Here is a 95,450-nt window from a genome sequence, read left to right as displayed (position 1 = left end):
GGCGAATGACAGTGCGCGGTGCAGGACGGTGCGCGGCGCGGCGCAGGACGCGGCGCGGCGCGGCGCAGGACGCGGCGCGGCGCGGCGCGGCGCGGCGCGGCGAAGGACGGTGGGTGGCGCGCTGCGGCGCAGAACAACGGTGCGTGGCGTGGCGCAGGACGTGGCGTGGCGCAGGACGTGGCGTGGCGCAGGACGTGGCAGGGGCCGCAGCGTGGCGTGGCGCAGGACGTGGCAAAGGACGCGGCGTGGCGTGACGCAGGCGTGGCGCAGTGCGTGGCGTAGGGCGGTGGGTGGGGGGATTTAGGGGGTGTAGGGGCGGTAGTCGTCTTCGTCGCGGGGGCGGGGTGGGCCGTCCAGGTCGGTCGGTTCGGCCGCGAGTGGGGCCGGGGGCTCGGGATGGGCGGCAGGGACGGGGGCGGGGGCGCGGTTGTTGTCGCCTTTCGCCGCGCCGAAGAAGCCGCCAAGGCCCTCCAGGGCCTTGCCCATTTCGCTGGGGACGATCCACAGCTTGTTGGAGTTGCCTTCGGCGATGCGTGGAAGGGTCTGCAGGTACTGGTAGGCGAGCAGCCGTTCGTCCGGGTTGCCCTCGTGGATGGCCTTGAAGACGGTGGCGATGGCCTGGGCCTGGCCACGGGCACGGGCGGCCTGGGCCTTGGCGTCGGCCTCGGCCGACAGCACGGCGGCCTCGGCCTGGCCGCGGGCGCGCAGGACGGCGGAGGTGCGTTCACCCTCGGCGGTCAGGATGGTGGACTGCTTCTGGCCTTCGGCGGTGAGGATCGAGGCGCGCTTGTCGCGGTCGGCGCGCATCTGCTTCTCCATCGCCTCTTTGATCGAGTCCGGCGGGTCGACGGCCTTGAGCTCGACCCGGTTGACCCGGATGCCCCACCTGCCGGTGGCCTCGTCGAGCACGCCGCGGAGCTCGGTGTTGATCTCCTCGCGGGAGGTCAGGGTGCGTTCGAGGTCCATGCCGCCGATGATGTTGCGCAGGGTCGTGACGGTCAGCTGCTCGATCGCGGTGAGGAAGTTGGCGACCTCGTACGTGGCGGCCTTGGTGTCGGTGACCTGGTAGTAGATGACCGTGTCGATGCTCACCACGAGGTTCTCCGCGGTGATCACCGGCTGCGGGGCGAAGGGGACGACCTGTTCGCGCAGGTCGATGCGGTTGCGGACCTGGTCCACGAACGGCACCACGAGGCTGAGCCCTGCGTTGAGGGTGCGGTGGTAACGACCGAAGCGCTCGATGATGTCGGCCGTCGCCTGCGGCACGATCCGCACGGAGCGGTAGAGCACCAGCGCGCCGACCGCGATGACGACGAGGGTCAGGATCAGCGTGGGGGTCACTCCTGGATCGTAAGTCGGCTTCCCCTTTTGGGACAGATGTCAATTTTCCCGTTTCAGCCGAGGGAGCGCGCGTACCACCGGCCGTTCTGCCGCTCCACGCCCAGCGGAACGCCGAAGCACTCGGTCAGGTGCTCGGCGGTGAACACCTCGTCCACCTTGCCCTGCGCGACCACGCCGCCGCCGCGCAGCAGCAGCGCGTGCGTGAAGCCCTCCGGGACCTCTTCCACGTGGTGGGTGACCATGACGGTGGTGGGCGCGGCCGGGTCGTCCGCCAGATGGGCGATGCGGCGTACGAGGTCCTCGCGGCCGCCGAGGTCGAGCCCGGCCGCCGGCTCGTCGAGCAGGAGCAGTTCGGGGTCGGGCATGAGGGCCCGGGCGATCTGCACCCTCTTGCGTTCGCCCTCGGACAGGGTCGTGAACGTCCGCCGGATGAGGTCGGCGCACCCGAGCGCGTCCAGCAACTCGACGGCGCGGGTGACGTCGGTCGAGTCGTACTCCTCCTGCCAGCGGCCCAGGATCGCGTACGAGGCGGTGAGCACCAGGTCGATGACCTTCTCGTCGGTCGGCACCCGCTCGGCGACCGCGGCGCTCGCGATGCCGATGCGCGGCCGGAGCTCGAACACGTCGGTGCGGCCGAGCCGTTCGCCGAGGATGTCGGCCGTGCCCTCGGTCGGGTGCAGCAGCGCGGCGGCGATCTGCAGCAGCGTGGTCTTGCCCGCGCCGTTGGGACCGATGATCACCCAGCGTTCGTCCTCGTTCACCGTCCACGAAACGTCGCGCAACAGGGTCGCACCCTCGCGCCTCACTCCGACTCCGCGGAGCTCAAGTACATCGCCGGCCATCGCGTGCATGTCCCCAGTCCAGCCGTGCCGAATGATCCGTTCACAGCCTACTTCCAGTGGGAAGCGCCGGTTCCGTGCCGGGAAAGGAATCGGTTCGGGATGTGTGGCCTGCCCGCCACCCCGGGGAATGTCGTGACCTCGTCGTACCTTCCTTCTATGGAGCCGGCCGTACGCCCGGAGACGCCGCCGTCCCCCGCGAGGCCGCGAGCTCCACGACCACTGCCGCGATTTTCAACGCTTATGGTGGTCTGCATGCACGCCGCTGTTCGGAGGGTGGGATGAACTACAACGGCGCGGACACCGCGACCGCACTGGTCGCTTGGGGCAACGCCTGGCTGGCGGGTCACGTCGGGCTGGACGAGGCCGTGGACGCCGTCGAGGACGTCTCGGGACCGCAGATCCTCGGCGCGGTGCCGGCCCCCGCCGAACAGCCGCCGCACGCGGCGCTCGCGGGCGAGGTAACGCTGCGACGCGGGCTGGCCGACCTGCGGGTGGCGGGCATGACCGCGTTCCGGCTGGCGCTGCCCGCACCCGGCGACCCGCTCGGGCTGACCGGACCGCCCGGCTTCAACCGCGCCGCGCTCGACGCCGACGCCGCCGTGATCGTCTCGCTGCCGGGCCGCGCGCTCGGCCTGGTCCCGAACGAAGACCGACGAGGCTCGTCGTACGTCGGCGTCCGGTGGAACGCCCAGGACGCCGCCGTCGGCCTGCCGGACGTGCCGTCCCTGGCCGAGGCCGACCGGCAGCTGACGCTCGCCATGCGCGACGCCACCGAGGCGCTGCTGACCGTGGACGACATCGCCGGCATCCCGCCGGAGATCGCTGACGCCCTGGCCGACCTGCGCGATCCCGGCCGCAACGATCATCCGCTCGCTCCCGGCTACCCGCAGCGCGCGCACCGCGTCGCCGCCCTCGCCGGCCGCCTCGCCGTCGTCGTCGAGCTGGCCCGGCGCCTCGACGCCCATGGCCTGACCGCCGACCAGACGCACCGCCGTGGCGACGCCCTCCGCCTGCTCGACGGCGCCATCCGCCGCGCCCTGGTGGCGGCCTGCAACAGCGCCTTCGACCCCGTCTCCTGAAATGGCGAACGGGGCATTCCCGGATAAGGGAACACCCCGTTCACAAGCGCGACGCCCGTCGTTCAGGGCAACGGGCCGCGCGTCGTGCTAGCCGCGGACGACGAGCGTGTTGCAGATCTTGTCGGCGAAGGTCTGCTTGCGCTCGTCCCACAGCGGCCACAGGTAGCCGATGTAGCAGGCGAGGCTGTCGGCGGCGTGGGCCAGACGGCGAAGGAACGCCATACCGAACCCGATCGGCTGCCCGGTCTGGGCGCCCACCAGGCGGATGCCCATCTGGCGCTTGCCGATCGTCTGGCCGGTCGTGCCCTCCTGGTAGGTGAGCCACAGACCACCGGCGACGATGCCGATGAAGCCGAGGAACGCCAGCAGCGCGCCGACGCCCGAGCCGTTCAACAGCATGATGTAGCCGATGAAGTAGATGATGCCCGGCACGGCGCCCACCGCGAGCCAGTCGATGATGAGCGCACCCGCACGCGAGCCCCACTCGGCCAGCTGGCCGTTCGGGCCGTAGTGGTGGTGGTGCACCTCCTGGTACGGGGCAGGCTGCTGGCCGTAACCGGGCTGCTGCGCGGGCGGCTGACCGTAACCGGGCTGAGCCGGAGGCTGACCATAGCCCGGCTGAGCCGGGGGCTGACCATAACCAGGCTGCGCAGGCGGCTGACCGTAACCAGGCTGCGCCGGAGGCTGCTGGCCGTAGCCAGGCTGAGCCGGGGGCTGACCGTAGCCGGGCTGGGCGGGGGGCTGACCGTAGCCGGGCTGCTGACCGCCGTAGCCCGGCTGCTGCTGCCCGTACGGGTCGTAGGGGTTACCCACACTTGCTCCTTATTGATTGACCCTGTGGTTTTGTGACGCCCGCCGGACCCGGAGGGCTCCGCAAGTCTGGCCGACGAGGGAAGACGGCCTCAAACCCGCAGGAGACCGAGCCGGACAAGCTGCCACAGCTCCGACCCCACGAGGGCGGTGCCGAGCACCCACGCACGGATGCCCGGTCGGAGTGCCCACCACCGGCCTCCCAGTCCCAACGGTGCGAAGGCGAGCACGATCGCACCGGCGAAAGCCACCGGGTTCGCCAGCACGGCACGGACAGGTTGGCCCGAACCCAGCTCGATGAACACGGTCGTACCGCCGCACAAAGGACAGGGAATGCCGGTGACCGCCCGCAGGGGACAGAGCACACCGGGGTCGTTGACACGGTGGATCCACGCCGCGCCGATGGCCGCGGTGGCCATGGCCGCGACGCGCAGCATCACACCCACAGGGCCGTGCCGCGCAGCGGTGAGGGTCCGGCTGACCATGGTCCCCGAGGCACCCTGCGGTACCCCGGCGACGGTCGCCCCGGGCGCTCCCCCCAACGAATCCTCCGCCTCGATGACTTAAATCCGAGTGACCCGTATATCGGGTTCACCCCCAGGTAGGTCAAGCCCTGACGACCATCGCGATCGGACCGTTACCTGAACGGTTAGGGCATGACCTCGCTGGTAAGCGTAGGACAAACCATCACCTGGATGAGTCCCGTTTCCGCCGATGAGCGCCACGTAACACCGCACTTCAGCCGCCTACGGCCTCCCCCCGCCCGCCTCCGGACGCGCTTCGGCCGTGCCGCATTCACCCCGGCGTGGGCGAGGTCTTGGGGAGCGTCCGTTCTGCGGGCTGTGCGCCCGCGGTTTCGCCCCCGGCGAGCCGCACTTCGCCGAATGGTCTTCGAGCCCTGCGATCCTCGGCAGATCTATGCGTCAAGCCCAGCCGGGCGGTCCGCGCGATTGCGCTGCGACGGCTCTTGGCCAGGGCTGGACTGGGCTGGGGCTGGGCCGGGGCTGGGCCGGGTCTGAGCTGGGCCGGGGCTTGGCTGTGCTGGGGCTGGGCTGGGCTCGGCCGGGGCTGGGCTGGGCTGGGCTCGGCCGGGGCTGGGCCGGGGCTGCGACGGGTCTTGGCCGGGGCTGCTGGGCCGTGAGGGCTTGGCTTTGGGGCTTTGGGGCTTTGGGCTTCGGGGCGGGCTGTGTGAAGCGGGTTGGTTGCCGGTGGGCGGGTCAGGCTTGGGCGGCGGCGCCTACGGTCTGGGGCTGGGACGGTTCGGTGACCTGGTCGGCTTCGACCACGTCGGCGATCACGGCGGTGATGTTGTCGGGGCCGCCGGCCTCGCGGGCCAGGTGGATGAGGCGCTGGATGGCCCAGGCGGGCTCGGCTTCGGCGCGGAGCACCTCGTAGATGGTGTTGGCGTCGACGGGGCCGCTGAGTCCGTCGGAGCACAGGAGGTAACGGTCGCCCAGGCGTGCCTCGCGGAGGCGGAGGTCGGGCGTGCGGTCGTCTCGTCCGTCCAGAACGCGGTAGAGCACGTGGGAGAGGCGGGACGTCTCGGCGGGATCGGCGACCTGGCCGGTCTCGCTCGCCTCGGCGTTCAGCAACTGGTCCATCGTGTGGTCCTGGGTGATCTGGAAGAGCGCGCCGTCACGCAGGAGATAGCCGCGGGAGTCGCCGATGTGGGCGAGGGCGACGCGGGCACCGGACCAGTACATCGCGGTGAGCGTGGTGCCCATGCGGCTGAGGTCGGGACGTTCCTCGCGCACGATCCGCAACTTCTCGTTGGCCTCGGCCACGGCCCGGCCCAGGATGTCGACAAGATCGTCGTTGTGGACATCGGTGTCCAGCGAGCGCAGCGAGCCGATGACGGTGGAACTGGCGACCTCGCCGCCCGCGTAGCCGCCCATGCCGTCGGCGACCGCGATCAACCGTGCACCGGCGTAGCCCGAGTCCTCGTTGTTCTCTCGGCTGCACCCGATGTCGCTGCCTGCTGCGTACCTGATTGTTACGTTCATACCGATTTCGATGACGATCCTGTCGTGGGAGTTGTATCAGTCGCCGGCCAGGCCGTTTCGAACGGCGTACAACGCCGCCTGCGTCCGATCCTGGACTCCCAGCTTCATGAGCAGATTACTGACGTGTGTCTTGACCGTCTTCTCGGAGACCATGAGGGCACGCCCGATCTCCCGGTTGGATCTGCCCAGTGCTATCTGCACGAGCACCTCCCGTTCCCGTTCGGTCAGCGCGGCGAGGCCGCGGTCGTCTCCGGCCGCCGAGTCCACACGCACCACCGCCTCGGCGGCGTCGGGCGCGAACAGGACATGCCCGTCGTGCACCGCCCTGATCGCCTGGACCAGCGCCTGCGGATCGACATCCTTGTATAGGTACCCAGCCGCCCCTGCCTGTACAGCCGGCAGCACGTGTCCGCGTTCCGTCACGCTCGTCAGGACCAGAACGCGTGCCGCCACCCCACGAGCCCGTAGCTCCGTCAACGCGGCCAGGCCGTCGGCGCCGGGCATCTTGAGGTCCATCAGCACGATATCGGGCTCCAGCGATTCGGCCAGCGCCACCGCGGACACGCCGTCCTCCGCCTCGCCGACCACCTCGATGTCCTCCTGGATTCCGAGGAAGGTCCGCAGGCCCTGCCGCACGACCGGATGATCGTCGGCGATCAGTACCCTGATCACGGCGTCTCCCCTGGACTCAGCGTGCAGGCCCTGGTCATGCGGGTACCTCCAGCCGGACGACCGTGCCCGCGCCCGGGGCCGCGTCGATCGCCAGGACGCCGCCGATCGAACGTGCCCGGTCGCGCATGGACGCCAGGCCGAGCCCGCCCGGCGGCGGCTCGGTGGGCCAGACGTTCTCGCGGGCGCCGCCGTTCAGCGCCGCGGGGTCGAAGCCCGCGCCGTCGTCGGCCACCTCCAGCACGATCCGGTCGTCGTCGTTGTGCAGCCGTACCTCGACGACGCCCGCACCCGAGTGGCGCAGGGCGTTGTAGAGGGCCTCCTGGGCGATCCGGAACAGCGCGGCCTCCTGGTCTTCGGGCAGCGCGACGGCGCCGTCCCCAGCGAACCGTACGGCGGTGTCGTACGCGCGGTCGAGCACCTCGACGTGCTTGCGCAGCGAGGCGACCAGGCCGTCGGCGAGGTCGGCCGGCCGGAGCTCGAAGATCACGGCACGGAGCTCGGCGAGCGCCTCGGCGGCGAGCCGTTCCACCTGTCCGAGCTCCGCGACCGTACGGGCGGGGTCGCGGTCGGCGAGCGCGGCGGCGGCCTTGGCCGTGAGCCGCAGCGAGAACAGCTTCTGCGCCACCGCGTCGTGCAGCTCGCGGGCGAGCCGGTTGCGTTCGGCCACGACGGTGAGCTCACGGTTGTGCTCGTAGAGCCGGGCATTGGTCATGGCGATGGCGGCGTGCGCGGCGAAGAGCGTGAGGAGGTCCTCGTCGGACTCGCTGAAGCCCTCGCCCTTGGGAACGTTCTGCTTGTTGGCGAGGAAGATGATGCCGAGCACGTTCTCGCCGTCCTGGATCGGCACGCCCAGGAAGTCCTTGAGGACGGGATGCGCCGACGGCCAGCCCTCGAACTCCCGCTCCCGCCGGATGTCGCTCAGCCGCTTGGGCTCGTTGTCGCGCAACATCGCGGCAAGCATGCCGTGCTGGCGGGGCAGGGGCCCGATGGCCTCCCACTCCTCCTCGGAGACGCCCTCGACCACGAACTCGGCGAACGAGCCCTCCTCGTCCGGCACCCCGAGGGCGGCGTAGCGCGCGTCCAGGAGCTGCGCCGCGGCGCGTACGATCACCTGGAGCACCTCGTGCACCGACAGGTGCCGGGTCACGGCGAGCACGGCGGAGCTGACGGCGTGCAGGGTCGCCCCCGGATCGCCGCAGCCGCGCTCGTCGACGTTCATCTCACCCGCTTCCGATCGTGCCGCCGGAGCCCTTCCCTGCCCGCATGTGAAGACCGTACTCTCTGGGCGCCTCCTCCCGAATCAGCCCCGGGCCTTACATGGTGCCGAAGGTCCTAGGCCTATAAGACGAGAAGGCGCGGGACCGGTCGGCCGATGCCGTCGGGAGCCGGGATTTCTAGCGTCGAGGCATGACGCAGAAGACGGCACTCATCACCGGCGCCTCCCGCGGGCTGGGGCGGGCTCTCGCCCGGGAGCTCGGCCGGGACGGCTGGAACCTCATCGTGAACGCCCGCGGCGCCGAGGCACTCGAAGCCGTCGCGAAGGAACTCACCGCCGAGGTCGACCCCACCGTCACCGTCGCCGCGATCGCGGGCGACGTGGCCGACCCGGAGCACCGCGCCCGGCTCGTCCAGGCGGTCACCGAGGCGGGCGGGCTCGACCTGCTCGTCAACAACGCGGGCACGCTCGGCACGACGCCGCTGCCACGCCTCGCCGAGCAGCCGCTCGACGACCTGGCCGAGGCGTTCCGGATCAACACGCTGGCGCCGCTCGCGCTGGTCCAGGCGCTGCTGCCCGCATTGCGTGAACGAGGCGGCGCGATCCTCAACATCACGTCGGACGCCTCGCGCGAGCCGTACGAGACGTGGGGCGGCTACGGCTCCACCAAGGCGGCCCTGGAACAGATCTCCAACGTCCTCGCCGCGGAGGAGCCCGACGTGGCGGTCTGGTGGGTCGACCCCGGCGAGATGCGCACAGAGATGCTCAGGGCGGCGGGCGAGGACGTGGACGCGGCGCCCCCTCCCGAAGAGCCCGCCGCCGCCCTCCGGCATCTCGTCACCGAACGCTTCCCCAACGGCCGCTACCAGGCCGCCGACCTGGCAGGCGCACGATGACCACGGCGGCAGACCCCGAATCCCCCGCCTACGTCGACCAGCTCGACAACGATCTGCCCCAGCCCACCACCACGGGCGCGACCACCACAGCGGACGCGGCGCAGCCCAGCGCCACAAGCACGGCGCAGCCGAGCGCTGCGGGCGCGGGCGCTCAGCCTCCGCGCAAGCGGGTGCGGGGCGAGAACCTGCTGAGCGGCCGCTACCGCACTCCCACGCTCGGCATCGTGCTGACCGTGACGCTCCTGGCCTTCGAGGCCATGGCGGTCGGCACGGTGATGCCGGTGACGGCGCGGGATCTGAACGGGCTGTCGCTGTACGCGTGGGGCTTCAGCGGAACCCTGATCGCGAGCCTTCTCGCCACGGTGCTCGCGGGCGGCTGGATCGACCGTTCGGGGCCCGCGAAGCCCCTGCTGATCGGGCTCGCCACGTTCGTCGCCGGGCTGGTGATCGCCGGGGTCGCCCCGACCATGGCGATCTTCGTCCTCGGCCGCGCCGTCCAGGGCCTCGGCACGGGCGTCGCGATGGTCGCGAGCTACGTGCTGATCGCCCGGGTGTATCCCGAGTCGCTGCGGCCGAGGGTGTTCGCCGCGCTGGCCGCCGCCTGGGTGCTGCCGTCGCTGATCGGCCCGGCGGTCGGCGGCGTGGTGGCCGAGCACCTCGGCTGGCGCTGGGTGTTCCTGGGACTGATCCCGCTGGTGATCCCGGCAGCGGTCATGCTGATCCCCGCGTTCCGCGAGCTGAAGCCCGCCGAGCACGCACCGGCACGCCGCGTCGGCGCGACCCGCTACCTGGCCGCCGTCGCGGTTGCGGCCGGCGCCGGCCTGCTGCTGTACGGGCTGGACAACCCGGGCCTGGTGCTGGTCCCGGCCGCGGTCATCGGCCTGGCCGGACTCGCGTACGGGCTGCCGAGACTTTTCCCCGCCGGAACGCTTCGGATGCGGCGCGGCCTACCCAGCGTCATCGTGGCTCGCGGACTGCTGGCAGGCGCGTTCTTCGGCACGGACGTCTTCATCCCCCTCGCCCTCACCTCGCTGCACGGCTTCAGCCCCACCCAGGCGGGGATCGTGCTCACCGTCGCGGCCCTCGGCTGGTCGGCGGCCTCCCAGATCCAGGGACGTTCCAAGCGCCCGCAGACGCTGTTCGTCCTCCTGGGCGCGGTGTTCGTGACCGTCGGCGTGGTCGCGGTGACGGTGACCCTGCAGCTCTCGGGCTGGTGGTCGGCGCCCGCGTGGACCATCGGCGGCTTCGGCATGGGCTTCGCGATCAGCAGTCTCAGCGTGCTCATGCTCGACCAGTCGGCCGAGGAGGAGCAGGGCGTCAACTCCTCCGCCCTCCAGATCAGCGACACCCTCGGCTCCTCCGTCGTGGTGGGCCTGGCGGGCGCCCTGGTCACCGGATTCGGTACCGACCACCTCGAACAGGGCCTGATCGTCGCCGGTGTCCTCTTCACCGCGATCGCCGCACTGGCCGTCGTCGCCGCGTTCCGGCTGGAAGCCGGGCGGTCCTGAGTCCAAGGAGACAGCACATGATCGAGACACTGGAGTTCACGCTCCCGCCCGCCCTCGAAGCCCACGAACCCCCGGAGGCCCGCGGCAGGACCCGCGACGGCGTCCGGCTCCTGGTGGGCCGGCGGGCCGGCGGCGAGGTGAGCCACCACGAGTTCCGCGACCTGCCGGACCTGCTGCGCCCCGGCGACCTGCTGGTGGTCAACACCTCCGCCACCCTCCCCGCGGCCGTACGCCTGGACAAGATCGCGGTCCATTTCTCGACCCCCGTGCCCACCCCCGTGCCCGGCCCCGCCCAGGCGGCCACGCCGGAGCTCGCCACAGCCGCTCAAGACGTCGACGACCGGCTCTGGCTGGTGGAGTTGCGGCGCCGTACCGGCAAGGCGAGCGTCCCGTACCTCGGCGGCTCGCCCGGCGAGTGGATCCCGATGCCCGGCGGCGCGACCCTGACGCTCATCGGGCGGCGGACGGAGCGCCTGTGGGTGGCCCGCCTCAGCGCCGACGTGGTCCCGTACCTGCGGCTCCACGGCGTGCCGATCCGGTACGGGTACGTGCGCCGCGACTGGCCCACCGCCGCCTACCAGACCACGTTCGCCCACGACCGGAGCACCGGCAGCGCGGAGATGCCCAGCGCGGCGAGGCCGTTCACGCCGGAGCTCGTGACCCGTCTCGTGTCGCGCGGCGTCGTGCTCGCGCCGATCACCCTGCACACCGGCGTGGCCTCACCCGAGGCGCACGAACCCCCGTACGCCGAGCGGTACGAGGTGCCCGAGCAGACCGCCGGCCTCGTCAACCACGTCCGCGCCGGTGGCGGCGACGTCATCGCGGTCGGCACGACGGCCGTGCGCGCCCTGGAGACCGCCGCCGACCCCACGGGCCTCGTCCGCGCCTCCAGCGGCTGGACCGAGCACGTCATCACCCCCGAACGCGGCGTGCGGGTGATCGACGGCCTGCTCACCGGCCTCCACGAGCCGAAGTCCTCGCACCTGATGATGCTCACCGCCATCGCCGGCCACGACCTTCTCAAGAGCACCTATCAGGCCGCCCTCGACGAGTCGTACTTGTGGCATGAATTCGGGGACCTCAACCTTCTTCTTCCGCGGTGACGCCGGCGGTCGCGCCCGCCTGTCCGGATGCTGGACGGCGTGCGCGTCCGTTCGCCCACGGCCGGTACCGTGGTGACCAGCATGGACGGGACAGAACAGCGAACTCTGCTCATCACGCTCACCGGCCGCGACCGCCCCGGGGTGACATCGCGGCTGTTCAGCACGCTCGCGGGCTTCCCGGTGACGGTCGCCGACGTGGAGCAGGTCGTGATCCGCGGACGGCTCGTCCTGGGCGTTCTGATCGCCTACGAGGACGGCGCCGACATCGGCCAGGTGTGGACGGCGGCTGAACGGGTCGCGAACGATCTCGAAATGGAGATCGAACTCTCCACCGGCAAGAGCAAGGGCGTGCCCCGCCGCCGCGGCCGCCTGCACGTCACCGTGCTCGGCGCCCCGCTGAAGCCCGCCGCCATGGCCGGGATCGCGGGCCGCATCGCCGCCAACGGCGCCAACATCGACCGCATCGAACGGCTCGCGCACTACCCGGTCACGTGCATCGAGATGGACGTCTCGGGCGCCGACCCGGAGGCCCTGCGCGCCGGTCTGGCCATCGAGGCCGCCGAGCAGCAGGTGGACGTGGCCGTCCAGCACGGCGGGCTGCACCGCCGCGCCAAGCGGCTCGTCGTCATGGACGTCGACTCGACCCTCATCCAGGGCGAGGTCATCGAGCTGCTCGCCGAGCACGCGGGCTGCCTGGACGAGGTCGCCAAGGTCACCGAGGCCGCCATGCGCGGCGAGCTGGACTTCGAGGGTTCCCTGCGAGAGCGGGTCGCGCTCCTCGCCGGGCTCGACGCCTCCGCGATCGACTCCGTGCGCGACCGGGTCGAGCTGGCAGCCGGCGCCCGCACGATGGTACGGACGCTCAAGCGGCTCGACTACAAGTTCGCGATCGTGAGCGGCGGGTTCACGCAGGTCACCGATGCCCTCGTGGCTGATCTCGGCATCGACTACTCGGCCGCCAACACCCTTGAGATCGACAACGGCAAGCTCACCGGCCGCGTCGTCGGCCCCGTGATCGACCGCGCCGGCAAGGCCGCGGCCCTCACCGAGTTCGCCCGCGAGGCCGGCATCCCGATCAACCAGACGGTCGCGATCGGTGACGGCGCCAACGACCTCGACATGCTCCAGGCAGCCGGGCTCGGCATCGCCTACAACGCCAAGCCCGTCGTACGCGAGGCCGCCGACACCGCCGTCAACGTCCCGTACCTCGACACGATCCTCTTCCTCCTGGGCATCTCCCGCGAGGAGGTCGAGGCCGCCGACGCCGCCGACGCCACGTCCTACCCCGCCTGACCCACCCGCCGCCGCCCCTCCACACCGAGCGTTCGTGATCGGAGACGGAGATCGCGGGTACATCGTGATCGGGGGGTGGACACCGTGCTGCGGGGGGCGCGCGAGGCGTACGCCAAGATCGAGGGCCGGGCGGCGCCCTTCTACGGGGTCGCGTCGTCGCTGGCGATGGCCATACCGCTCCTCGTCGGTTCGCTGACGGGCCACGCCGCCCAGGGTTCGGTGATCGCGCTCGGGGCCTATCTCGTGACGCTGCGGGCGCCGGAGGGGCCGTACGGGGCGCGAGCCCGCAACCTCGCCGCCGCCACGATCGTGGTCGCGACCGGTGCGACCATCGGCGGCTACCTGAGCGGGCACACCTGGCTGGCCGTCGCCGTCGTACCGCCGATCGTGGCCCTGGGGAGCGCCGTCGGCTGGATCGGGCCGACCGCAGGGCTGGCGGTGCTGCTGACGGCGGTCCGGCCGCGCGCGGAGGACGTGACGTTCAACGGGTTCCTGGAGTTGCTCGGCGGAGTGCTGGTGTGCGTCCTGCTGCTCCTGCCGTGGCCCGCCCGGCGGCTGCGACCGCTGCGCACGGCGCTCTCGGAGGCCATCGACGCGGTGGCCGAGGCGCTCGACGCGGTCGCGGAGGACGTCGGCGCCCCGGACGCCAGCGCCCTGAACGCCGTCGACCTCACCAATCCCGGTCTCGCCGCGGTGGCGCGCAAGCCGGACTGGGAGGAACGCCGCAGGGCCGCCGCCCGTGCCCTGACGGCGGCGCGCACGACGTACGGCCTCTACCGTGCGGGGCGCGGCGGCCAGAAGGAACCGACCCGTCCCGAACGGCTGATCGAGGTACTCGCCCGGATCATGCAGGAGACCGTGGCGTTGCGGGCGCTCGTGGAGGCGGCGCGGCGGCGGCCGCCCGAACGTGACTGGGAGATGGAGGTACATGTCGCGATCACGGCCCTCGCGGCGCGGTTGCGTCTCCTGGCGGAGGCGACCGAGTCGACCGGCCAGACGCCGCTCGGCAGCGTCGAGTCCGCGGCCATCCGCCGCCTGGGCAGGCAGAGCGAGGCGATCCGGCGAGCCGGTCTGGCGGGCGACGACGACCTGGTGTCCGCCGCGCTGATCGGCCAGATCTGCCGTTCGATCGAACGGATCGCCTCCAGCATGGAGTCCGCCCGCCGCGTCATCGCGGGCGGCCTGCGGATGAGGCTCGGCCCGCCCCGGTCGATCGGCGCCCCGGACGCCGCCTCGGTCTGGAGCCGTGCCGGTACGGCCGTACGGACCCGTTCCCCCACGTTCCGGCAGATCATGCGGGTCAGCGTCGCGGTCGCGGTCGCGATGGCGCTCGCCGCGGCGCTCAAGCTGCCGCACGGTCACTGGATGACGATCACCGTCATGACCAGCATGCGCGGCACGTACAACGACACCGTCGAACACCTCGTGCAGCGGGTGGGCGGCACCGCGGTCGGCTGCGCGATCGCCGCCGTGCTCCTGGCCCTGACGCCGGGGCAGATCGCGGCCACGGCGGTGCTCTTCGCGTTCGGGCTGGTCGCGTTCACCCTGCGCTCGGTCAACTTCACCCACTGGGCGATGTTCGGGACGCCGCTGGCCATGATGCTGATGGACTTCTCCGCCCCGTCGGACTGGACCGCCGCGGGGGAACGGATCGGCCTGACGTTCGCGGGGGCGGTTCTGGCCGTGCTGGCGATCCGCGTGCTGTGGCCCACGGGCTATGCCGAACGCCTGCCCGTGCAGCTTGAGCATCTCCTGAGCGTTCACGCCGATCTCGTACGGGCGACGGCCGCGGTGGTGGAGGACGAGCACGAACGCCTTCCGCACGACAAGATCACGGCGGCCGAGCAGGCCACCGAGGCCGTCACCGAGGCACGCAACCGCCTCGCCAAGGAACGGGTGCCCGACGCCGAGCGCATCGCCTGCCTCCGGGCCGCGGCAGGAGCCGCCGCCCGGGTGCGCGACCAGCTCATCGCGGTGTCCCAGGTGCCCCACGAGCCGGAGATCGACAGCGGTCCCGTCCCCGAGATCCTGAACCGCGTCGCCGACCATCTGGAGGAGGCCGCCGCCACGCTGGACGACCCGCCCGGATCGGACCCGGAGGACGGCCGCTCCGGCCCCGATCAGCGCCTCGACCAGGAGTTCGCCGACCTCGACCGGTATCTCTCCAGGGTCACACGCCGGCGGCGCGCGGAGATCGAGGAGGGCGTGGAACGCGACGTGTTCACCCCGCTGCGCCAGGCGCTGATGCAGCTCTCCGGCGTCCGCTACACGCTCCGCTCCCTCCGCGGCGACGCCACCGAGCTGATCGACTCGGCCCTGGACGCCAGCCGCCCGGGCCAGCCAGTGGCGGACACCTCCGCGCGGTAGTTCAGCCCTTGGGCGTACGGGTCACCGTGAGCGTGCCCCGCCATGCCTCGGCCCAGGACGCGGTGAACTCGATGACGGCGAGCGCGCACGTCGGGAAGGCGTCCGGGGCGTCACCGGTGAGGTCGTGCACGAGCTGGTGCACCGAGGGGTTGTGCCCGATGAGCAGCAGTGCCCGTACGTCCTCGTCCGTCTCACGAACGAGGGACGCCAGCGTCTCGGGGTCGTTGTCGTAGATCCGTGCCTCGAAGCTCACCTCGGCCTGGAACGCGAGCCCTTCGAGGGTCTCCCGGGTACGCACGGCCGTGGAACACAGCACCCGGTCGGGCACCAGATCGTTCGCTCGCAGCCACTCACCGGTCGCCGCGGCGTCACGCCGGCCGCGGTCGTTGAGCGGGCGGTCGATGTCGGCGAGCCCGAGACCGGCGACGGCCTTGGCGTGGCGTAGCACGATGAGCGTCGGCATAGCCGCAACCCTAGCCGCGCGTTCAGGGAGCGACCATCACGCCGATCCCCCACAGAACCAGCATGATCCCGAGCATCCCGCCAATCACAATGGCGAACCCCTTAGGCCCCGACATCGTCTGCTTCCCGTCGCTCATCGCCACGCCTCCCGTCCTGAAATCCCAACCGTCCCGCCACGAGCGCCACAGCAACCGCCACCGACGCCTCACCGCAGCCCAACACCCGCGCATCTACCAATCCGCCACCAACCCCCGGCTGGACACGGCTGGTACCTGGCCTAGGCCGGGCACGACCGATGCCTAGCCCCGGCCGAGCACAAGCGATGCCCAACCCCGGCTGAGCACGACCGATGCCTAGCCCCGGCCGGGCAGGAGCGAGGCCCAGCCTCGGCCAGGCACAGCACAACCGATGCCCAGCCTCGGCCAGGCACGACCGATGCCCAACCCCGGCCGGGCACAACCGATGCCCAACCCCGGCCAGGCACAACCGATGCCCAGCCCCGGCCAGGCACAACCGATGCCCAACCCCGGCCGGGCAGGAGCGATGCCCAACCCCGGCCAGGCACGACCGATGCCTAACCTCGGCCGGGCACGGCTGGTGCCTGGCCTCGACTGGGCACGAGTCGTGCTTGGTCTAGGTCAGGCACGAGTGGTGCTTCGACCGAAACACGAGCGGATCCGCGTCCAGCGTACGACCGCTCCGCTCGTGCCTCCGCACCCCACCCCGGTCAGGCGAAGGGGCCGGTGGCTGGTGCCACCGGCCCCTTCGGGGTTGTGTCGCGGGTCAGGCCTTGTTGGCGGACGACTCGCGGTCGGAATCGGGACGCGGCTTGGGCGGCGTCTCACCGGCTTCGCCGTCCTCGGTGGTCTCGGCGGGCGGCGCCGCCGAGCCCGACTCGACCTCGCCGCCGGCCCCGGCGCCCGGAAGGGTGCCGGTCGTGGTCCCGCCGACGACCGCCGGCTGGCCCTCACCGGAACCGATCGGGTCGGCACGGCGCTTGGAGAGCAGGATGGCGCCGACAACGATGATCACCGCGCCCCCGGCGACGCCGATGCGCAGCGGGATGTTGCCCGCGTACGTCACGACGGCGTCGGCGATGAGCAGCGCGACCAGGTTCATCACCTTGATCAGCGGGTTGATCGCCGGACCGGCGGTGTCCTTGAACGGGTCGCCGACCGTGTCACCGATCACCGTGGCCTCGTGGGCCTCGCTGCCCTTGCCGCCGAGGTAACCCTCCTCGACGAGCTTCTTGGCGTTGTCCCAGGCGCCGCCCGCGTTCGCGAGGAAGACGGCCATGAGCACACCGCACGCGATCGCGCCGCCGAGGAACGCGCCCAGCGGCGCGTACCCGAGGGCGAAGCCGACCGCGATCGGCGTCATGATGGCCAGCAGTCCCGGCGTGGCCAGTTCGCGCTGGGCATCGCGGGTGCAGATGTCCACGACCCGGTCGTAGTCGGGCTTCTCGGTGTAGTCCATGATCCCGGGCTTGGTGCGGAACTGCTCGCGCACCTCCACCACCACTCGGCCCGCCGCCCGGCTGACCGCCATGATCGCCAGGCCGGAGAACAGGAACACCACGGCCGCACCGATGATCAGCCCGATCAGCACGTTCGGGCTGTCGATCGAGATGCTGAACACCGCGAAGTCGCCGAGCGCGTCCTTGGCGTCGTCGGAGGCGTCGGCCAGCGCGCTGACGACGGTGGTCCGGAACGAGCCGAACAGCGCGGTCGCCGCCAGCACGGCCGTCGCGATCGCGATGCCCTTGGTGATCGCCTTGGTGGTGTTGCCGACCGCGTCGAGGCGTTCGAGCACCGCGGCGCCCTCGCCGTCCACGTCACCGGACATCTCGGCGATGCCCTGCGCGTTGTCGGAGACCGGGCCGAAGGTGTCCATGGACACGATGACGCCGACCGTGGTCAGCAGGCCGGTGCCCGCCATCGCGACCGCGAACAGCGCGACCGTGGTGTTGCCGAAGCCGAGCAGGAACGCCCCGTACACCGCGCCGGCGATCACGAGCGCGGTGTAGACCGCCGACTCCAGGCCGAGCGAGATACCGGAGAGGATCACCGTCGCCGGGCCGGTCCGGGCGCTGTCGGTGACCTCCTTCACGGGCTTGCGGGTGGTCTCGGTGAAGTAGCCGGTCAGCAGCTGGATGGCGCTGGCCAGCACGATGCCGATGATCACCGCGCCGAGCGCGACGATCTGCGGGTTGGCGTCCAGGGCGAGGATCTTCGGGTCTGTGACGCCGGCCAGCTCCTCGAACGAGGACGGCAGGTAGGCGAACGCCGCCACGGCCACGAGCACGGCCGAGATGATCGCCGAGATGAAGAAGCCGCGGTTGATCGCCGACATGCCCGAGCGGTCCTTGTCCCGGGGCGCCACCGCGAAGATCCCGATCACGGCGGTGATCACGCCGATCATCGGCACGATCAGCGGGAACACCAGGCCCTCGGTGCCGAACGCCGCCGTACCCAGGATGAGGGCGGCGACGAGCATGACCGCGTACGACTCGAACAGGTCGGCCGCCATTCCGGCGCAGTCACCGACGTTGTCGCCCACGTTGTCGGCGATCGTCGCGGCGTTGCGCGGGTCGTCCTCAGGAATGCCCTTCTCGAGCTTGCCCACCAGGTCGGCGCCCACGTCGGCGGCCTTGGTGAAGATGCCGCCGCCGACTCGCATGAACATAGCGAGCAGGGCGGCACCGAAGCCGAATCCCTCCAGGACCTTCGGGGCGTCGCCCTTGTAGGCCAGCACGACCACGGCGGCGCCGAAGAGCCCGAGGCCCACCGTGAACATTCCGGCGACGCCGCCCGTACGGAAGGCGATGCGCATCGCCTTCTTCTCGCCGCCCTCTTCACGGGCCGCCGCGGCGACCCGGACGTTGCCGCGCACGGCGAGCCACATGCCGGCGAACCCGGTGATGGCCGAGAACGCGGCACCGATGACGAAGAAGACCGAACGCCCGATTCGTTCCCCGGTCGAATCGGCGGGAAGCAGGAGCAGTACGAGCGGAATCAGCACCACGAAGACGGCAACGGTGCGGAACTGGCGTTTCAGATAGGCGCTGGCGCCTTCTTGCACGGCCCGAGCGATGCTCTGCATCTTCTCGGTGCCCTGACCGGCGGCCAGTACCTCACGTACCAGACCTCCGGCGACGGCCAGTGCCAGCAGCGCGACCACACCGACGACGACGACCAGGGTGAGGTCGCCGCCGCCGAGATCCACTTCTGCGCTGGCCGGGCTTGACAGGGAAAGCCCAGACATCCGTCCTCCTCGACAGGGGCGTGCGATCTTCGATCGCCAAAAAGACGATCTCTACCGCGTACCCCGCGGAGAGCGATTTGACGCCTCACAACGGCAACGCGGGTGCCGGGAGTCTACGCACGCCACGTCTGGATTAGAAGCCTGTCGGTTCCTTAACGAGGCCGAAATGAAAAAGCAATCGACTTTACGCCGCGATTTGACCTGAAAGTGCCGAGAAACAGAATCTCCGCAGGTCATCCCGGGTCAGCCAACTCTACCCCCTGTCGATCTTGACACGTCCCGGACGCCCCACCAGCAACCGGACGTTCCCCCCAGCCACCCCGCCCGCCACTTTCAGACACCCCCTAACAGCAATTAACTACCACCCCAAACCCCAATCGAAGATCGACTTGAAAGACAATCCCACAACCGATTTCCACTCCACTCACCGGGGTCCCATTAACCGCAACTCTCACAACCGTCACACCAGTAACAAACCCCCACCCAACAAGCCCCGCGATCCCACCCGCCCAATCACCCAGCGCAGACCACCTGTCCCGCGTACAGCGGCCCTACCCGATAAACAGCAAAACCGCCCCCGCGCAGCCCAACCCCTCCGCACTGCATGACCCTCCATACGCAGCCCACGCGCAACACAGCCGCCGTAGACAACCCGTCCCAGCCCACCCTGCCCGCACACCGCCTCCGCGCAGCCCGGCCCTCCCCACACGAAGCACGACTTCCCAACGCCCAACCCACCGCGCCACCTGCGCACCCCGCCCTGCCTGCATGCAGCTCGCCCTAACTGCCGATTGCCCGTTCCCGTGCTCGGCCCCCGCCGGTCAAGTACGCAGCCTTGGTTCGGCCGACCACGCAGGTTAGGAACTTCCACTTGTGCAGAAAGCGAGGGAGCCCGTGTGCCAGGTAGATCCGAGCGGAGCCGTTGGCAACGACTGCAGTGGCCGCCCACCCCACATGCGAACGCGTTATGCCGGCTGACGGTGGGCACGCAGGAGTGCGGTCAACAGGACGAGCCCCGCACCGATCGCCAGGGCGTACTCGATCAGTGCGACTGGGGGGTACTCGGGAGTCTCATAGTCGCCGGGTTTCAACAGCGCCAGTGGCAGCTTCCAGGCGTTCCAGGCGAACAACGATCCGGACGCGACGAAGGCCGGCATCGTGAGAAGCCAACGAGGCACTCGCGGCGCGTGGCGACGAACGATGAGGTGAACGCTCGTGGCGGCGGCCAACGCCGCGGTCCCCCAGGTGCCCATCAACAGCCTTGCATTCCGGTCCACGAGATCGCGGCGGTCGGGTTCGAGGCCGAACGTTCCGCCGAAGGCCCACGCGAACCACAGCACTCCCAGGACGGCGCTCACCACCACCGCGCCCCGGACCAGGACGGGGCGTTGTGACGGATTCGTACGGCCGTCGTCGAGCCGCCCTGTGAAGACGTCCGGAAAGCGCTCCAGCATGTAGATCGGAAAGGCGATCGCCAGCCCCACGGCCATCCCGGCGAAGCCGATGGTGATGAAGACCCCTTCCCAGGCCGGCATCGTGCTCTCGCCGTCATCGCCGCCCGAGCCTCCCAGTGCCGCGCTTAGCAGCATGAACGGAATCATCGGCACCAGGAAGCCGGTCCCCACCCACGCCACCAGCACCAGCGGCGCGGCAGGGATTCTGCGGCCCAACGGCCGGGTGAGCGCCAGGGCGAGCCCAATTCCGATCACGGCCATCCCCACCGTGACCACGTTCAGCATGATCCACTCAGCGCCACCGACCTCGGACCCATGGCCCAGCAGTCCGGCGACCACCCAGATCATCTTGACAAGGAGATAAAGCGACAGTGCGGAGGCCGCCCCATATCCCGCGAACCGCCGCACAGTACTCCACCGCGCCCCGACGAGCGGTTGCCCATCGACCGGCACACCCCGTTCCCCATCCTGAACACTCATGATCCCGAGTCTTCAGAAGCCGCAGTCCACCAACCTCCCCCGCGGGGACCGGCACCTTCCCCCGCAAGAGTGATCCCATAACCGTCCACCGCACCGCCCGCGGTACGCGTCCGGCCGCTTCCACGCGGCACGCAGAAGCTCGGAGCGGCGCACGCGTGCGCCCGCGTGCGCTTCACTCTGCTCCCGCAAGACCGCGGCCGCCAAAAAGCTCGCCATTCTCGCGTGCCGCGATGCCGCCTGACGGTGGGCACGCAGGAGTGCGGTCAACAGGATGAGCCCCGCACCGATCGCAAGCGCGTACTCGCTCAGTACAACTGGGAGGTACTCGGAAGTCTCGTCATCGGGTTTCGTGTGGCCTCGGCTCGTGCGTCGCATCCTGTAGGGCTGGGCGATGCCACGCGGACTTGCGGGTGTGGGTGTTGCCCGGGACTACGCGTCCGACCCGTTCGGCTACCGCAGTTCGACGGGGGCAGGAGGCCGGACATGCGCAGAGGCCCCGCCGATGGCGGGGCCTCTGTTTTCGGGTCTGTTCCGGCTCAGGCCGGGGCGCCTGCCTGGGCGGGCCAGCTCATGCGGATCTGAACGCCCTTGGGAGTCGACTCGATCTCCACGTCGTCGGCCAGCCCGGCGATGACGGCCAAGCCGAGCTCCGCCGCGCCGTCGCCGAGAAGGAAGTCGGGTTCGTTGGGCGCCGCGACCGGGGGAAGGCCGCCCGCGGCGTCGTCACCCGGAACGGTGTCGCTCACCACGACCTCGAACCGGCTCCCCGCACCGTTCAACTCCAACCGCACCGGCTCGTCCGGGCAGTGCCTGCGATGCGCCTCCACGGCACGCGAGCACGCTTCGCCTACCGCGAGCCGTACCTCGTCGAGGAGAGCCTCGGCCACACCGCTGCGGCGAGCCACCGCAGTGACGATCAGCCGAGCCGTCCGGACGTGTACCGGCAGCGCGCTAAAAGAGAGCTCAACGGTCGCCATCTGCGCAACCGCTACTTGGCGCCCTTGCGCTTCTCCTGTGCTTCGGCGATCGAGTCGTGGATGCCGAAGACCTTGGTCAACCCCGTGATCCGGAAGATCTTGAGGATGCGCTCCTGCGTGCAGACCAGCTCCAGCGAGCCGTCGTGCGCGCGCACTCGCTTGAGACCGCCCACGAGCACACCGAGACCGGTGGAGTCGAGGAACTCGACCTTCTCCATGTCCACGAGGAGGTGGAACTTGCCCTTGTTGACCAGGTCGATGAGCTTCTCGCGAAGCTTCGGCGCCGTGTAGACGTCGATCTCGCCCTCCACGTTGATGACCGTCAGGCCATCGTCAGTGGTGTAGTCGTTCACCTTCAGGTCCACAGATCCTCCAGCGCCGTACCGCAAAACTCTGATCCCATACCCCCCGGCGGTTCGAGGGCAACGAGACTCCGCCGTGATTCAATCACGCTCCGGTGCCGCGTACGCACGTTATCGCCCACTCGGGCGAAACTTCGCGCGATCCCGTCTGACCTGCTGATCCGCCTGTCAGGGCAGGGGGCAGGGGAGCTCTAACGCCGGGGCGTTCCCGGGTTTCTGCCCAGACTGGCAAACTGAAAACCTGATGTCCCCTCAAAGATCTCGCAGCCCCCTCGAACGGCTTCTCGCCGACCCCACGCGTCGCGACCGCATCACCCATGTCGAGCGTGTTCCCGCACGTCAGGGACGTCGCGCCGCGTGGCCGAGCTGGGCTCCGCAGCTGCTGGTGGACAGGCTGACCGCCGCGGGCATCGAAGCTCCCTGGGAACATCAGGCCGCCGCCGCCGAGCACGCCCGCGCGGGCCGTTCTGTGATCATCGCCACAGGCACGGCTTCCGGGAAATCGCTGGCCTACCTGCTTCCGGCCATCGCCGCGATCTACGGCGAAGAGACCGACGACGACCATCGTTCAGCCGTAGGCGAACAGCTTCCGGCGCCGGCCGACCCCGATGACGAACGGATCGTCCCGCCGGCGAGGCCCGGCGAACCTCCCACCGCACCCGCCCGGGACACGAGCTCCAAGGCGTCCACAAACACCGAGGTCCAGGACACGACCGAGACCGAGGCCGCCACCGCGAGCGAGGCCCAGGCCGCCACCGCGCCCAAGCCCGAGGCCACCACCGCGAGCGAGGTCGGGGGCGTCACCGCCGCCAAGGCCGAGGACACCACCGCGGCCAAGGCCGAGGACACCACCGTCGCCAAAGCCGAGGACACCACCGCGAGCGAGGCCCAGGCCGCCACCGCGCCCAAGCCCGAGGCCGTCACCGCCGCCAAGGCCGAGGACGCCACCGCGCCCAAACCCGAGGACGCCACCGCCGCCAAGGCCGAGGACACCACCGTCGCCAAGGCCGAGGACGCCACCGCGGCCAAGGGCGAGGACACCACCGGCGCCAAGGGCGTAAGCGCGAAGGCGAACGCGGGCGAGAGCGCCACTACGGCCCATGCGGAAGCCGCGAGCGCGATCAACGCCGAAGGCGCAGCTGCAGCAGCTGCAGCTGCAGCTGCAGCTGCAGCGGCGGCGGTGGCGGCGGCGGCGGTGGCGGCGGCGGCGGACTTCCCCGTTCAAGCCAGAATGTCGGCCGACACCAAGGCCACAACCAACACCGGAAGGGCGATCTCAGCCACCACCGAACGTGATTCCGGCACACCACCCCGCTCGCGATCTGTAAGGCGGCATCCCGAGGGCACCGTCCTCTATCTCTCACCGACGAAGGCGCTCGCCGCCGACCAGCTGCGAGCGTTGCGGTCGTTGCGCCTGACTCGCCTACGGGCGGCGACGTACGACGGTGACACCCCGCCGGACGAGCGCACCTGGGTACGGCAGCACGCCAACTACGTGCTCACCAACCCCGACATGTTGCACCGTTCGATGTTGCCGTCCCACTCGCGCTGGACCGCGTTCTTCCGCCGCCTGCAGTACGTGGTCATCGACGAGGCGCACGGCTACCGGGGTGTCTTCGGTTCGCACGTGGCGCAGGTGCTGCGCCGACTGCGACGGATCTGCGCGCGGTACGGGTCGTCGCCGGTCTTCATCCTCGCCTCGGCGACCACCTCCGAGCCCGCGACCACCGCGTCCCGCCTGACCGGGCTGGACGTGGTCGCCGTCGCCGACGACGCCTCACCGCGCGGCCCCGCCACGTTCGCCCTCTGGGAACCACCGCTCACCGACCTGCGCGGCGAGCACGGCGCGCCCGTGAGGCGCACGGCCACCGCCGAGACCGCCGACCTTCTCGCCGATCTGGTCGTCGAGGACGTTCAGACTCTTGCCTTCGTACGTTCCAGACGCGGCGCCGAGTCGGTCGCCCTCAGCGCCAAGCGCGCGCTTGGCGAAGTAGCCCCTCAACTATCCGACCAGGTCGCGGCCTACCGCGCCGGATATCTCCCGGAGGAACGGCGCGCGCTTGAGGCCGCCCTCCGTACACGTTCCGTCGTAGGCCTAGCCAGCACCAACGCCCTCGAACTCGGAGTGGACGTCTCCGGCCTGGACGCGGTCCTCGTCTGCGGCTGGCCCGGCACACGCGCCTCCCTCTGGCAGCAGGCCGGACGAGCGGGACGGTCCGGCCAGTCCGCGCTCGCCATCCTGGTGGCCCGGGACGATCCGCTCGATACCTTCCTCGTCCACCATCCCGAGGCGATCTTCGGTACGCCGGTCGAAGCGACCGTGCTCGATCCCGACAATCCGTACGTCCTCGAACCCCATCTCTGCGCGGCCGCGGCCGAACTCCCCCTCACGGAAGCGGACACCGAGCTCTTCGGCCCGTCCACCGCCGATCTCCTCCCCGACCTGGTACGCAGAGGCTTCCTGCGGCGCCGGCCGGCCGGGTGGTACTGGACGCGGCGCGAGAGGGCCTGCGACCTCGCCGACATCCGCGGCGCGGGCGGCGCGCCCATCCAGGTCGTCGAGGCCGCCACCGGCCGCCTGCTCGGGACCGTGGACGAGGCATCGGCGCACACCACCGTTCACGAAGGTGCCGTCTACATCCATCAGGGCGAGTCGTTCATCGTCCAAACACTCGACCTCGACGACTCGGTCGCACTCGTCGAACCCGCGGAGCCGGACTACTCGACCACCGCGCGCGACGTCACCGACATCACCATCGCCGAACGCCTCCGTACCACCGCGTGGGGCGAGGCGACGCTCTGCTTCGGCACGGTCGACGTCACGCGCCAGGTCGTCGCCTACCAGATGCGCCGGACCCAGACCGGCGAGATGCTCGGCGAAAAGCCTCTCGACCTCCCACCGCGCACCCTCCGCACACGTGCCGTGTGGTGGACGCTCTCAGAAGAGCAGATCGACTCGTTCGGCGACCTGGACCTCGCCGGAGCGGCCCATGCCGCCGAGCACGCCTCGATCGGCCTGCTGCCACTCTTCGCGACCTGCGACCGCTGGGACATCGGCGGCGTCTCCACCGCCGTCCATCCCGACACCGGTCTCCTGACGGTCTTCGTGTACGACGGACATGAGGGCGGCGCGGGCTTCGCCGAACGCGGCTACTCCGACGCCGCCGAATGGCTCCGCGCCACCCGCAACGCGATCGAGTCATGCGAGTGCGACTCCGGCTGCCCGTCGTGCATCCAGTCCCCCAAATGCGGTAACGGCAACGACCCGTTGGACAAAGCCGGCGCCCTGACCCTCCTAGCCGAACTGCTCCGCCAAGCCCCCTCCTAAAGAGGGCAGAACGACTCCCCGCCGCCCATCAACATCAGCTCATCCGTCCGCCACTCGAACACGCCCGCAAGAGACGTACGAGAGCCGCCCACCCGCCACCACGCGGGGAAGCCGCCCATCGCCACAACACACGGGAAACCGCACACCCACTGCGGACACACGGGAAACGCAGACAAGCCACAGACGCGCGGGAAGCCACACTTCCCCTACCGACGTGCGCAGGGGCCGAACATAGCCGCAAACGTGCGGGAAGCCGCACACAGGTACAGACGTGCGGAAGGCCGCACAACCACTACAGAAATTCCGGAAGGCCGCACGCCCGCCACACATACGGGAGGCGCACACCCCCACAAAAGTAGAGGGATTGCCAACACCTCAGCGAGATGTGGGGATGGAACGTCCGGGCTCGGCCACGCTCGGAGGGGCGGCCTGCCGGAAGCGGGCCAGCTCACGCTGAAGTTGGCGTTTCTCGAGTTCGAGGGTATGGATCGACTCTTCGTGTTCCTCGCGCAGCTCTCGCAGCTCACGGCGCACTCGTACGGACCGGTTGAATCCGAACGCCGCGATGGTCGTGCCCGCCATGAACAGAATGGCGACCACCGCGCCCGCCAAGAAGACCTGCCATTCGGCCGTCACCCCCGGCACGGTGTCGCCGAACGCGCTGATCTGAGCGTCTCCGGTGTTGTCCATGACCACGGCCGCAGCGACCACGATGGCGGCGACCGCCAAGGCCAGACCCAGGAAGACCATGCGGAGGATCTCCTCTCGACAATCCGGGCGATCAGGCAGATCTCAGCTGGTTAGGGAGCCTAGACCCTCCACAAAACGGCCGCCACAACTTCGCCGATCATGCCTCCGAATGAACGCTCACGCCGCCAGGCGTCGCCGAAGTTCCTACTTGTTCTTACGCCTGCGACCGCGACGGCCCTCAGCGGGCGAACCGGGCTTGGCGATCTGCACGTCAACGCCGTCAGTCCGCTTGCCGAGCGTCGCCGGGCGACGTCTGCTCGGAGACTTGGCGCTCGCCGCATCGGACGCCGGCGTCTTGAGCACAGCCGTATCTCCAGGCGCACCTGCCTCGCCTACCGCAGGCAGCGTGGCGGTCTTCGCCACAGCCTCGGCGCGGGCGATCCGTTCGCGCGCCTTCCTGACCCGCTTGCGGCCTGTGCCGCCACGAGCCATCCGGGCTGCCATGCCCTTACTGCTCACACCTGCCTGCGCAACGCGAAGGCGACGCGTCCATGTGCCGAGGTGAGCAGCGATGACCAACAGCACCAGCGCGATTCCCACGCTCTTGCCCCACTGCAGGCTGCTGGTGGCCGAGACAGGCTGAGCCTTGGCGTTCGCCTGGTCGAGCACCTGCGGCGTCGGATAGGTGAACCCCGGCGTCGCGCCATTGGGCTGTACGGAGGGCAGCGTGATCGGCGACTGGTTGTTGAACGGGGTCAGCGGCGTGGACGGCGTCGGGCCCGTCCCAGGCGGAGGGGTCGGGGCGGTCGAACCGGGCGGTGGCGTCGTATTGCCACCGCCACCACTGCTTCCAGCGTTGGCACTCGCCGAGGCGGCGCCCGAGTAGAGCGAGCCGCCCGTACCGCTGGGCCGGCTGGCGGTGACGCTGATCGGAACGCTTCCAGTGGTCCCGCTCGGCAGGGTGAAGCTGGCCGAGCAGCTGGTCCCCGAACAGAACTTGCCGGCCGATCCCGACCTGGAGCCGACACTGCCCGCCCTGACCGAGTAACCAGAGAGGTCGTTCTCAAGACCCAGGTTCCAGCGAACGTTCAGCTTGCCGCCCGAGACCGAGGCCGACACTCCGCTGGGCCGCGCCGGCGGGATGGCCACGGTGAACGTGTTGGTGTCGTACACCTTGTTGGACGGCCGTCCCACGAGATAGACGGTGTAACGACCGTTGCGCTCCAGATAGATGGGAGCCGACAGATCGCCCGAGATGCCCTTCTTGGTGAGGAACGTGTCGCCCCCACCGGGCGTCTTGACGCGCAGCTCCATAGAGAACGCGAAGTCGAAATGGGCCCTGGCGGTCACCGATGAACCGCTCCGGATCACCGAGCCGCTGCTCGGGGTCAGCACACTGGTCGTCGCGGCATCCGCGGCCAAGGGCAGACCCAGGACGGCAGATCCAGTCGCGAGTACAACCGCACCGATCCTGCGAATCCTGGTCACAGAGCAAATCCCTCCGTCGAACGGCGTTACCCGGCGCCCCTCGGGGGCGAGGGCGGCCGCCGTGTCTCGCGATAAGTCTGGGCTTACGGCAGCGTAACGTACCAGCTGGTATCGAACGTCACAGAACGGTGACAAAGAGGCTCCACCTGGCCGTTCACTCCCTCCCGGAACTTATTGTCAGTCTGTTCAATAGCCTCCGAGATGGATCAGGATACGCCTTCCACCTCCACAGGACCAGCCCTGGCCCGAGAGGAGACCCGCAGGGCATCCCTCGCGATCGGCACCTGAAGCACCACCGTCACCGTTACTTCGACGACTCTCCCCTTCACTCCACAGGCCGACAACCGCCCACCGGCCTTCACCGCGACAATCTCCGCCGCCCCACACGCGGCGGCCCTCCCTTCCGCGACCCGAGCAGCCCCGCCCAGTGCCGCAAGATCTGCAGCCGCATCCGCCCGATGCCGAGCCACCCGCACGCTCCCCACAGCCATGGCAGTCAAAGCAGCCACCCACACCACCCCCATAAAGGCGACAACCCAAACCGCCCCAGACCCACAATCCCCACCCGCCTTGCAGGCCCGTCGCATTGCGAATTCACCGCCCCTCTGAACAGCGAGCCATGACCCGGCACTGGCCCGTGCCGGCCGAACTCCATACGCGTCACCTACGGACCACCTCTCGGCGACCCACCGACCAGTGACCGACAAACCACTGGCCCGAGTACTGGCATGCCACAGGCCGGGCCGTAGAGCCGGGCGGGAAAGCTTGCACCCGGCGGCCCACAACGAACGCAGCCGCACCACGATCGTTCAGCCCCCGGCAACACCAGCGCCTACACCCGCAGCAACACCACCCACGGCCAGTCACCTGCCGACCCGCGCCCCGCACCTACGGACCAGCGCCCCCGCAAAGGGACCTACGGACCGGCGCCCCACAAAGGCACCACCCCACGAACCAGCGACCGGTAGAGCCCCCGGTACCCAGGCCAGCGACACACAGAAGGCCTGACCTACGTCTCGGCGACCCGCGGTGCCCCTGACTTACGGACCAGCCGCCCGTCGAGGCGACGTGCGAAAGGTGACGACCCGTTGAGGCACCGACCTGTGGACTGACTTGGAGAGGCCCTGACGTGCCAACCGGCGACCCGCAGAGGCCCTGGCCCGCAGGCCAGCGACCCGCAGAAGCCTCGGCCCGCAACCAGCGCCCCGCAAACGCGACCTGCGGACCGGCGACCGGTCGAGGTCTGGCCTGCAGGCCAGCGGCTCGCAGACGCCTTGGCCTGCAGGCTGGCGACACGTAACGGCGCCTGGCCTACGACCATGGCCGGGCAGAGGCCTGACCTACAGTCCGGATCACTCCGAGAGCGTCTGACCTCTGACCGGCGATCCACAGCGTCCTGTAGGCCTGCGACCGCACAGGCCTACAGGCGCTGGCATACGGACCGGCGGCCCAATCAAGATGGCCTGCGGACCGGCGGACAGTAGAGCCTTTGACCTGCAGACCAGCGACTCATAGAGGGCCTCGCCTGCGAGTCGGCGACCCGCAAGGGCATCGATACCTACGGATCGTCGGACGGTAGAGGTCCTGGCTTGCGGACTGGCGCCCCACGGAGGGCTTGGTCTACGGCTCAGCGATCTCTAAGGCGGCCTTGGGGTGACGACTCGTTGAGGCCGTGACCTGGGGGTGGTGACCTGTTGGGGCCGTGACCTGAGGGCGATTTGTTGAGGCCGTGGCCTGAGGGTGGTGGTGCGTGGGGTCTTGGCCTATGGGCTCGTTGGGCGGTGGGCTACTGGCGGGGTCGTGGGGATTGGCGTGGTGATTCAGCTGATCGTGGGTCATGGGTGGTGGCCTCCTTTTGGGATTAGTGGGGCTTGTTCAGGGCGTGGCGGCTCCAGGCTCGGTTACGGCAGTGGCTTGTGCACGGACTCTCAGGGGGGCCAAGCCAGTGGGGGCTGGAGCTCGGACCTGGACGGTTACGGCGACCCGTGTTTGGTCGCCGTCTCGGGAGACCTCGATGGTTGATCCTTGTGGCACCGCACGGGCGACGGCCTCACGTACAGCCGGGAGGGATTCCCCGCGAGCGGCTGCACGTGCTCCGCTTCGTGCGGCATCGGTGCACGCGAGCTGGACCGAGGCGACTGAGACACCCCAGAGGGCGGCCACCGTGAGGAGCACCAGGCCGGGGAGGGCGACTGCGATCTCCGCTGTGACCGATCCACGGTCGTCCTCGGTCATCCGAGTTGCAGGGCCCGCTTGATGATTCCTAACAGGAGCGCACGGACGTCCGGGCTCGTTACGATCTTGAACAGCAGCCCGGCGAATGCGGCCGCGGCCACCGTGCCGACCGCGTACTCCGCCGTCGACATCCCCAGGTCGCGTGCCTCCCGCCGCCACCGCCGCACCGCTGTCTGTATCGCGCCCATTGGGGCTCCTTCCTTGTGGCTGGACGCCCGTTCGCGCCCACTTCCAGGCTGCGGCAACGCGCTTCGGACCAACAGGTGAACGTGGTTCTGTGGATAACTTTTTGGCCCGCCTGCCGGTGTCACCACGGCAGGAGGATCGTTGAGGCGATTCCGGCTATGGCGGGCACCACGCCCAGCAACATGAATGCCGGCAAGAAGCACAAGCCCAGAGGGGCGACGGCACGTACGCCCGCCGCTCTGGCTCGGGCACTAGCGGCTGTACGGGCGACCCGTCTTTGGTCACTCGCCAGTCGTGCCAGGGAGGGTGCCAGTGCGGTGCCGCTGCCGGTGGCGCGAACGGCGGTACGGGCCAAGGGCGCCAACGCGGGTTCGTCGGCGAGGGCCAGCCACGCGACGGCTGGGTCCACTCCCAATCTGATCTGCACCACGACGCTATGGAGCTCTTCGCCAAGGGGGCCGCCGACGGTCGTTGCCACAGCCTCTACGGCTTCCCCCCACGGAGTGCCGCCGCGCAGACATGCAGCTAGGAGGTCGACCGCGATGGGGAGGTCCGCGACCATCCTGGCCGATCTGCGGCGGCGTTCCGTTCGTTCCGAACGGCCGAACGATCGCTCTACAGCGATGGCGATGAGGATTCCGGCGACGAGACCGGCCGGTCCGCCGAGTGCTAGGGCGCTAACGATGCCGGCCAGGACGGCCGCGACGCGGCGTGTTCGTCGATCGCGGGTGCGAGGTGTCGCCTCGTTCAGGCGAGATGGCGGAGGCGTCGTGATCAGGCTGTTGAGTCTGCGGAACGCCGGCCGGGGCGAACGTGGAAGAAGGAAGCCGCAGGCCGCCATGCAAAGCGTTGCGGCGAACATCAGCATGCGTGCCCTCGGGGTGCCTCCGCGGCCTTGGCCAGACACCGGGTCCACCAGAGACCGATCGCGTCGAGTGTGACGCCGATGATGAGACAGCAGGCGCCCGGAATAGTTCCGAAGAGGAACGCCAGAGGGTTGGCGCCCAGTGCAGCCGCCATTCCGAGACCTAAGAGCGGAAGACCTGCGAGCAAACGCGCGGTCGCTCGCGGGCCGGCCAGCTGAGCGGCAACGTCCTGACGTTGTGCTTCCTCATCGCGCAAGGCGGAGGCCAGCCCGTCAAGGACCGTCGCGAGAGTGGCGCCGCGTTCAGAACCGATCCGCCAACAGGCAGCCAGCAGTCGTAAGCCTTCCGCACCTGGCCTTGCCGCCTGCTGGTCCAGTCGATCGATGGTGGACGGCTCTTGGGCCGCAGGGCTAACGCCAGGGTCAGCCGAAAGCAGCTCAGCCGCGACTCTGCGATCCAGGACAGCGGCGGATGCGGCGAACGCCTCGTCTGGAGTACGGCCTGCTGCGAGTTCTGCGGCCATTCCGTCACAGAGCTCGATGACACTCGTTCGCCGGAGGTGTTCTAGTCGTCGACGTGCTCTGATGTCGGCTGCCCAAGACTTGAGAGCACTCGGCAGACTGCCCCGAGAGGCATTCTGCACGCTGCGGACCAGTCCGAGCCTGCGGGCCGCCGGAGACGGACCGGTCAGGATCCAGATGGCGGCGGCCGCACAGAATGCGGCTGCCTCGGTCGCTCCGATCATGCCGTCCCCTCGGGTGTCCAGCGGTGGTCAAGGCGTGCGGCGAGCGCGGCCGCGCCGACTGACGTCAGGAGAGCGCCTTGCGCGTTGAACGACACCGCCGGGAGAACACCGACCAAGCCGTCCTCGCCTCTGTGGAAGAGGCAGACTTCGGCTAGGCGACGGTGTCCGCCGCCCGGCTCGCGTACGAGATGCACGACGACGTCAAGCGCAGCCGCTAGCTGACTATGCAGGGCCTCGCGGCTCAGCCCTGCCGCGCAGCCGAGAGCTTCCAGCCGAGCCGGTACGTCCGCGGCGGCGTTAGCGTGCAGGGTTCCGCAACCACCTTCGTGCCCGGTGTTGAGAGCGCTCAAGAGGTGAACGACCTCGGCGCCTCGTACCTCTCCGACGACGAGCCTGTCGGGACGCATGCGGAGGGCTTGGCGGACGAGTTCGTGCAAGGCGACGCCTCCCGCCCCTTCGACGTTCGGCGGACGCGCTTCCAGCCGTACGACGTGAGGGTGGTCGGGCCTCAGTTCGGCCGAATCTTCGACCAGGAGCAAGCGTTCCCCTGGATCGACTCTGGAGAGTAGGCAGCTGAGGAGTGTGGTCTTGCCGGTGCCTGTGCCTCCCGTGACGAGGAACGCGACTCGGGCAGCAATCAGAGCCGCCAGTAGTTTGGCGCCTTCGGGTGGGAAGGCCCTTGCGTCTACCAACTCGTCCAAGGTGAAGGTTCGTCGGCGCGGTAGGCGCAGCGACAGGCAGGTGCCGTTCGCAGAAACCGGCGGCAGCACGGCGTGCAAGCGCACACCGCCCGGCAGACGAGCATCCGCGTACGGTGTCGCGTCATCAAGTCGTCGTCCTGCCGCAGCCGTGAGGCGCTGGGCGAGCCGACGAAGCGTGGCCTCGTCCGAGAAACGTGTCGAGGTACGAACCAGCCCCTTCCCGGCTTCCACCCAAACCTCGTCCGGCCCGTTCACAAGAACGTCGGTGACCTCGGGGTCGCGCAGCAAGGGTTCGAGTGGACCCGCACCGACGAACTGCGCACGTAATTCATCCGATAGCGCCAGCACCTCGCGATCGCCCAGCAGCCGTTCCTCCGCACGCAGGGCCGCCGCGACCTGCCCAGCCGTGGGCTCGCCCCCCGCATCCGCAAGCCGATCCCTGACAGCATCTGAAAGCTTCCGCACGTCCTAACACTCCTCACTCGTCGTGGGCAGTGGGCAAACGCACCAAGCACAGGGCAGGCGCACGTCTGGCAGTGGCCGCGAACGCAGAGCTGCTGCACGTTCGCCCTCTAGCAGAGGCCGATAATGAGCGCACGCCAGTGCATGGCTACGGGTCTCTGCCTGCTTGTTCCGTCCGCGCAACCCCGGCCACAACCCGCCCCGGTGCTTAGCCCCCTTCCGGTGACGCCAGGAATTACTTGGCTGCGAGTATTCGCTCGATTGCTCTGTCTACGCACGACCGCGTCCCCGGCACAGCTGCCCATGCCACGACTCCCGCGTCAGACACGGACTGCACTTAACCGCAGGTCACCGCCCGCTTGCCCGGCGCACGCATGAGCGCGCTCTGCCGTCACAACACAGACTGCGCATGACCGCAGATCACCGCCCGGTTGCCCGACCTAACCTCCGGCGATGGCACGGTCCGCGCATGACCATCAGATCGCTGCGGGCGGCGACCGTAACTCCGGTGATGGCGTGGTCCGCGCATGACCGCAGTCCCTGCCTGGTTGTTCGGTGTGTGTCTGGTCGCGCGTTCTGTGGAGGCTGGAGACACAGATGTTGCTAGTGGGCGTGGTTTGTCGTGGTTCGAATCGGTGGGTGGCTACGAGTGCTGGAGAGCGCGGAATGTGAGTGGTGGGGGATTGCAGGGTGTCGGTTGGGGTGCGGGTAGTTGTGCTCGGTGGCTGGGAGGCGGGTGTGGGCGGGGTGTGGGTTGGAGTTGGTATGGGGTGGCGGGTCTTGGGTGGTGGTCATGCTGCCTCTTTGGTTGTTTCTTGCGGCTCGATGCCTAGGTCGTAGATGAGGCCGGCGCAGAACTCGGATAGGGGGCCGCGGCGGGTGGCCCGTACGAAATCGCCTTGGTCCAGGGCAGCGGGCAGGCGGCGGTCGCGTTCGAGCATGCCTGCTAGGGGGAGGTTGAGCGCTTCGGCCATCACGTTCGTCGTCAGTCCGCCTGGGGCGGGGCCGCGGACGATGAGGCGTAGGTCGGTGGTGTCTCTGCGCAGCATGGACGTGAGGACCTCGGCGGCCATCGTGGCTCGTACCTCGGCGGGGACGAGGAGGAAGGCCGTGTCGGCGGCGCGGAGGGCCGTACGGCCGAGCTCGCCGACGTAGCGCGGAACATCGACGACTACCAGGTCGTAGCCACGGACCGCCGCGTCGATCAGGGAATGGACCGCCTCTTCGGAGACCCGTACCGGCTCCTTGCGTTGCCAGGAGAGAACGGACAGGTCACCGAGGCCGGGCAGCGCCTCGCGGAGGGTGGATGGGCTCAGCCTGCCGCGGCGATCGGCGAAGTCGGGCCAGCGGGCGCCGTCGTGATGCTCTAGGCCGAGAACCAGATCAAGGCCGCCGCCGAGCGGGTCGCCGTCGATGAGCAGCGTGCGCAAGCCCTGGCGGGCGGCGCTCAGGCCCAGTCCTGCCGACAGGACGCTGACCCCAGCGCCGCCGACCGAACCCGTCAGGCAGATTGTCGTGCCGCAGCCGTTCACCGGCTCCGCTGCGGTGGCCAGCGCGTCGATCAGCCATGCCTCGTCGCGTGGCAGTTCAGCGAGCTCCTGCGCGCCGATCTGGACGGCGAGCTTGTAGACCTCTTCGGTATCCGTGGCGGGTGCTACCAGGACGACGTCGGCCCGGCGCTGGAACGGTGTCGCCGCTAGGGACTTCGCTAAGTCGGCACCGACCAGGACCAGCGACGAGGCATGCCAGCCAGGCCGGGCTTGGTCGAGGTCGCGTGCCACTTCGATCGGGGCGGCCGCCGCCGCGGCGAGCCGCAGCAGGTCGTCGACGGTCGCCGGATCGGCCGACACGATCATTGCCGGACTGGTCATGGGGCCTCCTCGCTTCAGGGAGACCCTCACCATGCGTTCCGGCACCCACTGATCGGAAGGACTTCTCCGACCTGTGGATAACCGGTGTGCCACGTGAACGGGCAGCTACGTATAGGGCGACCCCCGCCGGGGGGGAGAGCGGGGGTCGCCCAACGGTCCGGCTCCGGGGGGGTAGAGCCGGCCCGTTTTCCCAAGAAAGCCTCGGGTGGGTTCACACTAAGCCGAACGCCAGCTTGATCTATGGGAGAAGCAAAGTCGCCTTCTCCAGTCTAGGCAGATACAACATATGCTGCCCGACCGTCGAGACTTACGTCGAGCGGCAAAGTCGCCCACGGGTGTCGTTTTTTGTTCCTGGTTGGGAGGTTCCCTACCGGGCGGAGCCGGGTGGCTCCGCAGCGGCACGTAGCCCCGTCCCCGTCGACGTTCCCGCCCGTCAGCACCCAGCCTGGAAGTCGGAGCGTACAGCAGATCTAATGATCGTTCCGTACAGGTACGAGATCAGTGACTAAAAAGAATCCGATCACGCTGTGTGATCGGATTCAGGGGACCGCGGACTGCCCGACAATGGCACGTTCCTCATCCGCACGCATCTCGGCACACCTCGCCGTTCCGCGGCCACTTCACTCCTTCGGGTCGCCGCCTTTACGAATAGGGGCTTGTCAACTGGGCGAATGAGGCGTAGACAGGGTGCTACGGACCAAGTGTCCGAGCACGGCAGCCGGGCACCCACGCGCGACCAGCCGCGGGAGGCGCGTCGAGGCGGGCTTGACCCGTCCGACGAATATGAGGTGCACGCTTGGTAACCCGGTGTGACGTGTCTGGCGGCGGCGCCCTTGTAGTTGGGGCGCCGTTCGCTATGTCCGGGTCGGTCAGCCCCTCATGAAGGCTTCGCAGATGGCCTGCGAGTCGCGTGCGGCGGCCGCCGTGGCATCGGCGCAGTGGCGAATCCACGTGGCGACGCCTTCCGGCGTCCCGGTGGCATAGGCACGGACGGCATCGGCGTACTGGTCGGCGAGTTCCGCGTGACCGACCTCTGGCGCGGTCAGCGACTTCGGATCGAGGCCGCGCGCTACCAGGGTCAGGCGTTGCGCCGCGCGCGCGATGATTCCGTCACCCCAGCCGAACGGGCGCAGGGTAAGCAGTTCTCCGTGCACGACCGCCGCCACGACGATGGCCGGTGCCTTCGTAGGACCGGTCAGCAGGCCGCTGAGCATGTCGAGGCGGTTCGCCACTTCGGCGGGAGACGGCGGCTCGCCCAGATCCAGAACGTCCTTGACTCCCTGTCCCTCACCCCGTGGGCGGCCCAGGTCGGCGTCGTCCACAGCGTCGGCAGCAGTCAGTACGTGGAGACGCGCCAATACCTGCCGAGGGGCCTGACGCCACGTCTCCGCCAGAGAACCCAGCTCGGCGGATACCCGCAACGCTCCCTGAACCACCGGATCGGTAGGACTGTCCCCGCCCCGCAGGTCGTCCAAGGTGACCGGGACGCCTTCCAGGGCCGCCGAGGCACGGGCACCTCGAAGCGCAGATTCAGTGGAGACTTCGGCACTGCGACGCCGCAGGATGCGGTGGCCCAGCAGCCGGTCTACAGCCTTACGGGCATCGGTGACTGCTGCGTCCACTCCTGGGAGCGCGGCTACTTGGGCAAAAGCGTCGGTCACGCGCCCGACTTTATGCGGTCCCAAGCATCGTCCTCACCGCCACCCCGGCTGACCCCGCGCGCCAGCCCGCGCGCCGATCCGCGCACGCACGGAGCCGATCCGCGTACGCGCGGAGTTGACCCGCGCACGCACGGAGCCGATCCGCGTACGCGCGGAGTCGGCCCGCGCACGCATAGAGGCGGGGGACGTGCCGCTGACACTCGTACGCACGGACGCAGGGGAACGTGCCGCTGGCACGTGCATGCGCGAGCTGGTGAATGCACCTGTCAACGCGCAGGTCCGGCTGTGTCGGGCATCACATAGCATCCTTGCGGAGCCACAAGCGCTGGACGTGTCACGTTCATCGGCCAGGGCAGGACTTGTGACCCAGGTCCTATCCCTGGTGAAGTGGGCTCACCGGGCGCCTTCCTCTTTCGCTAGCAAGGAGTACGCGTTGAGCCAGAGTCAAGAGACACTTTCGAATCTGCTGCAGGAGACGCGGCGCTTCGACCCGCCCGCCGAGCTCGCCGAGGCCGCCAATGTGAAGGCCGACGCGTACGACGAGGCGGCCGCGGACCGGCTCGGCTTCTGGGAACGGCAGGCCGACCGGCTGACCTGGGCCAAGCGCTGGGACACGGTGCTGGACTGGAACAATCCCCCGTTCGCCAAGTGGTTCGTCGGCGGCGAGCTGAACGTCGCGTACAACTGCGTCGACCGCCATGTGGAGGCCGGCAAGGGTGCCAAGGTCGCGTTCCACTGGGAGGGCGAGCCTGAGGGCGACACCCGTACGCTGACCTACGCCGACCTGCAGCGTGAGGTCAACAAGGCCGCGAACGCGCTGCTGGAGCTGGGCGTGCGGAAGGGCGACCGCGTCGCCATCTACATGCCGATGATTCCCGAGCTGCCGGTCGCGATGCTCGCGTGCGCGCGTATCGGCGCCACGCACTCGGTGGTGTTCGGCGGATTCTCCGCGGACGCGCTCAAGACCCGCATCGAGGACGCCCAAGCCAAAATCGTCATCACGGCAGACGGTGGCTACCGGCGCGGCAAGGCATCCGCTCTCAAGCCAACCGTGGACGAGGCGGCCGCAGCGGTCGACTGTGTCGAGCACGTGCTGGTCGTACGGCGAACGGGCGAAGAGGTAGCCGAGCACGAACGGGACGTCTGGTGGCACGACATCGTCGACCGCCAGTCCGATGAGCACACCGCCGAACCACACGACGCCGAGCACCCGCTCTACATCCTGTACACGTCCGGTACGACGGGTAAGCCCAAGGGCATCCTGCACACCACCGGCGGCTACCTGACCCAGGTCGCCTACACCCACCACGCCGTCTTCGACCTCAAGCCGGAGACCGACGTCTACTGGTGCTCGGCTGACATCGGCTGGGTTACCGGCCACTCCTACATCGTGTACGGCCCGCTCGCCAACGGCGCGACCAGCGTGATGTACGAGGGGACTCCCGACACCCCGCACCGCGGCCGCTGGTGGGAGATCATCCAGAAGTACAAGGTCTCGATCTTCTACACCGCGCCGACCGCGATCCGCACGTTCATGAAGTGGGGCGACGACATCCCCGCACGGTTCGACCTGTCGTCCCTGCGCGTCCTGGGCAGCGTCGGCGAGCCGATCAACCCCGAGGCGTACGTCTGGTACCGCGAGCACATCGGCGCGAGCAAGACCCCGGTCGTCGACACCTGGTGGCAGACCGAGACCGGCGCCGTCATGATCAGCCCGCTGCCTGGCGTGACCGCCGGCAAGCCGGGCGCGGCCATGAAGCCGCTGCCGGGCATCGTGGCGGACGTGGTGGACGACCAGGCGCAGGGCGTGCCGAACGGCGGCGGCGGGTTCCTGGTGGTCAAGGAGCCATGGCCGTCGATGCTGCGCACGATCTGGGGCGACGACGAGCGGTACGTGAAGACGTACTGGTCGCGGTTCGAGGGCCTCTACTTCGCCGGTGACGGCGCCAAGAAGGACGATGACGGCGACCTTTGGCTGCTCGGCCGAGTGGACGACGTCATGCTCGTGTCCGGGCACAACATCTCCACCACGGAGGTCGAGTCGGCCCTGGTCTCGCATCCGAAGGTGGCCGAGGCGGCCGTCGTGGGAGCCACCGACCCGGTGACCGGCCAGGCCATCGTCGCGTTCGTGATCCCGCGCGGGAGCGCCGGTGAGGAGGTCGAGGGCGAGGAGTTCATCAAGGAACTGCGCGACCACGTCTCCAAGACGCTCGGCCCGATCGCCAAGCCCCGCCAGATCATGATCGTTCCGGAGCTGCCCAAGACCCGTTCCGGCAAGATCATGCGTCGGCTCCTCCGCGACGTCGCCGAGAACCGCAGCATCGGCGACGTCACCACGCTGGCCGACAGCACGGTGATGGACCTCATCTCCGAGAAGCTCCCCAGCGCCAAGTCCGATGACTGACCACCCCAACAAGGACAGCTCTCGCCCTACCAAAAACTGAACCACGCCTCATAGAGACCGGGCCTCACACACCCCCAGAGGCCCGGTTTCGCATCCCCGAGCCCTGCTGCCCCGAGGCCCGGCACCTCTTGGAGAGGGGTTGGTCTTCGGGCTTCGAGCTTGCGTTGGTGCCCTGCGTTCAGGGGCCGGGGCGTCGCTGGTTCCTTCCGGTCTTGTCCATGGGCGCTGTCTTTGCAGGCCAAGGGCGTGCGGGCGTAACTGACGATCAACGCGGGTAGGCTCCTCGGCAGGTGTGCCGGGAAGTCTGGTCGGCAGGGGTCGTTCCATCCCAGGTTCTCGGTGGGGATGAGCGGCTTCGTTGTCACGTTCGCTGCCGCCTCCTGGGGGACCTATGCCGCGCCGCGTCGCTGCCCGATGGCCGTTCCGGCCGACCGCCCGGTACAGCCGCAACCTGGCCGAAGCGCTCCGTACCGAGACCGTGGGCGGCATCATCATGCTGGCGGCCACGGTCGTCGCCCTCGTCTGGGCCAACACGCCGTGGTCGCGTTTCTACGACGACCTGCGGACGTACGAGATCAACCCGTCCTGGCTCGGCCTCGACCACATGGACCTGCAGCACTGGGCCTCCGGCGGGTTCTTGGCGGTCTTCTTCTACATCGCGGGGCTTGAGTTGCGCGAGGAGCTCACCCACGGCGAGTTGCGCGATCCGCGGGACGCCGCGCTGCCGTTGATCGCGGCGGTCGCCGGCGTGGCGGTACCTGCGCTGATCTTCCTGGCGGTCAGCGCGGGCGCGCCCGGCGCGGCGCGCGGATGGGCCGTTCCGACGGCCACCGACATCGCGTTCGCGCTGGCCGTGCTAGCCGTGACGTTCTCGCGGTGCCCGGCGCCGTTGCGTGCGTTCCTGCTGACGCTCGCGGTCGTGGACGACCTCATCGCGATCACGATCATCGCGATCTTCTACACCGACCGGCTCGCGTTCGTGTCGCTGCTGGCCAGTGTGCTGATGATCGCGGTGTACGGGGCGCTGCAGGCGAAGGGCGTCCGCTCGCCCTGGACGTACGTGCCGATCGCCATCCTGGCCTGGTACTTCATGCAGCGGAGCGGCGTCCACTCGACCGTCGCCGGAGTGGCCCTCGGCATGCTCACCAGCAGCCGCGAGACGCCCGACGACCGTCGTACCAACGCCGAGCAGGCCGACCACGTGCTTCGGCCGTTTTCGGCCGGGTTCTGCGTGCCGGTGTTCGCGTTCGTGTCGGCCGGTGTCGCGCTGAGCGGCTCCGCGCTGGGCGCCGTCTTCGGCGATCGGGTGGCCCTCGGTGTGATCGCCGGACTGGTGATCGGTAAGTTCGTAGGGGTTTTCGGCGGGGCGTGGGCGGCCGTACGGCTCGGCCTCGCCACGCTCGGGGACGAGCTGCAGTGGCGCGAACTCGCGGGAGTGGCGCTGCTGGCCGGTGTCGGCTTCACCGTTTCCCTGCTGATCGGCGGTTTGGCCTACCCCGACCCGGCACAATTCGAGAGAGTGACGACAGCGGTCCTGATCGCGAGCCTGCTCGCGTCGGTGGCCGCCAGCTTGGTTTTCCGGCACCGGGTCCGGCAACGGGCACGTGCGGAGGCCTTCGACGAGGACGGGTGACTCCCGGCTAGCGGCGGGTGAGTCCGGCCAAGGCGGAGACTCCGCCTGTCAGGCGGGGCGACTCCGGCTTGGGACGGGGTGACTTCGGTCAGGGACGGGTGACTCCCGGCCAGGACGGGGCTACTCCGGCTTGGGACGGGATGACTCCGGCCAGGGCGGGGCTACTCCGGCTAGGGGCGGGTGACTCCGGCCAGGGCGGGGCTACTCCGGCTAGGGGCGGGTGACTCCGGCCAGGGCGGGGTGACTTCCGGCCAGGGCGGGCGACCCCGGCTGGCACGCGGGGGCTCCCGGCTGTCAGGCTGTGGCCGCCCCCGCACGTCGGGTGGCCCCGGTAGGACCGGTGGTCCCGGCGAGAACGGTGGCCCGCAACCGGAGGCCCGCAACCGGGGCCCGAAAGGAGAGAGCGACATGACCGAGGCACTGCCGGGCGAGCGCATCGAGGACAAGTCCCTCGGCGAGCTTGTCGCACTGGCGTCGAGCAACGTCTCCAATCTGGTCAGGGCGGAGATGGACCTGGCCAAGATGGAGCTCAAGGGCGACGCCAAGAAGGCGGCCCTGGGCAGTGTGATGTTCGCCATCGCCGGGCTCTGCGGCGGCATGATCGTGATCCTGCTGTCGATCGCACTGGCGTACGGCCTGGTCGCGCTCGGGATCTGGCACTGGGCCGCGTTCCTCATCGTGGCGGCGCTGTACGCGGTGCTGGCGGTGGCCCTGATCGGTATCGGCTACCTGCGGATGAAGAAGATCGACGGCGCCAAGCGCACCCGCCGCACCCTCAAGGACGATCTGACGATGCTGCGCAAGCGCGGCGATGATCGGGAGCTCGGCCGCGAAGGCTCGGAGACTCCCGCCCTCACGGACTGACGTCGAATGGCCGCGCGCGACGAATCGGTCATCGAGATCGAGGGACCCTGGACCCACCGGGCGGTCAGCGCCGGCGGTACCCGCTTCCACCTGGCGGAGCTGGGCGAGGGGCCGCTGGTCCTCTTGCTCCATGGCTTCCCGGAGTTCTGGTGGTCGTGGCACAACCAGTTGGTGTCCCTATCGGCCGCGGGCTACCGGGCGGTTGCCGTAGACCTGCGGGGTTACGGCGGCAGCGACAAACCTCCACGTGGCTACGACCTGGTCACCCTCGCCGGGGACGCCGCGGGTCTCGTGCGCGCGCTTGGCGAGGCCAACGCCATCGTCATCGGCCATGGCGTCGGTGGTCTGCTGGCGTGGACGATGGCTGTCTACCATCCCAAGGTCGTACAGCGCCTAGCCGTCGTCAGCGCCCCTCACCCCTTGCGCCTGCGGCAGGCTATTCGAACGGATGTCCGAGGGCAGGCCTGGGCAACCCGGCACACGATCGGATTCCAACTCCCCATGTGGCCTGAACGCCGTCTCGTACGCGACAACGCCGCTCTCGTAGGCCGCCTGCTGCATGAGTGGTCCAGGCCAGGATGGCCTGACGAACGCACAGAACGCCTCGTACGGCGGGCCGTGCAGATTCCCGGCGTGGCTCACTGCGCCTTGGAATACCACCGGTGGTTGGTCCGCTCGCAGCCTCGCCCAGACGGGATCCGCTACACCCGCCAGATGCGCACGCCCATCCAGGTGCCCACCCTGCAACTCCACGGTGCGCTGGACCCCTGCATGTTGCCGAGCAGCGCCCAAGGCTCCGGCAGGTACGTGGCCGCCCCCTACCGCTGGAAGCTCATCGAGGGAACGGGGCATTTTCCGCATCAGGAACGCCCCCGTTCGTTCGACACCCGGCTCCTCGGCTGGCTGAACGACCCCGAACCCGACCACTGACCGCCCAGGCCGCGCCTATGCCGCCGGGGTTGAACGGGGCGTACGGTGTCTCCATGCGGGACCGGGATGAGTCGGGAAGGGCACGGAACGCACGGCCACGGGATGCCTACGGCCGCCCACTGCCCCATGGAGCGGCCGGAGAGCCGACCATGCCCGACGATCTGGAGCTTCCTCCGCGGGAGGCCCTGGACGAGGCTCAGCGGCTTCTGGACGCCGATCGTCCCTTCCACGCCCACGAAGTCCTCGAAGCCGTCTGGAAGGCCGCTCCCGATCCCGAACGCGAACTTTGGCGTGGTCTCGCCCAGGTCGCGGTCGGCATCACGCATCTCCGCCGCGGAAACCCCCGCGGCGCCAAGGCCCTCCTGGCCCGAGCCGCCGACCGCCTGGAGCCGTACACCACCCGGCCGCCCTACGAAATCGACGTCCCCGGCATCATCCGTACCGCCCGCGCCCTGGCTGACGGTCCCGAAGCAGTCACAGCTCCGGTCCGCCTGAGCCTCACCCGCACCCACGCCTGACCCGCAAGCAACGCGACACCAACCGGAACCGGAACCCGCCGTAACCCCAGCCGGCATCAGCCAGACCAACCGGCCTCAGCCAAGACCAACCGGCATTGGCCGAGACCAGCTGGGATCAGTCTGAGCAGCGAGGCCAGCCCGGGCAGTCCCGCAGGCCGGTCAGCCGGGGAAGAAGCCCAACCCGCCGGATCAAATCCGTGTAGCCAAGCCAACCGGGCCGCCAACAGCCAAGCGACCAAGCGGCCAAGCGGCCGAACCACCAAGCAGCCGAGCAGCCCGGGCAGCCAAGCGACCGAGCGGCGAGCGGCTGCCGAGCAGGCGTGCTGAGGCTCCCTGGACCCAAACGTTGGTTCGTGTTCGGCTCGTCAGTGTGGGGGAAATGGCTGCCGTGCGCTTCTAAACGTGAGCAGCCAGGCGGCCAGGCCGCCGGGCTACCAAGCAGCCGGGGAGTCTGGCCTACCAAGACAGCGAGCGTCGGCCGAGATTAGTCGGAGCAGTTGCCGGTGGAGGCGGGGAGCGTGGCGGTGGCACCGGCGCGGGCGTCGGAGGCGACCTCTTCAGCGGTCAGGGCGTAGCCCGTGGGGGTCTCGGTATCGAGGGCCGCCGCGAAGATCACGCCGTAGACGGTGCCGTCCTTGGCGAGGAGGGGGCCGCCGGAGTTGCCCGGCTCGACCTTGCCGCGGATCGCGTAGATCTCGCGGCTGACCTGGCCCGAGTGGTAGATGTCCTGCCCGCGCGCGGTCTGCCGGGCGCGGATGCGGGCGGCACTCTGGTTGAACGGGTGGTCCTTGGGGAAGCCGGCGATGATCGCGTCGTCCTGGTTGCGGGCGGGGCCGGAGAACTTCAGCGGAGGGGCCTCCAGCCCCGGCACGTACAGCACGGCGATGTCGCGACGCGGGTCGTACAGCACGACGCGACCGGTCGACGCGTTAGGCGCCCCCACCGGCTTGACCTGCGAATCGCCGCGTGCTCCCGCCACCACGTGCGCGTTGGTCATGACGCGTTCGGGCGCGAACACGAAGCCGGTGCCCTCGATGCGGCGCTGGCACTGCGGCGCGACGCTGACGATCTTGACGATGCTGTTCCGGGCGTTGCGCAGCGCCGGGGTGCTGAGGAGCCCGTCGTCCGGCGGCGGCACCTCGGTGATCGACTCGCCGCCGAGGCCGTTGAACACCTGCGGGAAGCCGCTGTCCTCCTTGACGAACTTCTTGAACGACGAGAACCACGTCTGCGCCTGCTGGGGCATCATCGTGTCCACGCCGTTGATGATCGACGAGTCCGCCACCTGCGTCCGGACGGGCGAGAACGGCGACTGGGACACCAGGCTGCCGAAGAACCAGGCGACAAGCACCAGCGACAGGGAGCTGACCACCGCGCCGCCCGCCGCGTCGACGGTACGGGCGTTGATGCCGGTCACGCGGTTGCGCAGCACGGCCCCGGCGGACGAGGCGATGAGCTGCCCGAGGGTGGCCGCCAGGAAGGCGATGACGATGGCCAGCAGCGCCTGCTGCGCCGTCCCCTTCACCACCGCCTCGGCGATCGGCGGCGCCACCAGGACGCCCGCCACGCCACCGCCGACGAAACCGGCGAAGCTCAGCAGGCTCACGATGAAGCCCTGCCTGTAGCCGGAAACCGCGAACAGCACGATGAGCACAAGCAGGATCAGGTCGAGAAGGTGGTCGCCCAGCACCGCTTCACCGTATAGCGCGACGGCCGATGTTCACGTCCCCTCTACGGACCAGATTCGGCGACCCGCCGTACGCGTAGGGAACGACTCGAATCCGCCGACGTGCCCTGGATCAGCCGCGAGCCGCGAGGGTCTGGACCTCGGGCGGCAGATCCTCGACGTGGCCGGGGTCCCAGGGCCGGTCCCAGCCGCCTGCCTCCAGCACCTGGGTGAGCAGGCCTGCCGTGAACCCCCAGACGAGCATCCCGCGAACCTTGAACGCCGGCCCCAGCGTCATCCCCGACGGGTGCCGCACGGTCAGGCGGTTGGCCGGATCCACCAGTTCGGCGATCGGCACGCGCGCGACAGTGGCGACCTCACCGGGGTGACCGGGCGAGACCTCCGACGGTTGCCGCCACCAGGCCGCCACCGGCGTGACCCGGTAGTCGCTGAACGACAGGTAGAGCTCAGGCAGAACGGCGAGCACGTCACAGCCGGAGGCCTGGACGCCGGCCTCTTCCCAGGCCTCACGCAGCGCCGCGTCCACCGGGCCGGTGTCCTCGGGGTCGATCCGGCCGCCGGGGAAGGCGGGTTGACCGGCGTGCTTGTTGAGTGTGGCGGCCCGTTCGGTCAGCAGGATGTCCGGCCCCTCGGGTCCCTCGCCGAAGAGGATCAGCACGGCGGCGCGACGGGCGGCCGTGCTGGGACGCATGAACGGCGGAACCGTCATCCGCGGCGCCGCCGCGACGAACTGATCGAGCCATTCTGGATGCGAAGCCGCCTTTTCCGTCACGCCACTCCCAACGTGATCACGCCGTCGATCCTTCCCGTTTCCCGACCGTTCCATCTGCGTCCAGGCTCCGTTCCTTCCCGCGTCCAGCTCGCCCCTTCTGGCGTCCAGGCCCGTTCCTTCCCGCGTCCAACTCGTCCCTTCGGGCTTCCAGGGCAGCTCCGTGCCACGTCCAGACAAGTCCCCCTTCGGGCTTGCCAACCCACTCCTTGCCTCGCCCAACTCGTGCCTTCGGGCTTCCCTGGGCTTCCTTCCGGCTTCCAGAGAGGTTCAGTTGGGCGGGCCGTTCTTGACCAGCTTGCGGGCGGTCTCTTCGTCGACCGGTCCCTCACCGAACGACGGGCACAGCCGCGCCAGCGGGCAGACACCGCAGGCCGGACGCCGCGAATGGCACATCCGGCGGCCGTGCCAGATGAGCCGGTGCGACAAGATCGTCCAGTCCTTGCGCGGGATCAGCTCGCCGACCTCGTGCTCGACCTTGACCGGGTCGGTCTCCGCCGTCCAGCCGAACCGGCGCACCAGACGGCCGAAGTGGGTGTCGACCGTGATCCCGGGGACGTCGAAGGCGTTGCCCAGCACGACGTTGGCGGTCTTGCGGCCGACCCCGGGCAGAGTGACCAGTTCGTCCATGCTCCGGGGCACCTCGCCCCCGAACTGGTCGCGCAGCGCGGTCGCCAGCCCCAGCAGGGACTTGGCCTTGTTGCGGTAGAAACCCGTCGGTTTGATCAGCGTCTCGAGCTCTTCGGGGTTGGCGGCCGCCATCTCGGCGGCGTCGGGATATTTGGCGAAGAGCGCCGGAGTCGTCAGGTTGACCCGTACATCGGTGGTCTGCGCCGAGAGCACGGTCGCCACCAGCAACTGGAACGGACTCTGGAAATCCAGCTCGCAGTGGGCGTCGGGGTACGTCTCGGCCAGAACCCGGTTCATCCGCCGGGCCCGGCGGACCAGCGCGAGCTTGGACTCGGGGGCCTTGGATCGTGGCCGGGGACCCTTCGGACCCGCCTCAGTCGTCGCCATACCCGCAAGAGTAGAGCGCCGGACGGACAACTACGGGCCACCGGCGGGACAGACCGGCGACCAGGTTCATGACGGTCCGATATGGGAGGGAGAGATCCGGTGTGACGGCCTTCACCCGATGGTCCGTACACTGGTCAGGCAGAACTTCGGCGACCAGCAGGCCGGACGGACCCGCGGGTCCGGCTCACAGCGGACGCCGGGACGACCGTCCCGGACCGGTGAACGAGCCGGACGCGGCCCGGACGGACCGCCGGGCGCCGGAGCGAGGCGGGATCACCGTTTCGGGGCAGGAGGACGAGGGCAGGCACGTCCTCGGTTTCGGCACGCCGTGACCCCACCTTCACGTACGCGGTGGGACGTACGTCACACTAAGCATGTAGGTGTTCGAGGAGGAGAAGCGTGACCGACCGCGACGTGGACGTTCTGAGCAGAGCTCCGCTCTTCGAGGCCCTCGACGAGCAGGGGGCCAAGGCGCTGCGCGCCAATGTGACCGAGGTGCGACTGGCCCGCGGTCAGACGCTCTTCAACGAGGGCGAGACGGGCGACCGCCTGTACGTCGTCCTCGAAGGCAAGATCAAGCTGACCAGGACCGCGCCGGACGGCCGCGAGAACCTGCTGAGCGTGCTCGGCCCGAGCGAGATGTTCGGCGAGCTCTCGCTCTTCGACCCGCGCCCCCGCACGGCCAGCGCGATCGCCGTGACCGAGTGCCGCCTGGCCGGACTCGGCCACGACGACCTGCGGCCCTGGCTGACCGGGCACCCGGAGGTGGGCGTCCAGTTGCTGCGCGCCCTTGCCCAGCGGCTGCGCAAGACCAACGACATCATGGCCGACCTCGTCTTCACCGACGTGCCAGGCCGCGTCGCCAAGGCCTTGCTCGACCTGGCCGAACGCTTCGGCCAGCCGTCCGAGAACGGGCTGCACGTTCACCACGACCTCACACAGGAGGAGCTCGCCCAGCTGGTGGGCGCCTCGCGCGAAACCGTCAACAAGGCTCTGGCCGACTTCGCCCAGCGCAACTGGCTCCGCATCGAGGCCCGCGCCGTCGTCATCCTCGACATCGAGCGTCTCCGCAAGCGTTCCAAGTAGCCCGCCGTCGCGCCGTACGGTCGGCACCGCCCGGCTACTGAGCCGTACCCGGTTCCGCCCGTGCGGCCAAGCCGCACAACCATGCCCACCCCGGCCGGGCGATCCGTACGGCCGGAGCCGTCCGACTCGGGTAAGCCGGGCGGTCGGCTACGTCACGGCCAGTGCGCCGCCACACCCGGATCCGCCCGCGCAGGTGGAGCCGTATAGCCGGGCCTCTTCTCGGGCAGACGAGCCGTACGGCCAAGCCCGGTACGGCCAAGCCCGGCCGCGCCAGGCGAGCCGCACAGCCACACCGTCCGCCTCAGGCAAACCGTACGGCCACACCATCTGCCTCAGGCGAGCCGTACGGCCAAGCCCGTTCGCGCCAGGTGACCCGCACGGCCACACCGTCAGCTCCAAGCGAGCCGCACGACCACACCATCTGCCCCAAGCAAGCCGCACGCCACACCATCTGCCCCAAGCAAGCCGCACGCCACACCATCTGCCTCAGGCAAGCCGTACGGCCAAGCCCGTTCGCGCCAGGTGACCCGCACGGCCACACCGTCAGCCCCAAGCGAGCCGCACGACCGGCCCTCCGAGCGGCTGAGCCCCATAGCCGTACGCCCCGGCTGGGCGAGCTGTGCGGTCGGGTACGTCCCGGGCAGAGGCCGTAATGGGTCCTACGGGTGAGCCATACGGCCGGGTGTGGATTCGGCGGTGGGCTGGGCGGGGTGGCGTGGTGCGCTTGTTTAGAGGGCGCCGCGGTCGGTCAGGTAGTCGAGTTGGGACTGCACCGACCATTCGGCGGCGGGCCAGAGTGACTTGTCCACATCCGCGTACACCACCTCGACCACCTCGCGGGCGGTACGGGCTCCGGCTTTCACGGCGGACTCCACCTGGGCCAGGCGTTCGCGGCGGTGGTTGATGTAGTGGTCGAGGGCGGCGATGGGGTCGTCCAGTTTGGGGCCGTGGCCCGGCAGGATGGTGACCGCCCCGGCCTCTTCGGAGAACGTGCGCAGCCGGTCGAGGGAGCTCAGGTAGTCGCCCAGCTTCCCCTCCACCACGGTCGTCCCGTACCCGAGGACCGTGTCGCCGGTGAGCACCGCGCCATCGGCCGGGATCCAGAACGTGAGCGAGTCGTTGGAGTGGCCCGGGGTCTCCATGACCCGCAGTTCCAGGCCGCCCGTGGTGACGACGTCCCCCTCGACGAGCCCCTCGTCCCCGAGCCGGTGCCGAGGATCCATCGCTCGCACGCGCACCGCCGGGCCCGCGAGCGCGGCGAACTTCCTGGCGCCGGCCGAGTGGTCCGGGTGCCCGTGGGTCAGGAGAACGAGCCCCACCCGCCTGCCCTGGGCGGCCACGATGTCCGCGACGCGGCTCAGGTGCTTGCCGTCCTTCGGGCCGGGATCGACGACGACGACCTCGTCGGCGCCGGGCTCACCGATGATCCAGGTGTTGGTGCCGTCCAGGGTCATCGCGGACGGATTCGGCGCCAGCACACAGGTCGCCCGTTCCGTTCCCATCCCGTCGATCTCGCTCATTTCACCCATCTTGCCCGAGCGCCGATCGGGATGATCGATCGGATTCCAGCCCAGGCGATCGAGGTGCCGCAGCGCCGACGTGCCGCTCAGCCGCCACATGGCGGCCTGCCAGAGCGGCGTCTTGTACTTCGCGAGCCGGTTGTACCGTCCCAGCCGTCAGCCCTCCGGATAGTGCACGCCCGCGTCGGGCGGGAGAACGAGGTAGGCCTCGCCGTCGATGATCTCCGCCTTGGGCTCGTAGACGACGATCTGCCGCGTCGCGGCGAGCACGTCCGCGACCGTGTCGTACGCGGCGAGCTCGGACAGCGTGGCCAGCGTCGGCGGCAACATGAACCACTCGCCCGAGCGGGCCCGCTTCACCGCCTCGCCCGGGCGCACCCAGGCGACCCGGTCGGCCTCGGTGCTGACGTCGCGGGCTCGCTGCCCGGCCGGCATCGGCGCCACGAAGAACCGCGTGTCGTACCGCTTCGGCTCGATCGCCGGGGTGATCCAGTGCGCCCACGGCCGGAGGAGGTCCGACCGGAGAACGAGGCCGCGCCGGTCCAGGAACTCCCGGAACGACAGGGAACGGTCCAGCAGCGCCTGCCGGTCGGCCTCCCAGTCGTCCCCACGCGTGTCGTCCACGACGGAGCCCTCGGTCGGCCCGGCGAGCAGGACGAGCGTCTCCTCGAACGTCTCGCGCACGGCCGCGCAGACCAGCTCGCGCGCCAGCGTCTCGTCCGCGTTGAACGCCTGACCCCACTCGGCGGGCGACGGCCCCGACCACGCGATCGTGTTGTCGCCGTCACGCGGATCCACCGACCCGCCAGGGAAGACGTACGCGCCGGGCGCGAACGCCATCGACGACACGCGCCGCAGCATGAACGCCTGGAGCCCGTGCTCTGGATGGTCACGCAGCACGACCACGGTGGCCGCGTGCCGGGGAGGTGCGGGCTGGATGCTGCCGTCCAGGATGCCTTCGATCTGCTCCCGGAACTCCGCCGGCAGTTTCAGCCCGTTCACCGTCGCCCGACCAAACGCTCGTTCCTCATGGCGGCCAATTCGGACATACCGAATGCCATTCCGTCAAGACCCCGCCCCGGCATGATCAACATAGGGCGAGGACGACCCGGCCTCAGGCGATCTCGGCGATGAGCTCGACCTCGACCGGGGCGTTGAGCGGCAGGACGTTCACGCCGACCGCGCTCCGGGCATGCCGGCCGGCGTCGCCGAAGACCTCGGCCAGCAGGTCGCTGGCGCCGTTCACCACCTTCGGCTGGCCGTAGAAGTCCGGCGCGCTGGCGACGAAGCCGACGACCTTCACGATCCGCTTGACCTTGGACAGGTCGCCGACCTCGGCCTTGATCGCGGCGATCGCGTTCAGCGCGCAGATCCGCGCCTGCTCGAACGCCTCCTCGGCGGTCACCTCGGCCCCCACCTTGCCGGTGACGGGCAGCTCCCCCTTGACCATCGGGAGCTGCCCGGCCGTGTAGACGAGCGACCCGGTACTTGCCGTCGGCATGTACGAGGCGAGCGGCGCGACGACCTCGGGCAGTTCCAGGCCGAGCTCGCGGACGCGCTCCTCCGGCGTGCTCATCGTCACTGCTCGACTTCACGCTTGAAGTAGGCCACCAGGTTCTCCGGGTTGGGGCCCGGCAGTACGGTGACGAGCTCCCACCCGTCCTGGCCCCAGTTGTCGAGGATCTGCTTCGTCGCGTGAACGAGCAGCGGCACGGTCGCATATTCAAAGCGCTTCATGAGCCCCGAGCCTAGCGACCAAGCACGCCCCGTAGTGCCTCCTCACGTGCACGTCCGCTGGTTGTGGTTCAGGCGCGGGTGGTTGCGGTTCAGGGGGCGGGGTCGCGGCGGGTCGGGGTCGGCTCTTCGTCGATCGGGTCGGCGACGTCCTCGGCCTGGCGAGCCGCGGCGGCCTGGGCGGCCGGGTCGGCCTGGGCCGCCGGGTCAGCGGCGGCTGGGGCCGCCGGGGCGGCCTGAGTGGCCGGGTCGGCGGCGGCTGGCGCCCCCGGGGCGGCTGGGGCAGCTGGGGCCGCCGGAGCCGCCGGGGCGTCTGGGGCAACTGGGGCGGCTTGGCGGGCTGCCTCCGCCTGGGTGGCTGGGGCGGCTTGGCGGGCTGCTTCGATGCCCGGGGTCTCGGGGTCGGTGCTGGACGAGACTCGCGGTGTCTTCTTCTTGGGCTCGTCCAGGCCGAGTACGGGCGGGACGTCGCCGGCGCCTTCGAGCGGCGGGGTCTGTTCGGCGGCCTTGGCCAGCTCCTGCTCGGCCTTGGCGAGGCGTTCGCCCAAGCCGGGCTTGTCCGGGGCCTGGGCCGTCTGGTCGGAGCCGACGCCACCGGCCATGCGGTCGAAGAAGCGCAGGATCTCGACCGGCAGCGGCATCACGAGCGTGCTGTTCTTTTCGGCCGAGACCTCGACGACGGTCTGGAGCAGGCGCAGCTGCAGGGCCGCCGGGTCCTGCGACATGATCTCGGCGGCGGCGGCCAGGCGCTTGGACGCCTGGAACTCACCGTCGGCCGTGATGATGCGGGCGCGGCGTTCCCGTTCCGCCTCGGCCTGACGGGCCATGGACCGCTTCATGCCCTCCGGCAGCGACACGTCCTTGATCTCGACCCGTTCGATCCGGATGCCCCACGGCGCGTCGGTGATCTCGTCCATGATCGTGCGCAGCCGCATGTTGATCTTTTCGCGTTCGCCGAGGAGCTCCTGCATGTCGGTCTGCCCGATGACGGAACGCAGCGACGTCTGGCCTATCTGGGAAACGGCGTAACCGTAGTTCTGGACGTTCACGATCGCCTTCACCGGATCGATCACCCGGAAGTAGACCACGGCGTCGACGCGGACGCTCACGTTGTCCTGGGTGATGCCCTCCTGAGCCGGCACGTTCATCGTGATCGTCTGCCGGTTGACCTTCTGCATGCGTTCGACGATCGGCACGATCACCGTCAGGCCGGGGGTGCGCACCGCGCCAGGCCGCAGTTGCTCGCCCCGTCGCACCTGCCCGAACCTGAAGACGATGCCGTGCTCGTACTGCTGGACCACCCGGACGGACGCCACCGCCGTGATCACACCAAGAATCCCGAGGATGGCGAGGAGTGTGAGAAGTACCGCCATGACGAGCACCTCCGCTCGACGAGAATAAGACGCTCACGGATCGGACGTACCCGGCCGCGAACCGGTTCACGTTTCCCAGCCAACCCCGTGGGCACGGCCGAATACAACGGCCTGGCGAGGGATTCCCCCGACTCGGACGGCACCGTGTCAGGGATCACTTGCATGAGTGCGGGCGCCATCTGAAGTCCTTGCCGAGCGAACGATATGGTCGATTGGGTGAGCGCGAAAGACACCGACTGGGACGGCGTACGTCTCCACGTCGTCACCGGTAAGGGCGGCACGGGCAAGACCACCGTCGCGGCGGCCCTGGCCTTGGCCCTGGCCGCCGGAGGCCGCAAGGTGCTGCTGGTGGAGGTCGAGGGACGGCAGGGCATCGCCCAGCTGTTCGACTGCCCGCCGCTGCCGTACGAGGAGCGCAAGGTCGCCGTCGCCCCGGAGGGCGGCGAGGTGTACGCGCTGGCGATCGACACCGAAGAGGCGCTCATCGAGTACCTCGAGATGTTCTACAACCTCAAGCGCGCCGGTAAGGCGATGTCCAAGCTGGGCCTGGTCGACTTCGTGACCACGATCGCGCCAGGGCTCCGCGACGTGATCCTGACCGGCAAGACCAGCGAGTCCGTCCGCCGCAGGAAGAAGGACGGCTCGTTCGTGTACGACGCGGTCGTGATGGACGCGCCGCCCACCGGGCGGATCACCAAGTTCCTGAACGTGAACGACGAGGTCTCGGGCCTGGCCAAGGTCGGGCCCATCCGCAACCACGCCGACACCGTCATGAAGGTCGTGCGCAGCCCCGAGACCGCCGTGCACTTCGTCACGCTGCTGGAGGAGATGCCGGTCCAGGAGACCATGGACGGCATCCACGACCTCACCGAGGTCGGGCTCCCGGTCGGCGGTGTGATCGTCAACATGGAGCATCCGCCGGTGCTGAGCGCGGGTGACCTGGCGGCCGCCGCGGCGGGCACGCTCGACGAGGACGAGATCGTACGGGGGCTCAAGGCGGCCGGACTGGAACGTGACGCCGAGACCGTCGCCGCCGAGCTCGTCCGCGAGGCCACCGACCACGCCCGGCGTACCGCGCTGCAGAAGCGCGAGAAGGAACGCCTCGAAGGCATCGACCGGCCGCGCTACATCCTGCCGCTGCTGCCGGACGGCATGGACAGGGCCGGGCTGTACGACCTGGCGGAGGCACTTCGCGAGCAGGGAGCCGCCTGAGATGAGCCCGACCGACAAGACCCCGCCCGCGCTGGACGTGGACGCCCTGCTCGACGATCCCCGTACGAAGATCATCGTGTGCTGCGGTTCCGGAGGCGTGGGCAAGACCACGACCGCCGCCGCGCTCGGCGTACGAGCGGCGGAACGCGGCCGGGACGTCGTCGTGCTGACCGTCGACCCGGCCCGCCGCCTGGCGCAGTCGATGGGCCTGTCCGAGCTCGACAACAGCCCGCGCAAGATCGAGGTCGAGGGCGACGGCGAGCTGCACGCCATGATGCTCGACATGAAGCGCACGTTCGACGAGATCGTGGAGGCGCACTCCGACCCCGACCGGGCCAAGGCCATCCTGGCCAACCCGTTCTACCAGTCGCTCTCGTCGTCCCTGTCGGGTACGCAGGAGTACATGGCGATGGAGAAGCTCGGCCAGCTCCACCGGTCGGGCGCCTGGGACCTGATCATCGTCGACACCCCGCCGTCGCGGAACGCGCTGGACTTCCTGGACGCCCCCGAACGCATGGGACGTTTCCTCGACGGCCGGTTCATGAAGATCCTCGCCGCCCCCGCCAAGACGGGCGGCCGCTTCGGCGTCAAGGTGATCAGTGCCGGGTTCGGCATGTTCACCGGTGTGATCAACAAGGTACTCGGCGTCCAGTTGCTCCGTGACGTGCAGACCTTCGTCGCGGCGTTCGACACGATGTTCGGCGGCTTCCGCGAGCGCGCGGAGAAGACGTTCAAGCTCCTGCAGACGCCCGGCACGGCCTTCCTGGTCGTCGCGGCCCCCGAGCCGGACGCGCTCCGTGAGGCCTCCTACTTCGTCGAGCGCCTGGCCGAGGAACGTATGCCGCTCGCCGGCCTGGTCGTCAACCGCGTGCACGAGTCGTCCAGCGACAGCCTGTCGGCGGCGCGCAGCCAGGCCGCCGCCGAAAACCTGGAGGAACGCGGCGACCACGAGCTCACCGCCACCCTGCTCCGCCTCCACACCGACCGCATGCAACTGGCCGCCCGCGAGGAACGCCTGCGCGAGCACTTCGCCTCGACACACCCCACCGTGCCTGTCACCGCCGTCCCCGCCCAGGCCGAAGACGTCCACGACCTCGAAGGCCTCCGCCGCGTAGGCAACGACCTCACCCGCCCAGCCGCCTGACCGTACGCCCCGGCACCGCCGACCGCCCAACAACCCACACACTCCGGCGACCGGACCGCTGAGCATGTGAACGGAACGTCGAGGGGAAGTGTGCAGGCCCGCACCTGACCGAGGTGCGGGCCTGCGCTACTACTTCACGACCTGTGACGGTCTCTGGACCGTGCTGGAACGGACTGATCCGATCGCGGGATCGGTGCCGGCCCGGGTCCGCCGGAATCGATCAACTGGCGACGAGTTCACTCTCGTCGACGTCGACCGAACGTTCGTATTCCTCCTTGGCGGTCTCCAGCAGCTCGCGCCACGATTCCACGTCCGGACGCCGCCGCAGCAAAGCTCGCCGCTCACGCTCGGTCATCCCACCCCAGACACCGAATTCGATCCGGTTGTCGAGAGCGTCAGCGAGGCACTCCGTGCGCACCGGGCAGCCGCGGCAGATGAGCTTGGCTCGATTCTGTGCTGCTCCCTGTACGAACAGGGCGTCTGGATCCGCGTTACGGCAGGCGGCGCGGGCGGTCCAATCCGTGATCCACATCTTGGCCCCACTCCCCTAGGGTCTGTGTCGATTTGCGCTCCTTGGCCAGACGGGCGCGGACGTCAGGCCGCCAAACGAAAGCCGTGGGGAAGAACTTACGGAAGCGAGGGACGATTCAACAGCCCCCGATGGGCCCATTCTCGATATAGCCCACCAGGGCCATACCGCCGGAACGGACTAGTTACCTGTAGTCGACGCGTCGTCCCCCGTGACGGTTGACATCACGACAGACCCGGCGGCCCTGGAAGCGCGCCGATCAGGTCGATGATCTTCATCTGATCAGCCCGCTGATCTGCGGGACGGCGACCCCCGCACCGTGGCCGCAGACCGACCTGTGCCCTTGGGCACTGTTCGTCCCGCGTACCCTAGACCCCGTGCATGATGCGAACGAGGGACGAGCCAACGCCTTCTCCACGCTGTTCAGGCTGCTGGTGGCGGGCGTCGTCGCCGGGGTTCTGGTCGCCTTCATCGTGCTGCCGGGCGTCGGCAGCGCGGGTTTGACCGCGCGCGACGCGGCGACCAACTTCCAGAACATGGAGAGCGAGCTCAAGACGTCGAAGCCGTCGGCCCAGACGAAGGTGTTCGACTCGACCGGCAAGCAGTTCGCCACGTTCTTCGACAAATACCGCGAACCAATCCGCCTCGACCAGGTCGCGCCCATCATGAAGACCGCGATCGTCGACATCGAGGACTCGCGGTTCTACCAGCACGGCGCGCTGGACCTGAAGGGCACGATCCGCGCGCTGGCCAAGAACGTCGAGTCCGAGCAGACCCAGGGCGGCTCGACCCTCACGCAGCAGTACGTCAAGAACCTCCTGGTCGACAACGCCAAGACCGACGCCGAGTACAAAGAGGTGACGGCGCCCACGGTCGGCCGCAAGCTCCGCGAGCTGCGCTACGCCCTCGACCTTGAGCAGAAGATGACCAAGGACGAGATCCTCCAGGGCTACCTGAACATCGCCTACTTCGGCGCCGGCGCGTACGGCGTCGAAGCCGCGTCCCAGCGCTACTTCAGCAAGCCCGCGTCGCAGCTCAACCTCGAACAGGCCGCTCTGCTGGCCGGTGTCACCCAGAACCCCACCGCCTACGACCCGATCCTCAACGGCAAGAAGGCCCGTGAGCGGCGCGACGTCGTTCTCTACCGGATGGCCGAGCTGGGGCACATCACCAAGGCACAGGCCGACGCGGCCGCCGCCAAGCCGATCGAACTCAACAAGACCAACCCCGCCGGTGGTTGCGAGACCAGCGACGCCCCGTACTTCTGCGAGTACGTCAAGTTCGACATGCTCAACATCCTGTCCGAAGGCAAGTACTGGTCGCTCAAGGACAAGCAGAAGCAGGACGTCATCAACAAGCTCAACCGCGGCGGCTACACGATCCGCACGACCCTGGACCGGAAGGCCCAGCGGGCGGTCGACAGGGCCCTGCGCAACTACGTCGCCCCCGGCAGCACCCGGGTCGGCGCCGAGTCGATGGTCGAGCCCGGCACCGGGCACGTCCGGGCCATCGGGCTGAGCAAGCGGTTCGGCAGCAAGAAGGGCCGCACGACCCTCAACCTGCCCGCCGACGCGGCCCACGGCGGCGGCGGCGGTGTGTCCGCGGGCTCCACGTTCAAGATCTTCACTCTGATCGCGGCGCTCGACCAGGGCATCCCGGTCAACACCTCGATCGCGGCGGGCGCGCAGACCACCGTCGCCGGGCTCACCGACTGCAAGGGTAGGCCGACGGGCGTCTTCAGCCCGCGCAACTCCGACCCCGCCGAGAAGGGCGCCTACAACCTCAAGACCGGTACGTGGCACTCGGTCAACACGTTCTATGCACAGCTTGAGAAGCGCGTCGGCCTCTGCGAGTCGATCAAGATGGCGCAGAAGTTCGGCATGAAGCGCGCCGACGGGCGGCCGTTCCTGGAGGTTCCCTCGCAGGTGCTCGGCACCAACGAGGTCGACATGGTGCATCTGGCCGCCGCCTACGCGGGCATCGCAGCGCGCGGCAAGTACTGCGCCCCCGTCTCGGTCACCGAGGTCGTCGACGGCGAAGGCAAGAAGGTCAAGCTGCCCAAGCCGGACTGCCGCCAGGTCGTGGACCAGCCCGTCGCCGACAAGGTGAACGAGATCATGCAGGGCGTCCTCACCCAGGGCACGGCCAGGGGCGGCGGCATCGGCCGTCCCGCGGCGGGCAAGACCGGTACCTGTGAGGCCCACACCTGTGCGCTGTTCGCCGGGCACACCCCCACCATGGCCGCGGCCGTCGCCTACTGGGACCCGCGCGGTCCCGTCGCCTACCCGGTGAACGTCTTCGGCGCCGACCAGCCCCTGTCGATCTGGCGGCAGAGCATGCAGAACGCCCTCGCGGGCAGGCCCGCTCCCGGCTTCGCCCGTTCGATCGAGGACTTCGGCGACACGAGCACCGTGCCGGACGTGCGCGGCATGTCGGTCGGCGCCGCGATGGCCGCGCTCGGCGCCGCCGATCTTCAGGGCAAGGTCGTTCCGCAGCCCGTCCCGTCCGACCTGCCCAAGGGCAAGGTGGTCAACACCGCGCCCGGCGCCAACGCCGAGGTCGCGCCCGGCAGCACCGTCATGATCTTCATGAGCAGCGGCCGCCGGCGCGACGGCGGCGGTGAGCCGTCGGGCCGGGGCGGCTGGCCCTGGCCGTTCTGAGCGCGAAGGCTCCCGATAAACGGGAGCCTTCGCCGGTTCAGAGGAGCTGGCGCTTGACCTCGGCGGCGACCCGGCCGCCCTCGGCACGGCCGGCGACCTTCGGGTTGACGACCTTCATGACCTGGCCCATCGCACGCGGACCCTCCGCGCCGGTCTCGGCGATCGCGGCGGTGACCAGGGCGGTGAGCTCCTCGTCGGACAGCTGCGCGGGCAGGTAGTCCTCCAGGACCGCGCCCTCGTCCCGTTCCGCCTGCGCCTGGGTGTCACGGCCGGCGTCGGCGAACGCCGTGGCGGCCTCGCGGCGCTTCTTGGCCTCGCGGGTGAGCACCTTGACGACGTCGTCGTCGGACAGCTCACGCGACTGCTTGCCGGCGACCTCCTCGTTCTTCACCGCGGTCAGGGCCATGCGCAGCGTACGGGTACGCACCTCGTCACGGGCCTTCATCGCGACCGAGAGGTCGGCCTCCAGCTTCTCCTTCAGGGCACTCATGGTCACATCATGCCCGTACGGCCGCTCCCGCCTCACCAGGATTACGCCGCGGCGGCCCATCTCTGGGACGATGGAGACGTCGTCTGGAGGGAGAACCGTGCGAAAGCTTTACGCCGCGCCCCTGTGGCTGGCGGGCATCGGCGCCGCCACGTTCGGCTACGCCTCGGTCATCGAACGGAACTGGTTCCGTCTGCGGCGCTTCGAGGTCCCCGTCCTCCCACCCGGCCGCCCTTCCATCAAGATCCTGCACGTCTCCGACGCGCACCTCACCCCGGGCCGCCAGCGCCTCATCCACTGGGTCCGCTCCCTCGACGCGCTGGAGCCCGACCTGGTGGTCAACACCGGCGACTCCATCTCGCACCCTGACGCCATCGGCCCGTTCCTGGACGCGCTCGGCCCGCTCCTGGACCGCCCCGGCGCCTTCGTGTACGGCTCCAACGACCTCTACTCGCCGATCTTCAAGAACCCCACCCGCTACATCTGGCGCACATCGCAGTCCGACTACAAGAAGCGCCGCCGCGAGCCCGACCTGCCCTACCGCGAGCTGGGCTCCTCGCTCCAGGCCGCCGGCTGGCTGGACCTCAACAACCGGATCGGCCGCCTCAAGGTAGGAGACCTGGACGTGGAGTTCGGGGGCATCGACGACTCCCACATCAACCGGGACCGCTACGAGAAGATCGCCGGCCCCGTCGACCCCCGCGCCGACGTCCACCTGGGCGTCATGCACTCCCCTGAGCCCCGCAACCTCGACCGCTTCGCCGCCGACGGCTACGACCTCCTCCTCGCCGGCCACACCCACGGTGGCCAGGTCTGCGTCCCCTTCTACGGCGCCCTAGCCACCAACTGCGGCATCGACCGCCCCCGAGTCAAGGGCCTGCACCAGCACCGCGGCTCCTGGCTCCACGTCTCCGCGGGCCTGGGCACCTCCCCCAAGGCCCCCATGCGCTTCTGCTGCCCACCCGAGGCCTCCCTGCTGACCCTGGTCCCCCGCACGCCCGGATAATGGGGACGCAGCACTCCCAAGCATCCGCTAAAGTAGTCGAGGCGCCGGGAGGCACGTACGACTCCCGGGCAGCCACCAACCGGGGTGTAGCGCAGCTTGGCAGCGCGCTTCGTTCGGGACGAAGAGGTCGTGGGTTCAAATCCCGCCACCCCGACAGAAAACGCCAGCTCAGAGGCCGGTTCCTGAAGACCAGGAACCGGCCTCTGATCGTTTGTCCGTGATTCGTCCGTGGGATTGAACGCCACCCCCCGACACCGTCCGTGCCCCTGACGACACAAAACCCTCCCTCGGCCAGTGATCAGGCAGACGTCTCGTGTTCAAATCCCGCCCTTGTGCAGCGGACCAGCGAACGGGGAAAGGCGGGCGAGCCCGCCCTTCAGCTGGCGATCACCGTCAAGGCAGCCACACCGAACGGCTTGCAGAAGCCGCTCCGGTGTCTGTGGTCTCGGTCGAGCTCGTCTGCTGCTCGCTGAGCAGGCGTTGGAGGTCGGCGGTGACGACGCGGTAGCTGGTTCCGATACGGATCACCTTGCACGGGAAGCTGCCGCGTTTGGCGAGTTCGTAGGCGCGAGTGCGACCAAGCCCCAGCGCGCGGGCCGCGACCTCGATGGTCGTGGTGGTCGGCAGAGCGCGTAGCTCTTCCCGGCTCATCGGTTCCACGCTCAGCCGTCCTTCCGGACGGGACGGACTGCGGACGGGCCTTGGGGTGGTGGTCGATCAGAGCCAGGGAGCAGCGAGGACGCCTGCTCGACCGGGATCGGGAAGTCCTCGGCGGCGATCTCCACGGAGGACCGGGGTTGTGCGGGGAGACGGGGCCGCCGTGGATGGCGTTGATCGCGCTTTGGGCTTCGCTGAGAGCTGCGTGTAGGCCGCCGCTGTGCTTACGTGCAGCTGAGAGCGCTCGCCCGCATTGCTGGAGTGCTGGAGCGGTCGGTTCGTCGCGGTCGTGACCGAGTCGACCGTGCTCCTCTTCGTGGAGTAAGAAGTCGTTGAGCTGCTCGATGGTCTGGTCGAGGCCGTACGCGGCGGCGCCGAGGTTGCCGAGCACCGTGTAGACGGTGCCGGGCTGCGTCAGACCGGGAGGACCGCTTGTGGCGTGGTTGAGCTGCCGGACCTGCTCGTACAGGTCGCGAGCGAGCTGCTCGGTGGACGAATCGTCATGGGCTCGGGAGGTTGATTCCTGGGGGTCGTTGCGCATGATCGCACTCCTCGGAACAAGGGCGGGCATCCGTGGGGATGCGGCTCGTGTTGTTCATGCCGGCCTCCTCTCCCTCGAAGTCGGCATCGTCCTGTCGGCGAGGAGGACGATGCCAGTCGTTCATCAACTATAAGTTACGACAGGAGCAGCTGGTCTCTTTAGGGCTCGCTGAACACTCATCTACTCCGTCTCGGCTGAGGGTTCGACACTTGTGGCGGGCGATGCTCGGGCGGAGGCGCCGCGCGCGGACCGCGGAGCCGAGGCCCCAGCGGTGTGGGGAAGTCGGCCGCGACCAAACAAGCAGGGTTGTCCACCGCAGTGGCTGGTGCCCTGGTCGCGACGCGAGCGGCAATAGAACGACCGACGCCTCGCGACGCTGAATGGACCTTCCGGCCAGCGTGAGCCGGCAAACGAGGTCTGAGCTCCTGGGAGCTCAGACCTCGTTGGCGTTGAGATCGAACGCCGGCCGCGACAGGCACCCGATCACAGGGGACGTGGTCAGACGTCGATGCGGCAGTCGATCTTGATGGAGCTGGTCCGGTTGTCGCCGACCTTGTTGTTGGAGAGGCTAGGGTCGGCGGACCATGCGCCGGGGCGCGGCTCGGACCGCTTCCAGTGACTGTGCGCGCCCGAGTAACCCTTGTGCTGGTAGAGGTCCACGTAGCAGGCCTTGTCCCGCTGGATGGAGCTTGGACCGTTGTCCATGCGGGTGTTGGTGCCGGGCCAGTACCACTGGGACAGGTCTTTCATGTCCTGGGTGACGCAGGCCGAGTGGCCGCGATAGTTCTTGAGCTGGAACACCTTCACGTAACAGGCTGCCGCCTGAGGAGCCTGCTTCGCGACGGTGTCGGCCGAAGCGATTCCGGCTCCGGTGGCCGACAGTGTCAGCACGGCCCCTGCTCCCAGCAGGACAGCCCTCCGCGCCCATCGAATCATTCAACGTTCCTTTCTCGTACGCGAAGGCCAGAACCTTCTGTCATCGGTCAGGTTCGGCGGGTGCCGGTGGTGCCCTTGCTCGTCTTCCTGGTGCTGCCCTTGAACATCCACATCGTGACGCGGACCAGTTCGCCTTCGGCCACGTTCTTGGGGTAGTTGCGGACGTCTCCAGGTCCGGCGGAGCCGCCCCACCACTTGGTCCACTCGCCTCGGACGAGGTGCTCGACGCGGGCGTAGGTGCTCCAGCCTCTGTAGCCGGACGAGCTCACCACGAGCTTGTCCCCGTTGGCGTAGAACGTCGCACTGCCGATGATCTTGTTGTTCCTGATCTCGGCGATGGACACGCACTTGCACGCAGCCTGCGTCGTGGCATCGCGTCCCGCGAGGGTGACCGTGTGCGTGGCGCCTGTCGCGGAAGCGGGGGCGGCGATGGCCAGAGGTGCCACGGCGGCGGCCGTGGCGACCACGGCGAGAAGCCGTCTCTTCATGCGAAGCCTTCCTTGTTGGTCCTGGCAAAGGGCTGGGCGCTTCGAGGATTTCAAGATCCACTCCTGTTATCGACAGGCGTTTTGTTTACGATCATCAAATGCCGCTTGTCGAACCCGGGGAGCTCGAGACGTTCTTGATCCTGGCCGAGGAGCTCCACTTCGGCCGGACCGCCGAACGGCGCCAGGTCACGCCGCAGCGGGTCAGCCAGCTCATCCGCGCCCTCGAACGGCGGGTGGGGGCGGCACTGTTCGAACGCACCAGCCGGCGGGTCGTGCTCACCGGTCTCGGCAAGCAGTTGCACGCCGAGCTGTATCCCCACTACCAGGGCATCCGCGACGCGCTCGACAGCGCCACGGCGTCCGCTCGCGGTGTCAGCGGCACGCTACGGGTGGGCTACATCAACGCATTGTGGGGCCGGCTCTTCGTCGAGGCCGCGGACATCCTGCACACGACGCAGCCCGGCGCCCGGATCATCGTCCATGAGCTTCTGGCCGGGGACGCGCTGCGGCCGCTGCACAACGGCGATGTCGACGTGATGTGCGCGAGCTATCCCGTGGAGGAACCCGGCGTCACCACAGGACCGGTCCTGCTCCAGGAAGAGCCGCTGCTCGTCATCAGCGCCGACCACCCGTTCGCAGGACGCGCCAGCATCTCCCTCGAGGACCTGGCGACCGTGCCGCTGCTGAGCACGCCCACCATGTCGGCGACGTGGAGGCGGGCCCGCTCCCCCAACACCACGCCGAGCGGCACCCCGATCCCGCACGGGCCGGCCGTGACCTCGGTGCACCAGGCGCTCTCGCTCATATCCCTCGGCCGCGGCGCGTTCATCTTCGGTGACCGGGCCATGTCCTACCACCGTCACCCAGGGCTCGCGACCATCCCGATCAGCGACTGCCCCCCGCCGGAATGGGGCCTCATCCACCTCGCCGGCGCCCAGACGCCCCTGCTCGACACGTTCACCCAGGTAGTGGCTGCTCTGGCACACGACCAAGCCCAAGGTCACACATGACAGGCTCTCCGATCACGGCGAATAGTGGACTGTGGGCGGTGTTCTCACCGCGCTGACCGCACTCGGAGCCAGTGTCAGCGGGAGTGTCGACTGAAACCGTACATTCCCCGGTCGGCAGGTGGAGGGTTGTAGGTGACGGTGCCCGTTCATGTGTGGGCGTGATGACAAGGCCCGATGTCATCGTCATGCTGCGCGGACCGCCGCTGGAGAAAGTTCGTCTGGCACGAGGACGTGTCTAGTCCCACCTGATGCTTGACGGATCAGTCCCAGGACATGCTTGACGGATGTTCTAGGAATCATGGGGTGGCCTTGCGGGGCCGGTGAGCTTTGATGCTGCGGACGGGTTGGGTGGTGGTCCGCCGGACGATGCGGGTGTCGTCGTCTAGCTCGATGGTCAGGGTGGTGTCGGCGACATGGATGGTCACCACGCGGCCGGCGTGCAGACGTCCCAGCGCGATCTTCTGTCCGGCGACCATGACCACGCCGGTGTTGCTGACCCGCCGCTGCACGGTGATCGGCTCGGTCCGGGGCCGTGGCGGCGGTCCAGCTCGCCGGAGGCCGCGCAGGGTTCGGACCTGGTCGGCGGTGAACGGGTTGGGCCGGGTGCGCAGCAGTTCGCGGGTTGGCATGACCCGGATAGGTAAGTCGAACACACGTCGGCGACCGTGGCGAGCAGCCGATGCGCTTGAGGTTACCCACCTACCCTCAGCACTCGAATCCGCGAGGTAGGCCCGAAGGTCGATGCCGTAGTCGTCCAGACGTACTCTGCGGTCGCCATCTCAGCGCCCCTGCTGCACTCGCGCGAACAAGAGATCACTATCCGAGGATTTCCTCAAAGTCACCAAGTTCGCCACCACTCCTCGAGGAACCAACTGCGCTCGTTACATGCTGGCGAGCGGTGCGGCGGGTGTTGGCCTTCTCGCGCGCAGTGGGGACGTGGGCCTGGCCCAAACCTTGGCGAACTGGAACTACTCGGTCATACCATCCATTTATGGATCTCTCGTCCATCACGCGTGAGGCCGTGCTGGAGGCGATTGCCGAGTGCGATCGCTTGGGGCGGGACCGCTTCCTCGATGAGTACGGCTTCGACCCTGCGCGTCGGTACTTGCTGCACTACAACGGCGGCTTTTACGACTCCAAGGCCATCGTGGGCGTGGCCTACCGTTACGTCGCGGACCGGCCGCTGAGCGCCCGGGAGTTCTCCGGCGGACATCAGACCGTCGGACGACTCCTGACCCGGCTGGGATTCGAAGTGGTCACCGACGAGCCTCTCCCGCCCCTTCAACGGTTCATGGCGCAATTGCAGGGGCTGCGCGTCGCCAGTACCGCTGACGGACCGGCCAGACATCAGCCGATCACCCTGCTGTGGGCGCTGGGACACGCCGCTCACCATGCCCCACGCCTTGTTTCCTGGAGCGCCGCTCGCACTGAACTGCGCGGGCTCCTGCGCGAGTACGGCCAGCCGCGTTCAAGGCCTCGGCCGGAGTTCCCGATCCTCGCCCTGGCCAACACCGACCTGTGGGAACTGCATGGCCATACCGGGGCAGTCCCACCTGCGCACGGCGAACCCCTCGGATGGATGGAGGAGCACGACCCGCACAGCGGTCTGTCGCCTTGGGCGTACGAGCTGGCAGCCTCCTCCGAGGAAGCACGCGGCGAAGCCACCGCAGAACTCGGCCGTCGCTTCTTCGACGGCACAATCCCCCAAGCGCTGCTCAACGAGGTAGGCCTTCAACCTGCGGAGACAGGCCGTCCCACGCGACACAACGACAGCGACTTCAATGCCTATGAGCGCCTTTGCCGCAGTGTCGAAGCCGCCGAGGCACGTGGCGATCATGACCGCATCAGCCGTACGACCAGCGAACGGCCTGTACGTTCCACGACTGCGGTCAAGGCTGTGCTCCTGCGCAGCCGCGGCCGATGCGAGAACCCAGTGTGCGCCGGCCAGCCCGACGACCTCACCGACCGCGGCGAGCCCATCCTGGAAGTCGACCACGTCGAGGGGCGCGCCAACTGGGGCCGCGACCACCCCATTCAGATGATCGCGCTGTGCCCCAACTGCCACGCCATCAAAACCCGCGGCCACACCCGCGAGCAGCTACGCAGGCTCCTCCTCACCGAGGCTCGCTCCCGCCACACTGCCTGGGAGGCCCAAGCAAGTGGAGCGCCCCAGGTGGGGCGGACACCTTGATACCTGGAAGGGTGACGGGCTATGGCGCCATCGTCGAAGTACTTTCCTGAGCTGCGTGAACGCGCGGTTCGTATGGTGTTTGACGCGTGAGCAGACCGGCCAGAAGGCCGGGTCGATCAGCGTGGATGATCAGCTCGGCGTGCACCGCGAGACGCTGTGGACCTGGTCCGTCAGGCCGAGGTCGATGTGGGCAAGCGTTCAGGGACCTAGACGAGCGACGCTCAGCGGATCGCTGAACTGGAGCAGGAGAATCGGGAACTGAGACGGGCTAACGAGATCCTCAAGGCCGCGAGCACTGATCTTGCGAGGGAACTCGACCCGAACTGCCGCCTCAGCGCCCTTTGCTTCCCAGCTGTGCTTCTCTCAGGAGGATGCGGCGACAACCGGCGAGCACGCGGCTGAGACGGCCGTTACGTCGACGGCACGTCGCTACGTCAGAGGACAGGGTTCGACCGGGCGCAAGAGATGGCTGCCGGCCGCGGTCTTCCCACGACCCTTTGGGTGTGCGCTGCGGTGCCTTCTCCTGCTGGATGAAGCATCCCGTGACGTCCCGGGGAGTCGAGCGCTCGGATAGCGCGTCGATACGGCGGGCGAGATCAATGGCGTTCTTCGCCTCGACCAGCTGACCGGGTAGCAGGGCCCAGATAGAGCCGGTGTACTCACCCCACCAACAGCACAGGTCTGGATACCGTCGCTGCAACCAAACGGCGGCCAGATCAAGGTCGGTCTCCGCAGGCAGGGCGTTAGGCCGCTCGGCGGATAGTCCGTAGGGAGCTCCACCGGCTTGGACGACGGGTTCTAGCAAAGTCACTAGGTCACCTCCAAGCAAGCGTGCGGCGGGCACGCTCCTTAGGTGATGGATGGCCAAGACGGCCTGTTGAAGAGTCGTGCGGCCGGTGAAACCGGGGGGACGATCACCGGCCGCACGACAAGCCGGCCAGGGTGGCCAGCGAAGGACACGCCTCACGAGGGTGCGGCGCGCATCCTGGTCTCAGCGCCTGATCAGTGCCCAGGTGGCGTGGCCGTCGGCGCAGTCGTACTCGCCGATGTCACCGGCGTATGAGTCCGCCACGAGCAATCCGCGTCCGTGCTCGTCCGGATCGGCGCTCTGATCGGTGCGGGCAAGAACAGGGCCGTCGTCCAGCACCGTGAGGCGCGTCTGCTGCCTGCTGATGTGGAGCTCAGCCCTGATCCGGCCGCCGGGTCGGCTACTGGCCGTATGCCACAACGCATTCGTGCTGTACTCACTGACGATCAACTCGAACGCTTCGGCCAACTCATCGACCAGGAGCAGGCGCACCCACCGACGCAGTAGAGGTATCGCCTCGGCCACTCCGGGCACCTCGACTCGCCACACACAATCGTCTTTGTCCGAGTCTGTGCTCGCTCCGTCGTCCGTGAACTGGTGGGTCGTCGGCGCCATGGGAAAGGCCAGAGTCCCGTCCATGTTCGTCCTGACAGACGGTGCGCTCTGGCCAGACTCCCCGGCGACGTGTGAGGAGCCTTCAGCGCCCTTCGGGGAGGGCGGAGCCACCGCCCTCAGAGCTATCCTCATCCGTACCTCCTTCTGGGGGTGAAGCCGCGCGGCCGGGTCAGGGGCTCCAATCCGTAACCCGTCCGCGCGGCTGCTATGTGCTGCCCACCGAAAACGCTCCGCTGGGTCAGCCGATCACGATCTACGCCTGCAGAGGCCCTCGCCACCACAAACTGTGACCTGCTGCACACTGTCAGTGTGCCGAGTAGCATGCAGACATGCAACTGCTCTCGTGAAATTTCTCCAGAGATGGAAATGGTGATGCATTGACCTCCCCAACCGTTCGACGGCGGCAACTGGGCACGGAACTCCGCCATCTGCGTGAGGCTGCGGGACTCACCGGCGACGAAGTCACCGAGCGTCTGGGTTGGTACGGCGCCAAGGTCTCCCGGATCGAGAAGGGCCGGATCTCAGTCCCGTGGTCAGACGTCGTCGATCTCCTAGACCTCTATGGGGTGAACGACTCCTCCACTCGTGAGGCACTCATCCAGTTGGCCAAGGCGGCGCGACAGAAGGAGTGGTGGCAGCCCTACAGCGACATGCTGAGCAAGAACGCCCGAACCTACATAGGGCTCGAGTCAGCGGCCGAGTCGCTTCGGACGTATCAGCCCTCTTCGGTCCCCGGCCTCCTGCAGACCACCGACTACGCGCGGGCGATCATTACTCGCGCCGGCCCGTTGACACTGGGGGAAGACGAGATCGGTCGTCGTCTCAGCCTCCGTACGAAGCGCCAGGCCGTCATCGGCGAAGCGGGCACCCTTCGGCTCTGGACAGTGCTGGACGAGGCCGCCCTCTATCGCGAGATCGGAGGGCCGGATGTCATGCACGGGCAGCTCATGCACTTGGTCGAGATGGCGCACCATCCCCAGATCGACATCCAAGTGATGCCGTTCAGCGCTGGCCCACACGCCTCACTCAGCGGCATGATCGGGGTCTTCAGCTTCCCTGGCTCCGACCCGGACGTTGCCTACGTCGACAGCGTCTCGGGAACCCTCTTTCTGGAACGTGCGGCCGACGTGCAGGCCACGAGTAGTGCGTTCCAGCACCTCAGCGCGACGGCGCTCAGCCCTGCGGCGTCCGTAGACCTGATCAATGCCGCAGCCCGACGGCACCGAACAGGGTAGACAAGTAAGCATGATTCCGGATTTCAGCCAAGCATCTTGGACTAAGAGCACCCGCAGCCAGCAGACGACCGATCAGTGCGTCGAGCTAGCAGGCGTCGGTGGTCATGCCGCTGTGCGGGATTCCAAGGATCCGGAAGGTCCCAAGCTCGTCCTCGAAGGCCAGGTCTGGCAGAAGCTCAGGCATCAGATCAAGGCGGGCGTCTTCGACCAGGGGTGAACCGGCCCGGAAGGCCAGTTCCGCGCCTCCGCAAGCACTTGGGTTTTCCGCTCGGGCACTCCGCATGCGAGTGGCCCGTCCCGGCGCTGATGGACTTCCAGCGGCCCGCGGTCAACATCCTCGCGGTGGCTGGAGAGGGCGGCATCGGCAAGTCCACGTTGACGCGTCGCGTCGCTGCCCCCTCCGCAGGCGATCCCGTCGCTTGGAGTTCGCGTCCGTCAGCTGTCTATCTGGCGTTGTCGGCCAGATGGCGATGCGAGCCTTGGGTGCTGGGGGTCAGAAGGTAACGCGCGAGGATGACGTCTCCGATTTGGCGTACCTCGGCAACGGTCATCCTGTGGCCGGGGTGATGAGGGAACTTGCCCGGGCCGACGAAGCTGGGGGCTTCGGGGTCGCCGACGAAGAATGGAGCAATCACTAGCTGCAGCTCATCGGCAAACCCCGCGGTGAGGAACTGGGTGTGGACGGTGCCACCACCTTCAACCATCAGTCGTCGGACCCCCCGGGCAGCGAGTTCCGCAAGGACGGCCGTCAGGTCGACGGGGTCACCGGCGTCCACGACCGTGGCGACACTGCCCAGTCGGTCACGGCACTTGTCCACCCCGGAATTGGCACAGAAGACGATCTTCTCGGTGTCACCGGCGGCGAAGAACTGGGCCTGAGGGTCGAGGTCACCGCGGTTGGTAAAGGTGACTTTGATCGGTGTTTCGGGAAGGCCGCGGTGGACACGGTCCTCACGGCGCTGCTGAGCACGCACCAGGAGGCGGGGATTGTCGCGTCGGATGGTGTTGGCGCCGACCAGGATCGCGTCGCAACTGGCTCGGACTTCGTCGACGCGATCGAAGTCCTCGTCGTTGGACAGCAGGAGGCGCTCGTCAGTGTTGTCGTCGATGTATCCGTCGATCGACGCGGCGCAGGACAGCAGCACGTACGGGCGTTCGCTCACTCGGAGGCTCCAAGGTCAGTGGTGATCAGGTGCTCGACGATACGGATGAAGTCTTCGCCGGGGTCGTCGCAGGCGTTGAGAGCAGCGAAGTGGTCGTCGGCCATCCATTGGCGGAGTCGCTTGTCTCGGGCGGCCTGGTGGTAGAAGCGCCGGGCTGTGCCTCCGCTGCAGGGCAACGGGATGACTCTCTTGCCCATCGACAAGGCGAGGTCAATCTCTGTGCGGGTGCCGGCCGAGCCGCCGAGAACGATGACGTACTTCGCATCATGAATGACGTTGCGGTGACCGAAGAGCCCGAGGGCCAGGGCAACGTCGGGCGGACGGTACTGATCAGCGATGTAGGTCATGACCTCGATTCCAACGCCGACCGGGCCGTGACTGACCTTGTATTGCCTGCTCATCACGAGCCGTGCAAGGCATCGCACGGCGGCATCGATCACGCTCGCATCGGTGTCGGGAGCCCGGCTGCCGCAGATGGCCAGGTGCACCTGCTCGGGCTGCGCCGTTCCGGCAGCGCTGGCATCAACCTGTTCCTCTGGGAAATGCCAAGGGCCTGCGAGATCAACCTTGATGTCGACCGGCCCGGCCGGGGCCAGGCCGAGCTGCAGCCGAGCCTGGTCGGGGATCTGCAAGCCGTCGGCGATGCGAGTAAGAACCTCTATGTCCGACACCCGACCTTGGCGGGCGCCCCTCACCCAGTTGGAGATGTCAGAGCGGTCATGTTCCGTGAGCAACGCGAGCTGGGTTTGAGTGCAGTCGGCAAATTCATCCAGGAACAGGCGGAACAACCGCCCGACATCGCGGTGCGTCAGGGACTGCTGCACATCATCGCGACGCCAGAACCCCTCCGGGACCGCTCCGGGATCGAAGACCCTGCGCCTGGTCACGTCGTTATTCGCCTTTGATCGCAAGTTCCCCCATTCGAGAGCGTAGCTGCGCCGCGCCACGGCGCAACGGTGGTTGGCGAGATGGTCCCGTGGACTGATTCCACGGGTTGCGGCCACGGCTTCGTTCACTGTTCGCCTCGCTCGGGTCGCCGCAAGGTAGATCCCGGCAAGCCCGCCACAAGCGGTGGCAGGGCGGAACGGAGTCGAAGTGAACAGCGAAACGACCAGCGACCTGGTGGTAGCCGTGGAGACGATCGTGGCTGCGCGCGGCCGCGCCACGCAGCCGTCCGACGGTGGATCCACCGGCAAGTCCGACCTCAACGACGGCTGAACAACAACGATGATCGACATGATCACCGAGGTCCTGGGCGGGGAGGAGTTCCTCGCCCAGGCTCTGGGCCGCACCCATCGTGTCTTCCCCGCTCCGCCCAAGGCAGGGGATCGGTTCGCTGGCCTGCTGACCTGGCCGGCACTGAACCAAATCCTGGACACTCATCGATTGGAGCCGCCCCGGCTGCGACTGGCTCTCGACGGGCAGGCCGTGCCGACGTCGGAGTACTGCGAACGCCGCACGTTCCGGCAAATGCCGCCCTGGGACGCTCCGCAACCACACCTACTCGCCGCACAACTCCGAAACGGCGCAACCCTCGTACTGGACGCGATCGAGGAGATGCATCCACCCATCCGTGACCTGGTGAGCGCGCTGGAGCGCGACCTGCGTACCGGGATTCAGGTCAACGCCTATGCCTCATGGACCGCCAAGGAAGGCTTCGGTGTCCACTGGGACGACCACGACATCATCGTCATTCAAGTCTCCGGCGCCAAACGATGGCGCATCTACGGCCCCACCCGCCCGGCACCGCTGTACCGAGACATCTCCTTCGACGACACCCCGCCCGAGCATCCGATCGACGAGTTCACCCTCCACGCCGGAGACGTCCTGCACGTGCCACGCGGCTGGTGGCACGCCGCAGCCGCGTCCACCGGACAACCCTCCCTGCACCTCACCTGCGGACTCACCACCCACACCGGAATCGACCTACTGTCATGGCTGGTAGACGAACTGCGGGTCCACGAAGCGATCCGCGCCGACCTTCCACGCATAAGCGATAGTGACGGCCACACCACTTGGCGCCGTGAAGTCGGCAAGCTGGTGTCCGAACGCCTGGACGATCCTTCCCTGATCGCTTCCTACCTCACCGCGCGGGATGCGGCCTATGGAACACGCGGAGGATTCTCCCTACCGCACGCGGTCCACGAACAACTCCCGTCCGACCCAGACCTATCGGTCTGGCTCACGACTCCACGAGCCGTCACCCGTAAAGCCGAGCAAACCGTGGCCTTGGAAGCCGCTGGGCAACGCTGGGTGCTCACCCGCAAGGCAACGCCGCTGCTGCAGATGCTCGCCTCCGGGCGACCGGTCACGCTCGGCGCCCTCGCTCAAGCGGCGGGAATCAGCACCGCCCAGACCGCCCGTCTCCTAGAACGACTCCTGCGGGCCGGAGTCCTGGCAGTGAGCGGGCGATGATGACCCTTCTGGGCTTGGGGACCTACCGCTGCCGTGACGTGACCGCCGCAGCTCGCGCGGCCGTCGCGGCGGGGGTCGCGGTGATCGACACCGCGCCCGTCTACGCCCACGGGACGGCCCACACGCAGCTGGCTCGATCCCTGCTCAACCGCCCCGAGATACGAGTCTCGACCAAGGTCGGACACATGACCCGCAGCCAAGCTCAAGCCGCCCTACGAGCAGCGGCGATCACGGCGTACGAGGCCGCACGAGCCACTGCATCACACCCACCTATGTCGATTATCAGCTTGCCGCCAGTGCCGCTGAGCTACGTCGCCAACGCCTTGACCTGCTCTATCTCCACAACCCCGAGCACGACGCCCACGGCGACCGACGCCGCCTCCTCAAACAGATCACGCAAGCCTTCGCGGTCTGCGAGGAAGCCGCCCACGACGACCAGATCACCGGTTACGGAGTCGCCACCTGGAGCGGATTCGCTAGCGACGCCTTCACCGTTGAAGACCTTCTCACCGCAGCACGAGACGCCGCAGGAAGCTCCGACACCCACCTGACCGCGATCCAGCTTCCCGTGAACCTCGTACAGATCGCCGCCCTCGCCGACTCCCTCAACGGCGCCGGCCCCATCACACAAGCTCACGAGGCCGGATTGGAAGTGTGGACGTCTGCGCCACTGGGCGGCGGTGAACTGGCCGACATGGTCACCGACGACCTAGCCACAATGATCAGCCCCGCCTGTCACCCATCCAGGCCGCGTTGGCCGTAGTGGCATCCACACCGGGAATCACCGGAGCGCTGCTGTCGGCCTCAACTCCGGCACACTGGCAGGACGCGCTCAGCGCGTTCGCCCACCCGCCGATCCCAACATCGCACCTGCGGGAGATCTGTCGTGTTCTCCGAGTCTGACGACCCTGCCGTACGTGAACGAATGCACACCGCCTTCACCAACCCCGCCACCAGGCTCCGCTGTACTCCCGAAGCCGGATCAGCCTCAGCTTGGGGCCACAACGGCAGAACCTTCGGCGCGCCCGTCAACACGACCTCGGGTCGCGCCTGGCTCCGCGTCATGGAAGCGCCGGCCGGCAGCGCAGGCGGCAAACTTTGGACAGGAACCGCGGAAGCCGCCGAGGCCGTGCCTGCCGATGTTCCTCGGCCCCGCCTGCTCGGTTCCACCGACTGGGTCCGCGACGAATACGCCTATCGTGCGGAACTCAGTTCCTACATCTCAGCGCCCGTCTGCTCATCCTCGCCAGACCTCACCCGGGCCATCACACTGCCCGACACCTGGTGGTCACATCTGCGACGGGCCTGCGACGCGGTCACCAAGACCCCGGCCCCCAACAACCGCCAACCCGTCATCACCCAGGACTACCTCCACCGAGCGATCCCGCGTTACCTCGGTGAAGTAGACATCGACACCACCGTCCAACGATGGAGCCTGGCCCACGGTGACCTGCACTGGGCAAACCTCACCAGCCCCGAACTAACCATCCTGGACTGGGAAGGCTTCGGACCCGCCCCCCACGGCTTCGACGCCGCCCACCTACACGCCTACACTCTGCCGATCCCGAAGCAAGCCGCCCGGGTCCGCAAGACCTTCGCCGACTTCCTCACGACAACCGAGGGCCGGTTCGCAGAACTCGCCGTGGCCGCCATCCTGCTCCAAGCCGCCGAACGCGACCCCATCCACGCCCGCCTAGCACCCCTCGTCCGAAACCACACCAACGACCTGCTGGCAGCATCACTTCGCCAGCAGCACGGTTCCTCTCTCGGCGGGCGGTAGCCGCCGACTACGTCACCCACCAGCGGCACGGCACGCCGGACGGTAAGCGAACACGCTTGGTGAACAACTCCACGCACTGAGCCGGTGGGCGGTGGTCGCCAGCCACCGCGCTGCGTGTACTGCTTGTGGGCGCGTTAAGGGACAATCAAGACGTCTGCCGCCCCCCTTCGATCACCAACCACCCATCGGAGCCTCGGAGACCACATAGACACCGGTCGAGATCATCAGCAGGCGCTGCGACGGCGCGAGGGTCATCATCGTCACCGGCTACGTCAGTATCCGGGGGCTGTTGCTCTTCGTGCCGCAGTTCCGCGATCTCCTCAAAGCGGACGTCTACCTGCGTCTGGTGTTCGGCGTCAGCCAGCCGGAGACGGCCTGGATCGTCAAGCCGGCTCCGGGATGGGACTCATGCCCAACGTGGCGGGCGGCATCGCCCGCGTCCGGCACGACTGTCCAGGCATCGTGTTCTGCCTCGAAGTCGACGGCCCCAACACCAAGGAGGAGGTGATCGAACTACGCCGGATCCTGGCCGGGAAACGTCACGGAGACACGTTGCGGAACCAGCTCGGCTGCCTGCAAGAGATCCACACACCTCTGGACCGCTGGTTCAAGGACGTAAAGAAGGGCGCTGACCCGATTGGCCAGCCCGACCTGGTCCCCGGCGTTCCACAGACGTCGAAGATTGGAGGCGCCTGCGGAACGCAGGCTGTGCGGTGATTTCAGGGACCACCGCGGCGGGCTCAGGCTTGCGATCGCGAGCCAAGGCCCGGATCTGCACCGGTGAGTCAGGAGGGCTCCGGGACAGAGGCGAGCGCCCCCTCAAGGAGGGCCGCCAACTCTGGGGTGGCGTAAGTGAGAAGTCGCACATCGTCAGAGGCGGAATCGTACAGGTTTCGATTGAAGGTAACCAGCTGCGAGGTTGCCGTTGTGGAAGGCGACCGTGTGAACGAAAGACAATGCATGGGCGTTGCAAGGTCGAATTGCCAGATACCAGGGCGATTCTCTATCGATCGAAGTCGGGGTCCGGTCAGGGAGTTGGAGGTCAAGATTTCTTGCAGGGCGGCTAGGTCCATTGCGGGTTGTAGATCGGGAGGTGGCTCAATGGAGGTATCGGCGATGGTAGAGAGTGCAACAGGATCGGAAGATGCCGTTTGAATGCGTCGCTCGATACTGGCGATCTGGCTGGCGATGACTTCGTTGCGTGCTGCACCTGGCTGTGCCATGGCTGCTTCGGTAACAGCCTGCTCGACGTCGGCGAGGACCGGCTGGGCGTCGCCAACAATTTGTGTGAACCAGTCGAAGTCGCGGGCGATTCCGCGGTAGATCTGTTCCTCGACCGTTCCCTTGTAGAAGTAGTTGCTGATTTCGACGACGGAACGGCCTCCGATGCGGTCGATGCGTCCGATTCGCTGCTCGACGCGCATGAAGTTCCAGGGGAGGTCGTAGTTGATCAGACGGCCGGAGGTCTGCAGGTTCAACCCTTCGCTCATCGCGTCAGTGCCCAGTAGAATCTTGACCCTCTCGCCCGCTCGAAAAAGCTCCTTCAGTTCGGACTTGGCGATTGCCGTCCAGGTATTGGTGTCGGAGTCATAGAGCTCGCCTCCGCGCCCTGAGTAGCAGGCAACTCGCCCGTACACCTGGACCAGTTGTTCACGTAGGTAATCCATGGTGTCGGTGTACTGGGTGAAGATCACGAGGGTCTCATGGTGCTTGAGCGAGTCGCTGATGTCCTGCTCAAGCCTGTCTCGTTTGGAGTCGTGGCTCAGGAGGTTGAGCCGGTCGAGGAACTCGCGAAGTTCGGAGATCTCCTGCGCGAGTTTGACCGTCGAGCTGTCGAGGTCGTCGAGATCGAACAGCGCTTCCGCGGCGGCGCTGTCGTCGTCATCCATGAGCTCGGCGAGGCGCCCCTTGCGCTCCAATACCGTAAGTCGCCGTTGCAGCGACACACGGACCGCGTAGAAGGAAGAGGTCAGGCGACGCCGGTATGCGGTCATGACCAGACCGAGAGCCTTCTTTGAGTGACCGGTGTAGGAGTTGTAGTGACTCCGGATGTAGTCCTCAATGCGCTGGTAGAGCCGCTCCTCCTCGTCGGTCATGCCGACGAACCGGTCTTGCAGGTCGCGTACGGGAATCGTCACATCCGCCGGGAGGATGCCCTTGTTCTGGTAGTCACGCAGTGTTTGCCGGGTCGTGCGAAAGACCTGATCGCGCATCGGGGTGTGCCGGCGAAGCCAGGTGTCGGCCATCTCGATCTGCTCACCGGTTAGTTCAAACCGTGCGGCTTCTGTGACCCCATGCTCGTGTAGCTTCTCCACGAAGACTGAGCCGGCGTGGCCGAGGCGCGTACGGATCTGCGCTGCGAGGACCCCGTCGCGGACGGTTCCAGGCGAGGTGAGATGATCGGCCAGCATCCGTTGCAGGAGTGACCAGTCGCGGTCTCGGCCGTCCTCTCGCAGGCGTTGGTAATACCTCTCGAAATTCGCCGCGCTGTGACCCCACAGGCCGGGTAGGCCGAACAGCGAGATCAGGTCCCATGCCTCGTGCGGATGCATCTGCATCGGGGTTGCCGAGGCGAGGTAGAGCGCCTTCCAGAGCCCGCGACGTCGCATCTCCTGGAGCAGCGCCAGCAGCGTGTTGGGTGTGCCTGTGCTCTTGCCCCCGCGCCGCCGGGCGTGGTGGGCCTCGTCCACCAGGACGATGTCCCATGGACCCGCGTCGAGCAGTTCGTTCCGTCTGCTCTTGCGACGGGCCAGATGAGATGAGGCGAGCACGATGGGAAAGGCCGACCACGGGTTCCTGCCGCCGGGATCCAGTTCGCGGCCGTCAGGAGCGTAGAAGACGCCTGAGTCGTACCGGGCCACGCTCAGGGCCAGCTTCTCCTGCAGCTCTTCCTGCCACTGTCGCGCCACTGAAGCTGGGACCAGCAGAAGGGCCGACGACGCTTTTTCGGAAAGCATCAGCTCGCGGAGAATTAGGCCTGCCTCGATGGTTTTGCCCAGTCCTACCTCGTCCGCTAGTAGAAAGCCGTGGGGGAAGCTTGTTACCGCCCGGTGTGCGATCCGCAGCTGGTGTGGGAGCGGCTCGACAGGAGCGGTGAGCAGGCCTACTCCGGTGCCGCCGTTGGCCTTCGGGGCGGATGCCAGCACCGCCAGTTCGGCGCGGGCTGCGTTCAATGACTCTTCCTCGACCTCCTGCTGCTCGGCTTCCTCCGCAGGGTCTAGGCGGGGCGGTATATACGACGCGGAGGTGTAGGAGATAAGGCGTGCTTCTACTGCTTCGGGCAGGTTGAGAATTGCCCATCCTTCTGCGGGACGCCCTTCCCAATGGTCCGCGAAGCGCTGCACGATCGGGCGGCCGTTGAACTCCCATACCTGGTCGAGCCAGGAAGGAAACGCCGAGAACGATTCGTGATTGGAGAACCAGCCGGGTTCGGTGTCGTTGTTGGACCCGCTGAATGCGACGCGGTTCCCTAGAGCGTCTGTGAGGACGCCGTACTTGGTATGGAAGTAGCGGCGGGACTCCTCGTAGGTCAGCGGTCGGCCGTCGGCCTCCAGCGGCACACCGACTCTGATGAGCAGCCGGCCTTCGCGGGCCAGGTACGACATCACCTCGAGATAGCGGCGCTCGACGATTTCGACGCCTTCGCCGAACGGGTCGGCAAGCAGGCGTTCGGCCAAGGCTTCATCGAGGGGCTTTCCGGACAGGACGGCCTGGACGTCGGCCTTGGAGAGATTGGCGCCGCAGATGAGCCTCAGGCGACCGCCTCCCGCGATGAACCGTGATACGCCTTTGGCGGCAAGGGCCAACTCACGGCCATTGAAATAGCCGACTGCCCGGTCGTAGGCCACGGCGTGCGACAACAGTGGAATGTAAAAGTTGAGCAGTGGCCGGTCATCGGGGTCGTAGCCGCCTTTGACCGGCACATCCCTGAACCCACCCACTAGACACCCGGAATCTGGTCGTGCGCCCATTGTTCCTGCGGCTCCGTGGCCTCAGGCTGAGGGATCACGATGTCCGACAGGTAGGCCACCGCAAGTTTGTCCAAGATCTGAGCATCGGGGTAGAGCCATTCCCCCTTCACCTGGGTGCGGGGAATGGCGTTGACCAACCCCTGTACGCATGCCAGGAAGCCCCGGTCGCGCGTGAGTTCCAGCCTGTCCATCATGGCCCGAGCAACGGAAAGTCCGTCCAGCTCGGCGATGTACATGATGGTGTGAACGGCATCAATAACGGCGCCGAACCGCTCTGCCTCCGGCCGAACTCCAGGCTGGTCGCCGTCACCGCTGCGAACCCGCTCACCCGGCGACAGCAGCCGAACCTTCCCCGACCGGGCTGCCAGAATCCTCGCGGACTCGAGCTCGGCGAGGTCGAGTCCACCGACAGCGAGTGCCAGCCGTCTGGCCTCATCGTAGGGAAACTCGGCAGCCCCAAACGTGTCCCAGGCCAGCATGGTGAAGTCTGTCAACGGATCAAGATGCGACGCGTGACCAACCAACCGAGCGCGCTGCATTAGCACCACCTCAGCCCGGGCCGCATCCAACGCCTGCTCAGGTCGCAGCAGCTCGGCAGCGCCATCGGAGGACGCTTCGGTGGAGTAGACAGGCCAGTGCCGGGAAATCACCGATAGTGCTGGACCGTAGGTGGACAGCAGCAGGTCCACTCCAGTCAGGCCATCCACCGAGAAACGGGCCAGCGCCTCCCGCGCCTCCTGGCGCACCTCCCGCTCGATGTCCTCGAAGAACACCTTTCGGGTCGCGCCACTGTTCTCCCGCTTCCGGCAAACAAGCATAATCGTTGACGCCGCCGCATTTACGTTCGCTTGGTGCATAGAGTTCTCAAACTCGGTATGCACAGGCCATGATGTCTCGATGGTGAATCCGGCCTGGAGCATGCCCATCCCCAAGGTATCCCAAGCTTCGGCGCGTTTGTGGGTGAACATCACGGTGAGGACACCGTCGTCACGCAAAATTCGATCACACTCGGCGAATATGGCCGTCATTTTTGCTTCATAATCAGCATCCGCGAGCTGCTTCTTTCGCTTTCCCAGCGAGGCGAAGCGGGCCGGGTTGGCGACAGCCTCGTTATCCTTGTCAGTGGAGTCTCCGGAGAAGAATTCTGGCATAATTCTGCCGAGTGTCCGCTTCTCCCACATGTAGAAGTAGTCCGCCAGTTCCGCGTACATGACATTGTCATAATAAGGAGGGTCAATGCAGACCTGGGAGACGGACTTGGAACCAACCTTGGACAGGTTGGCAGCATTTCCTTGGTGTACAGTTATTTGTCGATCGAGCCTCTCCACCTCAATCGGTGAACCAGTTGAGGCACTTTGCAGCCTGGTCTGCTCGTAGAGATTTGCGATCTTGGTGTAAGCATCCGTGACTTGATATAGACACCAAGGATATAGGCCGCTGGCCCCTTCAAATTCCGCGAACGTCCATTTGAAGGAAAAATTGTGCTTATCAAATACGCTCCGCATTCCTTGTCGCCCAATGTTCCAAGATGTACTCCTTCCGTTCCAGTTGAGACTGATGCTCTGCATCATTCCTAGTTCGGTGAGGACAGAATTGCCGAGGTTTGTCCCCAAATCCGAACGCACTTGGGGAATGAGTTGGCAAAACTCCTCTGTGAATGTGCCGTGGGTTAGAAGTTGGCGGGGGGTGAACATCTTGGCCCACGTATCGATTCCATAGAGCCGATGTCCACGCTCATAGTTTGACCGAGGGTCGATTATTTCGGTGGGCAGAAACCCTTTGGTCTCCCATTCGGTTCGGACCCGCCCCAGCTCTTCCGCTGCCGCACTCACTGCCTCCAGATCGGCGGGGGTAGGAGCGCGGAAATCGCGAGTGCCGTCCGCTCGGCGGATCGCGACAGCGTACAGAATCTGTCCCATCCGGCTCGCTTGCGCTTCGGCTTTGATGTATTCGCCATCGATCGCCAGGTTGTCGTACGGGCTGATTGCTGAGCCGCGGGCCATGATCGGCCGGTCGGGCGTCTTTGCCGCCGCCCCCCGCAGTAGTTCGAAGCGAGGCTCGGACAGCGCGACGCCGTCCTCCTCGGCCACGAATCGGATAGCGATCTCCCTCCCGGAGTCCCGACGCAGCATCCAGTCGGTGACCAGCGGCACAGGCCGCCCTGTCCGAGGGCATGCCACCGAGTGCGCCCAGATATAGGCGATCACAGTTTCTCCCGTGGGCCGGGGAAAGAACGGCTCCAAGCGTTCGCGAAGTCGGTCTACCAGGATTTCGCCGTACTTTTTCAGGTGAGGGAGGAGGTGAAGGCCATGTTCTGCGGGAATCTTGACCCCGGCCTGAAGGACGGACACGGCCACGTCGTTCAGGTCGTTGGCCACGGTAGGGATGCCCAACCTCGCAGCGGTGAACGGGATGCTTCCGCCTCCGGCCGTTGGGTCGGCTACCAAGGGTAGCTCGCCGCCCCAGGTGTGGCGAAGCACGTCATGCACGAGACGAATGTGCTCGCTGTCGGGGGAGTTGCGAAATGCCTGCTTGTATCCGTAGCCGTTCCCCTCGAGCTTGACACCGGCGGCGTTCGCAGAATCAATTTTCGCGCGAGCGGCTATCGGGTCACCCCAGATGCCGATCAGCCGGAGCAGCCAGGCTCGGTACGCCGACTCGTTCGCCAACTCTGACGCATTCGGAAAGGTCTTGGCCAACTCCGGAGACCATGCGGGCAGGAGCCCCGCCAGCACGACGCCCGCCGAGGCGACCAGAGGCCGCCTGGCCCACCACACGTGCAGGAAGGAGAGCGGTGGCAGGGCTGAGGCGGCGGCGCGTTCGCGGCGTGACTCGATGCCGAGTTCGCGAACGGGGAGCCAGTCCTCGATGAGCAGCCGGGGTCGTTCGGTCATGGCTCCTAGTTTGGCCTATCCGTCCGACAAGAGCGTACGGATCGCTCTCCTGCCAGCAGTGCCACGCTCGCCTACGCACTGCGCGTACCAGTAGAACGTCTCCTCGATACTCATCGATGCGATACCGGCCGCGACTGATCGAATCCGGTCCCCCCGAATCAGTGGTGCGGTGGCTAGCAGTGTCAATGCCAACCGCACCCCTGCGGCCTCATCGAGTACCAGTGGGGCCGCTGCTCGATGTGGGGCAAGTGCGGTCGGCCTGTGGCCCGATGCCCGGACTGCGGCCACTACGTGGTCCAGGAGGCCTTGGGTCTGCTGGGCACGGGCGGCGACCACCTGGCGCTCTTTACCGGATCCGATGCTCTCCCGGACAGACACGCCGTACAGCCCGGGATAGTCCCGGTCAACCGTGGCGAGCAGGCGGAAACTCCGGGCCTCGGCGTGGGTCGCGCGCGGGGGTAGAGCCAGCGTCGAGGTCATGAGCCCAGTGTGGCCCGGACGGTGACGTCCTTGGGGTCGAGGTTCTTCAGAACGGTATGGGTCTGCTGCCATTCCGAGCTGTCCACGGTGATCTCCTCTGTGAAGGCGATGTCGAGGCGCAGATCACCGGCGATGCTCGTGGCGTAGTCGAGGAGCCCGCTGAGCTTGGTGTTCAGCGCTTGATAGCTCGCACGTTCACCGCTCACCTGCAACTCGAAGTAGCCCTGCAGTCCTGGCAGTTCCGCCCGCAGTTCGGCGTTTACCGAGACCTGCTGGCGGGGCAACTGCGCGAGTGCCATCACCAGCAGGGAGATGTCGGTCATACCTGATTGTTCCCTGGCGTACCCGATCACGGTCAAAGCTGTGACTGGCTTGCCCAGGTCGGCGATCTTATCGGCAAGCTGCTGCAATGCCATCCCGGCGCGCCCGTGCTCCTCGGGGGTCATGGTGCGGATCCGTCCCGGAACAGTGACGCCAAGCCGGTCTGCCTCCTGCCGATTGAGAACAGTCAGCAGGCTCAGACCGCGGTCGCGGATCTGGGTCGGAGTGAGAGCGGTGACACCTTCGACTGGCTCGGTGTCCACGACGACGATCCACTCGTGACGGTTGTTGCCGACGGCAGTGGCGAGCAGTTCCAGGACTTTGCCCTTGGTGGGTTCGCCACCGATCCGCCCCTCCAACGCAGTCCGGACCTCCGTGGCGGTGTGTCGTGGCCCAGTGATCACTTCCCGCAGGTCGGCCAGAGTCGGCTCCCGGACGAGCAGACCGCGGCTGGTCGCCTCGTCCAGAGTCATGACCTCTGCTTGGTCGCTGATCTCGACATTCGGCGTTGCGCCGGAGGCTGTATATGCCTTGCCCTCAGCAACGTCGAAGTAGACCCAGTTGTCGTTACGGACGCCGTTACGGATCGCGTCTTTGAGTAGGGTGACGTCCAGCAGGATCGGTGCCCCGTGATCACGCTGGAACCAGGCAGCGATCTCAGCCGTGGTCGTGGCCGCGCGGTTCGCCCAGGTCTTCTCACGCAACCAGGCATACGGCATAGCGGTGGCGCGAATTTTCCCCTCATCCTGGAGGAGGCCGATCACGCTGCGGGTCGCCGGTTTAGTCTCACCTTGAGCTTCGGCGGGGAGCGCCAGCCTCCGCAGGAAACCACGGGCCTGGTCATCAGCGGGATGGTAGAGATACTTGTAGCAGCGGGTCACCGCGACCCGTTCCTCCAATGGCGTCTGATCCCGCATCTTGATGATCTTGGCGCGGGTGGCTTCCTCGAACCCCGCCAGCCGGTCGTCGCGGGCCAGGGTCTCCAGCGCCAACCGGGTCTTGACCCGGTCCTTGAGTGATTCGACCGCTGCCGCGTCGGCAACGACGAACACCACGGTATTCCGATTACGGCGGAACGCTCCCGACGCGCCGACCTGTTCAAGCAGTTCGGTCAGCAAAGGCGGTGTCGTGGTGTCGTCGGTGCCCACCGACAGCAGATTGTGGTGGATCACCGCCAGCCGGAGCTCGGTGGCGTCCTTGAGCTGGGCAGGGACCTCTGGAAAGGGGACGACCTGGACGCCCATGTCGCTCTTGTAGGTTCGTTGAACAACCTCGTTGACGGCATCAGCCACCGCGGTGTTGCGGACTCCGCGCTTCTCGTCCTCGACGATCCGGTTGACATTAGCCACCGTCGTGAAGCGCCACCGAATCGTGTCGAAGTCCAGGTGCCAGCATCGCTTCTCAGCTGCGCTCAACGCCTCGTCCAAGAAGGCGGGATCGTCGTCGGACCGCAGAGTCCCTAGGAGGAAGTCTGACCGGGTTGCGCCAACGCCCTGCTTGCCCTCCAGCGAGTGAGTAAGGATGGTCCGGCAGGTACGGGTAGCGTATGGCGAGCGGCCGGCGAACCGGAGCGAGTCCACCACAGCGGCGTGGCTGGTCGGTCCGCCCAAATCAACCTCGGCAACCTGGGCGAACGGTGCCCGGCTGAGCCCGACTGTCAGCTGGTCACGGACTGTCGCGTTGGAATAGTCGATCTCGGCGACGTTGATGATCTCCGTGTCCGGGGCGGCCGGGTCGTTCCAGAGCGCCCGGACTATTTCGGCGAGCAGCTTGATGGAGCCGCGCGCGCGGTTGAAACCGGGAATGTCACCCAGTCGCTTGTCGAGGACCCGGATCAGCTCGGGGTGGAAAGGGTAGGTGCGCTCCACCAATCGTCCGTAGGTGACCGGGTCTGCGGCGCCGCCTGCCAGCTCCGCATTGCCGATTCCCTGGTACAGCTTCTTGTAAGCCAAGCCTGCGGCCTGGGCGGCGGCCGGATCGGTCCTGACGAAGAGCCGACGCTTGAGGATCTCGCCGATCTCCTCATCCTCGGCTGGCCGTAGCGGGCGGCCGGACCGTTCAAGTACCGAGTGGGTCTCCCGCAGCGTCTCGCCGAACACGGCCGTGGCCTCGGCCAGCAGTTCGGAGATCTCGTCGGTTTCCGCGCCGTAGGCGTCGTGGCTGGAGGCCAGAGTGAGAACGACGACCAGGTTCGGGTCGGCCATGGCGACCTCAAACAGGTTCTTCAGGAAGACCGGGATCTGGGCGGCGGACCGTCGCACCACCTCGTCCCCGGATTTTGCAAGCTGCCGCAGATGGTGGGCGATCTCATCGATGATCACGATGGTCGGACGGCTCGCCAGCGCCTCCCGGATGGTCGCGGTACCCGGAGCGGTGCGCGTTGCGTCCGAATCACGCAGCGTCGCATGCGCGTGCTCGCCCAGCTGCGCCGCCATCTCGCCCCAAAGTGTCCGGGAGTGACGGCCGAACGTGGTCAGCCCATTGACCGGGTCAAGGGCGTCTCCGACGATTCCCGCGATCTGGACCGGCTCGGCCGGCAATAGTGTGGGGTCGACGAAGTCCTCGACGCCCGAGGGGCGGGCGCCCCTGGCCAGATGATGGACCGCGATCAGCCCGTGGGTCTTCCCTCCGCCGAACGAGGTCTCGGTACGAATCACTCCGAACGCGCCGTTCTCGCCGCTCGCCCCGCCGAGCCGACCGAACACCCGCGCAAGCAATCTACGCAGACCAGCGGTTGGGTAGCTGAGCTCGAAGAAGGCGTCGGCGTCTCCGTAGATCGCATAGTTTTCCCGATCACGGACGATCTTGTCGAGCGAGGCGGCGTAGTGGTGGTCAGTCAGCCTGCCTTCCAGGACGTCCTGCCGGGGCTCGCAGGTGGTACGAACCGACGCCAATTGACCCACTGATCTGCTCCTCTGTGCGGTGTGAGACTCTAACTAGTTCCCTTCGGCTGATCGCCTCTTACTGTATCGAGTCAGGCGATCTGTCCGGACATGCGTGCTGACTGGCGGGCGCTTTGTCCAGATGGCTGGGCAGGGGAAATCTCCGACAGACACGAGGCTGGGATGCCTCGCTTCAAACCCCGCCGCGACCGCCGGGCCCTCCTCGGTTCTTTCGGCGAGATTGACCTGCTATGCCCTCTGAACGGAGAGACCGGACATCTCGTCCGGCATTCTCGCTGCGAAGGATCTCGCGCGGATCAGGATGCCCAGCCTTTATTCGGAGCTCTTCCCGCTGCTCTTCATAAATGATCTTTGCCAGGTCGAGAACACGCGTCGAGAGGACGATCTCCCCCTCAACAATCACATGGAACTGATCATCGTCTGGCGTGTTCTCCGTGCCCTGCTCGATGCTGAGCGGGTATCTGGGGCTGTGCTTCTCGAACATTCTTCTCCTGTCTGCGGAGGTAGGATCCCTTCGCTCTCACAGGACAGACCTTGATTGGTTGAAGGCCAGGAGCGGGACGTCATACCGCTTGGGCCCGGAGCGGCCGGAGCAACTGGATTGCAGTGACCTCGACGATGACGAGTTCGACGAGGGACCGGACTCGGGCGGACAGTAGGTGACTGGTGTGGCCGACGACCGGCGCTCCAAGCCCGAGTGAGGTTGGATGTGGGGGAGCATCTTGCTGATCTCGGGGTCGTGGGCGAGGGTTACCGCAGCCGATGGCTTCGGCGTTGGTCAGGTGGACCTTGGACCACACGGGGGCGTTCGGGTCGGCGAGCTTCTCGCAGGTGCCAACGACCTCGGCTTCGGCGAAGGCGGCCAGGAACATGGGGATGTAGCCCTGCGGGATGTTGTTCTCATCGTAGAACTCGGTGAAGGAGGCGAAGAAGTCCTCGCCATGGACGATGCCGAAGGTTCGGCAGGTGGTCAGTTCGCTGCGCACGACGAATCTTCTTACTGGGTGGTTCAGCGGGGCAGGACTTCGATCGCTTCTTCCCAGCCGGCGGTACGCTGCCGGCCGAGACGCAGTCCTGAGCCTATCCGGCAAGCCGGGAGGGGCCGCGAGCCGCGCCCGACATACGCGCACACGGCGGCGAAGCCGTTGACCGAGAGCCCTCGGCTGTGTGGGACGGGGGAGCCGGTTCCAGCGATGCTTGCTGAGTGCATGGCAGCGGTGCGCCAGCCAAGCGATGTCCAGATCAAGGTAGGCCGCCAGCGCCACCCAGCGCTCTGGATCACCGAACTCCGAGAAAGCCCTGCCGATCGAGACGCTCGCACGTGTGAACGGCTGGAGCATCCTCCTCGCCTACTTCCCGGCACCGATCGCCCTCGCACTCGCCGGACCACTCGTCGAACTCGACGGCCCCGCCAGCGCCGCCATCGCGATCGGAACGAACACTCTCCTCGCCTCCGGCATCGTTCTGCTGTCACAGGCCTGGCACTCGACACTGCGAACCAGCTTGGACACAACCGTCACCAGCCCATGACACTGTCCCGCTGATGGCATCGTTCGCGGGGCAGCACGCGGTCAGCGGCAGATGAGTGCGTTCCGTCAACGTCGCCTCGCGTGAGCGAAGGCCAGCGTGGTGTGCCCGCCTCGGAATCTCGGATTCAATCAGTTCCTATGCGTTGATGGTGTGGGGCTCGAGCTGTTCTAGGACAGTGTGGTGGGCTTCCCAGCCGTCGGGGAATTTGACGGGGACGTTGAGGTGGACGGGGTCGGTGGTGGGGTGGGCGTCAAGAAGATCAGTGATCCCGGCACGGGTGACGATGATGCAGGCTTGACGGTGACGGGACATCAGGACGCAAAGCCGTCCAGCTTCGAGGTGGAAGGCGGTGGCGTCGCGGCGGCCCTCCAGGGGATGGGCGACGATAACGATCTCGAATTCGCGGCCCTGGAGTCGGTTGGCGGTATCGACTGCGATGTCGCAACACCCAGGCACCTTCGTGGCAGCTAGTGCGCGTCGGATCTGGTCGGCTTGGTCTCGGTGGACGACTCCTATCGCAAGGTCTGCCGGGGTGAAGATGCGTCCCTCGGGATGGTTTTCGCAGTAGCCGACAGTGCCGCGCGTCAGGAGACGGGCGGCGAGGGACGCGGCGGCGTCGGCGACTTCGGCGTCAGTACGTTGGGTATGGCGGGCAGGGAGCTGGTGGACGGCCCACCCAGCGCGGCGGGCCATGTCGAGGGTCTCATCCAGTGGCGATCGGAACCCAGTCGTTCTGAACTCGAAGCTGCGCGTCCGCCGGGCGGTGCCAGCGACGAAGCCGGTGTATGGGTAGAACGCCGCTGACACCAGGGGTGTCGCGGTCGCGGGAAGCCGCCAGCTGACGGGGAGGCGGTATTCGGTCACTGTGTCGTGGTTGTGATTGAGGAGCACGTCGACGGCGTTCTGGCGGGGGTCGTAGGACAGGCCGGTCCATCGGTCGGTGTCGACGATGGTGAAGGGGTCGAGCTGCCCGGGGTCGCCGACGAACAGTGCCTGATCGAACTGGGCGGCGACGAGCAGAAGTGCATCGGAGCGCATCTGGTAGGCCTCGTCCACGATCGCCCAGGGCCGGTGATGGTCGGTGACCCGCGCCCACTTCGCTGCGGTGCCGATCACGATCTCGCAGGCTGTCAGGTCGCCGATGGTCGTGCTGAGGCGCAGGTTCGGCAGCCCTGCGACAAGTGAGGCCGTGGCGAGGTAGTCGTTGCTACTGATCCTGCCGATGGTGAGCGTGGGCTGCAGGTCGGCGAGTCCGCGGATGAGGTCGTCGATCTGATTGTTGGTCTGCGCGATGATGTTCACCGGCTCCCCCGCCTGGGCGAGGATGACGGCGGCGCGCCGGACCAGCGTGGATTTTCCGGCGCCGGGAGGTGAGTCCACCACAACGCCACGCCGCGACCGGTCACCGTTCAACGCGTCGAGTTCGCTCAGGATGTGGTTGACGGCCGCGGCCGCGGCCGCGGCCGGATCGCCGTCGCATGGGGCGGCTGACTGGAGGTAGGTCGTCATGCGTTCTCGCTGTCAGTGAGGTCGTCGTCGGCTGGTGGGCCGGGCTGGTCGGGTTCTGATGGTCCGCCGTGGGTCCAGGGTGTCTGGTCGCGGGAGGGGAAGTCGGGCGTCTTCCACTGTTCGGGGAGTGCCGTGTAGGCACGTACCTCCCCCAGGTCGGGGACGGCGCCCGGCTGCGGGTTACCAGCACGGCCCATGCCGACGACAAGTTCGAGAACGACCAGGTGATGGTCGGGGCCGTCGGGGGTGACTTCGCGGATCTCGACGTGCCGTCGGGGATCGGAGGGGCAAGCCATCTTGCCCTGCGCGAGAGGCGGCGGGTCCTCGGTTCGGACCGTGAATCGGGGTCTGAGCTGGAGCCGGCCTTTCGCGGAAATCTGGGTGCGGTCGGGGTCACGGTCCACGATGGTCCCCGCGAACGCCGCTCCGGAGGCGCGGCGCTCAGCCAGGACGAACGGGTCGTCGAGGGCCTGTTCGTCTTCGAATCTCAGTTGAGCGCGTTCCATGCGGGCCAGCCGCGCGGCTGCGTCGAAAGGCCTACGCCGCATCCTCTACTACGGGGACCTGGACGCCGACGGCCTCGATATCCCCGCTCGCACCAGTGCGACCGCCCTCGAACACAACCTCCCCGCCATCCAACCCGCCACCGGCCTCTACCGCCTCCTCCTCACTCGACCTCGCAGCCTCGGCCAACCAATCCCCCAAGTGCACGCCGCCCGCCTCGCCAACTGGCTCCCCGACGACCTACAGGCCGCCGCACGGACAGTGCTCACTCAAGGCCACCGAATAGCCCAAGAGTCCACAAATCGGCGGGTCCTCCGCACCGACACCCATCAAGATCCCTGGTTCCCTTGACTCGATCGCGGGCTGCTACTCGCCTGCAGAAACCCGAGAGACGCTCGACGCGTATGCGATGGTCGATACCAGTTGCGCGCTCATCAGCATGTCAGTGCGTTGGTACATAGCAGGCATGATCGACGCAACGCGCCAGGGCCAGACCGGGGTGGCCGCCAGGATGCGCAAAGGGTATCTCTCTTTGGCCGAGAGATACCTCCGCGGCTTTGGAACGCATGTTCCCGTTGAGGTGCCGCAGTCGCTGCTATCGGGTGGTTGAGCGGTTGCGGGTTTTTGCGAGGGCTTCTAGGGCTGTTTCGTCGGCGTCGGGGAGGGTGTGTAGGTAGCGCTCAGTTGTTGCGATGGAGGTGTGGCCGAGGCGTTCTTTGACGACCTGGAGGTCGGCGCCGCCGTTGAGGAGCCAGGAGGCGTGGGCGTGGCGTAGGTCGCGCATGGTGGGTCTGGAGTTGAGGCCGGCGGCGGCCAGGGCGGGGTACCAGATTCTGCGGCGGAACCAGTCGTTGGGGATGTGGCCGTCGGTCTCTCGGACGCGGCGGGGGCGAGGGTCGTCTTTGCCCTTCGCGCGGCGGGCGGCTCGGTAGAGGGTGAAGGCGCCTCGGCAGTAGTCGCAGCGGCACCGTCCGGCGGTGTACGCGCTGAGGGTGCCGTGGTTGTAGGTGCGGCCCTTCTCGTTCGGTTCCGTGCGGCCGAGGGTGGCCGGGTCTGGGATCTCGGTGATGCGGGCTCGGGGCTTGTCTTGGGGTGGCATCTGGAAGAGGAGGTCGTCTCGGGTGAGGTCCGCCGAGCTGATGTGGGCTTGTAGTTTCTCGGTGATCTGGGTGCTGAGTTTGAAGCGGCGGTACTCCTTGTCCTTCGGGTACTCCTTGACGAGGAAGTGGCGGCCTTCGGGGTGGAACTTCGGGTTCAGCTCGACAACTGTGCGGCTGACGGTGAGGATGCGGGTTCTGAGGTTGAGGTCCTTCACGCGGAGCTCGCTGAGCTCGCCCCAGCGGAGGCCGCTCTCGATCTCGGTTTCGGCGAGGAGCCGGAAGGTTCCCTCGGGGAGTGCGTGATAGACGTCGTCGAACTGCTCGGGCGTGATGATCTCGAGGGGCTTGCGGACGACCGGGGGCGTGCGTACTCCGCGGCAAGGGTGGATGAAGGTGACCTGGTCGTCCATCGCCGTGGTGAAGATGGCGCTGAGGATGATCTTCTGGTAGCGGATGGTCACGGGCTTCATGCTTGGTTCTTGAGGGCGTGATCCACGCGCGGACGTGCTCGGCGAGGATGTCGATCATCCGCATCGAGCCGAACGTCGGCATGATGTTCCTGTAGATCGCGTACGTGTAGCCCTCACGGGTGGTGGCCTCGATCTGGTGGTTCGGGAGCCAGGTCTGCTCCACGTAGTCCTTGAAGCGTTGTCTGCCTCGGCCTGGGTCTCCCGTTCGGCCTCTGGCGACCTCGACCTCTTCTCGTTGCCATGCTTTGTCGGCGTCCTTTTTGTTGGAGTATGTACCGGCTGACCGGAGTCGACCCTTGATGTCGAGGTAGCAGGCCGTGTAGCGGTACTTTCCGTTGTCGCCCTTGCGCTTTTTCGCGTATCCCACGGCACGATTCTCCTTGATCATCCGTCCGTGATTTGTCCGTGGACGGTGGCGGACGGGCCATCCTTGTCCGTGAATGGCTGGCATCGGATTAGGCTGTCTACCTGGGATTTTAACGCGGGACGCCTTTGGCTGCATGTTCCCGAATGGACACTATTTTCGGTTCGGGACAAAGAAGTCGTGGGTTCAAATTCCGCCACCCTCGACAGGTTAAGCAGCACGTCAGAGACCGTTTCCCATGATCAGGGAAACGGGTTCTTGATTGCGTGTTCCTCGAATTGAATGTCGACCGCGGCGGTGCGGGTGGGGTTTCACGCGTAACGCTAGGGTTCGGTTGGGGGCGGTAGCGATGAATAGCGTGCTCGGCGATGGTTGAAGTGTGCGAGGTAATACGTTGTGCCGTCGAATTCGACTTCCATCGGTGGTGGGTCCGGCACCCAGCGCCAGCGTCGGCCGTCGAAGTCGGCTTCGATGCCGCGGGAGTTGAGGTTCGTCGCCCACTCGGCGGCGCTCTGCTCGGAGTCGAAGAGCATCCGCCCCAGCAGCCGGTGGACCGTGGGGCTGTAGATCGCCTTGGCCCGCGCGTGTTCGAGGTGACGGGACTCGATGATGATCCGGATATACCGGTGGCTGCCCCGATGCCGGCCGACGACGTACAGCCTTTCGCCGCCGTCACCGCAGAACGGCAGCGACACCCATACCTTGGCGCCAGCGGCGAAATGCTTGAGACCGCGTCTGACCTCGAGGTCGGGTCCGGCAAGCCGTTCCTGGACGACATTGGCCACGACGCCCCAGCCGAGCAACTCGTCCACACATCGATGCTAATGCCACCATCGTCAGCCCGGTCTGCTCTCTGCCCGGCTACGGCAATCGGCATGCCCGGACGCTCCGCTTTGGTCGCGCCGTGGTTCGAGCCAGCGTCGTCTGAAGCGAATGAGGGCGAGAGTCGATCATGTCCCGCGCCGAGATGGCGCCCAATGGCGGTCAAGGACGCCGTTGAGCGGCTCGTCGCCCGTCATCCGCGTTGAGTGGGTGGTCCTTCCTCCGGCGTGGTCGCTGGAAGATCAGCCCGAGCTGGTCCGGGCCGACCGGCTCGACCGGCCTTGTCGAGCAGGTCGTTCAGCGCTCGCCCATCGTGCCGAGCTTGACGGCGCTGACATGGAACTCCCACTGCGGCCATCCCAGATGGCGGGGCCGACGGGGTCACGCATTAGGGCTTCAGCGTTGGCGCTCGGTTGTCCCTACCCCCGAACCTCGGCGCCGGCGTTCGGGTCGTTCGTTGAGACCTAAGGAGAAGCGCTGACGAGGTCTGCGCATCGCGTTCCCAGGTCGGCGCCGGCGAGCGCCTGGCCACGGACGGCAAGGGCAGCTGTGTGGGTTCAGATACCCGCTAGCCCTGCGGGTTGTAGCAGCTCAGAGGGTTTCTGGATCGTGGGGATCGTTGGTGTACGTCGGGTTCGGGGCGGTGGGGCGGGGTCATGCCTAAGGCGGCTTAGGGATCTAAGGCGGTCTTAGGCGGCTAGATAGGGCTTCGTCCTGATGTGGGAGGTGGGGCCTTAGCGCGACTCTTTAGATGTCGGGCCGGAGGGGCCGGACGGGAACAAGGAGATCGCGATGATGCACCACGATGTCACCAGGGCCATTGCCGCCGACCGCGTACGTCGGCTGCGGGCCGAGGCCAAGGCCGACCGCCGCGCCGCGAAGGCTCGCAAGCGGTGAGCGGCCGGCCGCCGGGTGAGATGCCTGGCTGTCGCGCTATAACGAGACCCCCGTCACATGTGACGGGGGTCTTCGCGTTATCGGCGGTAGATGACGACGCCGCCGCCTTGTTCTACGACGCGGTAGCCCAGTTGCGGCAGTCTTCCGATGGTGGCGAGGTCCTCTGGCGACGGTTTGAACGGGCGGGACGAGGCCACGGCTACCCATTCTGGGAGAGGCCAGGACGGGCTTGGGAGGATCAGGCGGAACACCCTGCAGCGACGGGTGAGCTGCGGCGCCAGGCGGTTTGATGTGGCGACATCTGCTCCGTCTGGGACGGTGTCGAGGGTGTTTAGGGCGGGGGCGAAGCGTTCTCTTCCCTGCCATTCGTCGGCGTCGAACAGCCTCATCAGGGGCTGGCCTCCGAGGATGGTGATGGCTAGGGCGAAGGCGAGGATCGCTGTTGGCGCCGACTTTTGTACTGTGCGCAGTCTGCGGATGGCGTCGATTGCGGCGACGAAGACGATGGGCATGAGCACTGCGCTGTAGTGAAAGTCCGTTCCCCAGTACGCCGGGTTGCTCGTCCAGAAGCGTGCGGCGATGTAGGGAACGGCGATGAGGACCAGCGGAGACCTTAGGGCCAGCAGCAACGTCGGGGCCACTAGCGCCAGCAACGTCCAGCCCTTCACGTCCATTGAAGAGAAGAACGCGTCCGAGGCCGCCGTCTTGGCGTACGGGTAGACGTGACCGGGGCTGAACGCCGGAATGATGACGAAGACCGTCAGGAAGCCCGTGGCCAGCGCAACGGCTACGACCGCCGTACCGAGTCGACGGCTGCCCAGGCACAGGATGTAGCCGCCGATCGCCGCGACGAGGAGTGCCTGGTCTTCTTTGACCAGCAGCAGAGGCAATGACCAGCACGCCGCCGCCCGCCAGCGTTTGTGCGCCAGGAGTTCCAGGCTGCGCGCGGCAAGGGGCACCGCGAAGGCGATCTCGTGGAAGTCGAACTCCGCCGCCTGCTGGATGCCCCATGACAGGCCGTACCCGAAGCCGAGGCAGATCCCGGCGCGGCGGCCGAGGAACTCCATCGCGAGCCGTGTCACAGGGACTGCCGACAAAGCGAGCAGAAGCGCTTGGGCGATCAGCAGTGTGAGCGGCCCCGGAAAGAGCCGGTAGAACGGCGCGAGCAGGACGAGAGCCGGGTGGAAATGGTCGCCGAGCACATTGAAAGCAGGGCCTTTGAGCTCGGCGATGGGCGCCCTCAAGTGTGCGTACGCGCGTACCGCCTGCTCGAAGATGCCGAGGTCGTATCCAGCGGACCACAGCGAATGATGCCGGTTGACCGCCATCGCCGAATAGGCCGCGAAGAGCGTCGCCGCCACCGTCCAGGCCGCACGGTCGCGCAGTGGAAAAGGCATGGGGCACAGATTCGTGACGACGCCCTGAACCCACGCTTAAGCCACCTGAAGCCGGTTTCAGGAACGAACGTCGCGGCGCCGACATAATGGCCTGATGAGGCTGCTGCTGATCGAGGACGAGGAACGCTTCGCGGCCACGCTGAGTCACGGCCTCCGGGCCGACGGCTACGCGGTCGACGTCGCCCACGACGGCAGGCACGGCCTCGACCTCGCCCGCACCCATCCGTACGCGGCGGTGATCCTGGACATCATGCTGCCGGGCCTGAACGGTTACGCGGTCTGCGCCGAGCTGCGACGCGGCGGTTCGACCGTGCCGATCCTCATGCTGACGGCCAAGAACGGCGAGTACGACGAGGCGGAGGCGTTGGACACCGGCGCCGACGACTACATCTCCAAGCCGTTCTCGTACGTCGTGCTCGTGGCTCGGCTGCGTGCGCTGCTCCGGCGCGGCGGAGCGACCAGGCCGTCCGCGCTCACGGTCGGGGACCTGTGGATGGACCCGGCCGCGCGCACCTGCCGCCGCGGCGCCACGGACGTGACGTTGACGGCCAAGCAGTTCGCGGTCCTGGAGTGCCTCGCACGGCGGCCGAACGAGGTGGTCGCCAAGACCGAGATCCTCGACGAGGTCTGGGACCAGCAGTTCGAGGGCGACGTCAACATCGTCGAGGTGTACGTACGGGCGCTGCGCCGCAAGCTCGACGTCCCGTTCGGCCGCACCTCGATCCAGACCGTGCGCGGTGCCGGATACCGGCTGATGGCCACCGATGCCTAGGCCGCTGCCGCTGCGCTGCGTGCTCTCCGTCCGGGCGAGGGCCGCGTTGGCGGCGGCGCTGGCGACGCTCCTGGTCTTCGGCGCGGGAGGCTGGTGGCTGCGCGACGTGATCCGGGGCCAGTGGGAGAAGGAGGCGCTGGAGCAGGCCACTCGCAACGCCTTCGCGGTCACGTCCACCGCGGAGACCGGCCGGCACACGGATGTGGATGACGGTGCCGTCTTCATCGTGGTGCTCGAGAACGGGCAGTGGTTCGTTCACACGGACGGCCCTCCCGGCGCACAGGCCTCGGAGGCGGCGCGACTGCTGCCGCCGGCCGAGGGGCTGCCTCCCGATACGAGATGGCACACCCGGTCCCTCCCTCTCCCAGAGGAGCTCGCGAACACGGTCTCGTCGTGGATGAGCACGGACGGCACCGAAGGCGGCTTCGACGGAGGGGGTTCGCGACTGACTCGCACGTTCGCGGTCGGAGTCACCGACACGCTCCCGGCGGAGCGCGTCCGCGCGTTCACCGGGCTGGTGGAGGCGCCCGCGCAGCGGCTGACCGTCTACTCGCTAGCCCCGATCGAACGCACCGAGACGGCCGTCGCCACCATCGACCGGTTCTTCAGGTGGGCGCTGCCGGTCGCGGTGGTGTTCGTCGGGCTCGTCGCCTGGCTGGTCACCGGGCGCGCGCTACGTCCCGTCGAGGCGATCCGCACGAAGATGAACGAGATCGGCGCCCGCGCCACCGACCAGCGGGTACCCGTGCCGTCCGGCAGCACCGAGATCGCGATGCTCGCCCGTGCCACCAATGAGACCCTCGACCGGCTCGAACGCGCGCTGATCCAGCAACGGCGGTTCGTCGCCGACGCCTCGCACGAGCTGCGGTCACCGCTGGCCGGGCTCCGCAGCGCGCTGGAGATCCCGCTCGTTCATCCGGACGAGGCGGACTGGCAGGCCGTCGTCTCGACCGCGCTGACCGACACCATCCGCCTGCAGCGGCTCACCGACGACCTGCTGCTGCTGGCCTCGGACGTCCGGATGCCGTCCGAGTCCGGCGAACGCACCGATCTGGCCGATCTCGTCGAAGAACAGGTCGCCGAACGCGCCGCGGTCAAGGACGGCGGGCCGGCGTTCACCGTCGCCGCCTCCGGCCCCGGCTCCGGCCCCGGCTCCGGTTCCGGCCCCGGCTCCGGTTCCGGCTCCGGTTCCGGCTCCGGCTCCGGTTCCGGCTCCGGCTCCACTCTCGTCGTGGGGAGCGAGGTACGGCTCGGGCGTGTGATCCGCAACCTGTTCGACAACGCCGCGAGGTACGCCCGTACGGAGGTCGTCACGACGGTCACGGCGGACGCCGGAACGGTCACGCTCACGGTCGCGGACGACGGGCCCGGCATCCCGGGCGCCGACCGCGAGCGGATCTTCGACCGTTTCGTCCGGCTCGACGCCGCGCGGGCACGGACGACCGGCGGCGCCGGGCTCGGGCTGACCATCGTCCGCGAACTCGTCGCCGGCCTCGGCGGCACGGTGTACGCCGCCGAGCCCGTCGAAGGCGCGCGGTTCGTCGTCCGCCTGCCCGCCGCCGGCGCCGACGTCAGCCGCAGAACGCCGTCTCCGCGGCCTTGTCCAGATCGGCCTTGAGCCGGGGGTCGGATTCCAGCGCGGGGCTGTTGTCGTTGTAGGTGATGACGGCCTGGCGCTTGCCGTCGGCGCTGGTGTACGTCCAGGTGCGGTAGCCGGGGAAGCCGCCGTCGTGCCCCCATGCGATACCGCACGAGAACCGGGTCTTCACGACGCCGAGACCGTAGTCCTGCACGACGCTCCCGTCCGCGACCGGCCGGGTGGTCTTCAGCTCGCGCTGCAGACGCCGGGGAAGCAGGCGGCCCGTGTAGAGCGCGCGGTGGAACGTCGCGACGTCGTCCACGGTCGAGATCACGCCGCCGGACGTCCACGCGCTCGACGGGCTGATCGCGGTGCTGACGTCGCCGTACGGGTCCATGTAGCCGTGCACGTACGGCCCCGGGAACGAACGGTCGGTGGCCATCGAGGTGTGGCGCAGCCCGAGCGGCCGGACGATGCGCCGCTGGATCTCGTCGCCCGCCGAACGCCCCGTCACCCTCTCGATGATCATTCCGGCGAGGACGTAGTTGGTGTTGGAGTAGGTGCCCTTGGCGATCGGCGGGGTCTCCTGCGCGATGTCGATCAGTTCCTGCGGCTTCCATTCACGCTGCGGCTCGGTCCAGATCCGGGGGTCCAGCGTGTAGTCCTTCAACCCGCTGGTGTGGTCGAGCAGCCGCCGGATGGTGATCTTTGATCCGTCGTTGCCGCTGCGGGTCACCGCGCCGGGCAGCCACCGTTCCACGGTGTCGTCGAGTGAGACACGCCGTTCGGCGACCAGCTGCAGCAGGACCGTGCTGGTGAACGTCTTGGTAACGCTCGCGATCCGGAACCTGAGCCGCGCGTCCATCCGCCGCCCGGTCGCCTTGTCGGCAACCCCCGCCGTCACGTGCTTGACCCGTCCGCCACGGCGGCTTAGCACGATGACGCCCGGCAGCCCATCCTCCACCAGTCGTTCCGCCACCGCCTCCAACCGCCTTCCGGATACCCCCGAAGCACCTCCGGAAGAAGCGCCATCCCCCCGAGCGGTGGTGGAGGCGGTGGCGGAGAGGGGGATCAGGGTGGTGGCGAGGGCTCCGGTCAGGGTGACGGTCAGCAGGGCACGGCGGATGCGGGCGGGGTTGTACGGCATGACGGGCTCCTCGTTG

General features: G+C 67.9%; 80 protein-coding genes, 1 tRNA gene and 3 pseudogenes. 31 read left to right on the top strand and 53 right to left on the bottom strand.

What is annotated here, in order from left to right; all coding sequences use genetic code 11:
* Positions 1-300 precede the first annotated feature (300 nt).
* Both ABD333_RS31890 and ABD333_RS31885 read right to left on the bottom strand, forming a co-directional pair.
* Positions 301-1,341, bottom strand: coding sequence for an SPFH domain-containing protein (locus ABD333_RS31890; protein WP_344546239.1), 1,041 nt, complete (start codon positions 1,339-1,341; stop codon positions 301-303).
* Between the two features lie 53 nt (positions 1,342-1,394).
* Positions 1,395-2,183 (bottom strand): ABC transporter ATP-binding protein, encoded by a 789-nt coding sequence (locus tag ABD333_RS31885; protein ID WP_344546238.1) that lies wholly within the window; start codon positions 2,181-2,183, stop codon positions 1,395-1,397.
* Positions 2,184-2,461: 278 nt separating this feature from the next.
* Between ABD333_RS31885 and ABD333_RS31880 the strand changes: the two genes are divergently transcribed.
* On the top strand, positions 2,462-3,262 hold the full coding sequence (locus ABD333_RS31880) for a hypothetical protein (protein ID WP_344546237.1): 801 nt from the start codon (positions 2,462-2,464) through the stop codon (positions 3,260-3,262).
* Between the two features lie 87 nt (positions 3,263-3,349).
* Here ABD333_RS31880 and ABD333_RS31875 read toward each other — a convergent pair whose 3' ends face one another.
* The 5 genes from ABD333_RS31875 to ABD333_RS31855 all read right to left on the bottom strand — a co-directional run bounded on the left by ABD333_RS31875 (position 3,350) and on the right by ABD333_RS31855 (position 7,966).
* On the bottom strand, positions 3,350-4,075 hold the full coding sequence (locus ABD333_RS31875; RefSeq protein ID WP_344546236.1) for an RDD family protein: 726 nt from the start codon (positions 4,073-4,075) through the stop codon (positions 3,350-3,352).
* Positions 4,076-4,164: 89 nt separating this feature from the next.
* A complete protein-coding gene (locus tag ABD333_RS31870; protein WP_344546235.1) occupies positions 4,165-4,557 on the bottom strand; it encodes a DUF2752 domain-containing protein in 393 nt (130 codons plus the stop codon).
* A gap of 732 nt (positions 4,558-5,289) precedes the next feature.
* The gene (locus ABD333_RS31865; protein ID WP_344546234.1) at positions 5,290-6,075 is read right to left on the bottom strand and encodes a PP2C family protein-serine/threonine phosphatase; all 786 of its coding nucleotides are present in this window, start codon (positions 6,073-6,075) and stop codon (positions 5,290-5,292) included.
* 36 nt (positions 6,076-6,111) lie between these two features.
* A complete protein-coding gene (locus tag ABD333_RS31860) occupies positions 6,112-6,747 on the bottom strand; it encodes a response regulator (RefSeq protein WP_344546233.1) in 636 nt (211 codons plus the stop codon).
* A gap of 34 nt (positions 6,748-6,781) precedes the next feature.
* A complete protein-coding gene (locus ABD333_RS31855; RefSeq protein ID WP_344546232.1) occupies positions 6,782-7,966 on the bottom strand; it encodes a GAF domain-containing sensor histidine kinase in 1,185 nt (394 codons plus the stop codon).
* A 188-nt stretch (positions 7,967-8,154) separates the two neighbouring features.
* Between ABD333_RS31855 and ABD333_RS31850 the strand changes: the two genes are divergently transcribed.
* From ABD333_RS31850 to ABD333_RS31830, 5 genes are all read left to right on the top strand, one after another.
* Entirely contained in the window at positions 8,155-8,859 is a 705-nt protein-coding gene (locus tag ABD333_RS31850; protein ID WP_344546231.1) for an SDR family NAD(P)-dependent oxidoreductase, read from the top strand.
* A complete protein-coding gene (locus ABD333_RS31845; RefSeq protein WP_344546230.1) occupies positions 8,856-10,367 on the top strand; it encodes an MFS transporter in 1,512 nt (503 codons plus the stop codon). Before ABD333_RS31850 ends, ABD333_RS31845 begins: the two co-directional genes overlap by 4 nt.
* Before the next feature lie 17 nt (positions 10,368-10,384).
* Positions 10,385-11,470, top strand: coding sequence for an S-adenosylmethionine:tRNA ribosyltransferase-isomerase (locus tag ABD333_RS31840; protein WP_344546229.1), 1,086 nt, complete (start codon positions 10,385-10,387; stop codon positions 11,468-11,470).
* 81 nt (positions 11,471-11,551) lie between these two features.
* Positions 11,552-12,763, top strand: a complete 1,212-nt coding sequence (gene serB / locus ABD333_RS31835; RefSeq protein WP_344546228.1) for a phosphoserine phosphatase SerB — start codon at positions 11,552-11,554, stop codon at positions 12,761-12,763.
* 75 nt (positions 12,764-12,838) lie between these two features.
* Positions 12,839-15,130, top strand: coding sequence for an FUSC family protein (locus ABD333_RS31830; protein WP_344546227.1), 2,292 nt, complete (start codon positions 12,839-12,841; stop codon positions 15,128-15,130).
* 1 nt (position 15,131) lies between these two features.
* On the opposite strand, the gene ABD333_RS31825 is transcribed toward ABD333_RS31830, so the two are convergent.
* The 5 genes from ABD333_RS31825 to ABD333_RS31805 form a co-directional block, all read right to left on the bottom strand.
* Positions 15,132-15,593, bottom strand: a complete 462-nt coding sequence (locus tag ABD333_RS31825) for a SixA phosphatase family protein (protein WP_344546226.1) — start codon at positions 15,591-15,593, stop codon at positions 15,132-15,134.
* A 782-nt stretch (positions 15,594-16,375) separates the two neighbouring features.
* Positions 16,376-18,856, bottom strand: coding sequence for a sodium-translocating pyrophosphatase (locus tag ABD333_RS31820; protein WP_344546225.1), 2,481 nt, complete (start codon positions 18,854-18,856; stop codon positions 16,376-16,378).
* A 965-nt stretch (positions 18,857-19,821) separates the two neighbouring features.
* On the bottom strand, positions 19,822-20,658 hold the full coding sequence (locus ABD333_RS31815) for a hypothetical protein (RefSeq protein WP_344546224.1): 837 nt from the start codon (positions 20,656-20,658) through the stop codon (positions 19,822-19,824).
* 668 nt (positions 20,659-21,326) lie between these two features.
* Positions 21,327-21,767 (bottom strand): ATP-binding protein, encoded by a 441-nt coding sequence (locus tag ABD333_RS31810; RefSeq protein ID WP_344546223.1) that lies wholly within the window; start codon positions 21,765-21,767, stop codon positions 21,327-21,329.
* An 11-nt stretch (positions 21,768-21,778) separates the two neighbouring features.
* The gene (locus ABD333_RS31805) at positions 21,779-22,132 is read right to left on the bottom strand and encodes an STAS domain-containing protein (protein WP_151559424.1); all 354 of its coding nucleotides are present in this window, start codon (positions 22,130-22,132) and stop codon (positions 21,779-21,781) included.
* Between the two features lie 241 nt (positions 22,133-22,373).
* Here ABD333_RS31805 and ABD333_RS47640 point away from each other — a divergent pair.
* A pseudogene (locus tag ABD333_RS47640) lies at positions 22,374-22,619 on the top strand (helicase); the annotation flags it as partial.
* A complete protein-coding gene (locus ABD333_RS31800) occupies positions 22,599-25,457 on the top strand; it encodes a Zn-binding domain-containing protein (RefSeq protein ID WP_410558557.1) in 2,859 nt (952 codons plus the stop codon). The pseudogene ABD333_RS47640 and the gene ABD333_RS31800, both read left to right, overlap by 21 nt.
* Before the next feature lie 375 nt (positions 25,458-25,832).
* Here ABD333_RS31800 and ABD333_RS31795 read toward each other — a convergent pair whose 3' ends face one another.
* The 10 genes from ABD333_RS31795 to ABD333_RS31755 all read right to left on the bottom strand — a co-directional run bounded on the left by ABD333_RS31795 (position 25,833) and on the right by ABD333_RS31755 (position 36,362).
* Entirely contained in the window at positions 25,833-26,246 is a 414-nt protein-coding gene (locus ABD333_RS31795) for a DUF6338 family protein (RefSeq protein WP_344546247.1), read from the bottom strand.
* Positions 26,247-26,351: 105 nt separating this feature from the next.
* Positions 26,352-27,635, bottom strand: a complete 1,284-nt coding sequence (locus ABD333_RS31790; RefSeq protein WP_344546221.1) for a hypothetical protein — start codon at positions 27,633-27,635, stop codon at positions 26,352-26,354.
* 206 nt (positions 27,636-27,841) lie between these two features.
* Entirely contained in the window at positions 27,842-28,222 is a 381-nt protein-coding gene (locus ABD333_RS47635) for an Rv3654c family TadE-like protein (RefSeq protein ID WP_410558552.1), read from the bottom strand.
* Positions 28,223-29,510: 1,288 nt separating this feature from the next.
* A complete protein-coding gene (locus ABD333_RS31785; protein ID WP_344546220.1) occupies positions 29,511-29,870 on the bottom strand; it encodes a TadE family type IV pilus minor pilin in 360 nt (119 codons plus the stop codon).
* Entirely contained in the window at positions 29,867-30,058 is a 192-nt protein-coding gene (locus ABD333_RS31780; RefSeq protein ID WP_344546219.1) for a DUF4244 domain-containing protein, read from the bottom strand. The genes ABD333_RS31785 and ABD333_RS31780 overlap by 4 nt, the downstream gene beginning before the upstream one ends.
* 119 nt (positions 30,059-30,177) lie before the next feature.
* On the bottom strand, positions 30,178-30,618 hold the full coding sequence (locus ABD333_RS31775) for a type II secretion system F family protein (RefSeq protein WP_344546246.1): 441 nt from the start codon (positions 30,616-30,618) through the stop codon (positions 30,178-30,180).
* 299 nt (positions 30,619-30,917) lie between these two features.
* On the bottom strand, positions 30,918-31,445 hold the full coding sequence (locus ABD333_RS31770) for a type II secretion system F family protein (RefSeq protein WP_344546218.1): 528 nt from the start codon (positions 31,443-31,445) through the stop codon (positions 30,918-30,920).
* A 218-nt stretch (positions 31,446-31,663) separates the two neighbouring features.
* On the bottom strand, positions 31,664-32,833 hold the full coding sequence (locus ABD333_RS31765; RefSeq protein ID WP_344546217.1) for a TadA family conjugal transfer-associated ATPase: 1,170 nt from the start codon (positions 32,831-32,833) through the stop codon (positions 31,664-31,666).
* 788 nt (positions 32,834-33,621) lie between these two features.
* Complete coding sequence (gene ssd, locus ABD333_RS31760; RefSeq protein WP_344546216.1) at positions 33,622-34,701, bottom strand: septum site-determining protein Ssd; 1,080 nt, start codon at positions 34,699-34,701, stop codon at positions 33,622-33,624.
* Between the two features lie 869 nt (positions 34,702-35,570).
* Complete coding sequence (locus ABD333_RS31755; protein WP_344546215.1) at positions 35,571-36,362, bottom strand: Fic family protein; 792 nt, start codon at positions 36,360-36,362, stop codon at positions 35,571-35,573.
* 433 nt (positions 36,363-36,795) lie between these two features.
* On the opposite strand from ABD333_RS31755, the gene acs reads away from it, so the two are divergent.
* The 5 genes from acs to ABD333_RS31730 all read left to right on the top strand — a co-directional run bounded on the left by acs (position 36,796) and on the right by ABD333_RS31730 (position 42,711).
* Positions 36,796-38,766, top strand: coding sequence for an acetate--CoA ligase (acs, locus tag ABD333_RS31750; protein WP_344546214.1), 1,971 nt, complete (start codon positions 36,796-36,798; stop codon positions 38,764-38,766).
* A 391-nt stretch (positions 38,767-39,157) separates the two neighbouring features.
* Positions 39,158-40,399: a Na+/H+ antiporter NhaA gene (nhaA, locus tag ABD333_RS31745; protein ID WP_344546213.1), complete on the top strand. Its 1,242-nt coding sequence runs from the start codon at positions 39,158-39,160 to the stop codon at positions 40,397-40,399.
* Positions 40,400-40,807: 408 nt separating this feature from the next.
* Positions 40,808-41,263 carry a phage holin family protein gene (locus ABD333_RS31740; protein ID WP_344546212.1) on the top strand — a complete coding sequence of 152 codons (456 nt, stop codon included), beginning with the start codon at positions 40,808-40,810 and terminating at the stop codon, positions 41,261-41,263.
* Positions 41,264-41,269: 6 nt separating this feature from the next.
* Positions 41,270-42,193 (top strand): alpha/beta fold hydrolase, encoded by a 924-nt coding sequence (locus ABD333_RS31735; RefSeq protein ID WP_344546211.1) that lies wholly within the window; start codon positions 41,270-41,272, stop codon positions 42,191-42,193.
* 149 nt (positions 42,194-42,342) lie between these two features.
* Positions 42,343-42,711, top strand: coding sequence for a DUF309 domain-containing protein (locus tag ABD333_RS31730; protein WP_344546210.1), 369 nt, complete (start codon positions 42,343-42,345; stop codon positions 42,709-42,711).
* Positions 42,712-43,195: 484 nt separating this feature from the next.
* Here ABD333_RS31730 and ABD333_RS31725 read toward each other — a convergent pair whose 3' ends face one another.
* The 3 genes from ABD333_RS31725 to nth all read right to left on the bottom strand — a co-directional run bounded on the left by ABD333_RS31725 (position 43,196) and on the right by nth (position 46,184).
* Entirely contained in the window at positions 43,196-44,401 is a 1,206-nt protein-coding gene (locus ABD333_RS31725; RefSeq protein ID WP_344546209.1) for a MarP family serine protease, read from the bottom strand.
* 109 nt (positions 44,402-44,510) lie between these two features.
* Entirely contained in the window at positions 44,511-45,107 is a 597-nt protein-coding gene (locus ABD333_RS31720; protein WP_410558556.1) for an NUDIX hydrolase, read from the bottom strand.
* A gap of 330 nt (positions 45,108-45,437) precedes the next feature.
* Positions 45,438-46,184: an endonuclease III gene (gene nth / locus ABD333_RS31715; RefSeq protein ID WP_344546207.1), complete on the bottom strand. Its 747-nt coding sequence runs from the start codon at positions 46,182-46,184 to the stop codon at positions 45,438-45,440.
* A gap of 399 nt (positions 46,185-46,583) precedes the next feature.
* On the opposite strand from nth, the gene ABD333_RS31710 reads away from it, so the two are divergent.
* Complete coding sequence (locus tag ABD333_RS31710; RefSeq protein ID WP_344546206.1) at positions 46,584-47,270, top strand: Crp/Fnr family transcriptional regulator; 687 nt, start codon at positions 46,584-46,586, stop codon at positions 47,268-47,270.
* A gap of 728 nt (positions 47,271-47,998) precedes the next feature.
* On the opposite strand, the gene ABD333_RS31705 is transcribed toward ABD333_RS31710, so the two are convergent.
* The 5 genes from ABD333_RS31705 to ABD333_RS31685 form a co-directional block, all read right to left on the bottom strand.
* Complete coding sequence (locus ABD333_RS31705) at positions 47,999-48,790, bottom strand: MBL fold metallo-hydrolase (RefSeq protein WP_344546205.1); 792 nt, start codon at positions 48,788-48,790, stop codon at positions 47,999-48,001.
* Between the two features lie 156 nt (positions 48,791-48,946).
* The gene (locus ABD333_RS31700) at positions 48,947-49,783 is read right to left on the bottom strand and encodes an NUDIX hydrolase (protein WP_410558555.1); all 837 of its coding nucleotides are present in this window, start codon (positions 49,781-49,783) and stop codon (positions 48,947-48,949) included.
* A gap of 121 nt (positions 49,784-49,904) precedes the next feature.
* Positions 49,905-50,366 carry a RidA family protein gene (locus ABD333_RS31695; RefSeq protein ID WP_344546203.1) on the bottom strand — a complete coding sequence of 154 codons (462 nt, stop codon included), beginning with the start codon at positions 50,364-50,366 and terminating at the stop codon, positions 49,905-49,907.
* A 2-nt stretch (positions 50,367-50,368) separates the two neighbouring features.
* Entirely contained in the window at positions 50,369-50,527 is a 159-nt protein-coding gene (gene sp36, locus ABD333_RS31690) for a Sp36 family protein (RefSeq protein ID WP_151559442.1), read from the bottom strand.
* A gap of 89 nt (positions 50,528-50,616) precedes the next feature.
* Positions 50,617-51,897, bottom strand: coding sequence for a slipin family protein (locus ABD333_RS31685; protein ID WP_344546202.1), 1,281 nt, complete (start codon positions 51,895-51,897; stop codon positions 50,617-50,619).
* A 216-nt stretch (positions 51,898-52,113) separates the two neighbouring features.
* Between ABD333_RS31685 and bagA the strand changes: the two genes are divergently transcribed.
* Complete coding sequence (gene bagA, locus ABD333_RS31680; RefSeq protein WP_344546201.1) at positions 52,114-53,109, top strand: ATPase BagA; 996 nt, start codon at positions 52,114-52,116, stop codon at positions 53,107-53,109.
* Position 53,110: 1 nt separating this feature from the next.
* Entirely contained in the window at positions 53,111-54,253 is a 1,143-nt protein-coding gene (bagB, locus tag ABD333_RS31675; RefSeq protein ID WP_344546200.1) for an ATPase BagB, read from the top strand.
* Positions 54,254-54,473: 220 nt separating this feature from the next.
* Here bagB and ABD333_RS31670 read toward each other — a convergent pair whose 3' ends face one another.
* On the bottom strand, positions 54,474-54,785 hold the full coding sequence (locus ABD333_RS31670; RefSeq protein ID WP_151559446.1) for a WhiB family transcriptional regulator: 312 nt from the start codon (positions 54,783-54,785) through the stop codon (positions 54,474-54,476).
* Positions 54,786-55,159: 374 nt separating this feature from the next.
* Here ABD333_RS31670 and ABD333_RS31665 point away from each other — a divergent pair, with 374 nt between their 5' ends.
* Entirely contained in the window at positions 55,160-57,442 is a 2,283-nt protein-coding gene (locus ABD333_RS31665; RefSeq protein WP_344546199.1) for a penicillin-binding protein, read from the top strand.
* A 37-nt stretch (positions 57,443-57,479) separates the two neighbouring features.
* On the opposite strand, the gene ABD333_RS31660 is transcribed toward ABD333_RS31665, so the two are convergent.
* Positions 57,480-57,932 (bottom strand): GatB/YqeY domain-containing protein, encoded by a 453-nt coding sequence (locus ABD333_RS31660; RefSeq protein ID WP_344546198.1) that lies wholly within the window; start codon positions 57,930-57,932, stop codon positions 57,480-57,482.
* Positions 57,933-58,029: 97 nt separating this feature from the next.
* On the opposite strand from ABD333_RS31660, the gene ABD333_RS31655 reads away from it, so the two are divergent.
* Together ABD333_RS31655 and ABD333_RS31650 are read left to right on the top strand one after the other, a co-directional pair.
* Positions 58,030-58,935 carry a metallophosphoesterase gene (locus ABD333_RS31655; RefSeq protein ID WP_344546197.1) on the top strand — a complete coding sequence of 302 codons (906 nt, stop codon included), beginning with the start codon at positions 58,030-58,032 and terminating at the stop codon, positions 58,933-58,935.
* Positions 58,936-59,015: 80 nt separating this feature from the next.
* A tRNA-Pro gene (locus ABD333_RS31650) sits at positions 59,016-59,089 on the top strand.
* Between the two features lie 239 nt (positions 59,090-59,328).
* Here ABD333_RS31650 and ABD333_RS31645 read toward each other — a convergent pair.
* The 3 genes from ABD333_RS31645 to ABD333_RS31635 all read right to left on the bottom strand — a co-directional run bounded on the left by ABD333_RS31645 (position 59,329) and on the right by ABD333_RS31635 (position 61,557).
* Positions 59,329-59,586 (bottom strand): helix-turn-helix transcriptional regulator, encoded by a 258-nt coding sequence (locus ABD333_RS31645; RefSeq protein WP_344546196.1) that lies wholly within the window; start codon positions 59,584-59,586, stop codon positions 59,329-59,331.
* Positions 59,587-60,631: 1,045 nt separating this feature from the next.
* Entirely contained in the window at positions 60,632-61,024 is a 393-nt protein-coding gene (locus tag ABD333_RS31640) for a hypothetical protein (protein WP_344546195.1), read from the bottom strand.
* 92 nt (positions 61,025-61,116) lie between these two features.
* Positions 61,117-61,557: a hypothetical protein gene (locus ABD333_RS31635; protein ID WP_344546194.1), complete on the bottom strand. Its 441-nt coding sequence runs from the start codon at positions 61,555-61,557 to the stop codon at positions 61,117-61,119.
* 98 nt (positions 61,558-61,655) lie between these two features.
* Between ABD333_RS31635 and ABD333_RS31630 the strand changes: the two genes are divergently transcribed.
* Complete coding sequence (locus ABD333_RS31630) at positions 61,656-62,567, top strand: LysR family transcriptional regulator (RefSeq protein WP_344546193.1); 912 nt, start codon at positions 61,656-61,658, stop codon at positions 62,565-62,567.
* A gap of 296 nt (positions 62,568-62,863) precedes the next feature.
* Here ABD333_RS31630 and ABD333_RS31625 read toward each other — a convergent pair whose 3' ends face one another.
* Complete coding sequence (locus ABD333_RS31625; RefSeq protein ID WP_344546192.1) at positions 62,864-63,196, bottom strand: hypothetical protein; 333 nt, start codon at positions 63,194-63,196, stop codon at positions 62,864-62,866.
* 362 nt (positions 63,197-63,558) lie between these two features.
* Between ABD333_RS31625 and ABD333_RS31620 the strand changes: the two genes are divergently transcribed.
* Positions 63,559-64,758, top strand: a complete 1,200-nt coding sequence (locus ABD333_RS31620; protein ID WP_344546191.1) for a phosphorothioated DNA-binding restriction endonuclease family protein — start codon at positions 63,559-63,561, stop codon at positions 64,756-64,758.
* 991 nt (positions 64,759-65,749) lie between these two features.
* On the opposite strand, the gene ABD333_RS31610 is transcribed toward ABD333_RS31620, so the two are convergent.
* Positions 65,750-66,181: an ATP-binding protein gene (locus tag ABD333_RS31610; RefSeq protein WP_344546245.1), complete on the bottom strand. Its 432-nt coding sequence runs from the start codon at positions 66,179-66,181 to the stop codon at positions 65,750-65,752.
* A 377-nt stretch (positions 66,182-66,558) separates the two neighbouring features.
* On the opposite strand from ABD333_RS31610, the gene ABD333_RS31605 reads away from it, so the two are divergent.
* Together ABD333_RS31605 and ABD333_RS31600 are read left to right on the top strand one after the other, a co-directional pair.
* Complete coding sequence (locus ABD333_RS31605; RefSeq protein ID WP_344546190.1) at positions 66,559-67,416, top strand: helix-turn-helix domain-containing protein; 858 nt, start codon at positions 66,559-66,561, stop codon at positions 67,414-67,416.
* A gap of 10 nt (positions 67,417-67,426) precedes the next feature.
* On the top strand, positions 67,427-67,633 hold the full coding sequence (locus ABD333_RS31600; RefSeq protein WP_344546189.1) for a DUF397 domain-containing protein: 207 nt from the start codon (positions 67,427-67,429) through the stop codon (positions 67,631-67,633).
* Between the two features lie 226 nt (positions 67,634-67,859).
* Here ABD333_RS31600 and ABD333_RS31595 read toward each other — a convergent pair whose 3' ends face one another.
* A complete protein-coding gene (locus ABD333_RS31595; protein WP_344546188.1) occupies positions 67,860-68,579 on the bottom strand; it encodes a RibD family protein in 720 nt (239 codons plus the stop codon).
* Entirely contained in the window at positions 68,576-69,595 is a 1,020-nt protein-coding gene (locus ABD333_RS31590) for a hypothetical protein (RefSeq protein ID WP_344546187.1), read from the bottom strand. Before ABD333_RS31590 ends, ABD333_RS31595 begins: the two co-directional genes overlap by 4 nt.
* Positions 69,596-69,674: 79 nt before the next feature.
* On the opposite strand from ABD333_RS31590, the gene ABD333_RS31585 reads away from it, so the two are divergent.
* The 3 genes and pseudogenes from ABD333_RS31585 to ABD333_RS47630 form a co-directional block, all read left to right on the top strand.
* A complete protein-coding gene (locus ABD333_RS31585) occupies positions 69,675-69,797 on the top strand; it encodes a hypothetical protein (RefSeq protein ID WP_344546186.1) in 123 nt (40 codons plus the stop codon).
* 18 nt (positions 69,798-69,815) lie between these two features.
* Entirely contained in the window at positions 69,816-70,994 is a 1,179-nt protein-coding gene (locus tag ABD333_RS31580) for a cupin domain-containing protein (RefSeq protein ID WP_344546185.1), read from the top strand.
* A pseudogene (locus ABD333_RS47630) lies at positions 70,991-71,137 on the top strand (aldo/keto reductase); the annotation flags it as partial. The gene ABD333_RS31580 and the pseudogene ABD333_RS47630, both read left to right, overlap by 4 nt.
* A gap of 164 nt (positions 71,138-71,301) precedes the next feature.
* On the opposite strand, the gene ABD333_RS31575 reads toward ABD333_RS47630, so the two are convergent.
* Positions 71,302-71,631, bottom strand: coding sequence for a hypothetical protein (locus tag ABD333_RS31575; RefSeq protein WP_344546184.1), 330 nt, complete (start codon positions 71,629-71,631; stop codon positions 71,302-71,304).
* A gap of 492 nt (positions 71,632-72,123) precedes the next feature.
* Between ABD333_RS31575 and ABD333_RS31570 the strand changes: the two genes are divergently transcribed.
* Positions 72,124-72,774, top strand: coding sequence for a phosphotransferase (locus tag ABD333_RS31570; protein ID WP_344546183.1), 651 nt, complete (start codon positions 72,124-72,126; stop codon positions 72,772-72,774).
* Positions 72,775-73,182: 408 nt separating this feature from the next.
* Entirely contained in the window at positions 73,183-73,491 is a 309-nt protein-coding gene (locus ABD333_RS31565) for a hypothetical protein (protein WP_344546182.1), read from the top strand.
* Positions 73,492-73,559: 68 nt separating this feature from the next.
* Here the strand turns inward: ABD333_RS31565 and ABD333_RS31560 are convergent, their stop codons facing one another.
* The 6 genes from ABD333_RS31560 to ABD333_RS31540 all read right to left on the bottom strand — a co-directional run bounded on the left by ABD333_RS31560 (position 73,560) and on the right by ABD333_RS31540 (position 84,329).
* On the bottom strand, positions 73,560-76,697 hold the full coding sequence (locus ABD333_RS31560; protein ID WP_344546181.1) for a DEAD/DEAH box helicase: 3,138 nt from the start codon (positions 76,695-76,697) through the stop codon (positions 73,560-73,562).
* A gap of 17 nt (positions 76,698-76,714) precedes the next feature.
* On the bottom strand, positions 76,715-79,639 hold the full coding sequence (locus ABD333_RS31555; RefSeq protein WP_344546180.1) for a DUF1156 domain-containing protein: 2,925 nt from the start codon (positions 79,637-79,639) through the stop codon (positions 76,715-76,717).
* Positions 79,640-79,654: 15 nt separating this feature from the next.
* Complete coding sequence (locus ABD333_RS47625) at positions 79,655-80,119, bottom strand: DUF7680 family protein (protein WP_425546946.1); 465 nt, start codon at positions 80,117-80,119, stop codon at positions 79,655-79,657.
* Complete coding sequence (locus ABD333_RS31550) at positions 80,116-83,343, bottom strand: DUF499 family protein (protein ID WP_344546179.1); 3,228 nt, start codon at positions 83,341-83,343, stop codon at positions 80,116-80,118. The genes ABD333_RS47625 and ABD333_RS31550 overlap by 4 nt, the downstream gene beginning before the upstream one ends.
* A gap of 172 nt (positions 83,344-83,515) precedes the next feature.
* The gene (locus ABD333_RS31545; RefSeq protein WP_344546178.1) at positions 83,516-83,827 is read right to left on the bottom strand and encodes a hypothetical protein; all 312 of its coding nucleotides are present in this window, start codon (positions 83,825-83,827) and stop codon (positions 83,516-83,518) included.
* Between the two features lie 79 nt (positions 83,828-83,906).
* Positions 83,907-84,329, bottom strand: a complete 423-nt coding sequence (locus tag ABD333_RS31540; protein ID WP_344546177.1) for a PPC domain-containing DNA-binding protein — start codon at positions 84,327-84,329, stop codon at positions 83,907-83,909.
* A gap of 337 nt (positions 84,330-84,666) precedes the next feature.
* On the opposite strand from ABD333_RS31540, the gene ABD333_RS31535 reads away from it, so the two are divergent.
* Complete coding sequence (locus ABD333_RS31535; protein WP_344546176.1) at positions 84,667-84,873, top strand: hypothetical protein; 207 nt, start codon at positions 84,667-84,669, stop codon at positions 84,871-84,873.
* Between the two features lie 135 nt (positions 84,874-85,008).
* On the opposite strand, the gene ABD333_RS31530 is transcribed toward ABD333_RS31535, so the two are convergent.
* The 6 genes and pseudogenes from ABD333_RS31530 to ABD333_RS31505 form a co-directional block, all read right to left on the bottom strand.
* The gene (locus ABD333_RS31530; RefSeq protein WP_344546175.1) at positions 85,009-86,382 is read right to left on the bottom strand and encodes an AAA domain-containing protein; all 1,374 of its coding nucleotides are present in this window, start codon (positions 86,380-86,382) and stop codon (positions 85,009-85,011) included.
* Positions 86,379-86,930 (bottom strand): hypothetical protein, encoded by a 552-nt coding sequence (locus ABD333_RS31525; RefSeq protein WP_344546174.1) that lies wholly within the window; start codon positions 86,928-86,930, stop codon positions 86,379-86,381. The genes ABD333_RS31530 and ABD333_RS31525 overlap by 4 nt, the downstream gene beginning before the upstream one ends.
* A gap of 551 nt (positions 86,931-87,481) precedes the next feature.
* Positions 87,482-88,456, bottom strand: a complete 975-nt coding sequence (locus ABD333_RS31520; RefSeq protein ID WP_344546173.1) for a tyrosine-type recombinase/integrase — start codon at positions 88,454-88,456, stop codon at positions 87,482-87,484.
* Positions 88,457-88,535: 79 nt separating this feature from the next.
* Positions 88,536-88,844: pseudogene (locus ABD333_RS31515) on the bottom strand (tyrosine-type recombinase/integrase); the annotation flags it as partial.
* 299 nt (positions 88,845-89,143) lie between these two features.
* Entirely contained in the window at positions 89,144-89,632 is a 489-nt protein-coding gene (locus tag ABD333_RS31510) for a hypothetical protein (RefSeq protein WP_344546172.1), read from the bottom strand.
* A 984-nt stretch (positions 89,633-90,616) separates the two neighbouring features.
* Positions 90,617-91,900, bottom strand: coding sequence for a DUF2079 domain-containing protein (locus ABD333_RS31505; RefSeq protein ID WP_344546171.1), 1,284 nt, complete (start codon positions 91,898-91,900; stop codon positions 90,617-90,619).
* Between the two features lie 130 nt (positions 91,901-92,030).
* On the opposite strand from ABD333_RS31505, the gene ABD333_RS31500 reads away from it, so the two are divergent.
* Both ABD333_RS31500 and ABD333_RS31495 read left to right on the top strand, forming a co-directional pair.
* Positions 92,031-92,708, top strand: coding sequence for a response regulator transcription factor (locus ABD333_RS31500; RefSeq protein WP_344546170.1), 678 nt, complete (start codon positions 92,031-92,033; stop codon positions 92,706-92,708).
* On the top strand, positions 92,701-94,326 hold the full coding sequence (locus ABD333_RS31495) for a sensor histidine kinase (RefSeq protein ID WP_344546169.1): 1,626 nt from the start codon (positions 92,701-92,703) through the stop codon (positions 94,324-94,326). Before ABD333_RS31500 ends, ABD333_RS31495 begins: the two co-directional genes overlap by 8 nt.
* On the opposite strand, the gene ABD333_RS31490 is transcribed toward ABD333_RS31495, so the two are convergent.
* Positions 94,280-95,434 carry a serine hydrolase domain-containing protein gene (locus tag ABD333_RS31490; protein WP_344546168.1) on the bottom strand — a complete coding sequence of 385 codons (1,155 nt, stop codon included), beginning with the start codon at positions 95,432-95,434 and terminating at the stop codon, positions 94,280-94,282. The two genes, ABD333_RS31495 and ABD333_RS31490, sit on opposite strands and share 47 nt — an antisense overlap.
* Between the last annotated feature and the right edge of the window lie 16 nt (positions 95,435-95,450).

The sequence above is a fragment of the Actinomadura fulvescens genome, assembly GCF_039533225.1.
GTDB classification, from domain to species: Bacteria; Actinomycetota; Actinomycetes; order Streptosporangiales; family Streptosporangiaceae; genus Spirillospora; species Spirillospora fulvescens.
The sequence above is the reverse complement of the archived record's forward strand: the minus strand, read 5'-3'. Positions and strand labels throughout refer to the sequence as shown.

Coding starts and splice junctions, on each gene's coding strand:
- ABD333_RS31820 (WP_344546225.1), bottom strand. CDS start 18,856: ATGTCTGGGCTTTCCCTGTCAAGCCCGGCCAGCGCAGAAGTGGATCTC.
- ABD333_RS31625 (WP_344546192.1), bottom strand. CDS start 63,196: ATGCCAACCCGCGAACTGCTGCGCACCCGGCCCAACCCGTTCACCGCC.
- ABD333_RS31660 (WP_344546198.1), bottom strand. CDS start 57,932: ATGAGTGCCCTGAAGGAGAAGCTGGAGGCCGACCTCTCGGTCGCGATG.
- ABD333_RS31840 (WP_344546229.1), top strand. CDS start 10,385: ATGATCGAGACACTGGAGTTCACGCTCCCGCCCGCCCTCGAAGCCCAC.
- ABD333_RS31780 (WP_344546219.1), bottom strand. CDS start 30,058: ATGGGCGCGATACAGACAGCGGTGCGGCGGTGGCGGCGGGAGGCACGC.
- ABD333_RS31685 (WP_344546202.1), bottom strand. CDS start 51,897: ATGGCGGTACTTCTCACACTCCTCGCCATCCTCGGGATTCTTGGTGTG.
- ABD333_RS31735 (WP_344546211.1), top strand. CDS start 41,270: ATGGCCGCGCGCGACGAATCGGTCATCGAGATCGAGGGACCCTGGACC.
- ABD333_RS31645 (WP_344546196.1), bottom strand. CDS start 59,586: ATGAGCCGGGAAGAGCTACGCGCTCTGCCGACCACCACGACCATCGAG.
- ABD333_RS31785 (WP_344546220.1), bottom strand. CDS start 29,870: ATGACCGAGGACGACCGTGGATCGGTCACAGCGGAGATCGCAGTCGCC.
- ABD333_RS31630 (WP_344546193.1), top strand. CDS start 61,656: ATGCCGCTTGTCGAACCCGGGGAGCTCGAGACGTTCTTGATCCTGGCC.
- ABD333_RS31520 (WP_344546173.1), bottom strand. CDS start 88,456: ATGAAGCCCGTGACCATCCGCTACCAGAAGATCATCCTCAGCGCCATC.
- ABD333_RS47635 (WP_410558552.1), bottom strand. CDS start 28,222: ATGCGACGGGCCTGCAAGGCGGGTGGGGATTGTGGGTCTGGGGCGGTT.
- ABD333_RS31730 (WP_344546210.1), top strand. CDS start 42,343: ATGCCCGACGATCTGGAGCTTCCTCCGCGGGAGGCCCTGGACGAGGCT.
- nhaA (WP_344546213.1), top strand. CDS start 39,158: ATGCCGCGCCGCGTCGCTGCCCGATGGCCGTTCCGGCCGACCGCCCGG.
- ABD333_RS31870 (WP_344546235.1), bottom strand. CDS start 4,557: ATGGTCAGCCGGACCCTCACCGCTGCGCGGCACGGCCCTGTGGGTGTG.
- sp36 (WP_151559442.1), bottom strand. CDS start 50,527: ATGAAGCGCTTTGAATATGCGACCGTGCCGCTGCTCGTTCACGCGACG.
- ABD333_RS31545 (WP_344546178.1), bottom strand. CDS start 83,827: ATGTTCGAGAAGCACAGCCCCAGATACCCGCTCAGCATCGAGCAGGGC.
- ABD333_RS31635 (WP_344546194.1), bottom strand. CDS start 61,557: ATGAAGAGACGGCTTCTCGCCGTGGTCGCCACGGCCGCCGCCGTGGCA.
- ABD333_RS31880 (WP_344546237.1), top strand. CDS start 2,462: ATGAACTACAACGGCGCGGACACCGCGACCGCACTGGTCGCTTGGGGC.
- ABD333_RS31815 (WP_344546224.1), bottom strand. CDS start 20,658: ATGATCTGGGTGGTCGCCGGACTGCTGGGCCATGGGTCCGAGGTCGGT.
- ABD333_RS31850 (WP_344546231.1), top strand. CDS start 8,155: ATGACGCAGAAGACGGCACTCATCACCGGCGCCTCCCGCGGGCTGGGG.
- ABD333_RS31490 (WP_344546168.1), bottom strand. CDS start 95,434: ATGCCGTACAACCCCGCCCGCATCCGCCGTGCCCTGCTGACCGTCACC.
- ABD333_RS31810 (WP_344546223.1), bottom strand. CDS start 21,767: ATGGCGACCGTTGAGCTCTCTTTTAGCGCGCTGCCGGTACACGTCCGG.
- ABD333_RS31580 (WP_344546185.1), top strand. CDS start 69,816: ATGATCACCGAGGTCCTGGGCGGGGAGGAGTTCCTCGCCCAGGCTCTG.
- ABD333_RS31775 (WP_344546246.1), bottom strand. CDS start 30,618: ATGGTCGCGGACCTCCCCATCGCGGTCGACCTCCTAGCTGCATGTCTG.
- ABD333_RS31855 (WP_344546232.1), bottom strand. CDS start 7,966: ATGAACGTCGACGAGCGCGGCTGCGGCGATCCGGGGGCGACCCTGCAC.
- ABD333_RS31705 (WP_344546205.1), bottom strand. CDS start 48,790: ATGAGCGAGATCGACGGGATGGGAACGGAACGGGCGACCTGTGTGCTG.
- ABD333_RS31600 (WP_344546189.1), top strand. CDS start 67,427: ATGATTCCGGATTTCAGCCAAGCATCTTGGACTAAGAGCACCCGCAGC.
- serB (WP_344546228.1), top strand. CDS start 11,552: ATGGACGGGACAGAACAGCGAACTCTGCTCATCACGCTCACCGGCCGC.
- ABD333_RS31695 (WP_344546203.1), bottom strand. CDS start 50,366: ATGAGCACGCCGGAGGAGCGCGTCCGCGAGCTCGGCCTGGAACTGCCC.
- ABD333_RS31770 (WP_344546218.1), bottom strand. CDS start 31,445: ATGGCCGCAGAACTCGCAGCAGGCCGTACTCCAGACGAGGCGTTCGCC.
- ABD333_RS31495 (WP_344546169.1), top strand. CDS start 92,701: ATGCCTAGGCCGCTGCCGCTGCGCTGCGTGCTCTCCGTCCGGGCGAGG.
- nth (WP_344546207.1), bottom strand. CDS start 46,184: ATGGCGACGACTGAGGCGGGTCCGAAGGGTCCCCGGCCACGATCCAAG.
- bagB (WP_344546200.1), top strand. CDS start 53,111: ATGAGCCCGACCGACAAGACCCCGCCCGCGCTGGACGTGGACGCCCTG.
- ABD333_RS31740 (WP_344546212.1), top strand. CDS start 40,808: ATGACCGAGGCACTGCCGGGCGAGCGCATCGAGGACAAGTCCCTCGGC.
- ABD333_RS31610 (WP_344546245.1), bottom strand. CDS start 66,181: ATGGCGCCGACGACCCACCAGTTCACGGACGACGGAGCGAGCACAGAC.
- ABD333_RS31865 (WP_344546234.1), bottom strand. CDS start 6,075: ATGAACGTAACAATCAGGTACGCAGCAGGCAGCGACATCGGGTGCAGC.
- ABD333_RS31670 (WP_151559446.1), bottom strand. CDS start 54,785: ATGTGGATCACGGATTGGACCGCCCGCGCCGCCTGCCGTAACGCGGAT.
- ABD333_RS31825 (WP_344546226.1), bottom strand. CDS start 15,593: ATGCCGACGCTCATCGTGCTACGCCACGCCAAGGCCGTCGCCGGTCTC.
- ABD333_RS31885 (WP_344546238.1), bottom strand. CDS start 2,183: ATGGCCGGCGATGTACTTGAGCTCCGCGGAGTCGGAGTGAGGCGCGAG.
- ABD333_RS31555 (WP_344546180.1), bottom strand. CDS start 79,639: ATGACCGAACGACCCCGGCTGCTCATCGAGGACTGGCTCCCCGTTCGC.
- ABD333_RS31845 (WP_344546230.1), top strand. CDS start 8,856: ATGACCACGGCGGCAGACCCCGAATCCCCCGCCTACGTCGACCAGCTC.
- ABD333_RS47625 (WP_425546946.1), bottom strand. CDS start 80,119: ATGACCTCGACGCTGGCTCTACCCCCGCGCGCGACCCACGCCGAGGCC.
- ABD333_RS31500 (WP_344546170.1), top strand. CDS start 92,031: ATGAGGCTGCTGCTGATCGAGGACGAGGAACGCTTCGCGGCCACGCTG.
- ABD333_RS31530 (WP_344546175.1), bottom strand. CDS start 86,382: ATGACGACCTACCTCCAGTCAGCCGCCCCATGCGACGGCGATCCGGCC.
- ABD333_RS31565 (WP_344546182.1), top strand. CDS start 73,183: ATGCCCAACGTGGCGGGCGGCATCGCCCGCGTCCGGCACGACTGTCCA.
- ABD333_RS31720 (WP_410558556.1), bottom strand. CDS start 45,107: ATGACGGTTCCGCCGTTCATGCGTCCCAGCACGGCCGCCCGTCGCGCC.
- ABD333_RS31620 (WP_344546191.1), top strand. CDS start 63,559: ATGGATCTCTCGTCCATCACGCGTGAGGCCGTGCTGGAGGCGATTGCC.
- ssd (WP_344546216.1), bottom strand. CDS start 34,701: ATGACCAGTCCGGCAATGATCGTGTCGGCCGATCCGGCGACCGTCGAC.
- ABD333_RS31525 (WP_344546174.1), bottom strand. CDS start 86,930: ATGCGGCGTAGGCCTTTCGACGCAGCCGCGCGGCTGGCCCGCATGGAA.